This is a genomic window from Pseudomonas sp. C321 (genome assembly GCF_055407105.1).
Genome location: NZ_JBUZRB010000004.1, coordinates 1 through 115343 on the forward strand (window position 1 = coordinate 1; position 115343 = coordinate 115343).

Annotated in this window: 73 protein-coding genes, 3 pseudogenes and 1 riboswitch (1 of these 77 running past the window's edge); of the genes and pseudogenes, 41 read left to right on the top strand and 35 right to left on the bottom strand. The window is 61.0% G+C overall.

Going from position 1 to position 115343, the window contains the following annotated elements; translation table 11 throughout:
* Nucleotides 1–328: 328 nt before the first annotated feature.
* Nucleotides 329–2221 carry a penicillin-binding protein 2 gene (mrdA, locus tag ACZRJ6_RS12940; protein ID WP_463968865.1) on the top strand — a complete coding sequence of 631 codons (1893 nt, stop codon included), beginning with the start codon at nt 329–331 and terminating at the stop codon, nt 2219–2221.
* 28 nt (nt 2222–2249) lie between these two features.
* Here the strand turns inward: mrdA and ACZRJ6_RS12945 are convergent, their stop codons facing one another.
* The gene (locus tag ACZRJ6_RS12945; protein WP_463968864.1) at nt 2250–2660 is read right to left on the bottom strand and encodes a GFA family protein; all 411 of its coding nucleotides are present in this window, start codon (nt 2658–2660) and stop codon (nt 2250–2252) included.
* Nucleotides 2661–2716: 56 nt separating this feature from the next.
* On the opposite strand from ACZRJ6_RS12945, the gene ACZRJ6_RS12950 reads away from it, so the two are divergent.
* Nucleotides 2717–2851, top strand: coding sequence for a hypothetical protein (locus ACZRJ6_RS12950; RefSeq protein ID WP_463968863.1), 135 nt, complete (start codon nt 2717–2719; stop codon nt 2849–2851).
* A 1-nt stretch (nt 2852) separates the two neighbouring features.
* Here the strand turns inward: ACZRJ6_RS12950 and ACZRJ6_RS12955 are convergent, their stop codons facing one another.
* From ACZRJ6_RS12955 to ACZRJ6_RS12975, 5 genes are all read right to left on the bottom strand, one after another.
* Nucleotides 2853–3833, bottom strand: a complete 981-nt coding sequence (locus ACZRJ6_RS12955) for a cyclase family protein (RefSeq protein WP_463968862.1) — start codon at nt 3831–3833, stop codon at nt 2853–2855.
* A gap of 28 nt (nt 3834–3861) precedes the next feature.
* Nucleotides 3862–4620, bottom strand: coding sequence for an SDR family oxidoreductase (locus tag ACZRJ6_RS12960; protein WP_463968861.1), 759 nt, complete (start codon nt 4618–4620; stop codon nt 3862–3864).
* A 32-nt stretch (nt 4621–4652) separates the two neighbouring features.
* A complete protein-coding gene (locus ACZRJ6_RS12965; RefSeq protein ID WP_463968860.1) occupies nt 4653–6101 on the bottom strand; it encodes an aldehyde dehydrogenase family protein in 1449 nt (482 codons plus the stop codon).
* 2 nt (nt 6102–6103) lie between these two features.
* Nucleotides 6104–7210: a tartrate dehydrogenase gene (locus tag ACZRJ6_RS12970; RefSeq protein WP_463968859.1), complete on the bottom strand. Its 1107-nt coding sequence runs from the start codon at nt 7208–7210 to the stop codon at nt 6104–6106.
* Between the two features lie 134 nt (nt 7211–7344).
* Nucleotides 7345–8232, bottom strand: a complete 888-nt coding sequence (locus ACZRJ6_RS12975) for a LysR family transcriptional regulator (RefSeq protein WP_463968858.1) — start codon at nt 8230–8232, stop codon at nt 7345–7347.
* Nucleotides 8233–8469: 237 nt separating this feature from the next.
* Here ACZRJ6_RS12975 and ACZRJ6_RS12980 point away from each other — a divergent pair, with 237 nt between their 5' ends.
* Entirely contained in the window at nt 8470–10827 is a 2358-nt protein-coding gene (locus tag ACZRJ6_RS12980; RefSeq protein WP_463968857.1) for a DNA polymerase II, read from the top strand.
* On the opposite strand, the gene ACZRJ6_RS12985 is transcribed toward ACZRJ6_RS12980, so the two are convergent.
* Entirely contained in the window at nt 10824–11054 is a 231-nt protein-coding gene (locus ACZRJ6_RS12985; RefSeq protein WP_463968856.1) for an AbrB/MazE/SpoVT family DNA-binding domain-containing protein, read from the bottom strand. The two genes, ACZRJ6_RS12980 and ACZRJ6_RS12985, sit on opposite strands and share 4 nt — an antisense overlap.
* Nucleotides 11055–11459: 405 nt before the next feature.
* On the opposite strand from ACZRJ6_RS12985, the gene ACZRJ6_RS12990 reads away from it, so the two are divergent.
* Entirely contained in the window at nt 11460–12002 is a 543-nt protein-coding gene (locus ACZRJ6_RS12990) for a DUF4174 domain-containing protein (RefSeq protein WP_463968855.1), read from the top strand.
* Between the two features lie 108 nt (nt 12003–12110).
* On the opposite strand, the gene ACZRJ6_RS12995 is transcribed toward ACZRJ6_RS12990, so the two are convergent.
* The 3 genes and pseudogenes from ACZRJ6_RS12995 to inhA form a co-directional block, all read right to left on the bottom strand.
* The gene (locus ACZRJ6_RS12995) at nt 12111–13583 is read right to left on the bottom strand and encodes a mannose-1-phosphate guanylyltransferase/mannose-6-phosphate isomerase (RefSeq protein WP_463968854.1); all 1473 of its coding nucleotides are present in this window, start codon (nt 13581–13583) and stop codon (nt 12111–12113) included.
* Nucleotides 13583–13789: pseudogene (locus ACZRJ6_RS13000) on the bottom strand (sugar transferase); the annotation flags it as partial. The gene ACZRJ6_RS12995 and the pseudogene ACZRJ6_RS13000, both read right to left, overlap by 1 nt.
* 139 nt (nt 13790–13928) lie before the next feature.
* A complete protein-coding gene (gene inhA, locus ACZRJ6_RS13005; RefSeq protein ID WP_463968853.1) occupies nt 13929–14609 on the bottom strand; it encodes an isonitrile hydratase in 681 nt (226 codons plus the stop codon).
* A 118-nt stretch (nt 14610–14727) separates the two neighbouring features.
* On the opposite strand from inhA, the gene ACZRJ6_RS13010 reads away from it, so the two are divergent.
* The gene (locus ACZRJ6_RS13010) at nt 14728–15711 is read left to right on the top strand and encodes a GlxA family transcriptional regulator (RefSeq protein WP_463968852.1); all 984 of its coding nucleotides are present in this window, start codon (nt 14728–14730) and stop codon (nt 15709–15711) included.
* Nucleotides 15712–15721: 10 nt separating this feature from the next.
* On the opposite strand, the gene ACZRJ6_RS13015 is transcribed toward ACZRJ6_RS13010, so the two are convergent.
* The 4 genes from ACZRJ6_RS13015 to ACZRJ6_RS13030 all read right to left on the bottom strand — a co-directional run bounded on the left by ACZRJ6_RS13015 (nt 15722) and on the right by ACZRJ6_RS13030 (nt 20144).
* Complete coding sequence (locus tag ACZRJ6_RS13015; RefSeq protein ID WP_463968851.1) at nt 15722–16636, bottom strand: alpha/beta fold hydrolase; 915 nt, start codon at nt 16634–16636, stop codon at nt 15722–15724.
* 37 nt (nt 16637–16673) lie between these two features.
* The gene (locus ACZRJ6_RS13020; protein ID WP_463968850.1) at nt 16674–17237 is read right to left on the bottom strand and encodes a GNAT family N-acetyltransferase; all 564 of its coding nucleotides are present in this window, start codon (nt 17235–17237) and stop codon (nt 16674–16676) included.
* Nucleotides 17238–17524: 287 nt separating this feature from the next.
* A complete protein-coding gene (locus ACZRJ6_RS13025; RefSeq protein ID WP_463968849.1) occupies nt 17525–19351 on the bottom strand; it encodes a glycoside hydrolase family 15 protein in 1827 nt (608 codons plus the stop codon).
* Nucleotides 19344–20144: a glucose 1-dehydrogenase gene (locus ACZRJ6_RS13030; RefSeq protein ID WP_463968848.1), complete on the bottom strand. Its 801-nt coding sequence runs from the start codon at nt 20142–20144 to the stop codon at nt 19344–19346. The genes ACZRJ6_RS13025 and ACZRJ6_RS13030 overlap by 8 nt, the downstream gene beginning before the upstream one ends.
* Before the next feature lie 182 nt (nt 20145–20326).
* Between ACZRJ6_RS13030 and ACZRJ6_RS13035 the strand changes: the two genes are divergently transcribed.
* A complete protein-coding gene (locus ACZRJ6_RS13035) occupies nt 20327–21499 on the top strand; it encodes an MFS transporter (RefSeq protein ID WP_463968847.1) in 1173 nt (390 codons plus the stop codon).
* Between the two features lie 11 nt (nt 21500–21510).
* Here the strand turns inward: ACZRJ6_RS13035 and ACZRJ6_RS13040 are convergent, their stop codons facing one another.
* Nucleotides 21511–21858: a type II toxin-antitoxin system HicB family antitoxin gene (locus ACZRJ6_RS13040; protein ID WP_463968846.1), complete on the bottom strand. Its 348-nt coding sequence runs from the start codon at nt 21856–21858 to the stop codon at nt 21511–21513.
* Nucleotides 21855–22106, bottom strand: a complete 252-nt coding sequence (locus ACZRJ6_RS13045) for a type II toxin-antitoxin system HicA family toxin (protein WP_463968845.1) — start codon at nt 22104–22106, stop codon at nt 21855–21857. The genes ACZRJ6_RS13040 and ACZRJ6_RS13045 overlap by 4 nt, the downstream gene beginning before the upstream one ends.
* 218 nt (nt 22107–22324) lie before the next feature.
* Between ACZRJ6_RS13045 and ACZRJ6_RS13050 the strand changes: the two genes are divergently transcribed.
* The 3 genes from ACZRJ6_RS13050 to ACZRJ6_RS13060 are packed head-to-tail and all read left to right on the top strand — an operon-like array spanning nt 22325 to nt 55166.
* The gene (locus ACZRJ6_RS13050) at nt 22325–33355 is read left to right on the top strand and encodes a non-ribosomal peptide synthase/polyketide synthase (RefSeq protein WP_463968844.1); all 11031 of its coding nucleotides are present in this window, start codon (nt 22325–22327) and stop codon (nt 33353–33355) included.
* A 14-nt stretch (nt 33356–33369) separates the two neighbouring features.
* Entirely contained in the window at nt 33370–54141 is a 20772-nt protein-coding gene (locus tag ACZRJ6_RS13055) for a non-ribosomal peptide synthase/polyketide synthase (RefSeq protein WP_463968843.1), read from the top strand.
* 59 nt (nt 54142–54200) lie between these two features.
* On the top strand, nt 54201–55166 hold the full coding sequence (locus tag ACZRJ6_RS13060; RefSeq protein WP_463968842.1) for an alpha/beta hydrolase: 966 nt from the start codon (nt 54201–54203) through the stop codon (nt 55164–55166).
* Between the two features lie 102 nt (nt 55167–55268).
* Here ACZRJ6_RS13060 and ACZRJ6_RS13065 read toward each other — a convergent pair whose 3' ends face one another.
* From ACZRJ6_RS13065 to pvdM, 4 genes are all read right to left on the bottom strand, one after another.
* Nucleotides 55269–57695 (bottom strand): TonB-dependent siderophore receptor, encoded by a 2427-nt coding sequence (locus ACZRJ6_RS13065; RefSeq protein ID WP_463968841.1) that lies wholly within the window; start codon nt 57693–57695, stop codon nt 55269–55271.
* Nucleotides 57696–57958: 263 nt separating this feature from the next.
* A complete protein-coding gene (locus ACZRJ6_RS13070) occupies nt 57959–59608 on the bottom strand; it encodes a cyclic peptide export ABC transporter (protein WP_463968840.1) in 1650 nt (549 codons plus the stop codon).
* Between the two features lie 117 nt (nt 59609–59725).
* Nucleotides 59726–60619 (bottom strand): dihydropyoverdine dehydrogenase, encoded by an 894-nt coding sequence (gene pvdO / locus ACZRJ6_RS13075; protein WP_463968839.1) that lies wholly within the window; start codon nt 60617–60619, stop codon nt 59726–59728.
* A 33-nt stretch (nt 60620–60652) separates the two neighbouring features.
* Nucleotides 60653–62002, bottom strand: coding sequence for a pyoverdine-tailoring dipeptidase-like protein PvdM (gene pvdM / locus ACZRJ6_RS13080; protein WP_463968838.1), 1350 nt, complete (start codon nt 62000–62002; stop codon nt 60653–60655).
* A 357-nt stretch (nt 62003–62359) separates the two neighbouring features.
* Here pvdM and pvdP point away from each other — a divergent pair, with 357 nt between their 5' ends.
* Complete coding sequence (pvdP, locus tag ACZRJ6_RS13085) at nt 62360–63985, top strand: pyoverdine maturation tyrosinase PvdP (protein ID WP_463968837.1); 1626 nt, start codon at nt 62360–62362, stop codon at nt 63983–63985.
* Between the two features lie 40 nt (nt 63986–64025).
* Here the strand turns inward: pvdP and ACZRJ6_RS13090 are convergent, their stop codons facing one another.
* The 3 genes from ACZRJ6_RS13090 to ACZRJ6_RS13100 are packed head-to-tail and all read right to left on the bottom strand — an operon-like array spanning nt 64026 to nt 68574.
* A complete protein-coding gene (locus tag ACZRJ6_RS13090) occupies nt 64026–65420 on the bottom strand; it encodes an efflux transporter outer membrane subunit (protein WP_463968836.1) in 1395 nt (464 codons plus the stop codon).
* A 7-nt stretch (nt 65421–65427) separates the two neighbouring features.
* The gene (locus tag ACZRJ6_RS13095) at nt 65428–67401 is read right to left on the bottom strand and encodes a MacB family efflux pump subunit (protein ID WP_463968835.1); all 1974 of its coding nucleotides are present in this window, start codon (nt 67399–67401) and stop codon (nt 65428–65430) included.
* Nucleotides 67402–68574, bottom strand: coding sequence for an efflux RND transporter periplasmic adaptor subunit (locus ACZRJ6_RS13100; protein ID WP_463968834.1), 1173 nt, complete (start codon nt 68572–68574; stop codon nt 67402–67404).
* 303 nt (nt 68575–68877) lie between these two features.
* Between ACZRJ6_RS13100 and ACZRJ6_RS13105 the strand changes: the two genes are divergently transcribed.
* The 5 genes from ACZRJ6_RS13105 (at nt 68878) to ACZRJ6_RS13125 (ending at nt 76702) form a co-directional block, all read left to right on the top strand.
* On the top strand, nt 68878–69357 hold the full coding sequence (locus ACZRJ6_RS13105; RefSeq protein ID WP_463968890.1) for a sigma-70 family RNA polymerase sigma factor: 480 nt from the start codon (nt 68878–68880) through the stop codon (nt 69355–69357).
* A gap of 125 nt (nt 69358–69482) precedes the next feature.
* Nucleotides 69483–70820: a lysine N(6)-hydroxylase/L-ornithine N(5)-oxygenase family protein gene (locus ACZRJ6_RS13110; protein WP_463968833.1), complete on the top strand. Its 1338-nt coding sequence runs from the start codon at nt 69483–69485 to the stop codon at nt 70818–70820.
* Nucleotides 70821–71329: 509 nt separating this feature from the next.
* Nucleotides 71330–72046 carry an MgtC/SapB family protein gene (locus tag ACZRJ6_RS13115; protein ID WP_149413659.1) on the top strand — a complete coding sequence of 239 codons (717 nt, stop codon included), beginning with the start codon at nt 71330–71332 and terminating at the stop codon, nt 72044–72046.
* A 389-nt stretch (nt 72047–72435) separates the two neighbouring features.
* Nucleotides 72436–73062: a response regulator gene (locus ACZRJ6_RS13120; protein WP_133101191.1), complete on the top strand. Its 627-nt coding sequence runs from the start codon at nt 72436–72438 to the stop codon at nt 73060–73062.
* Between the two features lie 43 nt (nt 73063–73105).
* Nucleotides 73106–76702: a transporter substrate-binding domain-containing protein gene (locus tag ACZRJ6_RS13125; RefSeq protein WP_463968832.1), complete on the top strand. Its 3597-nt coding sequence runs from the start codon at nt 73106–73108 to the stop codon at nt 76700–76702.
* A 28-nt stretch (nt 76703–76730) separates the two neighbouring features.
* On the opposite strand, the pseudogene ACZRJ6_RS13130 reads toward ACZRJ6_RS13125, so the two are convergent.
* Nucleotides 76731–77060, bottom strand: a pseudogene (locus ACZRJ6_RS13130) (ABC transporter substrate-binding protein); the annotation flags it as partial.
* Nucleotides 77047–77251, bottom strand: a riboswitch (cobalamin riboswitch). (Overlaps the previous pseudogene by 14 nt.)
* 119 nt (nt 77252–77370) lie before the next feature.
* Between ACZRJ6_RS13130 and ACZRJ6_RS13135 the strand changes: the two are divergent.
* Genes ACZRJ6_RS13135 through ACZRJ6_RS13145 form a run of 3 tightly spaced genes read left to right on the top strand, consistent with a single transcriptional unit; the run spans nt 77371 to nt 79483 of the window.
* The gene (locus tag ACZRJ6_RS13135) at nt 77371–77928 is read left to right on the top strand and encodes a histidine phosphatase family protein (RefSeq protein ID WP_463968831.1); all 558 of its coding nucleotides are present in this window, start codon (nt 77371–77373) and stop codon (nt 77926–77928) included.
* Nucleotides 77929–77984: 56 nt separating this feature from the next.
* Nucleotides 77985–78740 carry a precorrin-6A synthase (deacetylating) gene (gene cobF / locus ACZRJ6_RS13140; RefSeq protein WP_463968830.1) on the top strand — a complete coding sequence of 252 codons (756 nt, stop codon included), beginning with the start codon at nt 77985–77987 and terminating at the stop codon, nt 78738–78740.
* An 11-nt stretch (nt 78741–78751) separates the two neighbouring features.
* On the top strand, nt 78752–79483 hold the full coding sequence (locus tag ACZRJ6_RS13145) for an alpha/beta hydrolase (RefSeq protein WP_463968829.1): 732 nt from the start codon (nt 78752–78754) through the stop codon (nt 79481–79483).
* 26 nt (nt 79484–79509) lie between these two features.
* On the opposite strand, the gene ACZRJ6_RS13150 is transcribed toward ACZRJ6_RS13145, so the two are convergent.
* Both ACZRJ6_RS13150 and ACZRJ6_RS13155 read right to left on the bottom strand, forming a co-directional pair.
* The gene (locus ACZRJ6_RS13150; RefSeq protein WP_463968828.1) at nt 79510–80076 is read right to left on the bottom strand and encodes a DcrB/PsbP domain-containing protein; all 567 of its coding nucleotides are present in this window, start codon (nt 80074–80076) and stop codon (nt 79510–79512) included.
* A gap of 71 nt (nt 80077–80147) precedes the next feature.
* Entirely contained in the window at nt 80148–81956 is a 1809-nt protein-coding gene (locus tag ACZRJ6_RS13155) for a monovalent cation:proton antiporter-2 (CPA2) family protein (protein WP_463968827.1), read from the bottom strand.
* A gap of 198 nt (nt 81957–82154) precedes the next feature.
* Between ACZRJ6_RS13155 and ACZRJ6_RS13160 the strand changes: the two are divergent.
* From ACZRJ6_RS13160 to ACZRJ6_RS13170, 3 genes and pseudogenes are all read left to right on the top strand, one after another.
* Nucleotides 82155–82331: pseudogene (locus ACZRJ6_RS13160) on the top strand (XRE family transcriptional regulator); the annotation flags it as partial.
* 197 nt (nt 82332–82528) lie between these two features.
* On the top strand, nt 82529–84082 hold the full coding sequence (locus ACZRJ6_RS13165; RefSeq protein WP_463968826.1) for a DUF726 domain-containing protein: 1554 nt from the start codon (nt 82529–82531) through the stop codon (nt 84080–84082).
* 41 nt (nt 84083–84123) lie between these two features.
* A complete protein-coding gene (locus tag ACZRJ6_RS13170; protein ID WP_463968825.1) occupies nt 84124–85443 on the top strand; it encodes an Nramp family divalent metal transporter in 1320 nt (439 codons plus the stop codon).
* On the opposite strand, the gene ACZRJ6_RS13175 is transcribed toward ACZRJ6_RS13170, so the two are convergent.
* Complete coding sequence (locus tag ACZRJ6_RS13175) at nt 85444–86376, bottom strand: LysR family transcriptional regulator (protein WP_463968824.1); 933 nt, start codon at nt 86374–86376, stop codon at nt 85444–85446.
* A 117-nt stretch (nt 86377–86493) separates the two neighbouring features.
* Here ACZRJ6_RS13175 and ACZRJ6_RS13180 point away from each other — a divergent pair, with 117 nt between their 5' ends.
* The 3 genes from ACZRJ6_RS13180 to ACZRJ6_RS13190 all read left to right on the top strand — a co-directional run bounded on the left by ACZRJ6_RS13180 (nt 86494) and on the right by ACZRJ6_RS13190 (nt 87703).
* Nucleotides 86494–86985, top strand: a complete 492-nt coding sequence (locus tag ACZRJ6_RS13180) for a DMT family transporter (RefSeq protein WP_133101181.1) — start codon at nt 86494–86496, stop codon at nt 86983–86985.
* 4 nt (nt 86986–86989) lie between these two features.
* Nucleotides 86990–87442, top strand: a complete 453-nt coding sequence (locus ACZRJ6_RS13185; RefSeq protein ID WP_463968823.1) for a DMT family transporter — start codon at nt 86990–86992, stop codon at nt 87440–87442.
* A gap of 90 nt (nt 87443–87532) precedes the next feature.
* The gene (locus ACZRJ6_RS13190) at nt 87533–87703 is read left to right on the top strand and encodes a metallothionein (protein WP_149413646.1); all 171 of its coding nucleotides are present in this window, start codon (nt 87533–87535) and stop codon (nt 87701–87703) included.
* Nucleotides 87704–87787: 84 nt separating this feature from the next.
* Here ACZRJ6_RS13190 and ACZRJ6_RS13195 read toward each other — a convergent pair whose 3' ends face one another.
* The 3 genes from ACZRJ6_RS13195 to ACZRJ6_RS13205 all read right to left on the bottom strand — a co-directional run bounded on the left by ACZRJ6_RS13195 (nt 87788) and on the right by ACZRJ6_RS13205 (nt 90253).
* Nucleotides 87788–88024 carry a DUF6555 family protein gene (locus ACZRJ6_RS13195; protein ID WP_463968822.1) on the bottom strand — a complete coding sequence of 79 codons (237 nt, stop codon included), beginning with the start codon at nt 88022–88024 and terminating at the stop codon, nt 87788–87790.
* Between the two features lie 188 nt (nt 88025–88212).
* Nucleotides 88213–89250: a purine-nucleoside phosphorylase gene (locus ACZRJ6_RS13200; protein ID WP_463968821.1), complete on the bottom strand. Its 1038-nt coding sequence runs from the start codon at nt 89248–89250 to the stop codon at nt 88213–88215.
* 46 nt (nt 89251–89296) lie between these two features.
* On the bottom strand, nt 89297–90253 hold the full coding sequence (locus ACZRJ6_RS13205) for a nucleoside-specific channel-forming protein Tsx (RefSeq protein ID WP_463968820.1): 957 nt from the start codon (nt 90251–90253) through the stop codon (nt 89297–89299).
* A 224-nt stretch (nt 90254–90477) separates the two neighbouring features.
* On the opposite strand from ACZRJ6_RS13205, the gene ACZRJ6_RS13210 reads away from it, so the two are divergent.
* Nucleotides 90478–91302 carry an aminoglycoside phosphotransferase family protein gene (locus ACZRJ6_RS13210; protein WP_463968819.1) on the top strand — a complete coding sequence of 275 codons (825 nt, stop codon included), beginning with the start codon at nt 90478–90480 and terminating at the stop codon, nt 91300–91302.
* On the opposite strand, the gene ACZRJ6_RS13215 is transcribed toward ACZRJ6_RS13210, so the two are convergent.
* The gene (locus tag ACZRJ6_RS13215) at nt 91272–92219 is read right to left on the bottom strand and encodes an AraC family transcriptional regulator (protein ID WP_463968818.1); all 948 of its coding nucleotides are present in this window, start codon (nt 92217–92219) and stop codon (nt 91272–91274) included. The genes ACZRJ6_RS13210 and ACZRJ6_RS13215 overlap by 31 nt on opposite strands.
* 398 nt (nt 92220–92617) lie before the next feature.
* Here ACZRJ6_RS13215 and ACZRJ6_RS13220 point away from each other — a divergent pair, with 398 nt between their 5' ends.
* Nucleotides 92618–93391 carry an L-iditol 2-dehydrogenase gene (locus tag ACZRJ6_RS13220; protein ID WP_149413640.1) on the top strand — a complete coding sequence of 258 codons (774 nt, stop codon included), beginning with the start codon at nt 92618–92620 and terminating at the stop codon, nt 93389–93391.
* A 112-nt stretch (nt 93392–93503) separates the two neighbouring features.
* Complete coding sequence (locus tag ACZRJ6_RS13225) at nt 93504–93920, top strand: SRPBCC family protein (RefSeq protein WP_463968817.1); 417 nt, start codon at nt 93504–93506, stop codon at nt 93918–93920.
* Nucleotides 93921–94320: 400 nt separating this feature from the next.
* Here ACZRJ6_RS13225 and ACZRJ6_RS13230 read toward each other — a convergent pair whose 3' ends face one another.
* The 3 genes from ACZRJ6_RS13230 to ACZRJ6_RS13240 all read right to left on the bottom strand — a co-directional run bounded on the left by ACZRJ6_RS13230 (nt 94321) and on the right by ACZRJ6_RS13240 (nt 97470).
* Complete coding sequence (locus tag ACZRJ6_RS13230; RefSeq protein ID WP_463968816.1) at nt 94321–95715, bottom strand: sensor histidine kinase; 1395 nt, start codon at nt 95713–95715, stop codon at nt 94321–94323.
* Nucleotides 95693–96376, bottom strand: a complete 684-nt coding sequence (locus tag ACZRJ6_RS13235; RefSeq protein WP_463968815.1) for a response regulator transcription factor — start codon at nt 96374–96376, stop codon at nt 95693–95695. Before ACZRJ6_RS13235 ends, ACZRJ6_RS13230 begins: the two co-directional genes overlap by 23 nt.
* Before the next feature lie 173 nt (nt 96377–96549).
* On the bottom strand, nt 96550–97470 hold the full coding sequence (locus tag ACZRJ6_RS13240; RefSeq protein ID WP_149412715.1) for a MurR/RpiR family transcriptional regulator: 921 nt from the start codon (nt 97468–97470) through the stop codon (nt 96550–96552).
* Between the two features lie 301 nt (nt 97471–97771).
* Between ACZRJ6_RS13240 and ACZRJ6_RS13245 the strand changes: the two genes are divergently transcribed.
* From ACZRJ6_RS13245 to ACZRJ6_RS13310, 14 genes are all read left to right on the top strand, one after another.
* Nucleotides 97772–99709 carry a bifunctional 5-dehydro-2-deoxygluconokinase/5-dehydro-2-deoxyphosphogluconate aldolase gene (locus ACZRJ6_RS13245; RefSeq protein ID WP_463968814.1) on the top strand — a complete coding sequence of 646 codons (1938 nt, stop codon included), beginning with the start codon at nt 97772–97774 and terminating at the stop codon, nt 99707–99709.
* Between the two features lie 157 nt (nt 99710–99866).
* Nucleotides 99867–100775, top strand: coding sequence for a myo-inosose-2 dehydratase (gene iolE / locus ACZRJ6_RS13250; protein ID WP_463968813.1), 909 nt, complete (start codon nt 99867–99869; stop codon nt 100773–100775).
* Complete coding sequence (iolB, locus tag ACZRJ6_RS13255; RefSeq protein WP_463968812.1) at nt 100772–101566, top strand: 5-deoxy-glucuronate isomerase; 795 nt, start codon at nt 100772–100774, stop codon at nt 101564–101566. Before iolE ends, iolB begins: the two co-directional genes overlap by 4 nt.
* Nucleotides 101567–101587: 21 nt before the next feature.
* Complete coding sequence (locus ACZRJ6_RS13260) at nt 101588–103090, top strand: CoA-acylating methylmalonate-semialdehyde dehydrogenase (protein WP_463968811.1); 1503 nt, start codon at nt 101588–101590, stop codon at nt 103088–103090.
* Between the two features lie 28 nt (nt 103091–103118).
* Nucleotides 103119–103940, top strand: coding sequence for a TIM barrel protein (locus tag ACZRJ6_RS13265; RefSeq protein ID WP_463968810.1), 822 nt, complete (start codon nt 103119–103121; stop codon nt 103938–103940).
* Nucleotides 103941–104076: 136 nt separating this feature from the next.
* Nucleotides 104077–106008 (top strand): 3D-(3,5/4)-trihydroxycyclohexane-1,2-dione acylhydrolase (decyclizing), encoded by a 1932-nt coding sequence (gene iolD, locus ACZRJ6_RS13270; RefSeq protein WP_463968809.1) that lies wholly within the window; start codon nt 104077–104079, stop codon nt 106006–106008.
* 15 nt (nt 106009–106023) lie between these two features.
* Nucleotides 106024–107034 (top strand): bifunctional inositol 2-dehydrogenase/D-chiro-inositol 1-dehydrogenase, encoded by a 1011-nt coding sequence (gene iolG / locus ACZRJ6_RS13275; protein ID WP_463968808.1) that lies wholly within the window; start codon nt 106024–106026, stop codon nt 107032–107034.
* A gap of 58 nt (nt 107035–107092) precedes the next feature.
* Complete coding sequence (locus ACZRJ6_RS13280; protein ID WP_463968807.1) at nt 107093–108139, top strand: Gfo/Idh/MocA family protein; 1047 nt, start codon at nt 107093–107095, stop codon at nt 108137–108139.
* A gap of 379 nt (nt 108140–108518) precedes the next feature.
* The gene (locus ACZRJ6_RS13285; RefSeq protein ID WP_463968806.1) at nt 108519–109454 is read left to right on the top strand and encodes a sugar ABC transporter substrate-binding protein; all 936 of its coding nucleotides are present in this window, start codon (nt 108519–108521) and stop codon (nt 109452–109454) included.
* A gap of 67 nt (nt 109455–109521) precedes the next feature.
* Complete coding sequence (locus tag ACZRJ6_RS13290; RefSeq protein ID WP_463968805.1) at nt 109522–111081, top strand: sugar ABC transporter ATP-binding protein; 1560 nt, start codon at nt 109522–109524, stop codon at nt 111079–111081.
* A gap of 60 nt (nt 111082–111141) precedes the next feature.
* Complete coding sequence (locus tag ACZRJ6_RS13295; protein ID WP_178114411.1) at nt 111142–112194, top strand: ABC transporter permease; 1053 nt, start codon at nt 111142–111144, stop codon at nt 112192–112194.
* A 409-nt stretch (nt 112195–112603) separates the two neighbouring features.
* Nucleotides 112604–113008: a TraR/DksA family transcriptional regulator gene (locus ACZRJ6_RS13300; RefSeq protein WP_149412703.1), complete on the top strand. Its 405-nt coding sequence runs from the start codon at nt 112604–112606 to the stop codon at nt 113006–113008.
* Between the two features lie 555 nt (nt 113009–113563).
* Nucleotides 113564–114784 carry a methyl-accepting chemotaxis protein gene (locus tag ACZRJ6_RS13305; RefSeq protein WP_463982299.1) on the top strand — a complete coding sequence of 407 codons (1221 nt, stop codon included), beginning with the start codon at nt 113564–113566 and terminating at the stop codon, nt 114782–114784.
* Between the two features lie 122 nt (nt 114785–114906).
* Nucleotides 114907–115110, top strand: coding sequence for a hypothetical protein (locus ACZRJ6_RS13310; RefSeq protein ID WP_149412701.1), 204 nt, complete (start codon nt 114907–114909; stop codon nt 115108–115110).
* 10 nt (nt 115111–115120) lie between these two features.
* On the opposite strand, the gene ACZRJ6_RS13315 is transcribed toward ACZRJ6_RS13310, so the two are convergent.
* Nucleotides 115121–115343 carry the 3' portion of a DUF2789 domain-containing protein gene (locus tag ACZRJ6_RS13315; protein WP_149412700.1) on the bottom strand. It continues 11 nt past the right edge of the window, so only the last 223 of its 234 coding nucleotides appear in the window; its start codon lies beyond the right edge, outside the window — the gene reads right to left on this strand; its stop codon occupies nt 115121–115123.

Here is a 115343-nt window from a genome sequence, read left to right on the forward strand (position 1 = left end):
TCGTCAAGATTAAATTCCGAAACCCCATTTGCGAAAGCAGATGGGGTTTTGTTTTGGGCGCTCGAAAAGTATGAGCGAGCGCCTGCCAGTCGCCTTCAACGCTAAAGTCCATCCCTCCGTCGAGTATCCACACGCCCAGAACGAAAAAATGCATGAATAGGAACAATAATATTGATGCGCAAGCACGAATCAGACTCGGAGGATTGCCGTTGGGGAAAACGATGCAAAGTGTTTCAGCATTTTTGGTATGGTGCAGCAGATTCTCACAGGGACGTATTTTTCAGACGTAGGAGGCGGTGCCTATCTTATTCAACGAGATGCTGTAGAAATGCCTGAACCGATACCCATCAAAGATCACGAAAAAGAAAACCGTCTGGTCAACAAACGGCTATTGGCCTGTGCGCTGTTCGTGGTCGGCATTACCTGTACCCTGGTAGGGCGGATGTATTTCCTGCAGGTGGTGGAGTTTGACTATCACTCCACCATTTCGGAAAACAACAGGGTCCATGTCCTACCGATTACCCCGACCCGCGGGCTGATCTATGACCGCAATGGTGTGGTCCTGGCTGATAATCGACCCAGCTACAACCTGACCATCACTCGCGAGCGCACCGCTGATCTCAAGGGCGAACTGGACTCCATCGTCAGCCTCCTGCATCTGCCAGCCGAAGACCGCGCGGTATTCGACAAGGCGCTGAAGCAGGCGCGTCACCCCTTCGTGCCCGTGACGCTCTTTTACGAGCTGACCGAAGAACAGATCGCCGTGCTCGCCGTCAACGAGTTCCGCCTTCCCGGTGTGGACGTGGAGCCGCAGTTCGTTCGTCATTATCCATTGGGGGCGCACTTTGCCCACTCCATTGGCTACGTCGGGCGCATCAACGAAAAAGAATCCAAGTCGCTGGACTCGGTTGAATACCGTGGCACGCAATCCATCGGCAAAACCGGTATTGAACGCTTCTACGAGTCGCAGTTGCACGGCCACGTCGGTTATGAAGAGGTCGAAACCAACGCTCAAGGCCGTGTCCTGCGGGTGCTCAAGCACACCGACCCCATCCCGGGGGAAAACATCGTCCTCAGCCTGGACGTCAAACTCCAGGAAGCTGCCGAAGAAGCCTTGGGCGATCGCCGAGGATCGGTGGTGGCACTTGATCCGCAAACCGGCGAAGTCCTGGCGATGGTCAGCAAGCCGAGTTTTGACCCGAACCTGTTCGTCACCGGCATTAGCTTCAAGGAATACGCCGCGCTGCATGACTCCCTAGACCGGCCACTGTTCAACCGAGTGTTGCGCGGACTCTACGCGCCAGGTTCGACTATCAAGCCGGAAGTGGCCATCGCCGGTCTCGACAGCGGTGTAGTCACCGCCCAGACCCGAGTATTTGACCCAGGCTACTACCAGCTCCCGGATTTCGACCACAAATACCGCAACTGGAACCATAGCGGCGACGGCTGGGTGGACATGGACGCTGCAATCATGCGCTCCAACGACACTTACTTTTATGACTTGGCCCACAAGCTCGGCATTGATCGCCTGCACGACTACATGGCCGAGTTCGGCTTGGGCCAGAAAGTATCCCTGGACATGTTCGAAGAGTCCGCCGGTTTGATGCCTTCCCAGGCCTGGAAGCGCGCCACCCGCCGCCAGCCGTGGTTTCCGGGGGAAACAGTGATCCTTGGCATCGGCCAGGGCTATATGCAGGTCACGCCATTGCAACTGGCCCAGGCCACCGCGCTGATCGCCAACAAAGGCGTGTGGAACCGCCCGCATCTGGCCAAGACCATCAACGGCGTGCCGCCAGTAGATGAAAATCCGATGCCCAACGTTGTCCTCAAAAATCCGCGGGATTGGGAGCAGGTCAACCACGGCATGCAGTTGGTGATGCACGACCCTCGCGGTATCGCCCGGGCTTCCGCCGCCGGCGCGCAATACCGGATTGCCGGCAAAAGTGGCACCGCCCAAGTGGTGGCGATCAAGCAGGGCGAGCGCTACAACCGCTTGAAGACCCTGGAGCGCAACCGGGACAACGCCTTGTTCGTCGGTTTTGCTCCGGCGGAGCACCCGAAAATCGTGATTTCGGTGATGATCGAAAACGGCGAGGCGGGCGGTCGTGTGGCGGGTCCCGTAGTGCGGCAAATCATGGATGCGTGGCTGCTGGATCAGGACGGCCATTTGAAGCCGCAATACGCCACGCCAAGCAAGGCGCCGGGTGATCCCCACGTCTGAAATCCAGCTCAGGAAGGCATGAAGATATTCATGCCTTCCATTCCTCCCACCGAGCTATCCCTTCATAGGCCAGCCACGGTACATCATGGGACGTCCAGATGTGACATTCAGGCCTGTCTCCCGGGTCATCATCCAACGTCGCCACCCGCACAATCACATGAGGCTGATGCGCCCGTTCGGCCATCAGATGAGAGCCGCAGCGCGAGCAGAAATGCCTGAACTTCCCCGGTGAAGATTCGAACGACGATAAAAGCGATTGGCCTTGAATCCAGCGGAAATGCTCACGCATGACCCCCGCAGTTGCGACGAATGCCGCCGCATGCGCCTTGCGACAGCTCTGGCAGTGACAGTGGCTGACAGGCATGTCGAGCCTGTCCAGTTGGTATTGCACTGCTTTGCACAAACAGCTGCCATGGAGAGGTTTCAGCGGACTATTCATAAAGTGCCGGCGTTTGGGGGAGAGGCGATTATTCTACCTTGAGCGCGGGAAGGTACATGGAACCGCTACCGCTGCGAAGTCGACAAGCAATTGTAGATGCGGATTTCAAGGGCTTCGCCACACTCACGGTCGATCATGCCCAGCAACGCTTTGGTGCTACCCAGGCCCTGGCCGTGTCTTACGGCGGATGAGCTATTTGATTACCACCGGGTTCACCGGCGCGCCGCTGCCGCCAACAATCTTCAACGGCGCGGCGGTGTAGAGGAACTTCCACTGGCCGTCGTCGGCACAGTCAGCGGCCAGATCCTCCAACAGCACGATCTCGGTAAAGGCGATCCCCAGGTTGCGCATCAACGCGCAATGCAGGGGAATCTGTACCCCGGACACCGGATCGGTGATCACCTCGTTGGCGATGGTGTCGGTCACCAGGTTGGGGATTTCCATCTCGTGGAACCACTCCACCAGTTCCCGGCTGTAGGTCAGCCCCGGTTCCATCAAATCCTTGAAGAACTCAGTCTTGCCCAGCTCATAAAACGCGCCCATGGAGCCGGTGCGGATGATCAGGATGTCGCGCTTTTCGATGGTCACGCCCTGGGCCTTGGCGGCGTCGAGCAAGTCCAGGTGGTTGAAGGTTTCGCCACGGCCCAAGCACTTCTTGCCGCGATGGCGGGCCATGTCGATCAGCACCGCACGCCCGACCACGCCACGCTCGGCGATGGCCAGTACACTGGCCTTGGCCATGCCGCCGACAGTGCTCTGGGCGTCGTAGCCGTTCCACAATTGATTATCGTACCAGGCGTGGCCGAGGGCGTCGTACTGGGTCGAGCCTTGCAGCTGCATGAAGATCACGTCATCGCAATACGCCGCGCCGCCGGTCATGTGCGGCTGCTTTCCAAAATGGTAATGGCTGTGATCCAGGGTGTTGAAGCGCATGGACGGATTGCGCGACGGCCACATTGGGTCGCCGCCCGGATGGCCGATTTGCACTTGCAGGGTAAAGGTCTTGCCCTGACGCACGGCTGCAACGCCGCGCAGTACTTCGGCTTCGGTCAGGTAATTGAGGGCGCCGACTTCGTCGTCCGGCCCCCATTTACCCCAGTTCTTTGGCAGGCCTTCCAGTAATTGCTTGGTGTTCGGTTCGTTGTTATTGCTCTTGTTATGCAGGTCGCACATATCGATTCTGATCCCTTCAGTCGTTGAGTTACACGCAGCGCCCACCATCGACTTCAAGGCAGGTGCCGGTGATGAACGCCGCTTCGTCCGACGCTAGATACAAGCAGGCATTGGCCACATCCTGTGGGGTGGAAAAGCGCCCCAGCGGAATGCTCGCCATGAACTTCTGACGGTTCTCTGGAGTGTCCGGCACGCCCATGAACTCACTGAGCAACGCCGTGGCGCCCACCACTGGATTCACGCAGTTGACGCGAATATTGTCCGGCCCCAGTTCCGCCGCCATGGTCTTGCTCATGACTACCACCGCGCCCTTGCTGCCGTTATACCAGACCAATCCCGGACGCGGACGAATCGCTGCCGTCGAGGCGATATTGACGAATACGCCGCCGCCCTGGCCGCGAAAATGCGGCACAAAATGCTTGGCGCTGAGGAAGATGCTTTTGACGTTGACCGCAAATACCCGGTCGAACTCTGCTTCATCGACTTCCAGCATCGGCCGGTTGCGGTGAGTGGTGCCGGCGTTATTGATGACAATATCCAGCCCGCCGAATTGCTCCAGGGTGCCACGGAGCAGGGCGCCCATGCTTTCATCGTTGGCCACGTTGACCTCGATAAAGTGTGCATGGCCACCGCTTTCGGCGATTTCATTGGCCACCCGCTGACCGCCGACGGCGTTCATATCGGCGACAATAACCCGTGCACCCTGCTGGGCGAAGGTCTTGGCGATACCTTCGCCAAAGCCGGAACCTGCCCCGGTAACGATGGCGACTTTGTTTGCTAGACGCATGGAGTGTTCTCCTTTCTTGTTGTTGTGATGAATCAGCCGTGTTTGATTGCAATGGTCTTCAAGGTGGTAAAGCCCAGCAGTGCCTCGAAGCCTTTTTCCCGGCCATAACCGCTGGCCTTGACGCCGCCGAACGGCAATTCGACGCCGCCGCCCGCACCGTAGTTATTGATAAAAACCTGGCCGCAACGCAGCTTGCGGGCCAGGCGCATTTGCCGTGCGCCGTCACGGGTCCAAACGCCCGCCACCAGCCCGAATTCGGTGCCGTTGGCCAGGCGAATGGCCTCGGCCTCATTGTCAAAGGGCATTACCGCCAGTACCGGTCCAAAGACTTCCTGCTGCGCCAGGCGGCTGCCTTCTGGCACGTCGCGAAACAGCACCGCTTCCTGGAAATAGCCACCGCTGCCGGCTTCGGCCACTACGGTGCCGCGCGCCGCAACCGTGATCCCTGCCTGTTCGGCTTCGCGAATAAACTCACGCACCAGACGTTGCTGCTTTTGATTGATCAGCGGGCCCATATCCAGGTCCAGCGCCGATGGACCGGCGCGCAGTTCAGAGAAGCGCTGGCTGAGTCTTGCCAACAACGCTTCATAAATACTGCGTTCCACCAAAAGGCGGCTACCCGCCGAACAGGTCTGCCCGCAGTTCTGCACGATGGAATTGACCAGTACCGGCAGCGCCTCATCCAGGTCGGCATCGGCAAAGACGATTTGCGGCGACTTGCCGCCCAGTTCCAGGGTCACTGGACAATGGCGTTCGGCGGCAGCTTTCGACACCGCCGTGCCAGTAACGGTGGAGCCGGTGAAGGAGATGTGATCGATGCCCGGATGAGCGCACAACGCCGCGCCCGCTTCATAGCCGTAGCCGGTGACCACGTTGATCGCTCCGGCCGGGAAGCCTACCTCAGCGGCAATTTGCGCCAGGCGCAGCAGCGACAGGCTGGCGTCTTCCGCCGGCTTGACCACGCAGGCATTGCCCGCCGCCAACGACGCGCCGACGCTGCGGCCAAAAATCTGCATCGGGTAATTCCACGGGATGATGTGCCCGGTCACCCCGTGGGGTTCGCGCACCGTCAGTACCGTGTAACCGGCCTGGTAGGGCAGGGTTTCGCCATGCAGCTTGTCGGCGGCGCCGGCGTAGTACTCAAAATAACGGGCGAGGGCGGTGGCGTCGGCGCGAGCAACTTTCAGCGCCTTGCCGGTGTCCCGCGCTTCGATCTGCGCCAGTTCTTCGTGATGTTCCAGCACCGCCATACCAAGCTTGGCCAGCAAGCGGCTGCGCTCTACGGCAGACAATGCCCCCCACGGGCCGTCGAAGGTTTCGCCCAGTGCCAGGCGCGCGGCGCTGACAGCCGAATCAATATCGGCAGCGCTGCCACGGGCAATACTGGAGTAGGTTTCACCGGTACTCGGATCGATCACCGCAATGTCTTTCAGCGAGGTGGAGGCCTGCCATTGATTGTCGATGTAATGTGCGTTTTTCATGCTCAACTCCTGTTCCCAGCGACGCATGCTGCGATGGCCCGACCTACTTCAAGGGTGCTGGCGCTGCCGCCCATTTCTCGGGTGCGCGGGCCTTCGGCGAGGACCGTTTCGATGGCGCTGACGATAGCTGCAGAGGCTTCCTGATAGCGCGGATCTGCGTCTCCCAAGTGTTCGATCATCAGCGCCGCCGACCAGATCTGGCCGATCGGATTCGCGATGCCAAGCCCGGCAATGTCCGGCGCCGAACCATGTACGGGCTCAAACAATGAAGGAAAGCGCCGCTCCGGGTTGAGGTTGGCCGACGGCGCAATGCCGATGGTGCCGGTACAGGCCGGGCCCAGGTCGGAAAGGATGTCGCCAAACAGATTGGACGCCACCACCACGTCAAACCAATCAGGGTGCTGGACGAAGTGGGCGCAGAGGATATCGATGTGAAACTTGGCGGTCTTGACGTCCGGGTAGCGCTGGGCGATCAGGTTCACCCGCTCGTCCCAGAACGGCATGGTGATGGAAATACCGTTGGACTTGGTCGCCGCCACCAGGTTTTTTCTTGGTCGCTGCTGTGCCAGCTTGAAGGCGTAGTCCACCACTCGGTCTACGCCTTCGCGGGAGAATATCGACTCCTGCACGGCGATCTCCCGCGAGGTGCCTTCCCACATCCGTCCGCCGACGCTGGAGTATTCGCCCTCGGTGTTTTCCCGCACCACGATAAAGTCGATATCTCCCGGTACTCGACCGGCCAGGGGGCAGGGCACGCCAGGCATCAGGCGCACTGGGCGAATATTCACGTATTGGTCGAACTGGCGACGGATCTTAAGCAGCGATTCCCACACGGCGGTGTGGTCGGCAATGATGTCCGGCGCGCCGACGGCGCCGAAGAAAATCGCGTCATGGCCGCCGATCTGCTCGGCCCAGTCGTCCGGCATCATGGTGCCGTGGGCCAGATAGTGCTCGCTGCACCAGGCAAAGTGATCGAAGTGAAAGCCAATGCCGAAGCGCTGGCTGACGGCTTCCAGCACCCGCAGGCCTTCGGGCACCACCTCGCGGCCGATGCCATCGCCGGGAATCACGGCGATTCGGTGGATGGGGCTGGTCGTGGAATTGGACACGCCGTGTCTCCTGTTTTGTTTTTCTTATTGTTCAAAAGTAAGGGCAACTCTGGCGGGGCATTCTTGGCACAGGTGTGGCAGTTGGGGAATTGCTTATTGTGGAATCGGCCTTCGCGAAATTCGAAGGCCGATGGTTATGCGCGGTTGCAGGTGCTGAGGTAGTCGAACAACGCCAGGCTAGTCAGCGAAGGCTGTTCCTTGCGCATGCAGAGGTACATCTGTCGGTCGGCCCAGCTGTCGTCGATTTCGATAAAGCGCAAGGCCATCTCCTTGCGGAAGATCTGCACCGCACCCTGAGGCAGCACGCCAACACCCTGGCCGGCGGCGATCAGGCGGCACACCGCTTCGAAGCTGCGCACCTGCACCCGCAACCTCAGGGGCATACCGATTGCAGCGGCAGCCTCGGTGATCAGCGGCGTGATGGCGGCGTTGTCTTCCAGGCCGACAAAGTCATAGCCGAGCAAATCCTCAAAGCGTGCATGACGCATTTTGAGCGGGTGGTCGCTGGGCACGATCAGGCACAGGCGATCCTGGCAGTAGGGTTCAAAGCGCAACTCTTCACCGCTGGGCCGGGTGGTGACGATGCCGACATCCGCCACGCCTTCACGCACGGCCTGGAGAATCTCCCGGCTGCGTTCCTCGCGGATATCCACGCGGATGCCGGGATGCAGCGCGTTCCAGTGGGTCAGTTGGCGCGGCAGTTCCTGACTCATCGCCGAACTGTTGGCATACAGGCAAACTCGGCCGGTGGCGCCCTTGGCGTAATCGGCGAGGTCGGCGTGCATTACATCCACCGCCCGCAGGATCGACTGCGCATGCTGGGCCAATACGTCCCCGGCTGCCGTCGGCAATACACCGGTGGACGTGCGGGTCAGCAGGGCAACCTTGAAGTGCTGCTCCAGCAACGACAGGCGCCGGCTGGCGGCGGAAAGGGAGATATGCGACTGCTCGGCCGCCCGGGACAGGCTGCCCAGCTTGACCGTCTTGAGGAACAGTTCGATGGAAGTGAGGTCGGGGGCCATGCCGGGGTCCTTGTGGGCGGTGTTGGAAAACTACGCAGTTGGCGAGCGGCTGTCCAACCACCGGGAGGTAAAGCCGCTCCCACGCTAGTTCTACCTTGTTTGTCAGTCCACATTCCTTAACTGACAGGCATTGGGACAAAGGTGTGAGTGCCCGTAGGTAATTTCCGTTAACGTGCCGTGTTTTATGGGATGCCGAGTAGAATCACCCCCTGAAAGCGATTCTTGAGGTGCGGCACGGTGGACTTACAGCAGGGTTTTGTCCTGACCCGGCATTGGCGCGATACCCCGGCGGGTACGGAGGTCAGTTTTTGGCTGGCCACCGACCAGGGCCCCCGGCAGATCCGCTTACCTGTGCAGCCTTCGGTGATGTTTATCCCGGCCGCCCATCGCAAGCCCGCCGAAATGCTGCTGCGGGGGGAGCGCAATGTCCAATTGCGTCCCCTTGAGCTGTGCGACTTCCATCATCGCCCCGTGCTGGGCCTCTACACTCGCCAGCATCGCCAACTGATGGACCTGGAAAAGCGCCTGCGCAAGGCTGGCGTCGATGTCTACGAAGGCGACGTGCGCCCACCCGAGCGCTACATGATGGAGCGCTTTATCACCGCGCCAGTGTGGTTTGGCGGCACGCCTGACAGTAGCGGTACACTGCTGGACGCGCAGATGAAGCCCGCGCCGGACTACCGCCCGCCACTGAAGCTGGTCTCCCTGGACATCGAAACCACCGCCCAGGGCGACCTGTACTCCATCGCCCTGGAAGGCTGCGGTGAACGCCAGGTGTATATGCTCGGCCCGCCCAACAAAACCGACGCGGTGGACTTCAAGCTCGACTATTGCGACAGCCGCGCCCAGTTGCTCGAACGCCTGAACCAATGGCTGGCGCAACACGACCCCGATGCAATCATCGGCTGGAATCTGGTGCAGTTCGACCTGCGGGTCCTCCATGAACATGCCCAACGCCTGAACGTGCCGCTGTTGCTGGGCCGTGGCGGCGATGCCATGGGCTGGCGCGAACACGGCAGTCGCAATCACTACTTCGCCGCCGCCGCCGGGCGGTTGATCATCGACGGTATCGAAGCCCTGCGCTCGGCGACCTGGAGCTTTGAATCCTTCAGCCTGGAAAACGTCGCGCAGACCCTGCTGGGCGAAGGCAAGTCGATTTCCACGCCGTACCAGCGCATGGACGAAATCAACCGCATGTTCGCCGAGGACAAGCCCGCCCTGGCGCGTTACAACCTCAAGGACTGCGAACTGGTGACGCGGATTTTCGAGAAGACCGAGTTGCTTAAATTTCTCCTGGAACGTGCCAGCGTCACCGGTCTGCCGGCGGACCGCAACGGCGGCTCGGTGGCGGCCTTTACTCACTTGTACATGCCGCTGATGCATCGCCAGGGCTTTGTCGCGCCGAACCTCGGCGACAAACCACCCCAGGCCAGCCCCGGCGGCTTTGTCATGGATTCGCGCCCCGGCCTCTACGAATCGGTGCTGGTGCTCGATTACAAAAGCCTCTATCCGTCAATTATCCGCACCTTCCTCATCGACCCGGTGGGGCTGGTGGAAGGTCTGCGTTATCCCGAGGACAGCGAATCGGTGGAAGGCTTTCGCGGTGCGCGTTTTTCCCGTACCCGCCATTGCCTGCCAGCCATCGTCGCCCGTGTATCGGAAGGCCGCGAAGTGGCCAAGCGCGAACACAACGCGCCGCTGTCCCAGGCTCTGAAAATCATCATGAACGCCTTCTACGGCGTGCTGGGTTCCAGCGGCTGCCGGTTCTTCGACACGCGGCTGGCGTCGTCCATCACCCTGCGCGGCCACCAGATCATGCGTCAGACCCGTGAGCTGGTTGAGGCCCAGGGCTATGAAGTGATCTACGGTGACACCGACTCCACTTTCGTCTGGCTGGGCAGTGCCCACTCCCAGGAGGACGCCGCACGTATTGGCCTGGACCTGGTGCAACGCGTCAACCAGTGGTGGCGCGAGCGCCTGCAGAGCGAGTTCGGTCTGCAAAGCGCCCTGGAGTTGCAGTACGAAACCCACTTCAGCCGTTTCCTGATGCCGACCATTCGCGGTGCGGAGGAGGGCAGCAAGAAGCGCTACGCCGGCCTGGTGACGCGGGCCGATGGCAGCGAAGAAATGGTCTACAAAGGCCTGGAAACCGTGCGCAGTGACTGGTCGCCCCTGGCGCGGCAATTCCAGCAGGAGCTTTACCAGCGGATATTCCATCGCCAGCCCCACCAGGATTATATGCGCGACTATGTGCGCCGCACCCTCAGTGGTGAGCTTGATGAGCTGCTGATCTACCGCAAACGCCTGCGTCGGCAGCTGGGCGACTATGAACGCAACGTCCCGCCCCATGTGCGCGCCGCGCGCCTGGCAGACGAATACAACGACCGCCAGGGCCGTCCGCGTCAGTACCAGAATGGTGGCTGGATCAGCTACGTGATCACCGTCAACGGCCCCGAGCCCCTGGAAATACGTCAGGCGCCAATCGACTACGACCACTATGTAACCCGGCAATTGCAGCCTGTCGCCGATGCGATTCTGCCGTTTGTGAATGATGACTTCGGCACGTTGGTCGGCGGTCAAATGGGCTTGTTCTAAACGGTTTGCCTGGAGGCTATGTGGGTCAGCTCTTCCACCAACTCATCCATCCGGTCCGCGATCTTCGGCGTGGTCGACAACACAAAACCCTTTTGCGTGCCCACGTAGGTTTCGACGATATACAGCGTATCGCCCACATCCAGCCCCAGTTCCTGCAAGGTTTCATCCGGCAGGCGAATGGCGCCGTCGCCGTCCCAGTCTTCGATAGTGACCCGTTTGCTGTGCATGATGGACTTCCGTTAAGCGATTGATACTCTAGCCTACCACCTCACGAGGTTCAGCCCGTGTACACGCTCTACGGAACCCAAGGCACCGGCTCGTGCATCATCGAAATCGCGCTGGGCGGGTGGGCGTGATGCGTTGCAACAGTCACGGCCTGAGTTTGCCTGGACCTTGGCGCAGATAGATATCGAACCGTTGGTGGCCCCGGTGTTCGCCCGGCACTGGCCTGATTGGGCGGCGCAATCATAGCTGCGTAATCAGAAGAAACAATGAGCCCTGAAGCTACGTAACCCCTTGCGTCGCGGGCGTCCTGACCTACGCTTTCTGGAAGGCTTGTAGGAATCATCCTTGAATTTGACTGTCGCAGACATGAAACTCAAGAACCTGCATGGAATTAGAAGGAGGTGCGCATGCTCATCCGGTCGCTGACCCTGGCTACCTTGATGGCTTTTACGGGGCCGCTGTTGGCTGCGGATAACCGAGGTCCGCTGGAACAGGATCTAGGCAAGTTCCGCCCGCTGATCGTTATTGCGCCCAGCTCCATCGACCCGACACAGGTCAAACTCAAGAAAGATCTTGAAGATCCTGCCAATAAGCAACTCTTCACCGAGCGCAGCATGGTGCTCTACACCGTGAACTACACCAACATTGGCACCGCTGGCCAGCGCGACGGCAAGGACTTGGGTGCCCAGGACACTAACGCGCTGATTCGTGCGCTCAAACTCGGTGCCGGCGCCGGTACTAAAGTGATCCTGGTAGGCAAGGACGGCGAGAAGAAAGTCGAAAAGACTGTTCCACCGGATACCCTCGATCTTGCGGAATTCTTCGCTGCCGTCGACAAGATGCCCATGGCTGAAAAAGAAGCGGCCGCGCCTGCTGAACCGCAACCCGCCGCCCCGGCCGCTGGCAAGGCTGGTGCCAAACCGGCAGCCCCTAAGCCGTTGGATGACTGAGCCGTTCGCTACCCGACCAGTGTGATGCCGGATCGGGTGGTGCTTTCAGGATGCCTTCTACGAGATCTCCAGAATTCCTCACCTGAGCAACGGCTTTTTGCTGTGGTGCTAGGGCTTCGGCTCCTTTGGCACATCCACCGGTGCGCGACCGTAAATATCGTCGTAGCGCACGATGTCGTCTTCCCCCAGGTACTCGCCGCTCTGCACCTCGATCATCACCAGGTCGATGACGCCTGGGTTGGTCAGGCGGTGTTTGTGCCCGGCGGGGATGTAGGTGGACTCGTTCATGTTGAGCAGGATTTCCCGGTCGCCATTGGTGATCATCGCCGCGCCACTGACCACCACCCAGTGCTCGCTGCGGTGATGGTGCATTTGCAGGGACAACGAAGCCTTGGGCTTGACCACAATGCGCTTGATCTTGAACCGGGTACTTTCCTCCAGCACGGTGTAGGTGCCCCACGGCCGGGTGACGGTGCGGTGCAGGCTGAACGCCGGATGGTTCTGGCGCTTGAGTTCGGCGACGATGTAGCGCACGTCCTGGCTGCGGTTGGCGTCGGCAATCAGGATCGCGTCCGGGGTGTCGACGATGATCAGGTCGCGCACACCCACCGCGCCGAGTACACGCTTGGGTGAGTCGATGTAGCAGTTGTGCACGTCGTGCAGGATCGCCTCGCCGTTGATCTGGTTGCCGTTTTCATCGCTCGGTGTGAGCTGGCGCAGGGCTTCCCAGGAGCCGATATCGCTCCAGCCGATGTCGCAGGGCACCACGGCGACCTGGGCGGACTTCTCCATCAGCGCTACGTCGATGGAAATGTCCGGCGCGGTGCCGAAACCTTCCGGGTTCAGTTCGCGCTGGCGGCAACTGTTGTTGCGCAGGGTCTGGCTGTGTTCCAGCGCCAACTGGGCCGCATCCAGCACCGTCGGAGCGTGGGTGGCCAGTTCTTCCAGCAGGGCGGCGGCCTTGAAGCAGAACATCCCGGCGTTCCACAGGTGCTTGCCGCCGTCCAGATAACCCTGGGCGGTAGCCAGGTCAGGTTTTTCGACGAAGCGTTTGACCCGGAAACCTTCACCCAGGGCAGCGCCCTGCTCTATATAGCCGAAGCCGGTTTCCGGGCGGTCGGGCTGGATGCCAAAGGTCACCAGATAGCCGGCTTCGGCCAGCTCGCGAGCCTGGCTCACGGCCTCGGCGAAGGCACTTTCATCAAGGATCAGATGGTCGGCAGGCATCACCAGCAACTGCGCTTCGCCACCGAAATGCTCCTGCACATGCAGGGCGGCCACGGCGATGGCGGCGGCGGTGTTGCGACCGAACGGTTCCAGCAGCAGGTCGAGGGCCAGGTGCGCCGTGTTAACGGCGCGATAGTCGTCGAGGGTGCGGAACAACAGGTCGCGGTTGGTCACCGTCAGGATACTTTCCACGCCTGGCAGATGACTGGCCCGCAGGAACGTCTTCTGCAACAGGCTTTGGTCGTCACGCATGCGCATGAATGGCTTGGGCATGTTCTGCCGGGAAACAGGCCACAACCGCGTGCCCGAGCCGCCGGAAATGATGCACGGAATCAATCCGTTGAGGGTGTTCATCAATAGACTTCCTTGGTGGAAAGAACGGCCGGGATCGTCATGAAAACGATAGACAGGTCTAGCCACACTGACCACTTGGCGATGTATTCCAGGTCGTATTCAACCTGCTTCTGGATCTTGAACAGGGTGTCGGTTTCGCCACGGTAGCCGTTGATCTGCGCCCAGCCGGTAATGCCTGGCTTGACCCGGTGACGTGAGCCGACCTGGCGCAGCAGTCTTAATTGATAGTATTTCGCATTTTAGTCGCTGGCTGATGGATTGAGCAATCGTCGAGATGAGGACTGCGCGGATGTACACAAGTCGAGTGTGGGAGCAGGCAAGCCTGCATATTTTTGCCCCGTACCCTCAGCCTAACCTCGCCGCCGCCCGCGCCACGATTTCACCGCGAGTCTTGCGCGATTCAATCGTGCGCTTGTTGGCCTCTTCCAGCACATGCTTGGGCGCTGTGTCCGGCCGGCCCGAATTGAACGGTGGCGCAGGCGCATATTCCAGCTGCAATTGAACCAACTGCGCGGCCGCCTCGCTATACAGCTCCGCCGCCAGCGTCAGCGCAAAATCAATTCCTGCGGTGATCCCACCGCCCGTGAACAGATTACCGTCACGCACCACACGCTCTTGCACCGCAATCGCGCCCAAGGTGGTCAGCATGTCGTGGTAAGCCCAGTGCGTAGTCGCTCGCCGCCCCCGCAGCAAGCCCGCCGCCCCGAGCACCAGCGACCCGGTGCAAACTGACGTCACATAGCGCGCGGTTCGCGATTGTACCTTGAGGAAGCCCAGCGTCTGCGGGTCTTCCATCAACGGGCCGACACCGGCACCCCCCGGCACGCAAATCACATCCAGCACCGGGCATTCGTCGTAGGTCATGGTCGGCGTAAACACCAGCCCGGTGCTGGAAGTGACCGGTGCCAGGTCTTTCCAAATCAGGTGCAGCTGCACATCCGGCAACGATGCCAGCACGTCATAAGGCCCGGTGAGGTCCAGTTGCTGGATGCCGGGGAACAACACAAAGCCGATCTGCAAGGTCATGGCGAAACTCCTGATAGAGGGGAAGTGTTATAGGGGGCGCGATAAATGAATGGACGGCTTCACTCTAGTTACCTAGTCTTTGGCGCATACGCCATTAATCCCACGAATCACGCCAATCATGCCGAGAATTGTCCATGTGCTCGCGTTCCCCAATGTGCAAGTGCTCGACGTCACCGGGCCGCTGCAAGTGTTTGCCTCGGCCAACGATCTGGCCCGGCAGCAGGGTTTGCTGTTGCCTTATGCGGTGACGGTGATTGCCTCACAGGCCGAACCAGTGATGACCTCCGCCGGCCTGGCCCTGGTAGCCGAGCCACTGCCAGCGGCCGATGCGCCGTGTGACACGCTGGTGATTGCTGGTGGCTGGGGCGTGTACGGTGCCGCCGAGGACCCGGTGTTGGTGGACTGGGTTCGGCAAAAGGCCGGGCAATCGCGCCGGATGACCTCGGTGTGCACCGGCGCTTTCCTGTTGGCCGCCAGTGGCCTGCTGGACGGCTGCCGGGTGGCGACCCACTGGACCCGCTGTGCAGAATTGGCCCTCAAGTACCCAAAATTGCAGGTCGAGGCCAACCCGATTTTTATCCAGCAAGGTTCGGTGTGGACCTCCGCCGGGGTTACCGCCGGCATCGATTTGTGCCTGGCTTTGGTGGAGGAAGACTTGGGGCGCGCCGTGGCCCTGGAAGTGGCGCGGCACCTGGTGGTGTTTCTCAAACGCCCAGGCGGGCAATCGCAGTTCAGCGTGACACTGTCCTTACAACAAGTGTCCCTGCAAAAGGGCAGTAGCCGTTTCAGCGAGTTGCACGCCTGGATGGCCGAACACCTGAGCCTGGACTTGAGCATCCCGACCCTGGCGGCTCAAGCGGGTATGAGCGAGCGCAGTTTTGTGCGTCATTATCGCGCCGAAACCGGCCAGACCCCGGCGCGGGCTGTGGAGTTGATGCGGGTGGAAACCGCCCGCCGGCAACTGGCCGACAGCGCCACGTCGATCAAGCGAATCGCCGTGCAATGCGGTTTTGGCAGCGAAGAAACCCTGCGCCGCAGTTTTTTGCGGGCCTTGTCGGTGACGCCCCAGGCCTATCGCGAGCGGTTTTCCGTCAGCCAGTGATAGCGCGGGCTCAGTCATTCCCCGTTCGTTCAAGCAACTCAATCAGCGCCTCAAGCGTCGCCTGCGGTGCTTCCTGGGGAATATTGTGGCCCACCCCCGGCAGCACCCGCCGCCGATAAAACCCGCTGAAACGCCCCAGGTCATCATCCAGCATAGGCGCCGGGCCCACACCGTCGTCGGCCCCGCACAATGAAATACTCGGTACCGAAATCGCCGGCGGCTGCACCAGCGCCTGCTCTATCCCTTCCAGCGTCGGGTCGCCCGGGGCATACATGAAGCGGTGGCGATAGGAGTGGATCACCACCTCGACAAAGTCAGGGTTATCAAACGATGGCGCCGTCTGGCCGTACAGGTTCGGCCCGTCCGCCCAGGACGGCGACCACAGCGACCACAGCAGTTCACACAGCTCGCGACGGTTGGCGGTCAGGCCATCGACGCCCCGTTGCGTATGGAAGTAAAACTGATACCACAGGCGATGTTCCGTGATCGCTGCACGGGGTTTGATCGACGCCGCAATGTCCTGAATGTTGTAGCCATCGCCCGTCACCAGGCAGCGCACCCGCTCGGGCCACAGCGCCGCGACGATGCAGGCGGCGCGCCCACCCCAGTCATAACCCGCCAGGGCGGCTTTTTCGATGGACAGGGCATCCATGAAATCCAGCAGATCCTTGGCCAGGGCCGCCTGCTGGCCGGAGCGCATTATGTCCGCGCTGATAAACCGAGTGGGGCCATAGCCGCGCAGGTAGGGCACTAGCACCCGCAAGCCCCGTGCCGCGAGGGCCGGTGCGATGTCGTCGTAGCCGCGCGGGTCGTAGGGGAAACCGTGGAGCAGAATTGCCACTTCGCCGTCGGCCGGGCCATGGGCTTCATAGGCTATGTCGAGCATCGGGGTGCGGACGTAATGCAGCGCTGCGATGTGGTTCATCGGTGCTCCGTTCGGAGGGACAGAAGACTGAGGGACTTTAGCCGGAAACTACCGTGGATGCTGTTGGATAATCATGGGCAAGTAACGCCAATATGTGCAGGTCCTGACGCTGGCCGGCCCAGAACCCCGCCTCGCGCAACGTACCTTCCTTGCCGAACCCCAGACGTCCAAGCAATGCCAGCGACGCGTGGTTCTGCGGGTGCACCAGGGCTTCGACGCGATGCAATTGCATTTCGGCAAAACCCCAATCGAGCATGGCCCGCAGCGCTTCACCCATCAACCCTCGGCCCCGAGCCTTGGGTGCCAGCTCACAAGCCAGCGAACAACTGCTCCAGCCCCGATTCCACTTGAAAAAACCACAGGTGCCCAGCAATTGGCCGTCGCATTCCAGCCCCCAGCGTGTACCAGGATTGGCCTGGGTGCGCCACTGAGCAAAGGTCTCGATCAAGGCCTGGGCCTGAAGCAGGTCCGTCATGGGATCAACGCCAAACCACTGCATGGCCTCGGCATCGCGATAAATCGAAAACAGCGCCGGGGCATCGCTGGCGACCAACTCCCTTAGCAGCAAGCGTTCGGTGTACAGGGTCGGGAAAACACTCATGTCGCACCTCCAGGCTGGCGCAATCCGATGCAGTTGCCCCACGGATCACGCACCTGGCATCTCCACGTGGCCGCTGGAAGCGTAGCGGTGCGCCAGTCGGGGACGTGGATGAGGATGGAGAGGATAGACATCAGTCAAATAAGACCTTCCCTGTGTTTATGCTTCGTCGTATGTGCTGGGTCATATTCTTTCCTTGAATATCTGGTGGTGCAGTAAAACGGTCGCACCGATATATACATAGCTTTTGATAATTGCAAAACAACCTGTGGCGAGCGGGCTTGTCCCCCTCAAGGCTGCCAGACGGTTTTCATGCCACTCAGCTTGCGATCCAAAAACGTCGCCGCGCTGATCAACGCCAAATGGCTCAACGCTTGTGGCGTATTGCCCAGATGTCGTGCCTGGCTGTCGAACTCCTCGGCATACAAACCCAGCGGATTGGCGTAGCGCAGCAACTGCTCAAACTCCAGGTGCGCCTTTTCCACTTGGCCTGCACGGGCCAAACATTCGACGTACCAGAATGAACAGGCGGCAAACGCGCCTTCGGTGCCTTGCAGGCCGTCGATCTGGCTGTCGTCGTTGCGGTAGCGGTAGACCATGCCGTCGCGCACCAGGTTTTTCTGGATCGCGTCCAGGGTCGACAACCAGCGCGGATCGGTAGCGGCAACGAAGCGCACCAGCGGCATCAGCAGCATCGAACCGTCGAGCTGGGTGCTGCCGATATGCTGCACGAAATGCCCGCGTTCTTCGTTCCAGAAATTGCTCCAGATATCTTCATAAATCGCCTGGCGGGTCTGGTCCCAACGGGCGAACGGCGCCGGCAGCGAACGTTTGGAGGCCAGGCGAATGGCGCGGTCCAGGGCCACCCAGCACATCAGCCGCGAATGCAAAAAATGATGCTGTTCGCCGCGCATCTCCCAGATGCCGACGTCTTTGTGGTTCCAGGTTTCGCAGACCTGACCCACCACTTCCAGGGTGTGTTTCCAGCCTTCATGGGAGATGGCTTCGCCGTATTTGTTGACCAGGTACACCGCGTCCATCAGTTCGCCGAAAATATCCAGCTGTACCTGGTCGTAGGCCTCATTACCGATACGTACCGGTTGCGCGCCGCCATGGCCGCGCAGGTGGCTCAGCTCGGTTTCGGGCAGCTCCTGGCGACCGTCGATGCCATACAGGATGTTGATCTTCATGGGCGCGCCGCAGCAGTCGCTGACCCGGCCCTTCAACCAGCGCATGTAGCTGTTGGCTTCCTCGACAAAGCCCAGGCGCATAAAGGCGTAGACGGTGAACGACGCATCGCGGATCCAGGTGTAGCGGTAGTCCCAGTTGCGCTCGCCGCCGGGGGTTTCCGGCAGGCCGAAGGTGGCGGCGGCGACAATGGCGCCGTGTTTACGCGAGGTCAACAGCTTCAAGGCCAAAGCCGAGCGGTTGACCATTTCCCGCCAGCGTCCGCGATAGTTGGACTGGGCGATCCAGTCGCGCCAGAACTTCAAGGTGCGCTCCAGGCACAGGTCGGTGCTGGTGCTTTCAATCCTGGGATCGTCGATGCCGCCGAGGACAAATTCGGCGCCTTGCTCCTGTTCCAGGGTGAAACTGACGACGGCTGCGTCGCCGTCGATCTGCAGGGCGTGGCTGCTGGCCAGGCGCAGGCCGGGTTGACCAGGGGTCTCAAAGCACACGTCGTCATTGTCGGCGGTGGCGCGGGTTGGCGCACGGGCGTAGTCATGGCGTACAGCGCAGCGCAGGTGAATCGTCGCCTTGCCGCTGACCACCCGCACCCGGCGAACCAGCAACGGCAGGTCGTCGACTTCTTCGCTGATGGTCAACAGGTCGGTGATTTCCACCACCGCCTCATCGCTGAGCCAGCGGGTTTGCAGGACGTTGGTGTCCGGCAGGTAAATTTGCTCGCGGCGGGCGTCGGGCAAGTCCGGAGTCAGTTGGAAGATCCCGGCAGCGGGGGAGTCCAGCAACGAACAGAAGATCGACGGGCTGTCGAACTCCGGCCAGCAGAAAAAGTCGATGCTGCCCTTGTCGTTGACCAGGGCGGCAGTGCGCATATCGCCGATGATGCCGTGGGCATCAATGGCGCTTTGTGCTTCGTTCTTCAGATCAACCATTGCCGCGAAACTCCGGATAAAGGCTCATGCCGCCATCAATAAACAAGGTGCTGCCCACCACATAATCGGAGGCATCGCTGGCCAGCCACACCACCGCGTTGGCCACGTCTTCGACATCGCCGACCCGACCGTAGGGAATCAACTTGAGCAGTTGCTGCTCGGCATCGCCCTCGGTGGCAGCGCGGTTGATTGCTGTGCGAATCGCCCCCGGCGCGATGCCGTTGATGCGAATGCGCTGCGGGCTGACTTCCTGGGCGAGGGTGCGCATCAGCATCTCGACACCGCCCTTGGACGCCGCGTAGTTGACGTGCCCGGCCCAGGGAATGAGCTGGTGGACCGAACTCATGTGGATGATTTTTCCGGCGGCCCGGGAGATACCTTCGCGGATGCCCTGGCGATTGAAGATACGCAAGGCTGCGCGGGCACAGAGGAACTGGCCGGTGAGGTTGACGCCGATGACGCTGTTCCAGTCGTCGAGGGTCATGTCCACGGCTGCGGCGTCTTTCTGCATACCGGAGTTGGCCACCAGAATGTCCAGGTGGCCGAAGGCGTCGAGGGTTTGCGCAAACAGTCGTTCGACGTCGGCCTCTTTTGAGACATCGGCGCCGACGGCAATCGCCCGGCCACCGCTGGCATTGATCTGCGCCGCCAAGGCTTGCGCCGGCGCCGCCTGAGCGTTGTAGTTCAGCACCACCGCAGCCCCGGCCTCGGCCAGAGCCTTGGCAGCTCCGGCGCCGATCCCGGAACTGGCGCCGGTGACCAGGGCCACTTGTTGATCCAACGAGATACGCATTCAGCACCCAACCTTTTCCAGAGCGTTCAGTTAGCTGACTGGCGGCGCCTGGCACAAGTTCACCGATTGGCAGGAATGCGCCGATGGCGGTGTATCGCTATCAAACTTTGGGTTTCAAATGTATTTTCCCCCTGATAACACACGACGCAAATTTCAGGGCATTCAGGTAGAGGTTACGCACCATGGCAAACCCTTACGCCGAGTTGTTCAAGGCGCCAGGTTCCAGGGCTTTTGTATTGGCGGGCATGCTCGCTCGCATGCCGATTTCCATGACGGGCATCGGGCTGATCACCATGCTGTCGCAAGTTCACGGCGGTTACGGATTGGCCGGCGCGGTGGCGGCGACCTTTGCCTTGGCCACGGCCTTTTGCGCGCCCCAGGTGTCACGGCTGGTGGACCGCTATGGCCAGAGCCGGGTGTTGCCGGTGGCGGCAATCCTGGGTGGTGGCGCGCTGTTGATGGTGTTGCTGTGCACCCGCTTGCAGGCGCCGAATTGGACCTTGTTCCTGTTCGCTGCCCTGGCCGGTGGCATGCCCAGCATGTCGGCCATGGTGCGGGCGCGCTGGACCGAGTTATATCGAGGCCAGCCAAAACTGAAAACCGCCTTTGCCCTGGAGTCGGTGCTGGACGAGGTGTGTTTCATTCTCGGGCCGCCCCTGTCGGTGGGGCTGAGCGTGGTGCTGTTTCCCGAAGCAGGGCCGTTGATGGCGTTGTTGTTTCTGGCCGTTGGGGTCACCGTCTTCGTCCTGCAACGCCAGACCGAGCCACCGGTACATGAGCACCACGGCCATCACGGGGGTTGGTTGATTGCGTCGCCGTCGGTGCTGATCCTGATGATCCTGCTAATGGCCATGGGCACCATTGTCGGCGTGGTGGATGTGGTCAGCGTCGCGTTCGCCCAGCATCAGGGCCAACCTGCTGCAGCGAGTATTGTGTTGTCGGTCTACGCCATCGGCTCGTGCCTGGCGGGGCTGGCCTTTGGCACCCTGAAACTGGCAGCGCCGTTGCCAAGGCAGTTTCTGTACTGCGGCGTGGCTACGGCGCTGACCACGCTGCCGTTGTTGCTGGTGGTGAACATTCCTGGCCTGTCGGTGGCGGTATTTGTCTCAGGTCTGTTCTTTGCCCCAACCCTGATCGTGTCTATGGCCCTGGTGGAGCAAATTGTCCCGCCCAGCCGCTTGACCGAAGGCATGACCTGGCTGATCACCGGCCTGAGTATCGGTGTGGCCATCGGTGCTGCCAGTTCCGGCTGGATGATCGATCACTTTGGCGCCCCCAGTGGGTTCTGGGTGGCGCTGGTTGCCGCAGGCGTGGTGTTGGTTTCAGCGGTGTTGGGGTATCGGCGGCTGGGGTGATGGGTGGCGGGTCACCCCATCGCATGCTGTTGCAGGAACTCGTTCAATGCTTGTCGCGTCAGGTCGTTGAGCGTCACTTTTTGACGGGTCGCCGCCAAGGCGGCGGCTAAATGGAGGTCATGACCGACTCGAACGTTGAACGAGCCCTTGCAGGGCTTTTCTGGTGTTTGTCCGAGCTTCTGGCAAGTGTCGAGGTAATCGTCCACAGCCTCGCAAAAGGCTGTTTCCAACTGGGCCACGGTCTGGCCCTCGTAGCTGATCAGAGCCTTGATGAACAGAAGCTTGCCGAACAGGCAATTGTCCTCGACGCTGGCTTCGATGGAGCCGATATAGCCTTTGTGTTTCAACTGGTTGTTCACTGAATCAGGTCTCCTGATTTCAATTGTTCGATGATCTGGCGCCGGATGTAATGTTTCAACTCGTTACCGGGGTGAGGTGTGGGCAGGGTAATCATTGCACTCGGGTCGCCCTTGTCGAACTTGACCCGGCTACCAGCCCCTTCGATTTGTGTGTAGCCCAGTCGACGCAACAGCGTAACGAGTTCAGGCCAGGTAAACGTCATTTGCTCATTGAGCAATTTGGCGAGCAGCTTTTCATTTTTTGACACGGCGCTCCCTGCGTGTAACTAAATTTAGTTGCAAAGTATGAGGTCCGTCAATGATAGGACGACTTCGCCAGGCTTTCCGATGTTTGATGTAACCCTTGATGACACCTCCCGCAGCCTCCCGTCTGACTAAATCCCGCCGCTAATTTTTCCCTCCCGGATTCGTTTTATAGGGACGACGTGCCTTTGTGCTTCCTGCCTATTGCCCCGGATCCCAAGAAATGAACGCTGAAGACTCCTTGAAACTTGCTCGCCGGTTTATCGGGTTGCCCCTGGAAAAACGCCAGATGTTCCTCCAGGCGTTGCACAAGGAAGGGGTGGATTTTTCCCGGTTTCCGATTCCGGCAGGCGTGGAGGCCGAGGACCGACAGGCGCTGTCCTACGCGCAGCAGCGGATGTGGTTTCTCTGGCAATTGGATCCCTCCAGTGGAGCCTATAACCTGCCGGGGGCCGTACGGCTCAAGGGCGCGTTGAGCCTGCCCGCCATGGAGCAAGCGTTCGCCAGCCTGGTGGCACGTCATGAAACCTTGCGCACGGTGTTCCAGCGCCAGGCCGATGAGCGCTTGTTGCAGGTTGCCGTGCAGCCGTCGTTGGCCATCGAACAGGTGGACTTCAGCTCTCTGGCGCCCGCCGCGCGTGAACACGCGGTGACGGATGCCGCTACCCGGCAATCACTCTTGCCCTTCGACTTGGCTAATGGCCCGCTGCTGCGGGTGCAATTGCTCAAGTTGGCCGAGCAGGAGCACGTGCTTCTGCTGACCCTGCACCACATCGTTTCCGATGGCTGGTCGATGAATGTATTGATCGACGAGTTCATCCGCTGCTACGACGCCCATGAACGTAATGAAGCGCCCCAACTGCCGGCCTTGCCGATTCAGTACAGCGACTATGCCCTATGGCAGCGCCGCTGGCTGGAGGCGGGCGAACAGGCTCGCCAACTGGAATACTGGCAAGCGCGTCTGGGCGATGAGCATCCGGTGCTGGAACTGCCCATCGACCATCTGCGTCCGGCCATGCCCAGCTACCGGGGCACGCGTCATGATTTTGCGATTGATCCGGCGCTGGCCGTGCAACTGCGCAGTTGCGCGCAGCAACACAACGTCACGCTGTTCATGCTGCTGTTCGGCGCCTTTAATGTGCTGCTGCACCGCTACACCGGCCAGGGCGACCTGCGTATTGGCGTGCCGATTGCCAACCGCAACCGCACCGAGATCGAAGGGTTGATCGGCTTCTTTGTCAACACGCAGGTACTGCGCACCGAGCTGACCGGACAAACCCGCGTCGGCGAGTTGTTGCAAGGTATCAAGGAGCACGCCTTGGGCGCCCAGGCCCATCAGGAGCTGCCGTTCGAGCGCCTGGTGGAAGCGTTGAAAGTCGAGCGTAGCTTGAGCCACACGCCGTTGTTCCAGGTCATGTACAACCACCAGCCTGTGGTGGCAGACATCGCGTCGGTGAGCACCGCTTCCGGGCTGGAACTGTCCCTGGTGCAATGGCAAGGCCGCACCACCCAGTTCGACCTGACCCTGGACACTTATGAAAAGTCCGGCACCCTGCACGCCGCGCTGACCTTCGCCAATGACCTGTTCGATTCTGCTTCCATCGAGCGCATGGCCCGGCACTGGATCAGTCTGTTGCAGGCCATGGTCGTCGATGGCAACCAGCGTATCGGGGAGTTGCCAATGCTGGCCGCCGATGAGCGGCTGGTGCTGGTCCATGGCTGGAACCAGACTGATGAGCAGTACCCGACCGAGCGCGGCATTCATCAGTTGATCGAAGATCAGGTGCAACGAACCCCGCAAGCACCGGCCCTGGTGTTCGGCGCGACGGTATTGAGCTACGCCCAACTCGACGCTCGCGCCAACCAGTTGGCCCATGCCTTGCGTCAGCAAGGGGTTGGTCCGGATGTGCTGGTGGGTATTTGTGTCGAGCGCTCCGTGGAAATGGTGGTCGGCCTGCTGGCGATCCTCAAGGCCGGCGGCGCGTACGTCCCGCTGGACCCGGAGTACCCGCTGGACCGCCTGGCCTACATGATCGAAGACAGTGGCATCGCCCTCTTGCTCAGCCAGACCAGCCTGCTGCATAGGCTGCCTGCGAACGAGGTCAAGGTCATCATGCTGGACCCGCAGCCCGACTGGCTTGAGGGTTACAGCACCGAGCCCGTCGCGGTGATAGTGCATGGCTTGAACCTGGCCTATGTGATCTACACCTCGGGCTCGACCGGCAAACCCAAGGGTGCCGGCAACAGCCATCGCGCGCTGGTCAACCGGCTGTGCTGGATGCAGGACGCCTACGGCCTGGACGGCAGCGACGCGGTGTTGCAGAAAACGCCCTTCAGTTTCGACGTGTCGGTCTGGGAGTTCTTCTGGCCGTTGATGACAGGCGCGCGCCTGGTGGTGGCCGCCCCTGGCGAACACCGCGAGCCGGCCCGCCTGATCGAAACTATCCGCGAGCAGCACATCAGCACCTTGCACTTTGTGCCGTCGATGCTCCAGGCGTTTATTCACGAGCCTGGCGTCCAGGCTTGTGCAAGCCTCAAGCGCATCGTGTGCAGCGGTGAAGCTCTGGCGCTGGATGCGCAATTGCAAGTCTTCGCCAAACTGCCGAACGCGGCGCTGTACAACCTGTATGGGCCGACGGAAGCGGCCATCGACGTCACGCACTGGACGTGTGTCGACGAAGGCGCCGACAGCGTGCCCATCGGTCGGCCCATCGCCAACCTCGGCACCTACGTGCTGGACGCGCAACTGAACCCGGTTCCGGCCGGTGTAGCGGGTGAGTTGTACCTGGGAGGCACCGGGCTGGCCCGCAGTTATCACCGCCGTCCGGGGCTGACCGCCGAGCGCTTCGTGCCGTGCCCTTTCACTGCCGGTGCGCGCCTGTATCGCACCGGCGACCGGGTGCGCCAGCGTGCCGACGGGGTGATTGAATACCTCGGGCGCCTGGATCATCAGGTCAAGCTGCGGGGCCTGCGCATCGAGCTGGGAGAAATCGAGACCCGCCTGATGCAGCACCCTCTGGTGCGTGAAGCGGTGGTGCTGGTGCAGGGCGGTAAACAGCTGGTGGCTTATCTGGTGCTGGATGCCGCGGAGCCGACCACGCCGTGGCAACAGGACCTCAAGGCCTGGCTGTTGGGCAACCTTCCGGAATACATGGTGCCGACCTACCTGATGCCGTTGGCGAAACTGCCGGTTACCGCTAACGGCAAGCTCGACCGCAAGGCGCTACCGTTGCCGGACGCGGCGCCGCAGCAGGCCTTTGTTGCGCCCGGCAGCGATCTGGAAAAAGCCCTGGCGGCGATCTGGGGCGATGTGCTGGGCGTTGAGCAGGTCGGCCTGGAAGACAACTTCTTCGAACTGGGGGGTGACTCGATCATCTCCATCCAGATGGTCAGCCGCGCTCGCCAGGCCGGGATTCGCCTGAGCCCACGGGACCTGTTTCAGTACCAGAGCGTGCGCAGCCTGGCGCGGGTAGCGACCTTTGATCAGCACAACGCGATCGATCAAGGCCCGGTCAGCGGCGAAGTAATCCTGACGCCCGTGCAGCAGGTTTTTTTCCAGCAGGCCATCCCGGCCCGTCATCACTGGAACCAGTCGTTGCTGCTGACGCCTCGTGAACCGCTGGTGGTCCCGGCGCTGGAAGCGGCGTTGATCCAACTGATCAACCACCATGATGCCTTGCGCCTGCGCTTTGCCGGTGAGGCCGAGGGCTGGTGCCAAACCCACGCCACAGCGGTCAGCGAGTCCGGGCTATGGCAATGCCGCGCCGACAGCGTCGATGAATTGGCCGCGCTGTGTGACGAGGCGCAACGCAGCCTCGACCTGCGGCAGGGGCCGCTGTTGCGCGCCGCGCTGATCAATCTGGCCGATGGCAGCCAGCGTTTGTTGCTGGTGGTTCATCACCTGGTGGTGGACGGCGTGTCCTGGCGCATCGTGCTGGAGGATTTGCAGCAGGCTTATCAGCAGCACTCAGCCGCACAACCGTCGGTACTGCCGGCCAAGACCAGTGCCTACCAGCACTGGGCGCAGCATCTACATGCCCACGCGCAGACCCTCAACGACCAGCTGCCGTACTGGCTTAGGCAGTCGAGCACCACCGACCTGCCTTGCGATAATCCACAGGGCGGCCTGAACAACCGCCTGGGGCAAAAGATCGAAACCCGCCTCGACGCTGAGCTGACCCGTCAATTGCTGCAAACCGCCCCGGCGGCCTATCGCACCCAGGTCAACGACTTGCTGCTGACTGCATTGGCCCGCGCCGTCTGCCGCTGGAGCGACCAGGACGCCGCCTTGATCCAGCTTGAAGGCCATGGCCGCGAAGACCTGTTCGATAGCCTGGACCTGACCCGCACCGTCGGCTGGTTCACCAGCGTGTTCCCGGTGCGCCTGCAACCGGCGGCTGAACTGGCGACTTCAATCAAATCGATCAAGGAACAGCTGCGCGCCGTGCCCGGTAAAGGCCTGGGCCACGGACTGTTGCGCTACCTCGGCGAACCTGCGGCCCGCGAAGCGCTTTCGGCACTGCCGGCGCCGCGTATCACCTTCAACTACCTGGGGCAGTTCGACCGGCAGTTCGATGAGTCGGCACTCTTTGTTCCGGCCACTCAGGGCAGCGGTCAGGCTCAGGACCCCGAAGCGCCGCTGGCCAACTGGCTGACAGTGGAAGGCCAGGTGTATGGCGGCGAGCTGGCACTGCAATGGGGGTTCAGCCGCGAAATGTTCAGCGCCTCGACTATCCAGCAGTTGGCCGATATCTACACTCGGGAACTCAAGGCGCTGATCGAGCACTGCTGCGCCGCGCCGCCGGGCCAGGTCACGCCGTCGGACTTCCCCCTGGCGACCCTGACTCAGCAGCAACTGGATCGGCTGCCGGTGGAAGGCCCGGCCATCGACGATATCTACCCGTTGTCGCCGATGCAGCAGGGCATGTTGTTCCACACCTTGTATGAGCCTCAGGCGCAGGCTTACATCAATCAACTGCGCCTGGATATTCGAGGGTTGGATGTGCTGGCCTTCGGTCGCGCCTGGCAAGCGGCGATCGACCGCCATGACATCCTGCGTAGCAGCTTCCATTGGCTGGGCCTGGACAGCGCGCATCAAGTGATCCATCGCCAGGTGGACCTGCAGTTGCAGGTGATCGACGATATCTACGCCGACCGGGATGCCCTGGCCAGCACCGAACGCGAACTGGGTTTTGAGCTGAGCAGCGCGCCGCTGTTGCGCCTGATGCTAGTGCGCGGTGGCGATGAAACCTGGCATTTGATCTACACCAGTCATCACATCCTGATGGACGGCTGGAGCAACGCCCAACTGCTCGGTGAAGTCATCAGCCATTACGCCGGCCATCTATTGCCGGCGCCCCTTGGGCAGTTCCGCGATTACCTGAGCTGGCTGCAACAGCAAGCATCACAGGCCGGTGAGGCGTTCTGGAAAGCCACCCTGGCGCCGCTGCAAGCGCCCACCTTGCTGGCCGATGCGCTGCGGCCTCCCGTCGGCGCAACGGGCATGGCGGAGCATCAGGTGAGTGTCGACAGTGCCTTGAGCCAGGCGTTGATCGACTTCGCCCGTCAACAAAAAATCACCCTCAACACCCTGTTGCAAGGGGCCTGGAGCCTGTTGCTGCAACGCTATACCGGCCAGGACTGTGTGGCTTTTGGCGCCACGGTGGCCGGGCGTTCGGCACCGTTGCCGGGCATCGAGCAGCAGTTGGGCCTGTTCATCAACACCTTGCCCATCATCAGCAGCCCTGGGCCGGCCGAGCGGGTCGGGCCTTGGTTGAGCGAACTGCAAGCGTTGAACCTGAGCCTGCGTGACCATGAACACGTGCCGCTGTATGACATTCAGGCCTGGGCCGGTCAGCAAGGCTCGGCCCTGTTCGACAGCCTGCTGGTGTTCGAAAACTTCCCGGTGGCCGAGGCGCTCAAGCAAGGCGCGCCCGCCGGCTTGGCCTTTGGCGAACTGCACAATCACGAACGCACCAATTACCCGTTGACCCTGGGCATCGAGCTGGGTGCCAGCCTGCGCCTGGCGTTCAGCTACGACACGGCGCGCTTCAGCGAGGCTGGCGTGCGTCAGTTGAGCGTCAACCTGCAACACCTGTTGGCGCAGTTGGTCGCCAATGCCCAGGCTTGCCTGGGCACCCTGGAGCTGCTGGATGCGCCCGGTCGTCGTGCTGTGCTGGCGCTCAGCCAATCGCCAGTATCGACCCCGCGCAGTCACGCGCTGGTTCATCAGCGCATCGCTGCCCAGGCCCTGGCCACACCCGCGGCCCTGGCTGTGCAGGCAGGCGATCAAGCCCTGAGCTATGGCCAACTCAATGAGCGGGCCAATCGCCTGGCCCATCGCCTGCAGGAGCACGGCGTCGGCCCCGGCCAGCGGGTCGGCTTGGCCTGCCGGCGTGGCCCGCACTTGATTGTCAGCTTGCTGGCCGTACTCAAGAGTGGCGCCGCCTATGTCCCGGTGGACCCGAAATACCCCACCGAGCGTCTGGCCTACATGCTCGCCGACAGCCGCCTTGACTTGCTGCTGTGTGAGACCGGCCTGCTGGAAGACCTGCCGTTACCCGAGCAACTGACGCGCCTGGATTTCAGCCCCACAGGCGCCGAACTGGCGAGCTACCCCGCCAGCAATCCGTCCAATCACGCGGTCGCTGCCGACCTGGCCTACGTGATCTACACCTCCGGCTCCACCGGCCTGCCCAAGGGCGTGGCGATTGATCATGCGGCCCTCGGCCAGTTCTGCCAGAGCGCTGAGGATTACAGCGTGCTGAGCCCCGAGGACCGAGTGCTGCAGTTTGCCACGTTCAGCTTCGATGGCTTTGTCGAGCAATGCTACCCGCCGTTGTGCGCCGGTGCGGCGCTGATCATGCGCGGCGATGAGCTGCTGGACGCCGGGCAACTGGCGCGGGAAATCGTTGCCCAGGGCGTGACCCTGGCCGATTTGCCGGCTGCTTACTGGTATCTGCTGGCCAAGGAATGCGCACTCGGCGGCTCCCTGGGCAACCTGCGCCAGGTTCACGTGGGTGGCGAAGCCATGTCCGTGGAAGGCTTGCGGGTCTGGCATGAAGCCGGTCTGGGCGCGGTGCGCCTGCTCAATACCTATGGCCCGACCGAGGCCACGGTGGTGTCCAGCGTGCATCAATGCAGGCTGGACGATACCAGCGATGCGTTTGGTATTCCTATTGGGCGGGCCATCGACGGCCGGTCGCTGTATGTCCTCGACAGTGCCGGCCAGTTGTTGCCAACCGGTGGCGTCGGCGAGCTGTTCATCGGTGCCGAGGCCGGTCTGGCCCAGTGCTATTTTGACCGTCCCGCACTGACCGCCGAGCGCTTCCTGCCGGACCCGTTCTCGCCATTGCCGGGCGCACGTCTTTACCGCAGTGGCGACCTGGCCCGCTACAACGGCGATGACGCCCTGGAATACGCCGGGCGCATCGACCATCAGGTGAAGATTCGCGGTTTGCGCATCGAAATGGGCGAAATCGAAGCCTGCCTGCAGACCCTGGAACAAGTGCACGAGGCCGCCGTTATTGCCCACCACAGCCCGAGTGGCGCGCAGTTGGTGGCGTATGTCGTCGCCAGCGACCCTTCAGTCGACGAGGCTCACTTTCGCCAGCAACTGATTGCCTCCTTGCGCCAGTCGTTGCCTGATTACATGGTGCCAGGCCATGTGCTATTGCTCGGCGCGCTGCCCTTGAACAACAACGGCAAGCTCGACCGGCGGGCATTGCCCGCGCCTGATCTGAATCGGTCCGAGGTTGCCTACGTCGCCCCGCAAAACTCTCTTCAGGCGCAACTGGCGGCGATCTGGCAGGCGGTGTTGCAGGTTGACAGCGTCGGCCTCGACGATCACTTCTTTGAGCGTGGCGGCCACTCCCTGCTGGCCACCCAGGTGATTTCCCGGGTTCGTCATGACCTGCAACTTGAAGTGGCGCTGCGCACTCTGTTCGAACAGCCCACCTTGAAGGCATTTGCCGAGGCCTGCGAGGGCCTGCAAACCCGGGAAAGCCTGCCGATGGTGGCTCTGGAGCGCGGTCGGCCGCTGGCGTTGTCATCGGCCCAGGAGCGCCAGTGGTTTCTCTGGCAACTGGACCCCGACAGCGCCGCTTACCACGTACCGACCGCGTTGCATTTGCGCGGCGAGCTGAATGTGCATGCATTGGAGCAAGCGTTCCAGGCCCTGGTGCAGCGACATGAATCCCTGCGCACCGTCTTCGTGGAGGAGGGCGAGCGAACCTGGCAGGTGATTCAGCCGCATCGCATGCAGGCTGTCGAGCAGCAACGCGTGGCGGCCGGGGCGATCCAGCAGCGGGTGGAAGAGGAAATCCAGCGTCCATTCGACCTGTTCAACGGGCCGCTGATGCGCGTCAAATTGCTGGAGATCCAGGCCGATCATCACGTACTGGTGATCACCCAGCACCACATCATTTCTGATGGCTGGTCGATGCAGATCATCGTCGACGAACTGGTACAGTTTTACGCGGCTGGCTGTGAAGGTCGCGAGGCCCGGTTGAACCCGCTGCCCCTGCAATACGCCGATTATGCGGCCTGGCAAAAGCAGCGGATGGCCGAGGGCGAACGTGACCGGCAACTGGCGTACTGGCGCGAGAAACTGGGCGGTGAGCAGCCGGTGCTGGAATTGCCGTTCGATTTCCCGCGTCCAGCCGAGCAGAGCTTTCGCGGTGCGCGCCTGGACTTCGCCTTGCCGTCGCAGCTTGCCGACGGTTTGCAGGCCCTGGCGCAACGTGAACAGGTCACGCTGTTCATGCTGTTGCTGGCGTCGTTCCAGATGTTGTTGCACCGCTATAGCGGTCAGGCGGACATCCGCGTCGGCGTGCCAGTAGCCAATCGCAATCGAATGGAAACAGAAGGGCTGGTAGGTTTCTTCGTCAACACCCAGGTGCTGCGCGCCGAGGTCGACGGGCAGGACTCGTTTAGCGACCTGCTACGCCAGGTTCGCCAGTCGGTGCTCGACGCCCAGACCTACCAGGACCTGCCGTTCGAGCAACTGGTGGATGCCCTGCAACCCCAGCGCAGCCTGAGCCACAGCCCGTTGTTCCAGGTGCTGTTTAACCATCAGAGTCGCGCGGCTCACCCCACTCAACTGGACAATTTGCATATCGAGGGGCTGGCCTGGGACAGTGCAACCGCGCAGTTCGACCTGGTCCTGGACACCACCGAAAGCGAAGCCGGTTTGATCGCCTCGCTGACCTATGCCAGTGACGTGTTTGAACGCAGCACCATCGAACGCCTGGCGCAGCATTGGCGGACTCTGTTGCAGGGCATCGTCGTGCAGCCTGGAGCGCGCATTGCCGAGCTGCCCATGTTGACTGACGATGAGCGTCAATTGACCCTGGAGCAGTGGAATGGAGTATCGGGCCACTATCCGCAAGGCGAGTCGATCCATCGTTTGATCGAACTGCAAGCGGCCAGGGCACCTGATGCCGTGGCGCTGGTGTTGGGCGACCAGCACCTCAGTTACGGCGAACTCAATCGCCAGGCCAACTGCCTGGCCCATGTCTTGATCGCCGAGGGCGTTGGGCCTGAAGTGCTGGTGGGCATCGCGGTGGAGCGCTCGTTCCAGATGCTCGTCGGCTTGCTGGCGATCCTCAAGGCCGGCGGCGCCTATGTGCCACTGGACCCGGCCTACCCGGATGATCGATTGCAGTACATGATCCAGGACAGTGGCCTGACCTTGTTGCTGACTCAAGGCCAACTACTTGCCAGCCTGCCGATCCCGCAAGGCGTGCGCAGCCTGTTGATCGAGGACGACCACGGAGTTTTCGACCACAACCCGCAGGTGGTGGTCGCGCCGGATAACCTGGCCTATGTGATCTACACCTCTGGCTCCACCGGTAGGCCCAAGGGCACGTTGTTACCGCACCGAAACGTCCTGCGGTTGTTCCAGGCTACCCAGGACTGGTTCAACTTCGGTCCCGATGACTGTTGGACGCTGTTCCACTCGTACGCATTTGACTTCTCGGTCTGGGAGATCTTTGGCGCCCTGCTGTACGGTGGCCGCCTGGTGATCGTGACGCAAGAGGTCAGTCGTTCGCCGCACGCCTTCCTCGATCTGCTTTACCAGGAGCGCGTGACGGTGCTGAACCAGACACCATCGGCGTTCAAGCAACTGATGGGTGTGGCCTGCGCGCAAGAGTCTTCGCGCGATCTCTCGCTGCGCTACATCGTATTTGGCGGCGAGCCGCTGGAAGTGAGTAGCCTGCGGCCCTGGTTCGCGCGATTCGGCGATTGCGCTCCGCAACTGATCAACATGTATGGCATCACCGAAACCACGGTACACGTCACTTACCGGCCGCTGTCGTTGGCGGATTTGGACAATGGCGCGTCCAGCCCGATCGGCGTGGCGATTGCGGACCTGTCCTGGTACGTGCTCGATGCACAACTCAACCCGGTGGCCAAGGGCTGTATCGGTGAACTCTATGTGGGGCGGGCAGGATTGGCGCGGGGCTATTTGAATCGGGCTGATCTGACCGGCGCGCGTTTTATTCCGGACCTGTTCTCCAACGAAGGTGGGCGCTTGTACCGCACTGGCGACCTGGCACGGTATCGCGCCGATGGGGTGGTCGAGTATGTGGGCCGGATCGACCAGCAGGTAAAGATTCGCGGTTTCCGTATCGAACTGGGAGAAATCGAAGCCTGCTTGCTGGATCAGCCATCGGTACGCGAGGCGGTGGTCCTGGCTCGGGAGGGCGCGGGCGGTACGCACTTGGTCGGCTACCTTGTGCCCTCGGTGCAAGTGGAGGATCAGGCGGTCTGGCGTGGTGAGCTGCGCCGGAGCCTCAAGGCACACCTTGCGGAGTACATGGTGCCTGCGCATTTGGTATTGCTGGAGCAGATGCCGTTGACAGCCAATGGAAAACTCGACCGCAAGGCGTTACCCGAGCCTGACGCCAGCCTGTCGCAAACGGACTATGTGGCGCCGGACAGCGAACTGGCGCAGAGCGTTGCCGGCATCTGGCAAGAGGTACTGGAGGTCGCCCGGGTGGGCCTCAATGATAACTTCTTTGCCCTCGGCGGCCATTCGTTGCTGGCCACCCAGGTGACGATGCGCATTCGCGAGCAATTGAACCTGGAGGTGCCGCTAAAGGTGCTGTTTGCCACCGAAAACCTGCGTGACTTCTGTGATCAGTTGCAAGGCTTGCAAAGCGATTTGCAACCGTTACAGGACGAACTGACTAAATCTCTGGAGGCCCTCAAACGTCTATCAGCCAATGATCTTGAGAAACTGATTTCTTAATTGAGGGCTATGGCGTGCAAAAGTTAATCGAGTCGGTAGCAGCGCTTTCTGCGAAAGAAAGGAAGGCGCTGGCCATCCTGCTCAAGCAAAAGGGCATTAATTTGTTTGGTGTCGCGCCTATTTTCAAACGCGATGCCGACGAGCCTTTACTGCTGTCCTACGCCCAGCAGCGCCAATGGTTCCTCTGGCAATTGGACCCCGACAGTGCAGCCTACAACCTGTCCAAGGCTTTACGCCTGATCGGCGCACTGGATCTTGATGCCCTGCACAACAGCCTGGCGACGCTGGTGGCTTGCCATGAAAGCCTGCGCACGACCTTTATCCAGGACCGCGATCAAGTCCTGCAACACATCGGCGACCCGGTGGCCCGGCCACTGTTGGCCGAGGCCCATGAGGCCCAATGGCTTGCCAGCGGCGAGCCAGGCCTGCGGGCACTGGTTGAAGCGGAGACCGGGGCCTCCTTCGACCTCGCCAGCGGCCCCTTGATGCGCGCGCGCCTGTTGCGCCTGGCGCCGGACCAGCATGTGTTGGTGCTGACCCTGCATCACAGCATTTGTGACGGCGCTTCTCTGCAAGTCATGGCTGATGAACTGGTGCAGCTTTACGCTGATTTCAGCCAGGGCCGCCAAGGCAGCTTGCCGCCCTTGCCGGTGCAGTACGCCGATTACGCGTTGTGGCAGCGGCACTGGATGGAAGCGGGTGAGCGTGAGCGGCAACTGGGCTATTGGCAGACGCAACTCGCCGGCGAGCAGCCGGTGCTGGAGTTACCCACCGACCACGCCCGCCCGGCGGTGCAAAGCTTTGCCGGCGCCAGTGTGCGAATCGAGCTGGGTGGTCGACGGTTGGAAGCACTCAAGCGCTTGACCCAGCAAGAGAGCGTCACCGGCTTCATGGTGTTGCTGGCGTCGTTCCAGCTGTTGTTGCATCGCTACAGCGGGCAGTCCGATATTCGCGTCGGCGTGCCGATTGCCAATCGCAGTCGCAGTGAAACCGAGCGCCTGATCGGCTTTCTGGTCAATACCCAGGTGCTGCGCGCCGAAGTGGATAGCCACGCCACTGTCAGGCATTTGCTGCAACAGGTGCGCAAGAGCGCCCTGGATGCCCAGGCTCACCAGGATTTGCCCTTTGAGCAACTGGTGGACGTTCTCCAGCCGGAACGCAGCTTGAGTCGCAACCCGTTGTTCCAGGTGATGTTCAACCATAAGGCGCAGGACCCTCAGGCCGCCTCGGTGCAATTGCCAGGGTTGCGCATTGAAGGGCTGGAGTGGGAGAGCCCCACGGCGCAGTTTGACCTCTCCCTCAATACTGTCGAGCATAACGGCGCGCTGTCGGCGGCGTTTATTTATGCCACGGACTTATTTGATGCCTCCACCGTCGAGCGCATGGCCGCTCATTGGCTGGCACTACTCGACGCCATGCTGGCCGCGCCGCAGCAGCGAGTTGATGCGCTACCGATGCTGGCGGCCAGTGAGCGTCAGATTCTCGTGGAGGGCTGGAACAACACCGCCACCGAATACCCGTTGCAGCAAACGGTGCAACAGCTGATCGAAACCCAGGTCGAGAAAACCCCGGATGCCCCAGCGTTGGCCTTTGGTGAAGAACACTTGAGCTATCGCCAGCTCAACGACCGCGCCAACCAGCTCGCTCACTACCTGATCGAACAGGGCGTCGGCCCGGATGTGCTGGTGGGCGTGGCGGCCGAGCGCTCTACCGAAATGGTGCTGGCGCTGGTGGCAATCCTCAAGGCTGGCGGTGCCTATGTGCCGCTGGACCCGGATTACCCGCAGGATCGCCTGAGCTACATGTTTGAAGACAGCGGCGTGAACCTGCTGCTGACGCAAACCGCGTTGCTGCAACGCTTGCCCCTGACTGACGCGATGCACACCGTGGCCCTGGACCAATCGGGTGATTGGCTGGCGGGCTACAGCACCACCAACCCATCGGTGAGCGTGACCGGCGAAAATCTCGCCTACGTGATCTACACCTCGGGCTCCACCGGCAAACCCAAAGGCGCGGGCAACCGCCACGTCGCCCTGACCAACCGCCTGTGCTGGATGCAGCAGGCCTATGGCCTGGATGCCAGCGACACGGTGGTGCAGAAAACCCCGTTCAGCTTCGACGTGTCGGTGTGGGAATTCTTCTGGCCGCTGATGACCGGTGCTCGGCTGGTGGTTGCCGCACCGCGTGATCACCGTGACCCCGCCAAGCTGGTGGCGTTGATCAATCGCGAGCAGATCAGCACGCTGCACTTTGTGCCGTCGATGTTGCAGGCCTTCTTGCAGGACGAATCCGTCCACAGTTGCACCAGCCTCAAACGCATCGTGTGTAGCGGTGAAGCGCTGGCGGTGGATATCCAGCAACAGGTGTTCGCCAAGCTGCCGAATGCCGGCCTGTACAACCTGTACGGCCCGACCGAAGCGGCCATCGACGTGACCTACTGGACCTGCACCGACGAAGGCCGTGACAGCGTGCCCATCGGCCAACCCATTGCCAACCTGACCACCTATATTCTGGACAGCAGCCTTGAACCGCTGCCAGTCGGTGTCGTGGGTGAGCTTTACCTGGGCGGCATCGGCCTGGCACGGGGTTACCACCGCCGCCCAAGCCTGACTGCCGAACGTTTTATCGCCAGCCCATTTGTGACCGGTGAGCGCCTGTATCGCACCGGCGACTTGGCCCGTTATCGCGCCGATGGCGTGATCGAATACGTCGGGCGTATCGACCATCAAGTGAAGATCCGCGGCCTGCGTATCGAGTTGGGTGAAATCGAAGCGCGGCTGCTGGAGCACGAGGCGGTGCGCGAAGCCGTGGTGCTGGCCCGCGACGGCAAGCAACTGGTGGGTTATGTGGTGCCAACCCAGGCCGATTTTCTGCACGCCAGCGATAACGACCAGCAAGCGCTGCGCACCAGCCTGCAACTGCACCTGGGGCAGGTCATGCCCGAGTACATGGTGCCAGCGCACCTGCTGTTCCTCGAACAGATGCCCCTGAGCCCCAATGGCAAGCTCGATCGCAAGGCACTGCCTGCCCCGGACGCCAGCCTGCAACAGGCCGCCTACGTTGCGCCGGGCACCGAACTGGAGCAGCGCATCGCCACGATCTGGCAGGACGTGCTCAAGCGCGAGCAGGTGGGCATTACCGACAATTTCTTTGCCCTGGGCGGCGATTCCATCGTCTCCATCCAGGTGGTCAGCCGCGCCCGCCAGGCGGGGATTATTCTGACGCCCAAGGACCTGTTCCAGTACCAGACCGTGCAGAGCCTGGCCCGTGTCGCCCAACTGGGCAGCACCTTGCACATCGATCAGGCACCGGTCACCGGCGCCACGCCACTGTTGCCGTTCCAGCAGCAGTTCTTTGAAACCGAAATCCCTGAGCGTCAGCAGTGGAACCAGTCGCTGTTGCTCAAGTCTTCCCAGGCCATCGACCCGCTGCGACTTGAACAGGCCTTGCAGGCGCTGGTGGTCCATCATGATGCCCTGCGCTTGAACTTTACCCCGGATGGCCAGGCCAGCCATGCTCGGGTCGAACAGACCCAGCCGTTGCTATGGCAAGCCGAAGCCGCCGATGAAGGGCAATTGCACGCCCGTTGCGACGAGGCCCAGCGTTCGCTGAATCTGCAACAGGGCCCGTTGTTGCGGGCACTGCTGGTGCAGATGGCCGATGGCAGTCAGCGTTTGCTGCTGGCTATTCACCACTTGGTGGTCGATGGCGTGTCCTGGCGGATTCTGTTGGAGGACTTGCAGAGCGCCTATCAGCAGCTTGGATCGGTCCGTCGCGTCAAGCTGGCGCCCAAGAGCAGCGCCTTCAAAGCCTGGGCCGAGCGCCTGGAGCAGTACGCCGGCAGCGATGTCGTGAAAGCGCAGTTGGGCTACTGGCAGCAGACCCTGGGCAACGATCTCATCGATTTGCCTTGCGACAATCCTCAGGGCAGCCTGCAAAATCGCCATGGGGCCACGGTGCAGACGCGCCTGGACCCAATCCTGACTCGGCAGTTGCTGCAGGACGCTCCCGAGGCCTATCGCACCCAGGTCAACGACTTGTTACTGACTGCCCTGGCGCGAGTGATTTGCCGCTGGACCGGCGCCGCCTCCAGCGTTATCCAGCTGGAAGGCCATGGCCGCGAAGACCTTTTCGAGCAAATCGACCTGAGCCGTACCGTAGGCTGGTTCACCAGCCTGTTCCCGGTGCGCCTGACGCCAGCGGCCGACCTCGAACAGTCACTGAAAACCATCAAGGAACAGCTACGCGGCGTACCGGAAAAAGGCCTCGGCTATGGCTTGCTGCGTTATCTGGGCGGGCCCGATGAGCGCGCCGCCCTGGCGCAGCTGCCAACACCACGTATTACCTTCAACTACCTGGGGCAGTTCGACGGGCAGTTCGATGAAACCTCCTTGTTTGTCCCAGCCAGCGAGTCGTCGGGCGCCGAGCAAAGTATCGATGCGCCCTTGGGCAACTGGCTGACCGTTAACGGCCAGGTCTATGGTGGCGAGCTGAGCCTGGAGTGGGTCTACAGCCGCGAGATGTTCAAGGACACCACGGTGCAACAGTTGGCCGACGCTTACGCGCAGGAGCTGACGGCCCTGATCAGCCATTGCAGCGATCCGGCCCATCGCGGCGTGACCCCCTCGGACTTCCCGTTGGCCGGCCTGTCCCAGGCGCAACTGGAGGTGCTGCCCTTTGCGCTGCGAGACGTCGAGGACATCTATCCGTTGTCGCCAATGCAGCAGGGCATGTTGTTTCACAGCCTGTACGAGCAGGAAGGTGTCGACTACATCAACCAGTTGCGGGTCGATGTCGACGGGCTCGACAGCGAGCGCTTCCAGGCCGCCTGGCAGGACACGCTGGCGGCCCATGAAAGCCTGCGCAGCGCCTTTCTCTGGCAGGGGGTATTTGAACAACCGGTGCAAGTAATTGCACGACAGGTCGAGCTGCCTTTCGTCGCCTTCGACTGGCGCGGTCGCGATGACCTGGCCCTGGCCCTCGACGGCGCCGCAGAAGAGCAACACAAGCGTGCGTTTGTGCTCGATCGCGCGCCGTTGCTGCGCCTGTGCCTGATCCAGACCGGCGACGCTCGCCACCACCTGATCTTTACCAACCACCATATCTTGCTGGATGGCTGGAGCAACGCGCAGCTGTTCGGCGAAGTGCTGCAACGCTATGCCGGCCAGGAAGTGGCCCAGTCGGCAGGGCGTTACCGCGACTACATTGCCTGGCTCAAGGGGCGCGACAGCGCGGCCAGCGAAAGCTTCTGGACCGAGCAACTGGCCGCCCTAGACGCACCGACTCGCCTGGCCCAGAGCCTGGCCAGTGGAGATGCCGGGGCCAAAGGGCATGGCGAGTTGGTCCATGTGCTGGATGCAGCTGCCACCCAGCGTCTCAATACCTTTGCCCGCGAACAGAAAGTCACCCTCAACACCCTGGTGCAAAGTGCCTGGCTGCTGCTGTTGCAGCGCTACACTGGCCAGTCCACGGTGGCGTTCGGGGCGACGGTGTCCGGTCGACCTTCGGCGCTGCAAGGGATCGAGCAGCAAATCGGCCTGTTCATCAACACCCTGCCAGTGATCGCCGGCAGCGAGGCCCAGCAGACCGTGGGCCAATGGCTGCAAGCGGTGCAGGTGCTGAACCTGAGCCTGCGTGAGCAGGAACACACGCCGTTGTTCGATATCCAGCGTTGGGCCGGGCAGGGCGGTGAAGCCCTGTTCGACAGCATCCTGGTATTTGAAAACTACCCCTTGTCGGACGCGTTGCAGCAAGCGCAAACCAGTGGCCCGCGCTTCGGTGACGTGCTGACCCTGGAACAAACCAGCTACCCGCTGACCCTGGGTATCAACCTCGACGAGACCCTGACCCTGCACTACGGCTACGCCCTGCAGAGCTTTTCGGCGCCAGTGATTGCGCGGATCAACGCACAATTGCTGCACCTGCTCGAACAATTTAGCCAGTCAGCGCAACGGCCCACCGGGGCTCTGGATCTGCTGACGGCAAGCGAGTGGGACCACTTGCGGTCGAGCAACACGCCGCAGCCCTACACCCTGCAACCTTTTGTGCACCAGCGCATTGCCGCGCAGGCGCCGGACAGCGTCGCGCTGATCGTCGACGGCCAAACCCTCAGCTATGGGCAACTGGATAGCCGCGCCAATCGCCTGGCCCATGCGCTGATGGCTGAAGGTGTGGGACCGGAAGTACGGGTGGCGGTGGCCATGCCCCGCAGCGAAAACCTGATGGTGGCGTTGCTCGCCGTGCTCAAGGCCGGCGGTGCCTATGTGCCGCTGGATGCCACTTATCCTCAGGAGCGCTTGGCGTACCTGATGCAGGATTCGGGCGTGGCGCTGCTGCTGACCGACTCCAGCCTCATTGGCCAGTTGCCGAAAGTCGCCGGCCTGCAAGCCCTGGAACTGGACCTGATGGACTTCAATCACTGGCCCGCCACGGCGCCGGTGGTAGACCTGCATCCGGACAACCTGGCCTACGTGATCTACACCTCCGGCTCCACCGGTCAGCCCAAGGGCGTCAGCGTGGCCCATGGGCCTTTGTCCATGCACTGCCAGGCCATTGGTGAACGCTATGCCATGACCCCGGCGGATTGCGAACTGCACTTCATGTCCTTTGCCTTCGATGGCGCCCATGAACGCTGGCTCACCTCGTTGACCCACGGCGGCAGCCTGCTGCTGCGTGACGACAGCCTGTGGACCCCCGAGCAGACCTACGTCGCCATGCACCAATACGGTGTCACCGTGGCGGCGTTCCCGCCGGTGTACCTGCAACAACTGGCCGAACACGCCGAGCGCGACGGTAACCCGCCGCCGGTACGCATTTACTGCTTTGGCGGCGATGCGGTGCCCCAGGCCAGTTTCGAGTTGGCCAAGCGCGCGCTGCGCCCACAACACATCATCAACGGCTATGGTCCGACCGAGACGGTGGTCACCCCGCTGATCTGGAAAGCCGGCCCAGAACTGCAATGCGGCGCCGCCTATGCGCCGATTGGCAGCCGCATCGGCGATCGCAGCACCTACGTGCTGGACGATCAACTCAACCCCTTGTCCCAGGGCCTTTGCGGCGAGCTGTACCTGGGCGGCGAAGGCCTGGCACGGGGTTACCTGAACCGACCGGCGATGACCGCCGAACGCTTTGTGCCGGACCCATTTGGCGCGCCGGGCGGGCGTTTCTATCGTTCCGGCGACCTGGTGCGCCAGCGTGCAGACGGCACCACCGATTACATCGGGCGTATCGACCATCAGGTGAAGATCCGTGGTTTTCGCGTGGAGCTCGGGGAAATCGAAGCGCGCCTGCAAGACAACCCGGCCGTGCGTGAAGCGGTGGTCGTGGCCCAGCCGGGCTTGAGCGGGCAACAGCTGGTGGCCTATGTGGTGCCGAGCGATTTGGCGCTGTTGCAAGACGATCGCCAGCCGGCGGCTATCAAGGCACAGCTTAAACGGGTGTTGCCGGGCTACATGGTGCCAGCCCATCTGTTGCTGCTGAGCGCCTTGCCATTGACACCCAATGGCAAGCTCGACCGCAAGGCCTTGCCCAAGCCCGAGGCAGGTGCCTCGCAAGTCGACTATCAGGCGCCGCAAAGCGAGCTGGAGCAACGGATCGCGGTGATCTGGCAGGAAGTCCTGCGCCTGGATCAAGTGGGCCTGAACGACAACTTTTTCGAACTGGGCGGCGACTCGATCATCTCCATTCAGGTGGTTAGCCGTGCCCGCGTGGCCGGGATTCACTTCACGCCCAAGGACCTGTTCCAACACCAAACCGTACAAAGCCTGGCGCTCGTGGCCCGTACCGACAGCCAGCGGGTGCAGATTGATCAGGGGCCAGTGAGCGGTGAAACGCCGCTGTTGCCGGTGCAACAGGTGTTCTTCGAACTGGCGATCCCCGAGCGTTCCCACTGGAACCAATCGGTTCTGCTCAAGCCTGTCACGGCACTGGATGCCGGACGACTGGAGCAAGCCTTGCAGGCACTGGTGTCGCACCACGACGCCCTGCGCATGGCGTTTAGCGAAGACGCGACTGCCCGTTACCTGACGCCTGCGCAACTGCACGCCACGGCGCTGCTGTGGCAGGCCCAGGTGGCTGACGCCCAGGCCCTGGAAACCCTCGGCGAACAAGCCCAGCGCTCTCTGGACCTGGCAAGCGGCGTGGTGATCCGTGCGGTGCTGGCGACCCTGGGAGACGGCTCCCAGCGCTTGTTGGTGGCGATCCATCACCTGGTGGTGGATGGCGTGTCCTGGCGTATCCTCCTGGAAGACCTGCAAAGTGCTTATCGGCAACTGGATGCTGGCCAACCCTTGCAGTTGCCGGCCAAGACCAGTGCCTTCAAGACCTGGGCCGAGCGTTTGCATGACCACGCTCGCAGCCCGGCATTGCAGGACGAGTTGCGCTTCTGGCAGGCGCATCTGGCGGGCGCAGCCGCACACTTGCCGTGTGATCACCCCGAGGGTGGGTTGCAGAGCCGCCATGTCCTGACGGTACACACTCGACTGGACAGCAACCAAACCCGGCAATTGCTACAGGTGGCCCCGGCGGCCTATCGCACTCAGGTCAACGACCTGCTGCTGACTGCCCTGGCGCGGGTGATCTGCCGCTGGACGGGGCAGGCCTCCACGCTGATTCAGATGGAGGGCCATGGCCGCGAGGAGCTGTTCGACGAGATCGACCTGACGCGTACCGTCGGCTGGTTCACCAGCCTGTTCCCGGTCAACCTGGCGCCGGCCGCCGGCCTTGGCGACTCGGTCAAGGCGATCAAGGAACAGCTGCGCAGCATTCCACAGAAAGGTATCGGCTTCGGTGCCCTGCGTTACCTGGGCAACGAGGATGCGCAGCAGGTATTGCGCGGCTTGCCGACCCCGCGCATCACCTTCAACTACCTGGGCCAGTTCGACGGCAGCTTCGATGAAGTGGATGGCGCATTGTTTGTGCCGTCGGCGGAAAATGCCGGCGCCGAGCACAGCCTTGATGCCCCGCTGGGCAACTGGCTGACCCTCAACGGTCAGGTATATGCCGGCGAGTTGAGTCTGGATTGGCGCTTTAGCGCGCAGATGTTTGACACCGCGAGCATTCAGCGCCTGGCCGATGACTTGCAGCAGGAACTCGCTGCGTTGATCGAGCATTGTACCCAGGCCCTGGGTGTGACCCCATCGGACTTCCCGCTGGCGCGGTTGAGCCAGGCACAGCTGGATGCACTGCCGATGGCCGTGGCGAACATCGAAGACGTCTACCCGCTGTCGCCGATGCAGCAAGGCATGTTGTTCCATACGCTGTACGAACAGGACAGTGCCGACTACATCAACCAGATGCGTCTGGATGTCGGCGGCCTTGATCCCCAGCGTTTCCGCCAAGCCTGGCAAGCGGCGCTGGATGCCCATGACAGTCTGCGTTCAGGGTTTGTCTGGCAAGGCGAACTGGCGCAGCCGGTGCAAGTGGTGTTCAAACACGTCGAGTTGCCCTATGCCTTGCATGAATGGCAAGACCGTAAGGACCTGCCCGCCGCCCTCGACCAACTGGCCGACCAGCAGCGTCAGCAAGGCTTTGAACTGGCCCAGGCACCGTTGCTCAACCTGCAATTGGTACGGATCGGCGACACCCGTCATCACCTGATTTTCACCAGCCATCACCTGTTGATGGACGGCTGGAGCAGCTCGCAATTGCTGGGCGAGGTCCTGCAACGTTACAGCGGCCAAGCTCCGGCAAACCAGCCTGGGCGCTATCGTGAATACATCGGTTGGTTGCAGGCCCAAGACAGTGGTGTCAGCCAGCAGTTCTGGCGCGAGCAACTGGCACCGCTCAGTGAGCCGACCCGGCTGGCCGAAGCGCTGGCCCATGACAAATACGCCACGGTTTCGGCCAGTGGTTATGCCGATCATTTCTTGACTCTGGATCGTCAACAGACCCAGCACCTGGGCGATTTTGCCCGGGCCAATAAGGTGACCCTCAACACCTTGGTCCAGGCCGCCTGGCTGCTGCTGTTGCAGCGTCATATTGGCCAGTCGGCCGTGGCCTTCGGTGCGACAGTGTCCGGGCGCCCAGCACAGCTCAAAGGCGTGGAGCAACAGATCGGCCTGTTCATCAATACCTTGCCGGTGATCGCCATCCCGATGCCTGAACAAAGCGTCGCCCAATGGCTGCAAGTGGTGCAGGCGCAGAACCTGGCGTTGCGCGAGCATGAACACACGCCGCTGTTCGATATCCAGCGCTGGGCCGGGCAGGGTGGTGCAGCCCTGTTCGATAACATTCTGGTGTTTGAAAACTACCCGGTGTCCGAAGCGCTGCAACAAGGCGAGCCCGATGAACTGAGCTTCGGCGCCGTTCACAGCCATGAACGCACCAACTACCCGCTGACCTTGATGGTCAATGTGGGCGAGCAGTTGGCATTCCAGTTCAGCTATATCGAGGCAAAATTCAACGGTGCGGCCATCGTCGGGCTGGCGGCTTGCCTGGAAACGTTGCTGGCGCGCTTGGCCGAGTCCGCCGAGCGGGCGTTGGGCGAAATCGACCTGTTGCCGGTTGCCCAGCGTCAAGCTGTGGTTACGAGTTGGAACAACACCGCCACCGAATACCCGTTGCAGCAAACGGTGCAACAGCTGATCGAAACCCAGGTCGAGAAAACCCCGGATGCGCAGGCCTTGGCCTTTGGCGAAGAGCGCTTGAGCTATCGCCAGCTCAACGACCGCGCCAACCAGCTCGCTCACTACCTGATCGAACAGGGCGTTGGCCCGGATGTGCTGGTGGGCGTGGCAGCCGAGCGCTCTACCGAAATGGTGCTGGCGCTGGTGGCAATCCTCAAGGCTGGCGGTGCCTATGTGCCGCTGGACCCGGATTACCCGCAGGATCGCCTGAGCTACATGTTTGAAGACAGCGGCGTGAACCTGCTGCTGACGCAAACCGCGTTGCTGCAACGCTTGCCCCTGACTGACGCAATGCACACCGTGGCCCTGGATCAACCGGGCGACTGGCTGGCGGGTTACAGCACCACCAACCCATCAGTGAGCGTGACCGGCGAAAATCTCGCCTACGTGATCTACACCTCGGGCTCCACCGGCAAACCCAAAGGCGCGGGCAACCGCCACGTCGCCCTGACCAACCGCCTGTGCTGGATGCAACAGGCCTATGGCCTGGATGCCAGCGACACGGTGGTGCAGAAAACCCCGTTCAGCTTCGACGTGTCGGTGTGGGAGTTTTTCTGGCCGCTGATGACCGGTGCTCGACTGGTGGTTGCCGCACCGGGTGATCACCGCGACCCCGCCAAGCTGGTGGCGTTGATCAATCGCGAGCAGATCAGCACCTTGCACTTTGTGCCGTCGATGTTGCAGTCCTTCCTGCAGGACGAATCCGTCCACAGTTGCACCAGCCTCAAACGCATCGTGTGTAGCGGTGAAGCGCTGGCGGTGGATATCCAGCAACAGGTGTTCGCCAAGCTGCCGAATACCGGCCTGTACAACCTGTACGGCCCGACCGAAGCGGCCATCGACGTGACCTATTGGACCTGTGTCGACGAAGGCCGCGACAGCGTGCCCATCGGCCAACCCATTGCCAACCTGACCACCTACATCCTCGACAGCAGCCTTGAACCGCTGCCAGTCGGTGTCGTGGGTGAACTTTATCTGGGCGGCATCGGCCTGGCGCGGGGTTACCACCGCCGCCCAAGCCTGACCGCCGAACGTTTTATCGCCAGCCCGTTTGTGGCCGGTGAGCGCCTGTACCGCAGCGGCGACCTGGCCCGCTACCGCGCCGATGGCGTGATCGAATACGTCGGGCGTATCGACCATCAAGTGAAGATCCGCGGCTTGCGTATCGAGCTGGGTGAAATCGAAGCGCGGCTGCTGGAACACGAGGCGGTGCGCGAAGCCGTGGTGCTGGCGCAGGACGGTCCTGCCGGCAAGCGTCTGGTGGGTTACGTGGTGCCTGTCGATGCTGACTTGTGCCAGACCGATTACCTGACACTGCTCAAGACCTACCTGCTGCAAGAGTTGCCGGAGTACATGGTGCCGGCGTCGATCCTGTTGCTGGAGCAGATGCCCCTGAGCCCCAACGGCAAGCTGGCGCGCAATCTACTGCCGCTGCCGGAGGCTGTTCAGGCCCAGGCCTATGTGGCGCCGGTCAATGATGTCGAGACGACGCTGGTTGCCATCTGGCAAACGGTGCTGGGTCTTGCGCAGGTCGGTGTCACCGACAACTTCTTCGCCTTGGGCGGTGACTCCATTGTCTCCATCCAGGTGGTCAGCCGTGCCCGTCAGGCGGGTATCCGTTTCACGCCCAAGGACCTGTTCCAGCACCCGACCGTGCAGGGCCTGGCCACGGTGGCGAAAACCGGTGTCAGTGCGCTGGTTATCGATCAGTCGCCGGTCACCGGTGAAACCCTGTTGCTGGCGATGCAACAGACGTTCTTCGAGCAAGCGATTCCCGAACAGCATCACTGGAACCAGTCGGTCCTGCTCAAGCCGCGTCAGGCCCTTGATGGCTCGGCGCTGGAGCAGGCCTTGAACGCGGTTTGTGCCCACCATGACGCTTTGCGCCTGCGCTTTACCGAGCAGGCGTCGGGCTGGACGGCTCGCTTCGGCGAAGTGCAAGCGCATCCGCAACGTGTGTGGCAAGTCAGCCTTGAACATGCAGAGGACCTTGCTGTGTCTGGCCTTGAAGCCCAGCGCAGCTTGAACCTGCAAGACGGCCAGTTGCTGCGCGCACTGCTGGCGACTTTGGCCGATGGCAGCCAGCGTCTGCTGTTGATCATCCACCACCTGGTGGTGGATGGCGTTTCCTGGCGCATCCTGTTGGAAGACCTGCAAGTGGCCTATCAGCAAGCGCAAACGGGCCAGCCTGTGCGCTTGCCGGCCAAGAGCAGTGCTATCAAACACTGGGCCGAGCACTTGCAGGCGTATGCCCGTAGCGAGGTGGTGCAACAAGAGTTGCCGTTCTGGCAGGCCCAGTTGCAAGCGGGCAGCGAGTTGCCTTGTGACCATGGCGACGCGAGCCTGGAAAATCGCCACGCCGTGACGATCCAGACGCAACTGGATGCCAGCCTCACGCGCCAGCTGTTGCAACAGGCCCCTGCGGCCTACCGCACCCAGGTCAATGATCTGCTGTTGACCGCGCTGGCGCGGGTGATCAGCCGCTGGACCGGCCAGTCGGCCAGCAGCATTGCCCTGGAAGGTCATGGCCGTGAGGATCTGTTCGACGACCTCGACCTGACCCGTACCGTGGGTTGGTTCACCAGCCTGTTCCCGGTGCGCCTGCACGCTCAGGACGATCTTGGCGCAGCAATCAAGACGATCAAGGAGCAACTGCGGGCAATCCCGCACAAAGGCATTGGTTTTGGTGCGCTGCGCTACCTGGGGGATGAGGCGAGCAAGGCCGCCTTGAGTGCCCTGGAGATGCCACGTATTACCTTCAACTACCTGGGGCAGTTCGACAGCCAGTTTGATGACGCTGCCTTGTTCGTGCCTGCCAGTGAGTCGGCCGGCGCCGAGCAAAGCGCCGCCGCCAACCTGGCCAATTGGCTGACCCTCAACAGCCAGGTCTATGGCGGCGAATTGAGCCTGAGCTGGACCTTCAGCCAGAAGATGTTCGACAGCCAAACCATCCAGGCCCTGGCGGACGACTATGCCCAGGAACTGAGCGCACTGATCGCCCATTGCTGCGATGGTGTACACGGTGCGGTCACGCCGTCCGACTTCCCCCTGGCTGGCTTGAGCCAGGAACAGTTGGACAGCCTGCCGTTGCCAGCCAGCGCGGTTGCCGACATTTACCCACTGTCGCCGATGCAACACGGCATGCTGTTCCACAGCCTGTACGAGCAGGCGAGCGGCGCCTACATCAACCAGTTGCGGGTCGATGTCGACGGCTTGCAGGTCGAGACCTTCCGCGCGGCCTGGCAGGCGGCGCTGGACGAGCATGACATCCTGCGCAGCGGCTTCCTCTGGCAGGGCTCGTTCGAGCGGCCGGTGCAGGTGGTACACAAACACGTGAGCGTGCCGTTGAGCGTGCTCGACTGGCAGTCCCGTACCGATCTTGACCAGGCCCTGGATGCCCTGGCCCTGGGCGAGCGCGAACAGCCTTTCGATTTGCAGCAGCCGGGGCTGTTGCGCCTGACGTTGGTGCGCACAGGCGAAGACCGCTATCACCTGATCTACAGCAACCATCACATCCTGCTCGACGGCTGGAGCAACGCGCAGTTGTTCGGCGAGGTGTTGCAGCGCTATGCCGGTGAGGCGGTGGCGCCATTTGCCGGACGCTACCACGACTACATCGCCTGGCTGCAACGCCAGGATCGAGCGGTGAGTGAGGCGTTCTGGAAGCAGCAATTGGCGCCGCTCAATGAGCCGACGCGGCTGGCCCACAGCGTCAGTCATGGCGTCGAAAGCCTGGGCAGCGGTCATGCCGAGCAGGTCCGTGTACTGGACCGCAGCTTTACCCAACGCCTGGGCGAGTTTGCCCGCCAGCAGAAAGTCACCCTCAACACCTTGGTGCAAGGGGCCTGGCTGCTGCTGTTGCAACGCTACACCGGTCAGGACGCGGTGGCGTTCGGTGCCACGGTGTCTGGGCGTCCGGCAGAATTGCCGGGTGTCGAGCAGCAGATCGGCCTGTTTATCAACACCTTGCCTGTGGTCGCCAGCCCACGGCCCGAGCAGCGTCTGGGTGAGTGGCTGGAGCAATTGCAGGCACAGAACTTCGCCCTGCGTGAGCAGGAGCACACGCCGCTGTTCGACATTCAGCGCTGGGCCGGGCAGGGCGGTGAAGCGCTGTTCGATAACATTCTGGTGTTCGAGAACTACCCGGTGTCCGAGGCTTTGGAGCATGGCGCAACCAGTGGCCTGCGCTTTGGCACGGTGGCTAACCATGAACAGACCAACTACCCGTTGACGGTGTTGGTGAATATGGGCGAACGCTTGTCGCTGCATTTCAGTTTTGATCTGGGCAGTATCAGCGAAAGCGCTATCGAGCAGATTGCGACGGGGATGATCCACCTGCTGGGTTGTCTTGAGGCTGATACGTTGCTGGGTGATATCGACTTGTTGCCGGTGGCTGAGCGCCAACGGTTGATCGAGGGCTGGAACACCACCGCCACCGAATACCCGTTGCAGCAAACGGTGCAACAGCTGATCGAAACCCAGGTCGAGAAAACCCCGAATGCGCAGGCCTTGGCCTTTGGCGAAGAGCGCTTAAGCTATCGCCAGCTCAACGACCGCGCCAACCAACTCGCTCACTACCTGATCGAACAGGGCGTTGGCCCGGATGTGCTGGTGGGCGTGGCGGCCGAGCGCTCTACCGAAATGGTGCTGGCGCTGGTGGCGATTCTCAAGGCTGGCGGTGCCTATGTGCCGCTGGACCCGGATTACCCGCAGGATCGCCTGAGCTACATGTTTGAAGACAGCAGCGTGAACTTGCTGCTGACGCAAACCGCGTTGCTGCAACGTTTGCCCCTGACTGACGCGATGCACACCGTGGCCCTGGACCAATCGGGTGATTGGCTGGCGGGCTACAGCACCACCAATCCATCGGTGAGCGTGACCGGCGAAAATCTCGCCTACGTGATCTACACCTCGGGCTCCACCGGCAAACCCAAAGGCGCGGGCAACCGCCACGTCGCCCTGACCAACCGCCTGTGCTGGATGCAACAGGCCTATGGCCTGGATGCCAGCGACACCGTGGTGCAGAAAACCCCGTTCAGCTTCGACGTTTCGGTGTGGGAATTTTTCTGGCCGCTGATGACCGGTGCTCGACTGGTGGTTGCCGCACCGGGTGATCACCGTGACCCCACCAAGCTGGTTGAGTTGATCAAGCGCGAGCAGATCAGCACCTTGCACTTTGTGCCGTCGATGTTGCAGGCCTTCTTGCAGGACGAATCCGTCCACAGTTGCACCAGCCTCAAGCGCATCGTCTGCAGTGGTGAAGCGCTGGCGGTGGATATCCAGCAACAGGTGTTCGCCAAGCTGCCGAATGCCGGCCTGTACAACCTGTACGGCCCGACCGAAGCGGCCATCGACGTGACCTACTGGACCTGCACCGACGAAGGCCGCGACAGCGTGCCCATCGGCCAACCCATTGCCAACCTGACCACCTACATTCTGGACAGCAGCCTTGAACCGCTGCCAGTCGGTGTCGTGGGTGAACTTTATCTGGGCGGCATCGGCCTGGCGCGGGGTTACCACCGCCGCCCAAGCCTGACCGCCGAACGTTTTATCGCCAGCCCATTCGTGGCCGGTGAGCGCCTGTACCGCAGCGGCGACCTGGCCCGCTACCGCGCCGATGGCGTGATCGAATACGTCGGGCGTATCGACCATCAAGTGAAGATCCGCGGCTTGCGTATCGAACTGGGTGAAATCGAAGCGCGCCTGCTGGAACACGAGGCGGTGCGCGAAGCCGTGGTGCTGGCCCGCGACGGCAAGCAACTGGTGGGTTACGTGGTACTGGAACCATCGGTTGACGCTGATTGGCGTCAAATCCTCACCGAGCATCTGCACGCCTGCCTGCCTGACTACATGGTGCCGAGCCAATGGGTAGCGCTGGAGCATCTGCCGCTGTCGGCCAATGGCAAGCTGGATCGCAAGGCCTTGCCGGCACCGGATCAGGTCCAGGAGGCCTATGTAGCGCCGAGTACCGCTGCCGAGCAGGCGCTGGTGGCTATCTGGCAAGCCGTGCTGGGCCTGGAACAGGTGGGTGTCACCGATAACTTCTTCGCCTTGGGCGGTGATTCGATTGTGTCGATCCAGGTGGTCAGCCGTGCCCGGGAAGCGGGTCTGGGCTTGAGCCCGAAGGATTTGTTCCAGCACCCGAATATTCGGGCTTTGGCCCTGCGGGTGGTGAGTCTGGACGGCGCCGAGCCCGCGCACGTTACGAGTCAGGTACTGCACAGCCTCAGCCCCGAGCAGGTGCAGGCGTTGCCAATCCCGATGGCACAGGTGCAAAGCCTTTACCCGCTGTCGCCGATGCAGCAGGGCATGCTGTTCCTGGGCCTCAATGCCCCGGATGCCGAGCTGTACGTCAACCAACTGAGCCTGCCGGTCAAGGGCTTGCAGGTGGAGCGCTTCAAGCGGGCCTGGAAAGTGGCGTTCGCCCGCCATCCAATCCTGCGCACCGGCTTCGTCTGGCAAGACCTTGAGCAGCCGCTGCAATTTGTCATGGATCATCTGGAGGTGCCGCTGCGCGAGCTCGACTGGCGCGACGAAGTTGAGCCTGAGCGACGTGTGCAGGCATTGGCTGCGAGTGAACGAGTCCAGGGTTTTGACCTCAATCAGCCACCGCTGCAACGGATTATCCTGGTGCGCCTGGACGACCAGCGCCATCAGTTGATCTGGACCTATCATCACATCCTGATCGATGGCTGGAGCATCTCCCAGTTGATCGGTGAAGTGCTGGCCGAGTATTCCGGGCAGGCATTGGCGCCGGAATTGCCGTACGAAAACTACATCAGCTGGCTGCAACGCCAGGATGCACAGGCGGGCGAGCAGTTCTGGCGCCAACAGTTGGCGGTGCTGGATCAGCCGACCTACCTGGCCGATACGGTTGCGGCGGTTCGTCAGGGTAAGGGCCACAAGGCGCTTTACAGCCGTTTCGACAGCGCCACCACCGAAGGCTTCAAGGGCTTTGCCCAAAGCCAGCAAGTGACGTTGAACACCCTGGTGCAGGCGGCCTGGTTGCTGCTGCTGAGCCGTTACAGTGGTCAGCGCAGCGTGGCATTCGGTGCCACGGTGTCAGGGCGGGCGGCCAGCCTGCCGGGTTCCGAGCGAATTTTGGGGCTGTTCATCAATACCTTGCCCGTGATCCAGGAAATCACCCCGCACCACAGCGTCGGTGATTGGCTGCGCCAGTTGCAGGCCTACAACCTGGACATGCGCGAGCGCGAATACACCCCGCTGGCCGATATCCAGCGCTGGGCTGGCAAGGCCGGGCAGGCGTTGTTCGACAGCATTATCGTCTTCGAGAACCAGCCAATCGACCAGGCCCTGCGCCAATGGCAGGACGACAGCCTGGCGTTCGGCGACAGCGCCAGTGCCGGTTTGACGGACTTCCCGATGGACTTGATGGTCACCCTCGAAGACGGTCTGGTGATCGAATACATGTACTTGCAGGAACACTTCAGTGATGCCGTGGTGGAAGGCATTCGCGCCAATATGGAAGGGCTGATCCAGCGCCTGGCCAGCGACGCCGGGCAACGTCTGGGCGCCATCGGCCTGCCTGCCACACCGTCAGCGGTGGAGGCTGCGGCAGCGGTGCGTGAGTCGGGCTGGGTGCATGAACAGATCAGCCAGTTGGCGGCGGCCCAGGGCGATGCCCCGGCGGTGCTGTTTGCCGAGCGGCGCCTGTCATTTGCCGCGCTGGAAACCCGCGCCAACCGTTTGGCCCAGGCCCTGATCGCCGAGGGCGTGGGCCCGGATGTACGGGTCGGCGTGGCCTTGCCACGCAGCGAAACCATGATCGTCGCGCTGTTGGCGGTGCTCAAGGCCGGTGGCGCGTATGTGCCGCTGGATGCCAGTTATCCACGCGAACGCCTGGCCTACATGATGCAGGACTCGGGGATTGCGCTGCTGTTGACCGACAGCTTGTTGCGTGGGCAGTTGCCGATTCCGACCAACGTTCATGTACTGGAACTCGACCAACTGACGCTCGATGGTTTGCCGGACACTGCGCCTGCGGTGACGGTGCACGGGGAAAATCTCGCGTATGTGATCTACACCTCCGGTTCCACCGGACAGCCCAAGGGCGTGGCGGTCAGTCACGGTCCGCTGGCCATGCACTGCCAGGCCATCGGCGAGCGCTATGAGATGAGCCCGGATGACTGTGAGTTGCACTTTATGTCGTTCGCCTTCGACGGTGCTCACGAGCGCTGGCTGACCACCTTGACCCATGGTGGCCGGCTGTTGATTCGCGATGACAGCTTGTGGACCCCGGAGCAGACCTACGCGGCCATGCATGAGCATGGCGTGACGGTGGCGGCGTTCCCGCCGGTGTACCTGCAACAGCTGGCCGAACAGGCCGAGCGCGATGGCAACCCGCCGCCGGTGCGCATCTACTGCTTCGGTGGCGATGCGGTGCCCCAGGCCAGTTTCGACCTGGCCCAGCGCGCCTTGCGCCCGCAGTTCATCATCAATGGCTATGGCCCGACGGAGACGGTGGTGACGCCGTTGATCTGGAAAGCCGGGCCACAGGACGTTTGCGGCGCCGCCTATGCGCCGATTGGCAGCCGTATCGGCAATCGCAGCGCCCATGTGCTGGACATGGACCTCAACCTGTTGCCGAGCGGTCTTGCCGGTGAGTTGTATCTGGGTGGCGAGGGGCTGGCCCGAGGGTATCTGAACCGGCCGGCGATGACCGCCGAGCGCTTTGTTCCCGATCCTTACAGCCTCGACGGCGCACGCCTGTACCGTTCCGGCGACCTAGTTCGCCAGCGGGCAGACGGTACGACCGATTACCTGGGGCGTATTGACCAGCAAGTGAAGATCCGTGGCTTCCGTATCGAGCTGGGCGAAGTCGAGGCACGCCTCAAAGACAGCGCCGAGGTGCGTGAAGCAGTGGTCATTGCCCGTGACGCCGGTAGTGGCAAGCAATTGCTGGGTTATGTGATTGCCGCCGACAGCGCGGTCGATCAAGGCCTCGTCCAGCGCCTGCGGGAGCAGTTGCAGCAGACGCTTCCTGACTACATGGTGCCGACCCACTTGATCCGCCTGGAGCAGTTGCCACTGACACCGAACGGCAAGCTGGATCGCAAGGCGTTGCCGGAGCCGTCCGCCAATCTCGCCACCGGCGGCTACGTCGCGCCGGTGACCGAGGTGCAAAAGGCCCTGGCGCAACTGTGGCAGACCTTGCTCAAGGTGGAGCGTGTCGGCTTGGATGACAACTTCTTCGAACTGGGCGGCGACTCGATTCTCAGCCTGCAACTGGTGGCCCGCTCCCGTGTGCTGAAAAGCCAGGGGTTCAGCCTCAAGCTGCGGGACCTGATGCAGAAGCCGACCATTGGCGAGTTGACCGCCGATGCCTCAGCCGCTGTGCAACGTTCACCGCTGCTGGCCCTCAGCCCTGCGGTGGCCGGGCGCTCGCCGCTGTTCTGTGTACATGCGGGCTTTGGCACGGTGTTCGATTACGAGCCGCTGGCACGGGCACTGTCCGGCCAGCGACAGGTGATCGCCATTCAGTCGCGGATGCTGCTTGATCCGCTCTGGCAGGACGAGTCGCTGCACAGCATGGCCCGCGACTACGTCGGTTATCTGCGTCAGCAGCAAGCCGAGGGGCCTTACCACCTGATCGGCTGGTCCTTGGGCGGCACGCTGGCGTCGTTGATGAGCGCAGAGTTGCAACGCCAGGGCCAGACAGTGGAACTGCTGGGCTTGCTGGATGCGTATGTGCCTGGCGAGCCATCGGTGCCGGTGGATGACTGGCAGGCGGATCTGCGCGAGTTCATCGAAGTGACTCGCTTCGACCTTTCCCGACACCTGCAGCTGTCTGGCCCTGAAACTGCGCAAAACCTGCGCCAGCTGTTGGCCGACGCCCTGGCCCGGGAGGGTAGCGATGCGACCCGCCCAGGCTTCGGCGCCGACGAGTTGGCCCAGGTGTTCACCGTGGCACGACACCTCAAGCAGCGCTCGCTGCAACTGGCGGCGTGCGAGCCGCTTAAGGTTCGTCCCCAGTGTTGGTGGACGGCAGGTCGCGGTGAAGAGGCGATACGCTTGGCCGGGCAGCTTGAACAGCCCACCGCCGGTTATCTGCTCGATTGTGGTCACTTTGAAGTGCCGCGCTCCGAACAATTGTTGGCGTGGCTGGTGGACGCCCTGGCGGAACCGGTCGCGGTCCTTTGAAACCCTGAATACACACCGGGCGAGACCTCAGGTCTGCCCGGCACTACAGAGTGCCTTGTATGTCATTGAATCCTGATATTGCTGCCTTTCTTGAACTGGTGGGCAGCGGCCGGGCCACGGGGAAAAACCTGGCCATGCATCAATTGTCGCCGCAGCAGGCTCGCGAACAATTTGACCTGTCGTCGCAAATGATGGACGCCGGCGCCGCCGACCTGGAACAGGTGGACAGCCTCGATATCCTGAGCCGCGACGGCCAGCCACTGCCGGCCCGTCTGTACAGCGCCAGCCGCCTTGATCTTGCCGCGCCGGCCCCGGCGTTGTTGTACTTGCATGGCGGCGGCTATGTGGTGGGCAGCCTCAACTCCCATGATTCGTTGTGCCGGGCCTTGGCCGAAAGTGCCGGCTGCGCGGTGTTGTCGGTGGCGTATCGACTGGCGCCGCAGTGGCGTTTTCCCACGGCGGCCGATGACGCCGAAGATGCCTGGCACTGGCTGGTGGAAGAGGGCACCGGGCTGGGTATCGATACGCAGCGATTGGCGCTGGCTGGCGACAGCGTGGGCGGCAGCCTGGTGGCAGTGTTGGCGGCGCAACTGGCCCGTAATAGTGCGCCGGTTCAGCCGCGTTTGCAGGTGCTGATCTATCCGGTGACGGATGCCAGCCGCAGCACTGCTTCCCTGAAGCGGTATGCCTCCGGGTATTTGCTGGAGAAGGACACTTTGGAGTGGTTCTACGGGTTGTATCAGCGGGAGCTGGCTGACCGTCAGGACCCTCGTTTTTCGCCGCTGTTGGGCGCGGTGCCCGAGGGGCTGGCGCCGACCTTGATGATCCTTGGCGAATGCGATCCCTTGCATGACGAGTGTTTGGCGTACGTGGCGCATTTGCGTGAGGCGGGGACGACGGTGAACGTAACGGTTTACCCCGGCATGACCCATGACTTTTTGCGCATGGGCGCGATCATTGATGAGGCTGAAGAGGCTCAGCAGGAGATTGGAGGGGCTTTGCGCCGGGTGTTTGGTTTGGTTTGATTTTTGGCGGCCGTTTAGCACAAACAAAAAAAGCGCATCAGCCAGGCTGATGCGCTTTTTTCATGGGCGCTCGTTCCACAAGGAACGAGGCCCGAGGATGGATCAGTAGGTGTACTTGAACGATGTCATGAAGTTACGCGGAGCGCCCCAGACGCCACCGGTGGTGGTAGTGGAATACTCTTGGTCGAACACGTTGTTCAGGTTTACCGAGGCCGACAGGTTTTCCGAGATGTCGTAGCGCGCCATCAGGTTGGCGACGGTGTAAGGCTTCTGCTCATTGGTTTTGAGGTCAAAGCCCACTTTGCTCTGCCAGTTGAAACCACCACCGACTGTGACCTTGTCCAGGGGCCCTGTCAGGCGGTAGCTGGTGAATGCCTTGAGGCTGTGACGCGGGATCTGGGTGGCAATCCGCTTGTCATCCTGATCGGTGCTGACGCTATAGGTATAGCCACCCGCCGCTTGCCAACCTTGGGCGAGTTCGCCGTTGAACTCCCATTCCACGCCCTGGGAGGTCGTGCCCTTGGTGGCTTTGTAGGCTTGCGAGCCGGAAGGCGTCGAGTTGGTGCCGTCGTAGACACCCAGGTTGTCCTGCTCCACCTTGAACAAGGCGAGGCTGGTATTGAGCTTGCCGTCGTTGAGGGCCGCCTTGACCCCGGCTTCGTAGCCAGTGCCTTCCAGAGGGTCCAGGTAGGCGCCGCTGACCGACTCCAGGGACTGTGGGTTGAAAATCTTGGTGTAGCTGGCATACACCGACCAGATTTCGCTCAGGTCATACACCAGGCCGGCGTAGGGAATCACGACCCCGGTTTCCGCGCGCTTGTTCTGGCTGACGTCGCCGGAGTAATAGCGGGTTTCATCGTCCTGCTTCCAGTCGATCACCCGGCCGCCGACGATCAGGGTGGTATCGTCGTTGAGGTGAAAGCGCGAGGTCATGTAGGCCGCGTACTGGTTTTCCTTGAAGTTCTGCTCGCCTTGCTTGACGAAGTCCGGCTTGGCGACGTTGCCGTTCCAGTCGTTGATCGGGCCAATGGTCCCGTTGTAGCCGGCAGAGTTGCCGGGGCGTATCCAGCCGCCGTAGTCCGGGGCATCTTCGTTACGGATCTGCGACAGGGTGACGCCAGTAATCAGCTCGTGTTCGCGACCAAACAACTGGAAAGGACCGGTGAGGTACGCGTCGACGGCGTTCTGTACAGGGTTGCCCTTGAACTTGTTCGGCATCACGTAGCCACCCAGGCCGGTGTTCTGGTCGATGCTGCCGGCGAGGAAGACGATCTCCGAGTCGTACTTGTTTTCGTTGCGGCTGTATTCGGCTTTGCCGCTCCAACCGTTATCGAACTGTTGTTCGATGGAGGTGAAGAAGGTGGTCTGTTCGTGATCGTAGTAGGACCAGTCGGCAGAGGTGTTGAAGGCGCGCTTGAGGTCGGTTTTGTTACCGTTGCTGTAGGTCAGCGGGAAGCCGCTGCGCGGAGGCTGGTTGGTGTGTACGGTCAGGTAGCTGAAGCCTGCGGTGAGCAGGGTGCTTTCGCTCAGGTCGAACTCGGTGATGCCGTAGACCAGGTTGCGGTCCTGCTTGAAACGGTCGACCCAGGCGCCCTGGGTCTTGTAGTCCATGACCAGGCGGCCGCGGATGTTACCGGTTTCGGTCAGCGGGCCAGACACGTCGACGCTGGTGCCGTAGCGATCCCAACTGCCGGCTTCACCGCCGATGACCAGTTGCGGGGTAAAAGTGGGGCGTTTGCGGATCATGTTGATGGTCGCGGACGGATCGCCCATGCCGCTGATCAAGCCGGTAGAGCCACGGACCACTTCAATGCGGTCATACATGGCGGTGTTCTGGGTGTAGTTGTCCAGGCGCGAGGAAGTAGGCACACCGTCGATTTCATAGTTGTTGATCTGGAAGCCGCGGGAGTAGTAGGCGTCCGAGTCGGCACCCAGGCCTTCACGCACCACGGTGATGCCCGAGACGGCTTCAAGGGTATCGGTGAGGTTGGTCAGGTGCTGATCCTGGATTCGTTGCTGGGTAATGACCGTGATCGACTGTGGCGTTTCCTTCAGGGGGATATTCAGCCGCGTCGAACTGCTGGACGAGTCCGTGGTGTAGGAACCGGTGCCTTCGGTGGTCGAACCGGGAGCTTTGCCGGAGATGCTGATGGCGTTCAGTTGCAGCGCTGCGTCGGTGCTGGCCGGGGTCAGCGAAATGGTATTACCCGTCTGCGAATAGTTGATGCCGCTGCCCTGCAACAGGGTTTCCAGTGCCTGTGCTGGCTCCAGCGTGCCATTCACCGGTCTGGATTGAAGCCCGATAACCGTGTCCTGCCCGTACAGAATCTGCACGTTGGCTTGCTGACCCAGTGACTGCAAGGCGCTGGACAGCGGTTGTGCAGGGATATTCAACGGCACCGGAGCGGCCTGGGACTGGGTAGTGGCCATGGCCATGCTCAGTACGGCGCTGGACAGCAGGGTCCGCTTGAAGATCGGGCTCCGGGCTTGGGTCGCCAGGACGGGACGGCGCAGGATTGAGGTGTTCATCGCGTGAAGGGGCTCCAGAGAAGTGTGGTCAGAATTTTTGTTAATAAGAATTATTATTAGACGCATCGCGGACGAAAAACCGGATGGAAAGTTCTCCAAAAAAAACAAAGCAGGGGATAAATGTTGAAAGCCGCGGGTGAAGGCGCCGGTATGTTTCTGTGCTGCTGTAAAGACGAACCGGGCCTTCAGCAATTTAGTCGGCACATAAAAAAGCCCCTGGAACACTTGTTTCCAGGGGCTTCGGTCGATCCGCAGGGCTGGGGTCAGGCCACTTCTGCCTCGACCATGACGCGCCCGGATTCCATTCTTACCAGTTGGTCCGCGACGTCGAAGTAACGGTCATCGTGGGAAATGACGATGATGGTCTTGCCCAGGCGCTTGAGGTCCGGCAACAACTCGGTATAGAAAATCCGCCGGAAGGTCGGGTCTTGGTCCGCCGCCCATTCATCGAACACCAGCACCGGGCGCTCTTCCAGCCAGGCGTTGACCAGGGCGAGGCGTTTACGCTGGCCGGTGGACAGGTCGGTGGTGGTGAAATTGCCGTCCTTGACGCTGACCTTGTGGGCGATCTCCAGGCGTTCCAGGTATTTGTTGGCGTCTTCGGGAATCTGCTGGTCACCCTGGACCACGTCATCGAACAGGTAGTAGTCGGCAAACACCGTGGTGAACAGTTGGCGGTAGTCGTCGCGGTTCGCGGCGTCGATGGCCTGGCCGTTGAGACGGATTTCCCCCTGCTGCGGCGCATACAGCCCCAATAGCAACTTGATCAGGGTGGTTTTGCCACAACCGTTTTCACCGACGATGAACACGATATCGCCCTGACGAATGCTCAGGTTGACCGGCCCCAGGCTGAATGGATCGCTGCCCGGTACTTCAGGGAACGCATAACTGACGTTGTTCAGCTCCAGGCTATGCACCGGGCTGGCCTTGTCGCCCTGGTCGTTGAGCAGCAGGTGCGGCTCCGGCGAGGAAAACTGCTCGGACAACTCGGCGATGCGGCGAAAGGCAATCTGCGCACGACTGACAATGGGCAGGGTGCCGATCAGGTGCTCCAGCGGGCCTTTCATGTACAGCAGCACCAGCACGAAACCGCTCATCACGCTTTTATCAGCGCTGGGCCAGAGAGTTTGCAGGGCCAGGGCCAGGCCGATGACCACGAAGAACAGCATCGAGCCGAAGGTCTTGGCGATGACAAAGGTGTTGATCGAGCGCACCTGCGTCTTGCAGATGAAGTCGGCGGTGGACTGGATGCCCGAGACAAACATGCGCTGGCGACGTGGGCGGTGGATGCGCAGTTCCTTGGCGCCTTCGGCGATGGCGTTGTAGTGCTTTTGCAGATCGTCTTCGGCATCCCGCGCCGCCATGAAACCCTTGATTCCCGCGCCTTGTGCCAGGTACTGAACCACGGTGCCGATGACGATGGCCACCACCATCAGCAGGAACATTGGCCACGACAACATCGCCAGATAGCCCATGCAGCCGAGGGTGACCGTCAGGGAAATGGCCAGCGGTGCGAAGGCAAAGGCGAAGTCGCTGATGGTGTCGACGTCGTGGGTCAGCACCGGGATCAACCGGTGGCTGCGATAGCGTTCGATCTGTTCGATGGGCGCCGACAGCACTTTCTCGCCCAGCTCTTTGCGCAGCTTGGCGATGATGTGCTGGCCGACGTAGTTGGTGCCGATGTCCGAGCAGATCGCGCTGATCAAGGCCAGTACGCACAGGCTGACAAACAGTGCCACGACCCCTTGGGTCAGGCCTGTTTGTGAGTGCAGGGCGTTGTTGATCGTTGCCAGCAGCACCGTCACGCTCAGGCCGCCGACCATGCCCAGCGCGATGGACAGGGCAACCACCAGTCGAAAGGGTTTCAGAAGGGTGAACAATTCATGAATTGCACCGCGCTTGGGCTGGGTCATGAGAGGTGAGTTCCTTGGGGATCGAGGCAGATACCCAGTAGAACGTCTGGCCAGGGATTTAATTTAACCGGCCGCCGACTGGTGGCGACCGGTTTTTCCAAAGCCTGCGGGGGCGTTTCAGAGATCGCGCACGACGCGAAAACCGATCCAGTCGCCACGGGTTTGCGGGTAGATGTTGTTGCGGTTGCCGGAGCGAGAAAAGATCGGTGCTTCGCCCCAGTCATTGCCGCGAATCTGCAGGGACTCGCAGCCCGGCTCTACCCAGGCGCTGCCGTCGGTGGGTGCGCCGATGTAGTTGGGATGTTCGCAGTCGGCTACCCACTCGTAGACGTTGCCGTGCATGTCGTACATGCCGAATGCGTTGGGCGGGTAGCTGCCCACGGGTGCGCTGTAGCTGTAGCCATCTGCCGGGCCGTAGGTGTTGGCATGTTTGGCGATGCTGTATTCCTTGCCTTCATCGAACGGGAATGGAAACGGCCCGGTGGAGCCAGCGCGGGCGGCGTATTCGCGCTGGGCCTCGCTGACCAGGTGGTAGCGTTGCCCGGTGGTTTTCGACAGCCAGGTGACGTAGTTCTTCACGTCGTCAAAGTCCATGCACACCGCCGGCTGGCGCGTGCCTTGAGGGTAGCGTGGCTTGCTGGCGATGCATCCGCGGCCGGGACGCTCATCGCCATTGGCGATCTTGACCCCGGTCTGGCGCACATAACTGTTCCACTCGGCAGCGGTGATCTGGAACCGGCTCATGGCGAAGGGCTTGGCGAAGGTCACCTCGTGCATCGGTCCTTCATCGGGCTCGCGGCCGACTTCATCTTCCGGCGTGCCCATGGTGAAGGTGCCGGCCGGCAGCACGACCATTTCCGGGCAATCCTTGCAGTCCTTGAACACCTTGCCCGGTGCAGGGGTGGCGGCCTGGGCGATACCGGGCAGCAGCGCGCCGCACAGCGCAGTCAGGGCCAGGGCTGCCAGTGGTTTAAGACGTTGGCGATGGAGGCTTGGGATATCACTGTTCATGGGAGATCTCGATCAATTGAAAAAGGGCAGGCGTCAACGATTGGCCACTGGCTTGGCGGCTTTCTGCACCTGGTCCCAGACCCGCAGGAAGTTGGCGCCCCACAGCTTGGCGATGTCCGCTTCGGAGTAGCCGCGCTGGATCAACTCGGCGGTCACATTGCGCACCTCGCTGACGTTTTCCCAGCCCTTGACGCCGCCGCCTTCGTTGAAGTCCGAGGCGATGCCGACGTGGTCGATACCGATTTTGCCCACGGTGTAGTCGATAGCGTCGCCCAGGTCCTTGAGGGTGGCCTTGGGTTCTTCTTCGAGAATGGCGTAGAGCCCTTGGGCGTATTGGCCGAACTTCTGTTCGGGCCAGGCCGCAATGATCGGGTCGCCAGGCATCAACGCCATGGCCAGGCTGGGCAGTGGTGGCAGATCAAAGCGGGCGCGCAGGGCGTTGAGCTTGTCCTGAGTAGGCTGGCTGAGGGGTCTCAGATAGGCCGGGAAACCCACCACCTGGACCACGCCGCCACTGTTTTTGATCAGTTGCATTTCCTTGTCGCTGAGATTACGCGGGATGTCCACGGCGGCGCGCGGTGCCGAGTGGGAGGCGACCATCGGTGTGCGGCTCAGGTGTGCGACCTGTTCCAGGGCCTTGGTCGACATTTGTGAAACATCGATAATCACCCCCAGGTCATTGAGGCGATGAACTGCCTGTTTGCCGATGTCCGAGAGCCCGTCGAGAGCGTCCGGCGAGTCATTGAAAAACGGCAGTGGGCGCGATGAGTCCGACCAGGCGTTGTTGCCGATATAGCTGAAGCCGAACATGCGCATGCCCCGCGCCGTCCACAGGTCCAGCAGGTTCAGGTCATTGCCCAGCGGGTAGGCGTTGAGCATGCTGATAAAGACCGCGAACTTGCCTTCGCCATGCAGGCGCCGAAAGTCATCCGGGGTGTAGGCAATACCGACCTGATTGGGGAAGTCGCGGACCATGCCGGAGATGATCTGGTAGCGAACCTCCTGCTGATGGCGCGCTTCTTCGACAAAGCCTTCGGTGGGTTTGTGCGGGGCGTTGGGGCCGTTCCACATTTCCGGCCAGCCGAAGATGGTCAGTGCCGCCCCGGAGAGGCGCCCGCGGTTGGCCTTGGCCAGGTCAAACTGGCCGCTGCCATCCTTGTCGGCTTCATTGCCCGCGGTACCGAAGTCCAGGGGCACGGTGATATGGCTGTCGAAAGACAGCAGCCGATCGTGCAGTTCATCCGCCTGCTTGATTACTTCCAACGGATACCCGGCGTTGCCCTTGAACCAGTAATCCCAGACCAGAAAACCTGCCCCGGCGCCAATGGCCAGGGCCAGCGGCAGGCCGATATATAGAGCCTTTTTCGAACGTGGTTTTGTCATTGCCATCTCAGTCGGTTCGCTGTCGAGGTGCAGGCACAAGGGCCGTTTGCTATCTGGGAAGAACGAGCGGTTGGCTTGGAAATTTAGGCGGGCCGCCAAGGCTAATGCCGATCAGTTAAGCGAACGAGCCCCCCTGTAGGAGCGAGCTTGCTCGCGATGGTCGTTAACGATGACGCGGGTTTCCTGGATGAATGCGGTGCCCTCAGGTTCTTCGCGAGCAAGAACTAGGCGTCCCCCTCGCTCCTACAGTAGTTGGCTTAACTGATCGGCATTAGGCACCAGGGCTGGTAAATTTCCCGTCGATGCAAACGTTCTAGCTTGGATAAAGCCTGCTTCAGGGCTGACACAGGTAGGACAATGACGATTTCTCGACGAGGGTTCATCGCAGGCCTGGCGCTGACGGGCGCCGCAGTGCCCGCAGCCTTTTATGCCCATCGCGAGTTGACGCGTGAAGAGTTCCCGATCACTCCGGGGGAGGCCACGGTGGATCTGGCGGACACCGCCGGCCAGCAATTGGCCGACACCCTGCGTGGCGTCTGGAGCCTTCGTTTGGAAGGGCGCGACGCCGGCCTGAAAGGCCTGCCCGTCAATGGCCTGGAGTTGTTTCTCGATATTGCCCCGCGGGGTCGAGGCTTGCGCGGTTACCTGGACACCGCCGAGCAACTGCGCTCTGACGGTGAGCCGCGTTATCAGGTATTGGGTGATCTGGCGCCGGGCAATGCGGCCCTGCTGTATTGGCGCCTGATTGACCGGGAGTCGCCAGATGGCTCGCCCACCTACGAATTCAAGATGACCCTCGATGAGGTCTGGGCTGAATTTGGCAACGCCGGCAGTGGCACCCTCAGCGGGCAAATCCTTCCACTGGACCGGCCACTGGCCTTGCCCGAGCGGGACAGTCGTTTTATCGCCACCAAGCAACTGTTTCCCGAGGCTCGGGAACGTATCGGCTTGAACTCGACGTTGCTGGCCTGGCTGATTTCACCCGAACACCGCCTGTTTCATCAGCTCTGGCACGCCTCGCGGGACCAGTGGCACAACCTGTCCGAAGACAAGCGCAACGCGTTGCGAGGGATCGGCTGGCAGCCCGGCCCGCGGGACGAAGAGCGCGATGCCCGTGGCCCGCGCAAGGATCGCAACGGCTCGGGGATCGACTTTTTCTTCATGCACCGGCACATGCTCGGCGCGGCGCGCTCGATGCAGGACCTGCCATCCTGGCCGCGCTTCCCCGAGCCCCAGCCCGCCCTTGAGCGTGACCGCCGGGGATTTGCCCGGTATTTCGACAACCACGACGGTTTCGCCTTGCCGCCGACCTGGCTGGCTGCCGATGACAGCGAATACACGCAGTGGGTCAGTGACATCAAGGCGGCCGAGACTTATCACGGCAACTTTCAAGTCTGGGAGTCGCAGTACCGCGACCCGCGTTATTTGGCCCGGTTGACCTTGGGGCAGTTTGGTTCAGAGGTTGAGTTGGGTATGCATGACTGGCTGCACATGCGCTGGGCGTCGGTGCCGCGAGATCCATCCAATGGCGCGCCGGTGCCTTTCGCCCGTGATCCGGCGGACTTTGCCGCGCGTTGGTATACGGCGCAGAACGACTTTCTCGGTGATCCGTTTTCTTCCCATGTAAATCCGGTGTTCTGGCATTTTCATGGCTGGATTGATGATCGGCTTGAGGATTGGTTTCGGGCTCATGAACGGTTTCATCCGGGGGAGGTGAGTCGTCTTGAGCTCAACGGGGTGCAGTGGTTTGCACCGGGACGTTGGGTCGAGGTGGGGGACCCCTGGCTGGGGCCGGTGACTCATGGTTGCAGTACTACGCCGGGGTTGCAGATGGGCAAGTCGGTGGAGATGGACCCGGAGACTATGAAGTTGGCGTTGCGGATTACCTTTGGGGCTGAGGATAAGCTTGAGGATTTGTTTCGCAAGGTGCCCAAACGGCCTTGGTATGCGCGGCATTTGAAGGTTAAGGAACGGGTGCCTTGATGGCTGGGGTGTTGGCTACCAGGCCGCCAATGTTCCACATTCAACCCTCCCGCCACCCCCCGCCCAGCGCCTTATACAACGCAATACTCGCCCCAATCCGCGCCTGGCGCAGTTGCACATTCAGGTCCTGCGCCGCATACAGCGTGCGCTGGGTTTCCAACACGGTAAGCAAGTCTTCAGCCCCCGCCTCATAGCGACTCTGGGCGATCTGGAACGCGGTTTGCGCCTGCGTCAATTCCTCATGCTGCCACTGACGTTGTTCATCCAGGCGACGAATACTGCTCAGGGCTTTTTCCACATCGGCAAAACCATTGATGATCGCCCCGCGATAGGTTTGCAGTAGCTCTTCCTGACGTGCCGTGGCCTTGTCCCGCTCGGCACTGAGGCGTCCGTTATTGAAGATTGGCGCGATCAGCCCGCCTGTGAGGTTGTAGAACGGGCTGCGCAGGATGTCTGAAGCCTGGTTGGCGCCAGACCCCAGGTTCGCGGTCAACGTGACGCTGGGCAGCATGGCTGCGCGCGCGACGATGATGTCGGCCTGGGCAGCGGCCAGTTGCGCTTCGACACTGGCGATGTCCGGGCGGCGGCTGAGCAGGTTGCTGGGAATGCCGGCGGCGATGTTCGCAAAGCGCAGTTCATCGAACGACTGCGGGCTCAGGCGCAGTGCCTGTACTGGTTGGCCGAGCAGGGCGGCCAGGGTGATCAGGGCTTCTTCGGCCCGTTGCTGGACTTCAGGTAATTGTCGTTGTTGGGCCGCCACCAGGCTTTTCTGTTGCGCCAGTTCCAGGCGGGTGGCCGACCCTGCGTCGTGACGAGTCTGTACCAGCTTGAGGACGCTTTGGGCATTGGCCAGGTTCAGCTCGGCAATGCGCTGCTGTTCGCCCAGGGACAGCAGTTGGATATAGGCCGTGGCTACGCCGCTGAGCAGGGTAAGTTCCACGGTCGCCTGGTCGAACTCACTGGCGCGAACCGCTTGTTCGGCGCTGTCCCGCGCCGCCTGTTTGCCACCCCAGAAATCGATTTCGTAAGTGGCGGTCAGGCTCGCATCGAAATAGTCCACCGCCTTGTTGTCGCTGTCAGCATCCAGTTGGCTGTAGCCGTTGCCCCGCAGCAGTTTCTGGCGGTTGGCGTTGAGCCCTCCCTTGAGTTCAGGCAGCAACGGTGCGCCGGCGATGATGGCGCTGGCCTGGGCCTGGCGTACCCGGGCGACCGCACTGGCCAGGTCGTAACTGCCACTGCGGGCCTGCTCGATCAGGTGGTTGAGCTGCGGGCTGGCAAAGGTCGTCCACCATTGCTGGTTGTCCTGCAGGGCGCCGGCTTTGCTTGCCATCTGCCAGGCGGGTGGCGCTTGCAGGCCGCTGTCCGGGCGCGGAGGGGGGCTGGCGCAGGCGGCCAGCAGCAGACTGGCGGCGAGGAGGGTCAGGTGCGCTTTCATAGGGCGATCATTCACTGGTAAGGGCCGTGACGGGGTCGAGCCGGGCAGCTTTTCGGGCGGGCATGAAGCCGAAGATGACTCCGGTGACGAGGGCGCAGGCAAAGGCACCGATAGCCGCCGACAACGAGAAGGCCACTGCGACGCTGCTGAGGATCAGCGCGCCGCCCACCAGCAGCGCCAGGGCGATCCCGGTGACTCCGCCGACCACCGAGAGCATCACCGCTTCGGTCAGGAACTGACGCAGGATGTCCCGTTGACGTGCGCCGGTGGCCATGCGGATGCCGATTTCCCGAGTGCGTTCGCGCACGGTCATCAGCATGATGTTCATCACGCCAATACCGCCCACCAGCAGTGAGATCGCGGCGATGGAACCGAGCATCAGCGACAGGGTGTTCTGGGTCCGGGCTTCGGCCTGGATCATCGCGGCGTTGTTGGTCAGCTCATAGTCGTGCTTGCCGTTGTGCAGGCGCAGCAGCAACTGGTCGATGGCCTGTTCGGCATCGTGCACCTTGCTCGCATCGGCGGCGGCGATCACCACGTATTCGGGGTTGTAGTTGCCGAACAGGCGAATGCTGGCGGCGTTGTAGGGGATGGCAATGCGGTTGTCGCTGTCCTTGTCGCCGGAGCTGGCGCCTTTTTCCGCCAGCACGCCGATCACCTGGAAGGGTACGTTTTCGATCAGGATGTATTGGCCGATGGGGTTGGGAATGTCTTTGAACAACTTGTCGCGAATCTTTTTGCCGATCACTGCCACGGTGGCGCCAGCACGCTCATCGGCTTCGGTGAAGTAACTGCCTTCGACCACTGGCCAATTGAAGATCGTCGGGAAATTGGTGTCGTTGCCACCGACATAGGCGGTGTGGTCGACGTTGCCGAAGCGTATGCCAGCATCGGCGCCATTGACCGGCATGATGCGCTTGACCTGGGGCAGGGCGGCGATGGCGGCGACATCGCTGAGGGTGATCACACCAGGAGGTGTGCGCGGGTTGGGCGCCGACCCGCTGACGTAGAGGATATTGGAGCCAAAGGCGCCCATTTGTGCCATCACCTGGCGCTTGCTGCCTTCGCCCACGGCGAGCATGACCACCACCGAGGCGACGCCGATGATGATCCCCAGCAGGGTCAGCGCGGTACGGAAACGGTTGATCCACATGACTCGCCAGGCGGCCTGCACGGCGTCCAGCAGTTCGGCCTTCCAGGCGCCGTTGTGTTCGGCGCCGTCGGCCAGCCGCTGGCGCAGTTCCACGGCTTGCAAGGCTCCTGGATTGGCGTTGGTGAGTGTTTTACCGGCGGTGTTGGGTGTGTCGCTGATGATCAGGCCGTCGCGGATTTCGATGATGCGCTTGGCCCGCGCCGCCACTTCCCGGTCATGGGTGATCAGGATCACCACATGGCCCTGGCTCGCCAGCTCGTCCAGCAGGCTCATCACCTCGGCACCGCTGTGGCTGTCGAGGGCGCCGGTGGGTTCGTCGGCGAGGATGATGTGGCCGCCGTTCATCAATGCACGGGCAATCGACACCCTTTGTTGCTGGCCGCCGGAAAGCTGGTGGGGGCGGTTTTCGGTGCGTCCGGCCAGCCCCAGGCGAGTAAGCAGGGCGGCGGCGCGGGCGTGGCGCTCGACGGCGGGCGTGCCGGCGTAGATCGCTGGCATCTCGACGTTTTCCTGGGCCGAACCGGACGGGATCAGGTGATAGCCCTGGAACACGAAACCAAAGGCCTCGCGCCGCAGCCAGGCGAGTTCGTCGCTGTCCAACTGGGCAACGTTTTCCCCGGCGAACAGGTACTCGCCCATCGTCGGGCGGTCGAGGCAGCCCAGAATGTTCATTAGGGTGGACTTGCCGGAGCCGGAGGCACCGACGATCGCCACGAATTCGCCCGCGTGGATCGACAGGTCGATGCCCCGCAGCACATCGACTTGCGGTGTATCACCGCCGCCGTAGGATTTGCGAATGTCCTTGAGTTCGATCAGCGGGGTCAACATTCAACCTCCGCTGCCGTCGGCCGGGCCAATGAGCAGGTGATCGCCTTCATTGAGGCCATCGAGGACCTGGACCCGCAGGCGGTCACTGATACCGACCCGTACTTCGCGGTCTTCGATGCGGCCGTCCTGGGTCACAACCCTGGCAATCTGGGTGTCGGCGCGGTTGCTGCCTTGCAAGGCTGCAACCGGAGCCGTCAGTACACCGGTGACCTGGTTGGCGACAAAAAACACTTGGGCGGTCATTTCTGCCATCAGTGCGTTGTCGGCGTTATCCACGTCCAGCAGCACGGTGTAGAGCACCACGCGGCCGCTGCCGCTCTTGCCGGAACTGCTGGGGCTACCGCCGCCCTGGCTGGCTTCGTTGAGGGGCTTGGGCGGTACCGGCAGGATCTGGCGTACGGTGCTGGTCCAGCGCCGATTGCCGCCGCTGAGGGTGGTGAAATAGGCCTGCATGCCGGGTTTGACGTGGCCGATATCAGCTTCCGAGACTTCCGCCCAAACGGTCATCGGCGACAGATTGGCGATGCGCAGGATCAGCGGCGTCTGTTGTTGGGTGTTGAGGGTCTGGCCTTCACGGGCGTCGAGGGCGACCACGGTGCCGGAGATGGGCGCATAGATGCGCGTGTAGCCCAGTTCGGCCTGGTCAACCCGCAGGCTGGCCTGGGCCTGGCTGATCTGGGCCTTGAACATGTCGATGCGGGCCTGTGTGGCGTCCAGTTCGGCGTGGGCCGTTTGTACGTCTTCGTCACGGGTGGCGCCGCCGGCAGCCAGGCGTTGCTGACGCTGGTATTTCTGCCGGGCCAACTGGTTCTGCGCACGTTGCTCCTGCAGTTGGGCTTGCAGGTTGGCGATGGAAAAACGCGTGGCGTCGAGCTTGGCCTGCTGGGTGGAAGGGTCGATCTCCACCAGCAGGTCGCCTTCCTTGACCTGGTCGCCCGCTTCGACATGGATCTTGCGGATCTGCCCGGAGGCCTGTGAGCCCACGTCGACGTAACGCCGCGGTTGCAGGGTGCCGAGCGCGGTAACGCTGCTTTCTATATCGCCCCGCTGCACTTGCAGGGTGGCAAATTTATCCCGTCCTGGGGGGATGAGCTGCCAGGCCGCGAAGGCTGCAACGGGGATCAGGCAAAGTGCTGCAAGCAGGGCGCGACGGGTGTGTCGAGGACGTTTCATGCACGGGTTCCAGCCAGGGAAGATCGGGCCGCGGCTCAAACGGGTAGATTTGAGTGCTGTCGAGAGGGCGACAAGCGCGGGAAGCTGTCAGGTAAACGAGAAATTCGCCCTGAAATTTAGTTGCTTACATATGCGGTTACAGCTCTGGGGAAACAATTTTGACTGTTAGTGCAAGTCTTCTTTAAATCTATATGAGAATTACTATAAATTACGCATGTTCAAACTGCCATCACTGCATTGCATTGACAGTGGTCTTCACGCTTAAAGGGTCATAAGCCGCCATCAATGCGGTCGGGAGTCATGTTGGAAAGCTACTATCGCGAGCTGATATGTTTCCTCAACGCCAAGCTGGGCAACCGTCAGGTGGCCGAGGATGTGGTGCATGACGCCTATGTGCGGGTGCTTGAGCGCGCCAGCGATACACCGATCGAGCAACCCCGCGCCTTCCTTTATCGCACCGCCCTGAACCTGGTGATCGACGGCCATCGGCGCAACGCCCTGCGCCAGGTAGAACCTTTGGAGGTACTGGACAGTGAAGAGCGCTTCTTCAGCCCCTCGCCACAAGTCAGCCTCGACCACCGTCAGCGCCTGGACATGCTCGGCAGCGCCTTGGCCGAGTTGTCCCCGCCGTGCCGCGACAGCTTCCTTTTGCGCAAGCTTGAGGGCTTGTCCCATCTGCAAATCGCCGAACGCCTCAACCTTTCCCGCAGCGTGGTGGAAAAACATATCGTCAACGCCATGAAGCATTGCCGGGTACGGATGCGCGAGTGGGACAGCCACTGAACCGTCGCTGTTAAATTTCTTTTCATTGTCCTCGTTTCCTATCAACACACGACCTGTTGTTCTGCCTACAGGTCTCTGAGGTTTTCCCGCCCCACTGCTCCGGGGCTTATCCAGAGGACACTGGAATGACACAGGCAATTGCATCGCCCGCGGTTCACGACCTGATCGGTATCGGTTTTGGCCCTTCGAACCTGGCGCTGGCCATCGCCCTGCAAGAGCGAGAGAAGGCCCAGGGCAAGCTGGACGTGCTGTTTCTCGACAAGCAGGCCGACTACCGCTGGCACGGCAATACCCTGGTAAGCCAGAGTGAACTGCAGATATCCTTCCTCAAGGACTTGGTCACCCTGCGCAATCCCACCAGCCCCTATTCCTTCGTCAACTACCTCAAGGCTCACGGCCGCTTGGTGGACTTTATCAACCTGGGCACGTTTTACCCGTGCCGCATGGAGTACAACGACTACCTGCGCTGGGTCGCCGGGCAGTTTGGCGAACAAAGCCGCTATGGCGAGGAAGTGCTGGCCATCGAGCCGATCCTGCACCAACAGCAGGTTGAAGCGCTGCGAGTGATCTCCCGTGATGCCCAGGGCGAACAGCTGGTTCGCACCGCTCGCTCGGTGGTGGTCAGTGCCGGCGGTACACCGCGAATTCCCGAGGCGTTCAGGTCGCTCAAGGATGACGGGCGGGTGTTCCATCATTCCCAATACCTGGCGCGTATGGCCCAGCAGCCGTGTGTCGACGGCAAGCCGATGCGCATCGCGATCATCGGCGGCGGGCAGAGCGCGGCCGAGGCCTTTATCGACCTCAATGACAGTTTCCCGTCGGTGCAGGTCGACATGATCCTGCGCGGCTCGGCGTTGAAACCGGCGGATGACAGCCCGTTCGTCAACGAGGTGTTTTCCCCGGAGTTCACCGATCTGGTATTCCAGCAGGCCAGCAGCGAGCGTGAGCGCCTGGTCAATGAGTACCACAACACCAACTATTCAGTGGTGGACCTGGACTTGATCGAGCGGATCTACGGGGTTTTCTATCGCCAAAAAGTCTCTGGCATTGCCCGCCATGCGTTCCGTACCCTCACCACCGTGGAAAAAACCAGCGCTGGGCCTTTGGGTGTCGAGTTGGTGTTGCGTCATAACGCGACTGGGGAAACCAGCCTGAATCACTATGATGCGGTGGTGTTGGCGACCGGGTATGAGCGGCAGATGCATCGCCAGTTGCTGGCGCCGCTTGAGACGTACATGGGTGACTTTGAGGTCAGCCGCGATTACCGGGTGGTGACCGATGAAAGGTGCAGGGCGGGGATCTATATGCAGGGGTTTAGCCAGGCCAGTCATGGCTTGAGTGATACGTTGCTGTCGATATTGCCGATTCGGGCGGATGAGATTGCGGCTTCGTTGTATGAGCATGATCGTAGTCGCGGGCAGGGGCGGTCGATGCGGGATTTGTTGCTCGCGACGGCCAGCTGATAGCGAAAACTGTAGGAACCAGGAGGGCGCCTGGTTCCTGCAGACGTGCTACCTGAACCCTTCCTGAAGAATCTTCTTATTCCCCATACGGAAACTTTCCTACGGTTTACCCTCCAGAAAACGGGGCGTAAGCTTCGCGCGTTTTTATCAATAGCGGAGACCCTCAGTGGGTACTTGTTCGAGTGACAGTTGTCGGCCGGTCTCGGTAACCGGCACATTCTCGGCAAGATAACGCGCATATCCCATGCCGTTGTCTCGCCGAATAAGCGAGCAGCGGCATCCCGGTAGCGGCCATTCCAGGCCTGCACCCCGACGTCCCTCTCATCGACGCTGAACAGTCCGTGACTCATCTCACGGGACTACGGACGCGCCTGTCGTTTGCGACAGGCGGGCCAAGCCTGCCGTGCCCGTGTTCCTGCCGCTGATTCTGTTGGCCTACATGGCGCTGACCCTGGCGGTGAAAGGCTTTTACATCCGCCGGTTTGGCTGGCAATAAATGGAGATTTCTGATGCAAGCCATCAACAACATTAACCTCAATTCCTTGATCGATACTCTGGTCAGTCTCAGCGCCGCGTTCATCCTCGGCGGGCTGATCGGTTTTGAGCGTCAGTACCGCCAGCGCACAGCGGGCCTGCGCACCAACGTGCTGGTGGCGGTGGGGGCGGCAATTTTCGTCGACATGGCCAACCGCCTGGGCGGTGCCGAAGGCGCGGTGCGGGTGGTCGCCTACGTGGTGTCCGGCATCGGCTTTCTTGGCGCTGGGGTCATCATGCGCGAGGAAGGCAATGTGCGTGGGCTCAATACCGCAGCCACGCTGTGGGCCTCGGCGGCCGTGGGGGCTTGCGCCGGTGCCGACCTGATCCTTGAAGCGTTGCTCGGCACGTTGTTTGTACTGGCGGCCAATACCTTGTTGCGGCCGATCGTCAACAATATCAACCGCCAGCCGCTGGATGTGGTGTCTGCCGAGGTCACCAACGTCCTTTACGTGATCGCCCGGCGTACTCAGCAAAAGGCCGTGCTGGCGTTGCTGGAGGCGGAACTGGCGCGCTGTAACTACCCGGCCAGTGATGTCGACGTGCGGCCATTTGGTAGTGATGAGGTGGAAATCGAAGCCACCCTGGCGGTGACGTCGGTAGATGGGGATGAGCTGGATGCGCTGGTAGCGCGCATTTCCACGTCGACACTGGTAGTTCAAGCGTTCTGGAGCCCCAGCACTACCGAGTAGCCTTCGTCCCTCAACCCCACCCAACAGCAGTTTTTTACCATGTCTCGGGGCCACGCGCCCTGCCTCCCACCTGGTGAGTCAGCAACGTTGACTATGTTTTTGTGAGGAGAAGTCCTACAAGCCACTAGGACTTGCCCTTCAGTTGAAGCGTCCCTTCATTGCTAATGTTGCGCCCTTGCACCTAGTCGGAATTGAAGGTGCTGTCTTTTCAAGAACCGGGGCCAGGCGTATCTGAGTTGTTCCTGTTTATACAGCGCCGCTCGTCGGAACTGTGATTTCTCACAGGTAGATAGGCCCCGCGTGATGTGCAAGGGTACTGGCACCTTGATGAAATGATCGAGTCGTCGGTAATGGAATCAATCAGGGTGGTGTCTTCCCAGGGGAGTCGCATGAGCAAAGCGTTAATAGTGGATGATCATCCGTTCATTCGTGCAACCGTTAAGTATCTGTTGAAGCAGGAAGGCTTCGACAAGATTTTTGAGGCGGGCAATGGCGCTGACGCCATGCAGATCGCCAGGGAGGAGCGGCCGGACCTGGTCATCCTCGACTTGGCCATGCCCAAGCTGGGTGGGCTGGAGGTGATCAGCCGGATCAAGGCGCTGGGCCTGCCGTGCAAAATCCTGGTGTTGACCTCCTACCTGGCAGTGTTTTTCTCAACGCGCTGCATGCGTGCTGGTGCGATGGGCTTTGTCGCAAAAACCGGCGAGTTGGATGAGCTGCAAAAAGCCATCAAGGCCGTCATGTCCAACTACAGTTGCTTTCCCAGCCTGCCCACAAGCTCTGTGCGCCGGGATGACTTGCAATCCACCGAGCAACAACTGGTGGCTGCATTGTCGGACCGTGAGTTGACGGTGTTGCAGAAACTGGCCCTTGGCCTGGGCAACAAGGATATCGCTGAGGATATGCTGTTGAGCCACAAGACCATCAGTACCTATAAAACCCGATTGAAGGAGAAACTGCGCATGTCGTCGGTGGTGCACTTGTCCAAGTTCGCTCAGCGCAACCATCTGATCTGAAATGTCAGTTTCCTTGGGCCGGTGGTTCACAGCATTCTTGTTGATGAGCCTGTTATCCACCGCGGGCTTGGCCTTTGGCGAACCACGGTCCCTGCATTTACTGGGGCACTCCTACTTTGACGGTCAGCCGGTGACCCTGGGTGAGTCGCACTGGCGTTGGTTGCGAGAGCGGCGCACGTTGGTGATGGGGGTCTCCGGCCCTGATTATGCGCCGTTTGATTTGACTAACAATAATGGTGACCTAGAGGGCATTACTGCCGATTACGCAGGGCTGATCGCCCAGGCCTTGAACGTCACGGTCCTGGTTCGGTGCTACGACAGTCGCAATGAGGTGATCGCGGCGCTCAAGCGCGGCGAGGTGGACTTTCTGGGATCGGCTAACGGTTATGAGGCGGCGGACCCGCAGCTTGTATTATCGCGTTCGTATGCCAACGACCAACCGACGCTAGTGACGCGCATGGATGACAGCCAGGCCCTGAGCCCCGACTTGGCGGGCAAGCGCTTGGCGATGCTCTATCACTACATGCAACCGGCGGCGGTAGAGGCGTTTTACCCCAACGCTAGGTTGCAACTTTTCCCGTCGACCTTCGAAGCCATTGGCGCTGTTGCGTTCGGCCAGGCGGATGTCTACCTGGGGGATGCGATCAGTACCAATTACCTGATCATTAAAAACCACCTCAATAACGTACGCATGGCCGACTTTTCTACACTGGAGGTCAATCCTTTCGCTTTCGCATTCTCGCGCGACAACACCCGACTGCTAGGCATCGTCAATGCGGCGCTGCAAGTGATCCCGGTCAGCGAGCAAATGGAGATCCTGCGCCGCTGGAGCGCTGGCAATCTCGGTTTCATCGGCAAGGCCCGCCTGCGCCTGAGTGCCAGTGAACAGCGCTGGCTGGACAAGCATCCGCGGGTAAAGGTGGCGGTGCTCGACGAGTTTGTGCCGATTTCATTTTTCAACGAACAGGGCCAGTTTCAGGGCTTGAGTGCGGAGGTCCTGGCCCAGGTCAGCTTGCGTACCGGGCTGAAGTTCGATGTGGTGCGCGGCGGCTCGCTTCCCTGGCAAGTTGATCAGGTCAACGCTGGCGCTGTCGAGATGATGGGGGTTATCACCCCCAGCATGGAGCGCGAAGAGAAGATACGTTTTACCCGCCCGTACCTGACCAACCCCTTCGTACTGGTCAGTCGCAGCGGCACAGGCAATCCGCTCACACTGGAGGACATGCCGGGCAAGCGCCTTGCGATGATTGGTGGCAATGTCCTGCGTGAAAGAATTACCCAGGATTATCCCGGCATAAAGTTCGTGGAGGTGCAGAGCCCCGTGCAGGCCATGGAGCTGGTGGCCAGCGGCGAGGCTGATGCGGCGCTCAACTCGCTGATCAGCGCCCGCTACGTAATTGCCCGTCAGTACCGTGACCGTTTGCGCGTGACCAGCACGGTTGGCTCGCAGCCTGCCCGTATCACTTTTGGGGTCAACCGCAGCCAACTGGAGCTGTACTCGATCCTTGACAAGGCGCTATTGAGCATTACGCCTCAGGAAATGGATGAGTTTACCAATCGCTGGCGCACTGAAGTAGTCATCGAAGACGGCTACTGGTCACAGCACCGTAATACGATCATCCAGGTTTTTTCCCTGGCTGCACTGCTCTTGCTGGTGACGTTGGGCTGGGTGATCTACCTGCGCAGCCTGATTCGCAAGCGAGCCCAGGCCGAGCGAGCCCTGAGTGATCAGATGCGTTTTATGAGCGTACTGATCGACGGCACCCCGCATCCGATTTATGTTCGTGATCGCCTGGGGCGGCTGATGGCCTGTAACAGCGCTTACCTTGAGGTGTTCGGCTTCAAGCTTGAAAACGTGATCGGCAAAACGGTAGTTGAGACCGATACGGGCAACCCGCCCCAGGCCCAGTCCTATCATGAGGACTACCTGCGGCTGATGGAGCAGGGAGAGCCGCAGATACACGACCGTGTACTCAAGGCTCCAGGCGGCGCGACCTTGACCATTTACCACTGGATGCTGCCGTACCGTGACGGTGACGAAAAGGTGGTGGGCATGATTGCTGGCTGGGTGGATGTCAGCGAACGTCAGCGTTTGCTGGGGCAATTGCAGGAGGCCATGGAAGGCGCCGATGCCGCCAACCGGGCCAAGACCACCTTCCTGGCAACCATGAGCCACGAGATTCGCACTCCCATGAATGCGGTTATTGGCATGATCGAACTGGCCCTGAAAAACGCCGAACAGGGCCGGGTAGACCGCGATGCCCTGGAAGTGGCGTCCGATGCGTCGAGGGGCATGTTGGAGTTGATCGGCGATATTCTCGACATTGCACGCATCGAATCCGGGCACCTGTCCTTGACCCTGGAGCCCTCGAACTTGCATGAATTGCTGAAATCAACGGCGCGGATTTTCGAGGGCCTGGCGCGGGCCAAAGGCTTGTCGCTGCAGGTGGAGCTAGATCCGCTGATTGATCGTCCTGTGCTGATTGACCCGCAGCGTTTCAAACAGGTGGTATCCAACCTCTTGAGCAACGCCATCAAGTTCACCAGCAGCGGCCAGGTTCGGCTCAGTGCCCAGGGGGCGCCGGCCGTTGCCAGCGGTTACTTGAGTCTGAAGTTATGGGTGGAGGACACGGGGATTGGCATCAGCGCCGACGACCAGGCGCGGCTGTTCAACCCCTTTGTTCAGGGCCGCAACACCGAGCAGGCGGCCCGCAGCGGTTCTGGCCTGGGACTGGTGATCAGCCGCAGCCTGTGCGAGATGATGGGCGGTCAACTACAACTGAGCAGTGTCGTTGGGCAGGGCACGCGGGTCGACGTGACGTTATCGTTGGCAGCTACTGTTTCACCGCCCACCCCGGCGGTATCGGCTACCCCGCAAACATCTGCGGCCCATGTATTGAATATTCTGGTGGTGGACGACTATCCCGCCAACCGCTTGCTGCTCGCCCGACAACTGAGCTTTCTCGGGCATCGGATCAGTACCGCCGAGGACGGTATTCAGGGCCTTGAGCGCTGGCAAGAGGAGTGCTTTGATGGCGTCATCACCGATTGCAACATGCCGTTTAAAAATGGCTACGAGTTGGCGCGGGATATTCGCAGGCAAGAGCAGGCCAAAGGCCTGGCCCCCTGTTTGTTATTGGGCTTTACCGCCAACGCTCAGCCTGAGGAAGTGGACCTGTGCCTGCAGGCCGGAATGGACGGTTGCCTGTTTAAACCTTCCGGCCTTGAGGACCTGCGCGCGGCGCTGGCTTCACGTACCGGGATGCCCTCGATTGCCGAGCCCTTTGAGCCCGAGCCGCTAGCGAATATTGATTTGAGCCACCTGGTAAAGTTGACAGGCGCTGACACCCAGGCGCTTAAAGAGCTGCTGGCCCCATTGCTCGACAGTTTGCAGGTGGACCACGGGTTACTGCCGCAACTGCTGCGCACGCAGGATTTCCCCAGGTTGCATGACCTGGCCCACAGGGCCAAGGGCGGTGCTCGTATGGTCAACGCGCAGGTATTGACGCGCTGCTGTGAGGTATTGGAGAAGGCCTGTGAACAGCAGGATCGTGAGGCACTGGCGCCTGCGGTTGAAGGTGTATCTGAGGCTATCGACCACCTGCTTCACACGCTATTGACCTATTGCAATCAGCATTGACTGGTATGCGAACCTGGTTTTCAGTCGTTCAGAGAGTTGGGGATAACTCCTGGCGCATGTCCCTGAACTGCCGCGCCAGTCCCAGCACCACATTGGCGCTGCCAACCGTGGGTACCAGGTGGGTAAACGGGATATCGATCATGCGGTTTTCCCGAACCGCCCGCAGGCGCGACAACACTGGGTCTGTGGTCAGCAATTGGCGCTTGCGGCTGGCGGCGGCCAACAGGGTCGTGACGAAACTGCGCCGGCTTTCGCTGTCCAGGCCGTTGACTTCGCTGTCCAGGTAGAACACTGATAACGGTTTGCCAGGCTCGATCAACGCCTGGGCGCTGGCCAGGTCGGCGTCCATGGAGATACTCCAGGCCGGTCTCCGGGCTCACGCGTCTGGAGCCCTTCACCTTCCCATGGCGGTTTGGCCACAGTGGTGTGTCGAAGAGGTCACGCGTATACCGTTGCGGGGGCAGCACCGGACTTGCTCGGATGAGCGTACCGGTTTCCCGTTTCACCCCATGCACGGCGGCATGAGGCACCTGAAACAGGGCAGCATCTGAACATTCGCAAGTCCGCTCGTCAACTTGGCGGGGAAATTTCCGAACAATTGGCTTGTCAGGCAAGGGGCTGGCGCAGTATTGACTGCACACGTGATTCCCACACCAGAGGAGAAGGGGATGCAGGCCACACGTTTGACCCTTGTTTGCCACGCCACGACGCCGTATCAGAAACGCGGTCAATTCCCTATCGACCAGTCTCTGGAGATGGATTGGCGGCAGGTGCCGTTATCGCTGGCCGGGCGTTTCAAGAAAAACCTGCGCCTGCTCTGTGGTCCTGAAGCCCGAACCCGGCAAACGGCAACGTTGTTCGGCAACGGCGCAAAGGTCGATGAAGCCTTGCGCGATGGTGATTTCGGCAGTTGGCAGGGCCAGGATATCGACGAGGTCGACCGCGACGAGTTGATGACCTGGCTTACCGACAGCACCAGCGCCCCTCATGGTGGCGAATCGGTGCAACAGGTCTGCAAGCGGGTAGGGCAGTGGATGCAAACCCTCGAAGCTAATCCAGGACACGTGGTGGCGGTGACCCATCCCTTCATCATCCGTGCTGCCTTGCTGCACGTCATGCAATGTCCGGTCGCGATGTTCAATCTGATCGACGTGGAGCCGCTGTCATCCACCGAGCTGCGTTTCAACGGTGTCTGGCGCCTGCGCCTGGAAACTCACGCCTCGTAGCCGGAACATGGCAAAATCGCCGCCCCGTATTGAGAACACCTCATGAAGACTTTCCCATGAAGAGCATCCTGATCATCGGCATTGGCGCCGGCAACCCCGACTACATCACCATGCAGGCGGTCAAGGCGCTCAACCGCACCGACGTGTTTTTCCTGATGGACAAGGGCCAGAGCAAGGACAAGCTGATCGACCTGCGTCGGGAAATCTGCGAGACCTATATCACCGATCACGACTACCGCTTTGTCGAGGCTGATTGCCCCGAGCGAGTGCGCGGTGAAATCGACTACACCACCGCTGTGCAGGACCTGAATCGCGATAAGCAGCAGACCTTTGAGCGGGTGATCAACGAACAAATGGCCGACGGTGAAGTGGGCGCATTCCTGGCGTGGGGCGACCCGGCGCTGTACGACAGCACCATCCGCATCCTCCAGGCAATCCTCGCCACTGGCCGCTGTGAATTCGAGTTCGAAGTCATCCCCGGCATCACCAGCGTCCAGGCCCTGGCGGCCCAGCACAAAGTGCCGCTGAACCGCATCGGCCGGTCCATCGAGATCACCACAGGTCGCCGGTTGGCGGCGGGGCAGGTCAGTGACGCCGATACGTTGGTGGTGATGCTCGATGCAGAGGACTCCTACCGCACCGTGGCGGACAAGGACGTGGATATCTATTGGGGCGCCTACCTCGGTACGCCGGACGAGATCCTCATCAGCGGCAAGGTGGCTGAGGTTGCCGATGAGATTGAGCGTGTGCGCAAGGCGGCGCGCCAGGCCAACGGCTGGATCATGGACACTTATTTGCTGCGCAAGCCTTGAGGTTGATCCCCATGTTCAAACTGATCGTCTTGGCGCTGACGTTGTGTGCGGGTGTCGCCCACGCCCAATCTGCCCTGCACACGGATTTGCCGCTGTCGTACCTGGAGCAGACTCAAAGTGATTCACGCAACCAGCCCCTGGTGATTTTTCTCCATGGGTTTGGCAGCAATGAGCAGGACCTTTTCGGTCTCAGGGATGAACTGCCGTCGACCTGGAGCTACCTGTCAGTTCGAGCACCGGGAACGGTGGATGAGGATGGCTATCGCTGGTTTCGCAAGACGCCCGGCAATGGCGACTACGATGGCGAGACCGTCGATTTGCAGAGCAGCGCACGGCTGATCGAGGACTTTGTCGCCCAGGCCACGGCCAAGTATCACACCCAGAGCGACCGAGTATTCCTGGTGGGGTTCAGCCAGGGAGCGATCATGTCGTACGAGGTGGGCTTACGGCAGCCGCAAATGCTGCGGGGGATCGCGGCGTTGAGTGGCAGCGTGTTGCCGGTGCTCAAGGCTCAGCTCAAGACTCAGTTCAAGCCGGATGAGCAACTGGGCAAGCTGGCGATTTTTATCGGCCATGGCACGTTGGACCAAGCGTTGCCGTATGCCTCGGCCACGCGGGCCAATGAGGTGTTGTCGGGCCTGGGGCTGAAACCGGAGTTTCATGGTTATCCGGGCATGACCCATACCATCAGTAATGCCGAAGTGCAGGACCTGAAGAACTGGCTCCAAAAGAGCCTGCCCTAAACAAAGCAATAGCCGTGGAAATCGGCTTACTTGCCGCCCGTAATCTGCTTCACCAACACGCCATGTCCCTTGGCATCATCGGCCCGGGAAATCGCCTGGATTACCAGCAGGTGATTGCCGGAGCCGGCGAAGAATGTCGAGGTCAGGGTCTTGCCGCCCCCCATGGTCGCCGTGCTGTCAACCTGACGCATGCCCAAGCCCTTGAGGACCAGCTTTATTTCGCCCAGTTTCTTGAAGTCTGGCAGGGTGGCGCTTTGCTCCTTGACGAATCCAGTCACCGCGCCGTCGAGAAATTGCGGGTCGTTGTCCTTGATGGTGATGCCGTCATTACGCAGGGTCTCGGCCACGATCACCACGCTTTTGCCCGCCTGGTTGGTGTACATCGTGCCGCTGGCGCCCGCGGTGCCGTGGGCTTCATCGCCGGCCGGCAGTGCATCGGCGGTGTAGGCCTTGGGCAGGCCGAAGGTGAATTTGCCGTCCAGGGTGGAGATGGTCTGGCCGGCTGGCTTGTCGGCGGCGAACACTTGGCAGGCGCCCAAGCTTGCGGTCAGCGCGAGCGCCAAGAAGGCTGCGGTCTTGGTGAGGGTGGCCATGAAGCTCTCCAGGAAAGAACGAAGTTGCGCCGTATTCTGTCAGAAATTCGCAATGTCGTTCATGTCCATCCTCACGCCTTGTCGGACTCTTCCTCCAACCGATCCATCTCAAACAACCGCGCCAGCTCCGCGCGGGACTCCTGAGCTGACTGCATGACCTTGGCCGCGTCGTCGTACACCGCATGCTGGACGGCCAGCAGTTGCAGGTCGTGGTTCTTGAAGCGGTTGATCCGCGCATCGGCCTGGGTTTGGCTCAGGCCTAGTCCCACCAGGGTACGACGACTCATTTCCAGGCTGGAGTAGAACGTCTCGCGTACTGGTGACGCGTCCAGGTCCACCAGGCGATGGACGTGCTGGCGGTTACGCGCGCGGGCGATGATCTTCATGTGCGGGTACAGACTGCGCACCAGTTCGGCGGTCTTGATGTTGATCTCGGGATCATCCATGGCAATCACGAAAAACTCCGCCTGGTCGACCTTGGCCGCATGGAGGATTTCCGGGCGCTGTGGGTCGCCGTAGAACACCGGCATGCCGCCAAAACTGCGGGTCAGCTCGATAGTTTCCACCGAGGTGTCGAGGGCGATAAACGAAATGTTTTGTGCTCGCAGGATACGCGCCACGATCTGCCCCATGCGGCCCATGCCGGCGATCACCACCCGTGGCGCATCGCTCTCGATGGCGCGGTATTCCTCGGGTACTTTGACGGTTTTGCTCTTGGGTTTGAACAGTATCGGGCACAGCAGCAACAGCAACGGGGTCAGGGCCATGGACAGGGTGATGGTCAGCACCAGGATGTCGTAGAGCCGCGGTTCGAACAGGCCCTGGTCGCGGCCGATCTTGAACACCACGAAGGCGAACTCACCGCCTGCGGCCAGCACCACGCCCAGGCGCAGTGCACTTTCGCGATTGAGACCACCCGCCAGTTGGCCGATGCAAAACAGCAGCGGCAGCTTGATGGCGATCAGCAGCAGGGTCAGCCCCAGTACGACGATCGGCGCGCTGAACAATAGGCTGATATTGGCGCCCATGCCGACGCTAATAAAAAACAGCCCCAGCAACAGCCCCTTGAACGGTTCGATCTGGGATTCCAGTTCGTGGCGGTATTCCGAGTCAGCCAGCAAGAGGCCTGCGAGGAACGCGCCCAAGGCCATGGACACGCCCACCAGCTCCATCAACCATGCCGTGCCGATCACCACCAGCAGGGCCGTTGCGGTGGACACTTCTCGCAGCCCGGTCTTGGCGACGATGCGAAACACCGGTCGCAACAGATAACGACCGCCAATGATCACCACGACGATGCTGCCCAATACCTGCAAGCCGTGGTTCAGGTCCTGGGCGGCGGTAGTGGTGTGATTGTTGCCAGCGAGAAGCGGCACCATGGCGATCAGCGGGATCGCCGCGATGTCCTGAAACAGCAGAATGGCAAACGCCAGGCGGCCATGGGGTTGGTTCAGTTCCTTGCGTTCGGCCAGGCTTTGCAGGCCGAAGGCAGTGGAGGACAAGGCCAGGCCCAGACCCAGTACAATGGCGCTGTTCCACGACTGGCCAAACACCCACAGCGCTAGCACGCCGATGACCGTCCCGGTGATCACCACCTGGGCCAGGCCGACGCCGAACACCGCCTTGCGCATCACCCATAAGCGTTTGGGCGAAAGCTCCAGGCCAATGATGAACAGCAGCAACACTACCCCTAACTCGGAAAACTGGCTGACACTTTGCGGGTTGCCCACGAGCCCCAGTACCGACGGGCCGATGATCACCCCGGCCAGCAGATAGCCCAGTACCGCGCCCAATTGCAGGCGCTTGGCCAAGGGTACGGTGAGCACCGCGGCGAACAGGAACACCACGGCCGCTTGTAACAGGTTGCCTTCATGGGGCATTGCTTACTCCAGGATCTTTTTCGAATCAACAGAGCGCTATTAGAACGCTTTTTTACATTTTGAAATCTGATTTTTTGCAGAGAAAGACATGGGTTAGCCAGTGTTCGCTGGGGACAATCCTGCTCTGTTATCACTGCAAACACATCGCTGGCATCCTGAAGCACGCCCTGGCGACAGTGGTCCGGGGCAGATGAGCCAGAGGAGAGTCTGGCCAAGGTACTGAATATCAACCAGGCGGCCGTTTCCAAAATGGAACGACGCACCGACATGTACATCAGCACCCTGCGTAACTACATCCGTGCCATGGGTGGCGAGTTGGAGATTGTCGCGACCTTTCCTGACGGTCAGGTAAAGATCGAGAACTTTGCCAGTTGAGTCGTTCAGCGTTACCGGCGTCTCTCAGCATCAGTGGAGGATGCTAGAGAACTGAATATCGGAACAAAATCCCTGATTTATGGCATGCCTGCCCATGTGTATGGGCAGAGGGTTCCTTAACCCACCGAGGTTTTCACATTGCCTCAACCCACCCTTTGCTACTATCGCCCTCCACCGTCATCAGGAGTTACCGCCCCATGCAACACCAGTGGGATGAAATGCACCGCACCCGCAAGCCCACGTTCGTCCTGTGCGGCGAGCCCCAAGGTGATGTGCTCAATCTCTACGTCCACGGTTACTCGGCCTTCTTTAATCAGCAACAGCTGGGCAACTTCAAGGCGCAACTGGCGACCATCGAAGGCTCGACCAACCTGATGCTGTTCTGGCCGGCGGGGCATTTCCTGGAAAACCTGTTTGCGCCGTTCAAGGACGTCATCGCTTCCATGCTCGGCGGCGGCACCCTGGGCGCGGCGACCATTGGCCTGGGCAAGGCGATTGCCTATTTTCTCGACCACTACAAAAGCGTCGAAGCCCGGGTTGATGAAGTCGCCAAAAGCCTGCTGCCCGAATTGGCCAACTACCTGCACGGCGAGTCTATCCAGGTGCAGAAAATCAACCTGATTGGCCATTCGCTGGGTGCGCGGTTGTTGGTCAAGAGTTTGTTGGCAAGCCCCGAACTGGCCCGTGAACTGCCGTTGAACAACCTCTTGTTGATGGGCGGGGCGATCTGCACTTCCAGCCCCTGGGACCAGGTGTCGGCGCCGCTGAAGGGCCGGGTGATCAACTGCCACTCCAGCAAGGACTGGGCGCTGGCGCTCAAGCCGGATGCCGAGCGGTGCATCGGCCGTTATGCGATCCCGTTGACCCCGGCCCTCAAGGACAAGGTGGCCAACGTGCACTTGACCAGCTTTGATCACGCTGCCTACTGGCCACAATTGAAGACAGTGGTGCAATACACCGACCTGCTGCAGGAGCGCCGTGGCATGATCCGCGCCGATCAGCGTAGTAGCGAGGTGCGGTTTGCCGAGGAGGATGTCGACCTGTTCCCGCTGCTGGTGCAGGCGCGGCCGGATGAACTGAAGTTTCTTGCCGAATTAATGGCGCAAAAACACAGTGCGTCCATCGATGTCAGCGTGCGCGAGCCGCTGAAACTGGCCGTGGAGTTGCAGCGCATGGGTGGCGACAGCTTCATGAACCTGGCGCGGGGCCATGGCGTCAGCTATCGCGAAATGGCCCAGGACGTGGTCCAGCGAGTGGGGGTCAAGTTTGACCAGCCCCTCGACAGCGTGGCCCTCACGGCCCTTGAAGAGCGGGTCGCCGAAACCTTGATCGAGCAGTATAAGGACAAGCTCAGCCTGGCCGACCGCAAGGTCTTCGAGGCCGAACTCAAGGCGGCTGCGCAAAAGGAACAGGGTTTTTTCAATCGCTTCGATGTCGGGCGCTCGGCCACCACGGCCTTGAGTGGTACAGCGCTGGCCGGGTTGACCGGTTTTATCCTGCGCCGGGGCGCGGCTACGGCAATTCCGGTGGTGGGGCAGGCGCTGGCGGCAGCGATGTTGTTGGTGAGTGGGGTGCGGGCGTTTTCCGGGCCGGCGTATTCCATCACCACCCTGGCGGTGCTGGTGCTCGGGGTGATTCGTCAGCGCCTGGAGCGCGAGGCGCTGAATCAAGAGATGGACCTGGTGGTTAAGGTGGTGGAGGCGTTTGATCTGCCCAGGGAAACGGTGATGCGTACGGTCTCGTCTGACTGATAAGCTGCGCCCTTGTTCTGCGTGTTTACCGGGTACCCCGCGTGAAATTTAGCTTGCCGAAAATCGCTACTGCTCCGTTCTGCCCGCCGGAAGTCGCCGGCTCCATTGCAGTCGATCCCAGTGCCTCATTTTTCAAACGGTTGCTGAAATTCGCCGGCCCCGGCTTGCTGATCTCCATCGGCTACATGGACCCGGGCAACTGGGCGACGGCCATCGAGGCCGGCTCACGCTATGGTTACAACCTGTTGTTCGTGGTGTTGCTGGCCAGTTTGGCCGGGATGGCGGTGCAGTGTTTGTGTTCGCGGTTGGGCATCGCCACCGGCAAGGACCTGGCGCAGCTGTGCCGTGAGCGCTACAGCAAACGCTCGGCGCGCACGCAATGGGTATTGGCGGAAATCTCGATCATCGCCACCGACCTCGCCGAAGTTCTCGGCTGCGCCTTGGCTTTTCACCTGCTGCTGGGGGTTTCCCTGACCACCGGCATCGTCATTACTGCCTTCGATACGCTGCTGATCCTGGCTCTGCAAAACCGTGGTTTTCGCCGCCTGGAAGCAATCATGCTGGCACTGGTGGCCACCATCGGCGTGTGTTTCTTTATCGAACTCGTGCTGATCAAACCCTACTGGCCGGACGTGCTCCGTGGCTTTACGCCGTCGTTGTCGGCCATCAGCGATGCCGCGCCGCTGTACCTGGCCATCGGCATTCTAGGGGCGACGGTGATGCCCCATAACCTGTATTTGCACACATCCATCGTGCAAACCCGGTTGTTCGGCAAGGATTTGGCCAGCCGCCAGGACGCGGTCAAGCTGGCGCGTATCGACACCATTGGCTCCCTGGCCCTGGCCTTGTTGGTCAACGCGGCGATCCTGGTGCTGGCGGCGGCGGCCTTCCACCAGACCGGCCACTTCGAGGTCGTGCAAATCCAGGATGCCTACCACCTGCTGGACCCACTGGTGGGCGGTGCCTTCGCCAGTATTCTGTTCGGCATTGCCTTACTGGCCTCCGGGCAAAGCTCCACCTTTACCGGCACCATCGCCGGGCAAGTGATCATGGAGGGCTACCTCAACCTGCGGATTCCCTGCTGGCAGCGGCGCCTGATCACCCGTGGGCTGGCGCTGATCCCGGCATTCCTCGGGGTGTGGCTGATGGGGGACGATGCCATCGGCAAGTTGCTGATCCTCAGTCAAGTGGTGTTGAGCCTGCAGTTGCCGTTTGCCTTGTACCCGTTGATTCGCATGACTGGCGACAAACAGCTGATGGGGCCGTTCGTCAATCGCCTGCCCACGAAGCTGTTGGCCTGGACCCTATTTGCGGTGATCAGCGGCGCCAATGCCTGGTTGATCGGGCAATGGCTGTTCTAATCAGCGATCCCAGTACGGTATCGGCCCGAAGCATTCGACGAAGTAGTCGATTACCGTACGAACCTTCACCGACAGGCGGCGGCTTCCGGGCCACAGCGCCGCAATCTGTTGCGGCTCCAGGGTCGTGGCCACTTCATAGTCAGTCAGCACAGCCTGCAAGGTCCCGGCACGCAGGCCTTCGCCGATCAACCACGACGGAAATACCACCAGGCCCAGGCCTTGCTCGGCGGCGTGGGTCAGGGTATCGGCGTGGTTGCCGGTGATCGGGCCCTTGACGCTGTAGGGCGTCCAGTCGCCCTGGTCGCGGCGAAAGAACCAGCGCTGCTGGCCGGTGACGCCTTTGTAGGCCAGGCATTGGTGGTTCACCAGTTCATCGGGGTGTTGTGGCGTACCGTATTGCGCCAGATAGGCAGGGCTGGCGGCGATGCGGAAACGCTGCGGGGCGAAAATGCGCGCCTGCATGCCGGAATCGTTGAGTACGCCGATGCGAAACAGCAGGTCGGTACCGCCTTGCAGCGGGTCTACGTAGGTGTCGGTCTGCTGGATATCCAGTTGCAGCTTGGGATAGCGCCGGCACAGCTCACCCAACCATGGCGAGAGGTGCCGCTGGCCGAACACCATCGGCGCGTTGATCCGCACCAGGCCGCTGGGCTCGCTTTCCTGTTCCTGCAAGGCCTGTCCGGCTTCTTCCAGTTGCTCCAGCACCAAGCGCGCGTGATGGCCCAGCAAGCGCCCGGCCTCGGTGGGGCTGACGGCACGAGTGTGGCGATACAGCAGTTGTTGGCCCAGGGCCTGCTCCATCAACTGAATTTGCCGGGAGATGGAGGAGGGTGCCAAGCCCTCACGGCGGGCGACTTCGGAGAAACTGCCGTAGTCCAGTACCGCGACAAACAGGCGAAGCGCCTTGAAACTCAACTCGCTCAAACCCTGCATGATGACTCCGTGCTATGCGCAATGCGCAAAGGTGTTGTCGGCATGCTCCCATTTATCGCAAGGCACTGCCACCGGATAATGCACGCCATCGCTCCTCTCTAATTGCGCAGGTGTTCTATGCAAACTTCCTCTCTTGACGGTGCGGGCCTGGCTCAAGCCAAGCCGAAAACCTTTCTTCGGCTACTGTTATTGCCGCTGGTGATTTTCGCCGGCATGGGCTTGTCGGTGGAAGCCGGTTTGCTGGGGCCGTTGGGCGTGCAGGTCGGGCACTTGTGGGCGACCTTGAGTATCTTCGGCGTAGGCTCCGCGATTCTGTTTTTACTATTGCTGTTCAGTGGCCCGCAAAAAGGCCCGGCCCTCACCGATCTGCCGCGCTGGCAGTTGATCGGCGGCTTCCTGGGCCCGATGTACGTGGTGGTGCTGACCCTGGCCACGCCGCATATCGGCATTGCCATGACCATGATCGCGATTCTCTCCGGCCAAGTGGGCAAGAGTGTGTTGATCGACCACTTCGGCTGGTTCGGCACCACGCGCAAACGGGTCAACGGTGAGCGCTGGATTGCGCTGCTGTTGATTGTGGCGGCACTTGTTTTGATTGCACGGGGTTAAGACGATGAATCTGATTGTGTTGTTGGTATTGGTGGTGGCCGCAGGTGCGGTGTTGAGTGTGCAGGCGGCGATCAATGGTCGGCTGGGGCAGACGGTGGGTGTATTGCGCAGCAGTCTACTGACCTTTGTGGTCGGGGCGATCAGCACCGGCCTGCTGGTTCTGTTCTTTGAGCCGGCTCACGCGGTTAGCCTGTTGGATGTGCCGAAATGGCAACTGACGGGGGCGTTGTTTGGGGTGGTGTACATGATGGTCATGGTCGGTGCTGTACCGATTATTGGCACAGCGGTGGCGACTGTGGCGGTGATCGTTGGGCAATTGGGCATGGGCATGCTGATCGACAATTTCGGCTGGCTCGGCAACCCGGCCATCGAACTGTCCGGCAGCCGGATTGTGGCAATGCTCTGCCTGGCGCTGGCCCTGGTGTTCATGTATCGCAGCAGTACCCGCGCCGATTAACGGCTTTGAACCAACGGTGGTGTCGGGCAGTCACTGCTTAAGGTGTCGGCGTTCGCCGCACCGGGACGACCATGACGAAGGAGTCTGATCATGCAAGAAAAAACCTGTGCCTGCCCTCACTGCAACTGCCTGGTGGGGCAAACGGCGGTGATGAAAGAAGGTAAGAGTTATTGCTGCCAGGGCTGTGCCGATCATCATGCCCATGGTGAGCCGTGCGCTTCGTCTACGGGGTGTGAGTGTGCCAAGTCGGCGCATGGCTAAATGTGAAACGCTTGTAGGGGCGAGCGGCCCCTACAGGGTTATTGCGGTTCCAGCGCCAGTCTAGGCGGTGCCTCCCTGCCAGGTTCAAGAGCGCGCGTCCGAGCGGCGCCATTGCACATTTGCGATGCCAAACTTCTCGGCCTGGGGCTTGCTGGTCTTTTTCACCTGTTCCCGGGCAAATCGGCCGATGCGGCCTATGCCGGCATCGCAGCTTGCCCAATGCCAGGCTTCTGCGGTGTCGAGTTTTTCCAGGCGAATAATGAAAGACTTGGGCGTGCCATGCAGCGTGTAGTCGATCACGAAAAAATTTGCGTTGTTCATGGACCTGTTGACCCTCCTTGTGTCTCTAAGTGATCACTCAGGGCGGTAAAAATTCATTCGGATTGTCGGCAGCGGTTATTTTCTTAGAAAGAAAGCTGCATGGCCTGGGGCTGTGGGAGTTTGTCTGGTCATGGAAACGATGCCCAAATAAAGGTCATCAAGACAGTTGCTCCCACAGCAAGAGGGATTTACGCCTCGGGAACACCTTTCTCCCACGCCGACCAGTTCTTCAGAATCGCCTGCACCAATGGGTTGCCGGTGCGGTACAGGTTCTCCAGCGCTGGCACGAACCCGCCCTGGTCCGCGTACTTCAGCAGGTTGTCGACTTCGCTGTAACCCGGATACGGTCGGTCGAAATCGGAGCCTGCGCGTACCACGGCCAGGCGCTGGATATCCACCAGACCTTCACGACTGGCCCGCAGCAGCGCTTCGTAGGTGGAGTTGTCTTCCTGCTGGGTGGTGCAGTAAATGCCTTTATTGTCGGTAAGCAACTGGGTCCAGACTTCGGCGCGTTCGCTCAGGCGTGTGCCGGAAAACCAGGTATTACCGGCCAGGGTGTCACACTGGGTGACCTGCGGCGGCTGGTTGGCCGGAGCGTACGGGTAGTGTTTGCGCCACGCGGTGGATTCCTTGCTTTCACTGAGTTCGACCTTTTGCGACAGGGCAAATGCCTTGGCCTGAAGTTTCGGGTTCAGCTCGAATACTTCGGTCTTGTAGTCCAGCGGCGGTTTCTCATTCGGGCCTTTGGTGTTGATACCGATATAACCGGTCGGCCAGTCCTTGGGCGCATCCCGGGAATCGATTTCCCACTGGGTGCCGAACTCCACCAGGTAGTGGGCCCAGGCTGCGGTGCCGATGGTGCCGTGGTGCGGGTTGATACCGGCAATCCCGGCGACCAGGAAGTAGCTCTGGCGCAGGTCGAACTTGGGTGACAACGCCAGGGCCAGGGTGGAGACGGCGGCGTTGGTTTGGCCCATGCCGGTCACCAGCAGGCACACGTCCTGGGTGTTGCAGCGGATTGCCGGGTACTCGGCCGACAGGCCTGGCACGCGGACTTCCTGCTTGAGTTCCAGGCGATCAATCCAGTGCTGTGCCTCGGGGGCGAACATGGTGATCAGCATCACTTTGGGTTTGATCGGTGCAGGCTGTGCAGCGAAGGTGTTGGAGGCTATCAGTGTGCCAAAGGCCAAACCAACGGCTACAGAAAGACGAGTCACTGCGTGCATAAAATCCCCCTACGAAATGAATGATGAGCGGCTTCCAGCTTGCCGCTCAAAACTGATAACCGACCCCGGCGTAGTAACCCCAGCCGTTGGAGCGGGCGCGGAAGTTGCCGTCACCGAAATTCAGCTCGCTGCCGTCCTGCCAGTTGCCGCCGTTATGAAAATAACGGCCCACCAGGGTGAAGCGCAGGTGCGTGAAGGAATACAAGAGCACGTTGGTTGCAACCAGGGAGTTGGCAGTGCGCGCCGGGTTGTCCTTGTGCAAATCCGAGCCGAAATCGTAGTTGGTGAAACCGATATAGGTCAGCGAAGCGCCGTTGTCGAAGCTGCCGATGGGCACGATGTATTTCATTTGGGCGCGGTAGCCGTCCCAGGAATATTCATTGCTGGCGCCGTAGTTTTCCCACTGGTAACGCCCGTAGAAGTTGGCCGACAGGTTGACCCGCGAGTGGGTGTCGATGTCGGTACCCAGGCCGCTATATAACGTGTTGGCGCGGTTGGCCTTGTTGCTGCCGTGGTCGTAGACCCAGTCGAAGGCCACGTACCATTCCTTGAAGGGCCCGACGGCCAGGCTGCGGCCGGCCAGGTAATCGATGGAGATGCGCGGTTCGTGTTCCATGAACACTGGCGAGCCATGGTCCCAGACGCCTTTGTCATTGCTGTTACCAATACCGAAGATCTTTGGCACATCTATATAACCGTATAGCTCGAACGGCCCCTTGCGGCCGAAGTACTCGTACTCCAGGTAAATGTCATCGGCAGGCTTGGGGCCGAAGCTGATGTCTTTGCTGCCAATGATCGTCAGGTCTTGGTTGAACCAGTCGGAGAGGTAAGGGCTGTCTTTCTTCGGGGCGGCCGCCGCGCTCAGGGTTTCGCCTTGTGCTGAATCATCGGTGACTTTTCCCTGCCCCAAAGTGGGGCCGCTGAGTACTCCCGTAACGGCTGCCAGTAGCAGAGAAACACCAAAGGTTGTGGCGGACGCGGGGCGTCTGGACGTCGATTGCATTGAAAATCCCTGTTCGTGTGCGGTTTAGACCCGGCTGGCCGGGAAAGGGCGAACGTGCCGGTAATTTGTCGTCAAGTCCGATCCGCAAACGTTTGCATAGGCTGTACCAACTTTGGTCAATGGCTTGAAATGGATAGAAAAATGTCGAATTAGCCGACCTTTTGGTCAGAAACGTGACTTCGCGTTTATGGCATCCTGTCGGGCAATGAACAGAGAGCCCGCAGATGTTCGATCACTGGCTACAACGCTGGAAACTGACCCCCGATGGTGACGCCATCATTACCCCCGGCAGCCACCTGCTGCCAGTGCGCTGGCAAGGCGAGCCCGCGATGCTGAAAATCGCCCATACGCCTGAAGAAAAACTCGGTGGCCTGCTGATGAGTTGGTGGGCGGGCGAGGGTGCGGCACGGGTGTTCGCCCATGACGGCAATGCGCTGGTGATGGAGCGCGCCACAGGTGCTGGGTCATTGATGCAGATGGCCCTCAATGGCCGGGACGACGAGGCCAGCCGCATCGCCTGCGCCACCGTTGCCCGGTTGCATGCACCCAGATCCTCTGCGCCCGAAGGGTTGCTGTCTCTGGAGCGATGGTTTCAGTCGTTATGGACTGCCGCCGAGCAAGAAGGTGGGCTGCTGCTCGATTGTGCTGTCACTGCACGCACGTTATTGGCTATGCAACAAGAGATCGTGGTCCTGCACGGCGATGTGCACCACGACAACATCCTCGACTTCGGCCCACGGGGTTGGCTCGCCATCGACCCGAAGCGGGTGATGGGCGAGCGGGGTTACGACTACGCCAATCTGATCTGCAACCCTGACCTGCCCACCTGCACCGATCCTGTACGTTTCAACCGGCAGGTCGACATCATCACCCAGGCCGCCGGGCTTACGCGCCAGCGCTTGCTGCAATGGGTGGTGGCCCACGCCGGGTTGTCGGCAGCCTGGTTCCTGGAGGATGAGGAGCGGGATCAGGCGGATGTAAGCCTGCAAGTTGCACGACTGGCGCAACAGGCATTGGCTCAATGGGCCTTGGTAAACGGCAATGCCTGATCACCGTTGCGATTGAACAGATACATCGCCGTCTCCCGGCGGTACTCGCTGGGCGTCTGGTCCATTTCGATGCGGAAATGCCGATTGAAGTTGGACAGGTTGGCGTAGCCCACTTCAAAACAGATGTCGGCGACGGACATCTCGGTTTGCAGCAGCAACCGGCAGGCGCGCTGGACCCTGAACTTGCGCATCAGGTCGATAAAACCGTGGCCGGTGATGCGCTTGAAGAACCGCGAGAAGCCCGGTTCGCTCATGTCCAGGCGCTGGGCGATCACCGACAGGCGCACGTCACCGGTCAACTCGCTCATCAGATAGTCGAAAGCCTTGTTGATACGCTCTGAGCTGCGGGCGTCCAGGGTTGGCGCGTAGCAGGTGCTGGCGAGGGCATGTACCTCCAGCGCCGGCGCTTTGATCAGGGTGTCGAGCAATTGCAGAAACAGGATCAAGCGCTTGAGCCCCAGGGCCGGGCCGATCTGTTCAAGCAGTTCGGCGGCCTGGAGGGCGGTGGCCCCGGTGAACTCCAGGCCACGACGGGCCAGGTCGAACATGTGCTGCAGGTCGCCCAGCTCCGGCAACGTCTTGCCCAGGGTGAGCAGGGTGGCACCGTCGAATTGCAGCACCACGTCGCGCCCGTGCAGGTGTTCGCCGGGGGCCAGGTCGCCGATCCAGTCATGGGGCAGGTCCGGCCCGATCAGCGCCACGTGGCCTGCACCAAAGGCGCCGATGTAGTCGCCCGCCACCAGCTTGCCGCTACCCTGGCGAATCAGATGGATTTCGAATTCAGGGTGGTGATTCCAGCGCGCCAGCGCGTAGGGATAGTCATGTTCGTACCAGCGAAAGCCATGCTCTGCCTCGGGGAGAATGACCTCAAGTTCGGCGGGGCGCTGCTCGAACAAGGCTGCGCGGCTGTCTGGCATGTCTTGGCCCCTTAATGGGTTCTTGGAATACGATCAAAGTACGCCCTTTTCCTGGCAGGCGGCTACCTGGTGTTTTGCTTGCCACTGATACTTTTTTGACCCTGTAAACGACAGTTAAAAAAGCACCAGTCGTGCATCCACCATTCGTTTGTTCGGGTCTCTCCAAGCTGCTGTAATCGAGTGGTCAACAACAAAAACAAGAGCTCCCGTCGCCAATGGCGCGGGTGGAGAGCGCCATGACCCCTATCCCGAAGACGCTTTTGCTGGTGACCGGCCTGTGTGTGGCGATGGCCAGCCATGCGGCAGAAACGGTGACCATCGCCACTGTCAACACACCACCGAGCTCGAGATGAAACGCGCCGGTTATCCGAAATAGCCCTTATATGGATGAGCACCCAATGAAACGACTGGAAGGTAAAAGCGCCCTGGTCACCGGCTCCGCACGCGGTATCGGCCGATCCTTTGCCCAGGCCTATATTAATGAGGGCGCTACTGTCGCCATCGCTGACATCAACCTGCAGCGAGCCCAGGCTACGGCGTTAGAGCTGGGCCCCAACGCTTACGCGATAGAGATGGACGTGACCCGCCAGGTCTCCATAGATGCCGCGATTGCCGCCGTAGTGGTACAGACCGGCAAACTCGACATCCTGATCAACAACGCTGCGCTGTTCGACTTGGCGCCGATCACCGACATCACCCGCGAGAGCTTCGACCGGCTGTTTTCCATCAATGTCGCCGGTACGCTTTTTACCTTGCAGGCCGCCGCTCGACAGATGATCAGCCAGGGCCACGGCGGCAAGATCATCAACATGGCCAGCCAGGCCGGGCGCCGGGGCGAGGCGTTGGTGGCGGTGTACTGCGCCACCAAGGCGGCGGTAATCAGCCTGACGCAATCGGCGGGGCTGAACCTGATCAAGCACGGGATCAACGTGAATGCCATCGCGCCGGGTGTGGTGGATGGCGAGCATTGGGATGGGGTCGATGCCATGTTCGCCCGGCATGAGGGTCGGCCTTTGGGCGAGAAGAAACGACTGGTGGGGCAAGAGGTGCCGTTTGGGCGCATGGGCACGGCTGAGGATTTGACGGGGATGGCGATTTTCCTGGCGTCGAAGGACAGCGAGTATGTGGTGGCGCAGACGTATAACGTCGATGGTGGGAATTGGCTGAGCTAAAGGGTCAAGCGATGAGTTGCCGGTGGTCGGCGGCGATCAAATACTCCTGGGTCCGATGCTGTGAGTGTATGGTGATTTGAGTTTCCCCCTACTTATTGATTGGAGTCCTGTCGTGGCCAAAGCATCCTCTGCAATTGAAATCCCGGTGTCGGCCGAGCAGGTCTGGCAGTTGGTTGGCGGCTTCAACTCGCTGCCCGACTGGCTGCCCTTGATCGCCAAGAGCGAACCGAGTGAAGGTGGCCGCGTGCGCCACCTGCAAACCGTCGATGGTGGCGTGGTGGTTGAACGTCTGCAGGCCTTTGATGAAGCAGCGCGCACCTACAGCTACTCCATCAGCGAGTCGCCGTTTCCGGTGGGTGAGTACCTGGCGACTTTGCGCGTTGAGGCGCTGACGGACAGCACCGCGAAAGTGACCTGGTCCGGGGTGTTTACCCCGGTGGTCGGGGTGACGGATGCGGCGGTGGAGGAGTTGTTTGCCGGTGTTTACAGCGGTGGGCTTGAAGCCTTGCGGGCTAACTTTCCGGCTTGAGAATATGGGGGGGCGGTGGTGCGACTGGGTTGGGTTGGGTTGGGTGCATATCCGTTATTTTGGTCAGGGCGGATTAGGGTTACGCCCTTACGGCGTGTCACTTTGCAAAAGCGGCAAAGTAACCAAAGCGCTCTTGCCCCACCACTTGGTGCCTCGCTGTGGCTCGGCATGCCTTCACTCCGGCATTGCCATCGTGGTTAACGGGGCGCCTTAGATCAAGATCAAGATCAAAAGCACGGCGGCCTGGTAGCCGACCTGAGTGGTGAGAAGCAAGAGCGGATCTACTGCCCACTGTCCACTGTAGGAGCGAGCTTGCTCGCGATGGTCGTTAACGATAACGCTGGCTTCCTGAATCACCGCGGTGCCCTCAGGTTCTTCGCGAGCAAGCCCGGCTTGTTCTTCAGGTCTCGGGCATCAACTGCTGCCGACACTCCAGCACCAACCGCGCACCGCCACGTTCGCTGGTGCCCACTTCCAGCTTGAAACCATGCAGATTGATGATCGCCGCCACAATCGACAGGCCCAAGCCAAACCCGCCTTGCTGACTGCTTTCATCGACTCGGTAAAAACGCTGGAACACCGCTGCTCGTTCCGCCTCCGGGATGCCGGGGCCGGAGTCGAGGACTTCGATTCGCGTGCTGCCGGCATCGTTGACCGCCCGCAAAATCACTTCGCCGCCCGGCGGAGTGAATTTGATCGAGTTGCTCAACAAGTTGGCCAGGGCCTCGAACAGCAGCGCCCGATCGCCCGTGATCCACGGCAGCGATTCGGGAGTTTCCAGCAGCAAGTCCATCTGGCCTTCTTCGGCCAGGGGCAGGTAGAAATCGTGGAGTTCCTGCAGTAAGGGCAGGGGGTTGAGGACCAGGAAGCCGGAACGGCGCTGATGGTCTTCCAGTTCGGAAATGCGCAGCAAACCACGAAAACGTGCCATCAGCGTGTCGGTTTCACTGATCACTTCGTCCAGTTGCAAGGCATGAGCCGAGCCTTCGTCGGCTTGTTGCTTGATCCGGTATAACTGCGCCCGCAGTCGGGTCAGCGGGGTGCGCAGGTCGTGGGCGATGTTGTCGCACACACCCTTGACCTCGTTCATCAGCTTTTCGATGCGGTCGAGCATGGCGTTTACGATGGCGGCCAGCATGTCCAGTTCGTCGCGGCGGTTGGACAGGGGCAGGCGATGTGTCAGGTCGCCGGCGACAATTGCCTCGGCGCTGGCCTGGATTGCGCGAATGCGCCGCAGCGGCCGCCGGCGCAACAAGTGCCAGCCGGCAGCGCCGGGAATGATGGTCAGGGAAATGCCCCACAGCAAGGCATGCAGAATGATCCGGGTCACGCCGAACAGCGAGCCGTTATCGCGCACCAGGATCAGCCAGCGGCCATCCTGGGTGTGGGTTGCCACGGCGTCGCAACTGTCCTGGGGCAGTTTCGGGTCGTCGGAATCGATGCAATTGGCCAGGGCGTGGATGTGCCCGTCCAGGGGCAAGTCAGTCGGTATCTGCCGGATCGGGCCGCTCAGGGGCTTATATTGCTCATCGAACAGGCCGTAGGCGTCGATGCCCTTCATGTCGAAGGTCATGCTGGTGGTCAGGGCTTCCACCAGTTGCTCGCCCTCAAAGCGCTGGAACAGGTGCTGGCGCTGCATCAACGAATGGCGCGAGAGGTTGCTCAGGTAACCGGAGACTTCGTAGTACAGCACCCCCATGAGGATGCAGCTCCAGGCCACGAACAACGTGCTATACAGCGCCAGCAAGCGGCTGCTGGAGGAGCGCCAGCCTTTAGAGGGGTTCAGCAATGACATAACCCGAACCTCGCACCGTGCGGATTAACGGCGTAAGGCCCGGCGAGTCGATTTTCTTGCGCAGGCGGCCGATGTGCACGTCGATCAGGTTAGTGCCAGGGTCGAAGTGATAACCCCAGACTTCCTCGAAAATCATCATCCGCGAGAGAATTTGTCCAGTGTTGCGCATCAAAAATTCCAGCAGCTTGTATTCGGTGGGCAACAGGCTCAGGGGCTGGTCGGCACGGCTGGCTTCGCGGCTGATCAGGTTCAGCTCAAGGTCTGCCACCCGCAGGGCGGTTTCGAACTCCTTGACGGTGTTCTTGCGGCGCAGCAGCACTTCGACCCGCGCGGCCATCTCGTCGGAGGCGAAGGGTTTGGTCAGGTAATCATCGCCACCGGCCCGCAGGCCGCGCACCCGCTCATCGACATCGGAGAGTGCGCTGATCATCAGGATCGGCGTCGACACACCGATGGTACGCAAGGTGGTGACGATGGCCAGGCCGTCCAGCTCGGGGAGCATGCGGTCGAGGGTGATCAGGTCGTAATCGCCGCTGACGGCCCGGACCAGGCCTTCGCGGCCGTTGTCTACCCAGTCTACTTCCAGTCCATGGCTACTCAGCTCGGCGACGATCTCGCGGGCCGTTACGGCGTCGTCTTCGATGGTCAAAATACGGGTCATAAGGAGTACCTGGTGAACAATTCACACTGAAGTCGGGCATTTTGCCAAGAAATGATAGCCGGCTTCCTAAATAAAAATTCATGTTGGTAAAAGCAACACGATTTTCCTGATGATTGTTCCCACTCCGAGCAAGGAACCCCGCCATGGCCCGTTAGCCGTCCTGCCAGACAGGGTCAGTCGTCAAACCCAACCTGCTCATGAATCTCATCGACCTTCAACTCCAGCCGATACGCCACGGCAATAAACAACGCCTGGCACAGGCATAACGTTGCACTCAATGACCTGAACGCAAACGACGACCCTTCATTGACCAGCAACACCGCATTCGCCCGCTTGGCCAGGGGTGAGAGGTTACTGTCGGTGATGATCAAGGTCTTGGCCTGATGATGCTGGGCAATGCGCAGGCAATGCTGCGTTTCCTTGCCATAGGGCGTGAAGCTGATGGCAATCACTAGGTCATTGGCCCGCACGCTGCGCATCTGTTCGCGGTAGCTGCCGCCTAGGCCGGACACCAGATGAATGCGCTTGTTGGTGTGCTGCAGGTTGTAGACCAGGTAGTCGGCGACGGCAAAGGAGCGCCGCACGCCGACCACATAGATATTGTCGGCATTGACCACCAGGTCCACGGCCTTGTCGAAGGCCACATCATCGAGTTCAAGGCCCAAGCGTTCGATACCCGACAACGTGGCGTTGACACATTCGCGAGCCAGGTCGCCGCCGCTGGCTTTCTGCGACTTGTTGGCGATCATGCTGCGGATGCGCTGCTGGTAGTTCTGTACCGGGGTGGTCTTGTGGGTGTAGGCCTCGCGGAACAACGCCTGCATCTCACTGAAGCCACTGAAACCGAAGCGCTGGGAAAACCGCACGATGGCCGAAGGGTGGACTTCGCATTCCCGGGCGATGTCGCTGATGCGGTCGACCATGATCCGGTCGCTTTGCTGGCTCATGTAGCTGGCAATGCGCTTGAGCTGGCGCGGCAAGCTCTCGTATTCGTCGGTGATCAGCTGCAACAGGCGCTCGGCATTGATCGGGGGGCTGGCAAGCGCTTCTTCTGGGGCGCTCTCTGGGTTAGCCGGCTGATCGGTGCGGGGCATAGGGAATCCTTCTGGCTTGTGCTTACGGGGAATGAGGCAGCCCCAGACAATAGGTCGATGGTCGCAAGTCTACAGGGTGGGCGTAAAAAAATACCCCGCATCATGGCGTGTGGCCGTTGCTGAAACGATGCACTGTTGCTGGATCAGTTCTATGATGGCGTATTGGAAAATATATTCCATAAAAAATATTTATAGAATAATTATTGATTGGTGCCGTCAGACGTTCTAGTCTGCATCCACCAAGAGCGTTTGCCGCCGCCACGACGACAGACGCAGGCTGATAAAAATAACAGGAGCCAGCATGGGCCAGACTCGTTTTGCCAGTGGGCGTCAATTGGATCTGATTTGCCTCGGACGCCTGGGCGTCGACCTCTACGCCCAACAAGTGGGCGCGCGGTTGGAGGACGTCACAAGCTTCGCCAAGTACCTGGGCGGTTCCTCCGCCAATATTGCGTTCGGTACCGCACGGTTGGGGCTCAAGTCGGCGATGTTGAGCCGGGTGGGGGACGACCACATGGGCCGCTTCCTGGTGGAGTCCCTGGCCCGTGAAGGCTGCGATGTCAGCGGTATCAAGGTTGATCCGCAACGCTTGACCGCCATGGTCTTGCTGGGGCTCAAGGACCGCGAAACATTCCCGCTGGTGTTCTACCGCGAGAACTGCGCCGACATGGCCCTGCGCGGCGAAGACATCAGCGAGGCCTTCATTGCCACCAGCAAAGCGCTGCTGATCACCGGCACTCACTTCTCCACTGACGGCGTGTACCAGGCCAGTATCCAGGCCCTGGACTACGCCGAAAAACACAACGTCAAGCGTGTGCTGGACATCGACTATCGCCCGGTCCTCTGGGGGCTGGCCGGCAAGGCTGACGGTGAAACCCGCTTTGTCGCCGACCAGAACGTCAGCCAGCATGTGCAAAAAATCCTCCCGCGTTTTGACCTGATCGTCGGCACCGAAGAAGAATTCCTGATTGCCGGCGGCAGCGAAGACTTGCTGACGGCGTTGCGCACCGTGCGCCGCCTGACGCCGGCAACCCTGGTGGTCAAGCTCGGCCCGCAAGGTTGCACGGTGATTCACGGCGACATTCCGGCGCGCCTGGAAGACGGTGCGATCTACCCCGGCGTACGCGTCGAAGTGCTCAACGTGCTGGGCGCCGGTGATGCATTCATGTCGGGCTTCCTCAGTGGCTGGCTTGAAGACGCCAGCGACGAGCGCTGCTGCCAGTTGGCCAATGCCTGCGGCGGCCTGGTGGTCTCCCGCCATGCCTGCGCCCCGGCCATGCCGACTCGCGCCGAACTCGACTACCTCTTTAACAGCCCAGTGCCGATTACCCGGCCCGATCAGGACGCGGTGTTGCAACGCCTGCATCAGGTCAGCGTGCCGCGCAAAGCCTGGAAGCAGCTGTTCGTGTTCGCCTTCGACCATCGCTGGCAATTGGTGGAACTGGCGCAGAAGGGCGGCCAGGACCCAGCGCGCATCAGCGCCATCAAGCAACTGTTTATCAAGGCGGTGGAGCGGGTTGAAAGCAAACTGCGCGAGCAAGGCATCGACGCTGATGTAGGCCTGCTGGCTGACCAGCGCTTCGGCCAGGACGCCCTTAACGCCGCCACCGGTCGCGGCTGGTGGGTCGCGCGACCGGTGGAAGTCCAGGGCTCGCGGCCGCTGGCTTTCGAACACGGGCGCTCCATTGGCAGCAATCTGATTGCCTGGCCCCAGGAGCAAATCATCAAGTGCCTGGTGCAGTTTCATCCCGACGACGAACCGCTGCTGCGCCTGGAGCAGGAAGCGCAACTCAAGGGCCTGTACCAGGCCTCGCAAGTCAGCGGCCATGAACTGTTGCTGGAAATCATCCCCCCCAAGGATCACCCGTCCGTTCATCCCGACGTGCTCTACCGCAGCCTCAAACGCCTGTACAACCTGGGCATCTACCCGGCCTGGTGGAAGATCGAGGCGCAGTCTGCCGAGGACTGGAAAAAACTCGACGAGCTGATTCAGGAGCGCGATCCCTACTGCCGGGGCGTGGTGCTGTTGGGGTTGAACGCCTCAGCCGAATGCCTGGCGGATGGCTTTCAAAAGGCCAGCCAGAGCCAAACCTGTCGTGGTTTTGCCGTGGGCCGCACGATCTTCCAGGAGCCGAGCCGGGCGTGGATGGTGGGGGAAATTGATGATGAGACATTGATCCGGCAGGTGCAGGGCACGTTCGAACAGTTGATCAATGCCTGGCGTAGTTCCCGCGGTTAATTGATTTCAACTGTAGGCGCGAGCTTGCTCGCGATGGTCGTTAATGATGACGCTGGCATCCTGAGTAAACGCGGCGTCTTTGAGTTTTTCGTGAGCAAGCTCGCTCCTACAAAGAGCCCGTTCTCAGGTTAATTTGAAAACAATAAAAGGTGCAGCCATGCCCGCTATCCGAATTGGCATCAACCCGATCTCCTGGAGCAACGACGACCTTCCGGCCCTGGGTGGCGAAACGCCCCTGAGCACCGCGTTGAGCGAAGGCAAGGAAATCGGCTACGAAGGCTTCGAACTCAACGGCAAATTCCCCAAGGACGCCAAGGGCGTCGGCGATGTATTACGCCCTTATGACCTGGCGCTGGTCTCCGGCTGGTATTCGAGCCGCCTGGCGCGGCGTTCGGTGGCTGAGGAAATTGACGCCATCGGCAGTCACGTCGAACTGCTGCGCGAGAATGGCGCCACAGTGCTGGTCTACGGCGAAGTCGCCGACTCGATCCAGGGTTCACCGATCCGCCTGATCGAGCGCCCGCGTTTTCACAGCGAACAGGCCTGGCAGGAATACGCCGATAAACTCACGCAATTGGCGCGTTTCACCCTGTCCCAGGGCGTGCGCCTGGCGTACCACCACCATATGGGCGCCTACGTCGAATCCCCTGAAGACATCGACAAACTGATGAGCCTCACCGGCCCCGAAGTCGGCCTGCTGTTTGATTCGGGTCACTGCTACATGGGCGGCGGCGAGCCCATCGAAGTGTTGCGAAAGCACATCGATCGCGTCTGCCACGTGCATTTCAAGGACGTGCGCAAACCGGTGGTGCAACTGGCCCGCAACAACATGTGGAGCTTCCCCGACTGCATCATCAACGGCACCTTTACCGTGCCGGGCGACGGCGATATCGACTTCGCCGCGCTGCTGGACGTACTGCTGGCAGCCAACTATCACGGCTGGCTGGTGGTGGAAGCCGAGCAAGACCCGGCGGTGGCGCCCAGCTACGCCTACGCAAAAAAGGGCTACGACACCCTGTGTGAACTGCTGAGCGCCGCTCTTGTGAAAGGGAGTGCCGGGCAATGAGCCTGTTAGTCAAAAGCAACCAACGTGGGCAGACCATGGTTGAGCTGGAGCCGGGCCGCCTGGAGTACGTGGGTTTTGCCGCCTACCGCTTGAGCCTTGGCGAAACCCTGCCGGTCAGCGCTGGCGATAAAGAGCTGTGCCTGGTGCTGCTCAGCGGTCGCGTGAATATCCAGGGCGAAGGCTTCAACTGGGAAAACCTCGGTGATCGCCAATCGGTGTTCGAAGACAAGTCACCGTTCGCCGCTTACCTGCCGCCGGGCAGCACCGCTCAGGTGAGCGCCTTGAGCGACGTGCAAATCGCTGTCTGCGCCGCCCCAGGTTCCCCGGCTGCCGGTCTCGTTCCACGGCTGATCCGCCCCGAACAGTGCAAGCGCAGCGTGCGCGGCAAGGGAGCCAATACGCGCTACGTCTGCGACATCCTGCCAGACACCGAGCCGGCCCATTCCCTGCTGGTGGTGGAAGTGCGCACGCCGTCCGGTCACTCGTCGAGCTATCCGCCCCACAAACACGACACCGACGACTTGCCGCACCAGAGCTTTCTTGAAGAAACCTATTACCACCAGATCAACCCGCCACAGGGCTTTGTGTTCCAGCGGGTCTACACCGATGACCGCAGCATCGACCAGGCCATGGCCGTGGAAAACAGCGACCTGGTGGTGGTGCCCAAGGGTTACCACCCGGTCAGCGTGCCCTACGGCTACGAGTCGTATTACCTCAACGTGATGGCTGGGCCCAAGCGCGCCTGGCACTTCCATAACGACCCGCAGCACAGCTGGCTGCTGGACCTTTAACGACTTCGACGGAGAACAACAATGAGCAACGCCCAGGTGATCGGCCATTACATCAATGGCCAGGTGCAGGACAGCGGTAGCGATCGCTTCAGCAATGTCTTCAACCCGGCCACCGGCGAGGTGCAGGCGCGAGTCGGGCTGGCCAGCCAGAAGACTGTCGACGAAGCGGTGGCCTCGGCCTTGAAGGCATTCCCGGCCTGGTCCGAGCAATCGTCCCTGCGCCGCTCGCGGGTGCTGTTCAAGTTCAAGGAATTGCTCGACCAGCACCATGACCAGTTGGCCGAGATCATCAGCCGCGAACACGGCAAGGTGTTCTCCGACGCCAAGGGCGAAGTGACCCGTGGCATCGAGATTGTCGAGTACGCCTGCGGCGCGCCGAACCTGTTGAAAACCGATTTCAGCGACAACATTGGCGGTGGTATCGACAACTGGAACCTGCGCCAGCCTTTGGGTGTGTGCGCCGGCATCACGCCGTTCAACTTCCCGGTAATGGTGCCGCTGTGGATGATCCCGCTGGCCCTGGCCACCGGTAACTGTTTCATCCTCAAGCCCTCCGAGCGTGACCCGTCCGCCAGTTTGTTGATGGCGCAATTGCTGACCCAGGCCGGCTTGCCCGATGGCGTATTCAACGTGGTCCAGGGCGACAAGAGCGCGGTAGACGGCCTGTTGCAGCACCCCGATATCGAGGCGATTTCCTTTGTTGGCTCCACGCCCATTGCCGAGTACATCCACCAGCAGGCCACCCAGCGCGGCAAGCGCGTGCAGGCCTTGGGTGGCGCGAAGAACCATATGATCGTGATGCCCGACGCTGACCTGGACCAGGCCGCGGATGCCTTGATCGGCGCGGCGTACGGCTCGGCCGGCGAGCGTTGCATGGCGATCTCCATTGCCGTGGTGGTGGGCGATGTCGGTGACAAGCTGATTGACAAATTACTGCCGCGTATCGACCAGTTGAAGGTCGGCAACGGTATGCATAAGGACAGCGAAATGGGGCCGTTGCTCACCGCTGAGCACAAGGCCAAAGTGGAAGGCTTTATCGACCAGGGTGTGGCCCAGGGCGCGAAGCTGATTGTCGATGGCCGGGGCTTCAAGGTGCCGGGTGCGGAGGGTGGCTTTTTTGTCGGCGCGACCTTGTTCGATAACGTCACGACCGAGATGAGTATTTACCAGCAAGAGATTTTTGGCCCGGTGCTGGGCATTGTGCGAGTGGCGGATTTTGCCAGCGCCGTGGCGTTGATCAATGCCCATGAGTTCGGTAACGGTGTGTCCTGCTTTACCAGCGACGGCGGCATCGCCCGTGCCTTTGCCCGCAACATCAAGGTCGGTATGGTTGGCATCAATGTGCCGATCCCGGTGCCGATGGCCTGGCATTCGTTTGGTGGCTGGAAACGCTCGCTGTTTGGCGACCACCACGCCTATGGCGAAGAAGGCATTCGTTTCTACAGCCGCTATAAAAGCGTGATGCAGCGTTGGCCTGACAGCATCGCCAAGGGTCCTGAATTCAGCATGCCGACGGCCAAGTAATTTTTATCGAGTGTGGAGCACAACAACAATGAACTCGCCTCTACGTTTCGCCCTGAACCGCATGGTCGCCCCCAACCTTTCCCTGCCGGAGTTTATCGAGCTGGCGGTGACCTTGAAATGCGACGCCATCGAGATCCGTAACGACCTTGCGGGCATCGAGATTGAAGACGGCACGCCTGCCAGTCGCGTGCGTGAGTTGTGCGCGGTGCATGGCATCACCGTGCTGTCGATCAACGCCCTGTACCCCTTCGATGTATGGAATGACGAGCGCCGCGCCCAGGCGGTGAAGCTGGCGACCTATGCCCGCGAATGCGGCGCACAGGGCCTGGTGATGTGCCCACTGAACGAGCGCGCTGATTCGCGCAATGAAGCCCAGCGCGCGGCGGGTTTGCGCACGGCGTTGAGCGAGCTGGCGCCGATCCTGCGCGAATACGGGATTCTGGGCTTCATCGAGCCTTTAGGCTTCGAGGAGTGTTCCTTGCGGCGCAAACATACGGCGGTGGACGCGATCAAGTCCATGGGCGGCCTGGATGTGTTTCGCCTGGTGCATGACACCTTTCACCATCACCTGGCCAGCGAGCATGAGTTCTTCCCGGAATTGACCGGGTTGGTGCATATCTCCGGCGTGGAAGATGCCAAGGCACCGTTGGCAACCATTCGTGACGGCCATCGAGTGCTGGTAGGCGAGGGCGATATCCTCGGCAACGCGGCGCAGATCGACACCTTGCTCCGCACCGGCTATAGCGGCTACCTGTCGTTTGAGCCGTTTGCCGAGAGCGTGCACGGCCTGGCGGATATCAAGCAGGCGCTGGGGGCGAGCATGACCCACCTAAAACAATCTCTGGTCTGACCCAGATCCCCTGTAGGAGCGAGCTTGCTCGCGATGAACCTGAGAGTAACGCGTTGATTCAGAAAGCACGCGTTATCGCTAACGACCATCGCGAGCAAGCTCGCTTCTACAGTTTATTTTTTGTGCAGGGGGCAGCATGACTACCACACGATTGACCATGGCCCAGGCCTTGGTAAAGTTCCTCGATAACCAGTACATCGAAGTCGATGGCGTGCAGAGCAAATTCGTCGCCGGTATCTTCACGATTTTCGGCCACGGCAATGTGCTGGGCCTGGGCCAGGCACTTGAGCAGGACAGCGGTGACCTGGTGGTGCATCAGGGCCGCAACGAGCAGGGTATGGCCCATGCCGCCATCGGTTTTGCCAAGCAGCACCTGCGGCGCAAGATCTACGCCTGCACCTCTTCGGTTGGCCCCGGCGCCGCCAATATGCTCACCGCTGCGGCCACCGCCACGGCCAACCGCATCCCGTTGCTGTTGTTGCCTGGCGATGTCTACGCCAGCCGCCAGCCCGACCCGGTGCTGCAGCAGATCGAGCAGTTCCACGACCTGAGCATCAGCACCAACGACGCCTTCCGCGCCGTCAGCAAATACTGGGACCGCATCAACCGCCCCGAGCAGTTGATGAGCGCGGCGATCCACGCCATGCGTGTGCTTACCGACCCCGCCGAAACTGGCGCCGTGACCCTGGCCTTGCCGCAAGATGTGCAGGCTGAAGCCTGGGACTACCCCGACTATTTCCTGCAAAAGCGCGTGCATCGTATCGACCGCCGCCCGGCGACCGAAGCCATGCTCGGCGACGCGATTGCCGCTTTCAAGGGCAAGCGTAAACCGCTGATCATCTGCGGTGGCGGGGTCAAGTACTCTGGTGCCAATGTTGCATTGCAAGCCTTTGCCGAACGCTTTGACATTCCCTTCGCGGAAACCCAGGCGGGCAAGAGCGCCGTAGTCTCAGCCCACCCGCTGAACCTCGGCGGTATCGGCGAAACCGGTTGCCTGGCGGCGAATCTGCTGGCCCCTGAGGCCGACCTGATCATCGGCATCGGCACTCGCTACACCGACTTCACTACCTCATCGAAGTCATTGTTCAAACATCCCGAGGTGCAGTTTCTCAACCTCAATATCAGCCCTTGCGATGCGTTGAAACTGGACGGTGTGCAGCTGCTGGCGGATGCCAAGGTGGGCCTGGAGGCTTTGTCCGAAGCCTTGGGCGATTACCGCTCCAGCTGGGGCGATCAACCACGGGACGCCAAGGCGCAGTTGAATGCCGAACTTGACCGCATCTACCAGACCCAATACCAGAGCGAAAACTTCGTTCCGGAAATCAACGACCACATGGACCCGGCCGTGCTGCGCGAGTTTATCGAGCTGACCGGCTCCTGCCTGACTCAAAGCCGCGTGCTGGGCGTGCTCAATGAAACTCTGGCCGACGACGCAATCATCGTCGCCGCCGCTGGCAGCCTGCCCGGTGATTTGCAGCGCAGCTGGCGCAGCAAGGGCGTGAATACCTATCACGTCGAGTACGGCTATTCGTGCATGGGTTATGAGGTCAACGCCGCCTTGGGCGTCAAGCTGGCCGAGCCTGAGCGTGAGGTGTACGCATTGGTGGGCGATGGCTCCTACATGATGCTGCACTCGGAGCTGGTCACCTCGATCCAGGAGCGGCGCAAGATCAATGTGGTGCTGCTGGACAATATGACTTTTGGTTGCATCAACAACCTGCAAATGGAACACGGCATGGACAGCTTCGGCACCGAGTTCCGCTTCCGCAACCCCGAGAGCGGCAAGCTCGACGGTGGTTTTGTGCCGGTGGACTTCGCTATGAGCGCAGCGGCCTATGGCTGCAAAACCTACAAGGTCAGCACCGTGGAGCAGTTACAGGCGGCGTTGGTCGATGCGCGTACGCAAACGGTGTCGACGCTGATTGATATCAAGGTTCTGCCCAAAACCATGATTCACAAATACCTGTCGTGGTGGCGGGTCGGTGTGGCGCAGGTGTCCACCAGCGAGCGCACCGACGCGGTGGCAAAAACCCTCAATGAACGCCTGGCCAAGGCCCGGCAGTACTGATAAAGGAGTCCTTACATGTCTTTGAAACTTGGTGTTATCGGTACTGGCGCCATCGGCCAGGATCATATCCGTCGTTGCAGCCAGACCTTGCTCAACAGCCAGGTCGTCGCCGTCACCGACATCAACCTTGAGCAGGCCGCCAAGGTCGTCGCCGATTTGAAACTCACCGCCGAGGTCTACCCCGACGGCCACGCGCTCATCAACTCGGAGCAAGTCGAAGCGATCCTGGTCACCTCCTGGGGGCCGAGCCACGAAGAGTTCGTGCTGGCCGCCATCGCCGCCGGCAAGCCGGTGTTCTGCGAAAAACCCCTGGCGGTGACGGCCGCAGGCTGCCGCAAGATTGTCGAGGCCGAAGTGGCCCACGGCAAGCGTCTGGTGCAGGTGGGTTTCATGCGCCCCTACGACCAGGGCTATCAAGCCTTGAAAACGGTGATCGACAGCGGCGAGATCGGCGAGCCGTTGATGCTGCACTGCGCTCACCGCAACCCTACCGTGGGCGAGAACTACAAGACCGACATGGCGATCACCGACACCTTGATCCACGAGTTGGACGTGTTGCGCTGGTTGCTGGCCGATGATTATGTGTCGGTGCAAGTGGTGTTCCCGCGCAAGACCAGCAAGGCTCACGGGCATCTGCGTGACCCGCAGATCGTCCTGCTGGAAACCGCCAAGGGCACGCGCATCGACGTGGAAGTGTTTGTGAACTGCCAGTACGGCTACGACATCCAGTGCGAAGTGGTGGGGGAGACCGGCATCGCCAGGCTGCCGGAACCGTCCCAAGTGCAACTGCGCAGCGGCGCCAAGCTGTCCAATGCGATTCTGATGGACTGGAAGGACCGGTTTATTGCGGCCTATGACGTTGAGTTGCAGGCGTTTATCGACGGCGTGCGTGCTGGGCAAGTGGGCGGGCCATCGGCGTGGGATGGTTTTGCGGCGGCGGTGGCGGCGGATGCGTGCATCGAGGCGCAAAACAGTGGGCAGATTGTGAAAGTCGGCCTGCCAGAGCGCCCACACTTTTACGGCTGATCATAGGAGAACCTATCCATGCACATCGCCCTGGCCCCCTACATAAAGGAATCGATCCATGCGAATCGGACTAGTCGGATACGGCCACGGTGGCCGTTTTTTTCACGCACCGCTGATTGCCAGCCTGCCGGGAGCAACCTTTGTCGGTGTCGTCACCCGTTCACCCGAGCGGCGCCAGCAACTGGCGACCGAACACCCTGAGGTCAAGGCCTTCGACAGCATCGAGCAGATCGTTGAGGCCGGTGTCGACGCCTTGGTGATCTCCACCACGCTCAAAGGTCGCTCAGCGCTGGTACTGGAAGCGATCGAACACGGCGTGGCGGTGGTCAGCGACAAACCGTTCGCCAGCAATGCCGCCCAGGCGGGGGCCTTGATTACTGCTGCCGAGCGTCAGGGCGTGTTGCTGAGCGTCTACCAGAATCGGCGCTGGGACTCGGATTTCCTCACCCTGCGCAAGCTGATCAACGCCGGCGCCCTAGGCACCATCACCCGCTTTGAATCCCGAGTGGAGCGTTACAACCCCGCGTCCGTGGGCAATGCCAGTGGCGGCGGGTTCCTGCGTGACCTTGGCAGCCATCTGGTGGACCAGGCGATGCAATTGTTTGGCCCGGTAGATCGGGTCTTCGCGCAATTGCACTACAGCGTCGAACACCCCGGCCTCGACCATGGCTTCTTTGTTTCCCTGACCCACGCCAACGGGGTGATCTCGCACCTGTGGGGCAGCGCCCTGCAAAACAGCCAGGCGCCGCGTTTTCGGGTTAACGGCAGCGCAGGCTGTTACACCGTTGAAGGCCTGGATGGTCAGGAAGAAGCGTTGATGGCCGGCAAAACCCCGAAAACCGAGGGTGAGCACTGGGGCGCGGAAGAACACCGACGCTGGGGTTGGTTCGAACAAGGTCCGGAGCGTGAGCGTGTGCCCTCGGAAAAGGGTTGCTGGAACCAATTCTATCGCCAGCTGCAAACCGCTGTTCAAGGCCAGGGCCCATTGCCGGTGGATGCCCGTGATGCCTTGGAGACCACCCGCGTGCTGGACGCCGCACGGCTCAGCGCCGAGCGTCAACAGGTAGTGGAAATGGCCGCTGTCGAGGGTATGGAACAAAAATAGAATAAAATTCTAAAACTTGTTGATATGGAAATTATTTTCTAATAAAGTCATTTCAAGGTTGCTCATAGTGACGTCCCGATCTGCCGTTGAGGCGGTGGAGGACGACTCAACAAAAACAAGACACAAAAACAACCAGGTACCGTCAGATGAAAATCTTCAACGCTGCACTGCGAGTTTTACACTCTGCCTTCCCGCCCCGCGATGTGCCCCGCGCACGGCCGCTGTATTTTTCCTTCCTTAATGTCCTTTGCGTCGAAAGCAAGGGTGCCCTGGTGTGCTGCATTCCGGGGGCGCCGATCGTTCGGCTGCCTTCGCCAAAATAATGCTCTGAAAAACGCAACGTCCAAAAAACCAACAAGAAATTGGAGACAGACCGTTCATGAAGACCAATATCCGTTTTGCCTCGCTGGCCCTGTCCATGATGCTTGCCAGTGGTGTGGCCACGGCCGCCGACATCAAGGTCGGTGTGAGCATGTCGCAGTTCGACGACACCTGGCTGACCTACCTGCGTGAGGACATGGACAAGCAAGCCAAATCCTATCCCAAGGGTGAAGGCGTGCAACTGCAGTTCGAAGACGCCCGCGCCGATGTGGTCAAGCAGCTCAGCCAGGTCGAAAACTTTATCAGCCAGAAGGTCGACGCCATTGTGGTCAACCCGGTAGACACGGCGTCCACCGCAAGAATCACCAAAGCGGCGGTCGCCGCCGGTATTCCGCTGATTTATGTCAACCGCCGTCCTGACCAGAAGGACCTGCCCAAGGGTGTGGTCACCGTGGCTTCCGATGACGTAGAGGCTGGCCGCCTGCAAATGCAATACCTGGCCGAGAAGATGGGCGGCAAGGGCAACATCGTGATTCTGCTGGGGGACTTGGCGAATAACGCCACGACCAACCGCACCAAAGGTGTAAAAGAAGTGTTGGCCAAATACCCGGACATCAAGGTCGAACAGGAACAGACCGGGATCTGGCTACGGGACAAGGGCATGACGCTGGTGAACGACTGGGTGACCCAAGGCCGTAAATTCGACGCGGTGGTTTCCAATAATGACGAGATGGCCATCGGTGCTGCCATGGCCCTGAGAACAGCTGGTGTCGAGAAAGGCAGTGTGCTGATCGGCGGTGTCGACGGTACGCCGGACGGTTTGAACGCGATCACCAAGGGTGATATGGCGGTCTCGGTGTTCCAGGATGCCCACGGCCAGGCTGTCGGTTCGGTGGAGGCGGCGGTCAAAATGGCCAAGAACGAGCCGGTCGAGCAGAACCTCTTGGTGCCGTTCAAATTGATCACCCCGGACAACGTTAAAGATTTCAAATAGTCCTTCACTTAATAACAACAATAAGCCGGCAGGGCGCCACGGCAGCCCTGCTGATGGAGTACCCGATATGTTCGCTCAAGCGACTGCTTCGCAGGCCCCGCTGACCGGTATCCAGCCAACGGCGCTGGAAGAACCCTACCTGCTGGAAATCGTCAATATCAGCAAAGGTTTTCCCGGTGTCGTAGCCCTGGACGATGTGCAACTGCGGGTGCGTCCGGGCTCGGTGCTGGCGCTGATGGGCGAGAACGGCGCGGGCAAGTCGACGCTGATGAAGATCATCGCGGGCATCTACCAGCCGGACTCCGGTGAAATCCGCCTGCGGGGCAAACCGATCGTTTTCGACACCCCGCTGGCGGCATTGCAGTCGGGGGTCGCGATGATCCACCAGGAACTCAACCTGATGCCCCACATGAGCATCGCCGAGAACATCTGGATCGGCCGCGAACAGCTCAACAGCCTGCGCATGGTCAATCACCGGGAAATGCACCGCTGCACCGCGCAGTTGCTGGAGCGCCTGCGCATCAACCTGGACCCGGAGGAGCAGGTCGGCAACCTGAGCATTGCCGAGCGGCAGATGGTGGAGATTGCCAAGGCGGTGTCCTACGACTCCGACATCCTGATCATGGACGAACCCACCTCGGCGATTACTGACAAGGAAGTCGCCCATTTGTTTTCGATCATTGCCGACCTCAAGTCCCAGGGCAAAGGCATCATCTACATCACCCATAAAATGAACGAAGTGTTTGCCATTGCCGATGAAGTGGCAGTGTTTCGCGATGGCGCCTATATCGGCCTGCAGCGGGCCGACAGCATGAACGGCGACAGCCTGATCTCGATGATGGTGGGCCGTGAGCTGAGCCAGCTGTTCCCGGAGCGCGAGAAACCCATTGGCGATTTGCTGTTGTCGGTGCGCGACCTGCGTCTGGACGGTGTGTTCAAGGGCGTGTCTTTTGATCTGCATGCCGGCGAGATCCTCGGCATCGCCGGGCTGATGGGTTCTGGTCGTACCAACGTGGCAGAAACCATTTTCGGCATCACCCCCAGCAGCGGCGGCGAGATCCAGCTCGACGGCCAGGTGGTGCGCATCAGCGACCCGCACATGGCCATCGAGAAAGGCTTTGCGCTGTTGACCGAGGACCGCAAGCTCAGCGGCCTGTTCCCCTGCCTCTCGGTCCTGGAAAACATGGAAATGGCCGTGATACCGCATTATTCGGGCAACGGTTTTATCCAGCAGAAAGCCCTGCGGGCGCTGTGCGAAGACATGTGTACGAAGCTGCGGGTGAAAACCCCGTCCCTTGAACAGTGCATTGACACTCTCTCCGGTGGCAACCAGCAGAAGGCCTTGCTGGCCCGCTGGCTGATGACTAACCCGCGCTTGCTGATTCTCGACGAACCCACCCGTGGTATTGACGTTGGCGCCAAGGCCGAGATTTACCGGCTGATTTCCTACCTGGCCAGCGAAGGCATGGCAGTGATCATGATTTCTTCGGAGCTGCCGGAAGTGCTGGGTATGAGCGACCGGGTGATGGTTATGCATGAAGGCGACCTGATGGGCACCCTGGACCGCGCTGAGGCGACCCAGGAAAAAGTCATGCAACTGGCTTCCGGTATGACGGCGGTCCACTAACGAACACAGCGCGCGAGCCTGCGGTTGGCTGGCGCAACGGAATAAAAAAGGTGAGTGGTTATGAACGCGATACTGGAAAACCAATCTTCGGAAAAAAAGCCGGCGGAAAACAAACCCCTCACGGCGCCGGTCAAGAGCCGTCGGCGGTTCCCCACGGAACTGAGCATCTTCCTGGTGCTGATCGGTATCGGCCTGGTGTTCGAAGTGTTCGGCTGGATCGTCCGTGACCAGAGCTTCTTGATGAACTCCCAGCGCCTGGTGCTGATGATCCTGCAAGTGTCGATCATCGGGCTGCTGGCGATTGGCGTGACCCAGGTGATCATCACCACCGGTATTGACCTGTCTTCCGGCTCGGTATTGGCGTTGTCGGCGATGATTGCCGCCAGCCTGGCGCAGACGTCCGATTTTTCCCGGGCGGTGTTTCCGTCGCTGACCGACTTGCCGGTGTGGATTCCGGTGGTAGTGGGGTTGGGGGTCGGGCTACTGGCGGGGGCGATCAACGGCAGCATCATTGCCATCACCGGCATTCCGCCGTTTATTGCGACGCTGGGCATGATGGTCTCGGCCCGTGGCCTGGCCCGTTATTACACCGAAGGCCAGCCGGTGAGCATGCTCTCGGATTCCTACACCGCCATCGGCCATGGCGCGATGCCGGTGATCATCTTTCTGGTGGTGGCGGTGATTTTTCACATTGCCCTGCGCTACACCAAGTACGGCAAATACACCTACGCCATCGGCGGCAACATGCAGGCGGCGCGTACGTCGGGCATCAACGTCAAGCGTCACCTGATCATCGTCTACAGCATCGCCGGCTTGCTCGCCGGGTTGGCGGGCGTGGTGGCATCGGCCCGGGCGGCCACCGGGCAGGCCGGGATGGGCATGTCTTATGAGCTGGACGCGATTGCCGCTGCGGTGATCGGTGGCACCAGCCTGGCGGGCGGGGTAGGGCGCATTACCGGCACCGTGATCGGCGCGCTAATCCTCGGGGTGATGGCCAGCGGGTTCACCTTTGTCGGGGTGGATGCCTACATCCAGGACATCATCAAGGGCCTGATCATCGTGGTGGCGGTGGTGATCGACCAGTATCGCAACAAGCGCAAACTAAAGCGCTGAACACCTTGTAGGAGCGAGCTTGCTCCGGGCGGCGTTCCGACGATGGACCTCAACGATGACGCGTGCAATCTGAATAAGCGCGGTGTCCTTGAGTTCTTCGCGAGCAAGCTCGCTCCTACAGTTGTTTTAACCGTTTGTCTTCTATACAGATCCACAACATTGAATTTCTTGCTATAAACGCACTCCGATAACTGCCTGCCGAGCCCGTCCTGGTGCCTTTTGGGGAAGTGTCGGACAAATTGCCTGTCATTTCAGTTGCTGAGCCCTCAAGTCGGCCTTAGACTGCCGCCCCTCGTAAATTGAGTGCCGGGAGGCGCTTGAAATGGACGGCGCCTTTCCGAGACCTGCAAGGGTCGACCGGAACGCTCCCTTATTCGCCTTGATGCACGTATTTTTTATAGAGAAATCAATGACAAAGGAAAAGTTGCTGGCCATGCCGGCGGATGACTACATGAATGCCGAACAGCACGCTTTCTTTGAAAAGTTGCTGCAAGCCATGAAAGTCGAGCACCACGAGCGCATTGAGCAGAACCGCATCGCCATTGAAAGCCTGGACACCCCGGCTGATCCGGCTGACGCTGCTTCTGTGGAAGAAGAGCGCACCTGGCTGGTCAACGCCATCGACCGCGACCAGCGCCTGCTGCCGCAACTGGAACAGGCCCTGGGTCGCATCAATGATGACTCCTTTGGCTGGTGTGACGACAGCGGCGAGGCTATTGGCCTTAAGCGCCTGCTGATCAGCCCGACCACCAAGTACTGCATCGAAGCGCAAGAGCGCCACGAGCAAATCGACAAGCATCAGCGTCAAGCTTGATGCGCGTGGCGAGCGGGCTTGCCCGCTCATTACAGAACCGTTTGGCCTATAGACCCTGCCCCTCTCCCGTCTATTGATCTGCTGCGCTCCCTAACACCAAAGGCCCATGGATAATGGCCGGATAGTGGCGTTTAATGCAGACACAATAACGACAAGCAGTGGGGTGACAACATGGCTGGGGACGGATCTCTGACAGGCGCAACAGTGCCGCCGCAAACGGTGGCTCGCCACCTGCCCGGTTGGGTGACACCACTGCTGCAAAGCGTCGCCCTGGTGCTGTTGCTGCTTGGCCTGGCATTCGCCAACCTGTCGATTTACCTCTGCCTGCCGGTGGCCCTGCTGCTGATCTGGCTGCCCCGTCTGAAAAGCCGAACACCCAGCGCCGCGCCGACTGTGGCCCGCGACGCCATGGGTGAACTGACTCGCGATCTGTCCTACACCACCAGCCACAACGCGCTGTCGGCCGCTGGTGTGGCCTATTCGGTCAAGCAACTGGCCGCTAGGCTGCAGTCGCAATTGAGCGCCGCCCAGCAGATTGTCAGCAGCGCCGAAGTCATGATCGGCACCGAGCAGGTCACTTCCCAACTCAGCCGCCAGGCCCTGGGCGCCGCCAGCCAGGCTCACCAGCGCAGCACCGAAGGCCGCACGGTGCTGGCCGAGTCCATCAGCCGTATGCATCAGCTCAGCCAGCGCGCCAATGACAGCCGCCAGTTGATCGAGGCGTTGAGCCTGCGCAGTGAAGAAATCCAGCGGGTCACGCTGGTGATCCAGTCCATCGCCAGCCAAACCAACCTGTTGGCCTTGAATGCCGCTATTGAAGCGGCCCGGGCCGGTGAGCACGGTCGGGGTTTTGCGGTGGTGGCCGATGAGGTGCGCGGGCTAGCCGGTCGAACGGCCACCGCTACCGATGAAGTCGGAGTGATGGTCGCCGATATTCAGCAACGCACCAGCCAAGTGGTGGAGCAGATCCGCCAGCTGTCGGCGGATTTGCAGTCCGGTGTAGAGCAGGTGGAGCAGGCTGGCCAGCAACTGGAGAGTATTGCCACCCTGGCAGCGGATGTGGAGGGCCAGGTCAGCGAGATCGCCCAGGGCACTGACACCAACCGCGAGCAACTCGACAGTTTGTTCCACGCGGTGGAGCAGATGCGCAGCGATTTGACCGTCAGCGACCAGCAAACCCGACAACTGGCGCAGGCCGCTGTGCAAATGGAAGGGCAGGCCGAAACCATCAGCGAACGCCTGGCTGAAGTCGGCCTCGACGACTATCACCAGCGCATCTACGACCTGGCTCGGGAGGGCGCCAGCCAGATCGCCGCGCAGTTTGAGGCCGATGTCCTGCAAAACCGCGTCAGCCTCGATGACCTGTTCAACCGCAGCTATACGCTGATTCCCAATACCAGCCCCGGCAAGTATCACAGCCGTTTCGACGGCTATACCGACCAGGTTTTGCCGAGCATCCAGGAAGCGTTGCTACCCCGTCATGAAGGCCTGGTATTTGCCATCGCTTGCACGCCTCAAGGCTATGTGCCGACCCACAACAAGGCTTTTTCACAGGCGTTGACGGGTGATGCCCAGGTAGATGCGGTGCACAACCGCACCAAGCGCAAGTTCGAAGACCGCACCGGGATTCGCTGTGGCAGTCATCAGCAGGCAGTGTTGTTGCAGACTTACACGCGCGATACCGGCGAGTTGATGCACGACCTCTCGGTGCCGATCATGGTCAAGGGCCGGCATTGGGGTGGTTTACGATTGGGGTACAAGCCTGAAGGACGTTAACTGAAGGTGATTGTTACCGGCCATGTAATGAAGCTATTCCGCAGGTGGCTTTTTCCCGCGGGAGGAAAACCGTAGCATGAGCAGTATTGTTAGCTTGCTAACTAACTGTGCGGAGAACCTTAATGCAAAGCAAAGTCGATGTCGCCGTGATGATCGGCAGTGGTGTGCCGCCAACGTTGCGCGCGCTGGGACGCAAGGCCTGTTGGGTGGTGCTGCTCAACGGTGAACAGCGCGGCACGGCCTTCGCCAGTCGCGATGAAGCCGAAGAATGCCGTGCTGCCTGGCAGGCGCTGCTGAGGGCGGAACAATCAGACCGCCTGCATTGAACCCAGCCTGCTACGACTGATGGAGGCGCTGGTTTAGTTCATCCACGGCGATAGCCCAGTCGGCATCTTCACGCAGTTCTTCTTTTAAAAATTGAGCCTGCTGTGGTGACCAGAACGGTGCGTCGATCAACTTCACGTCTTCAGGCAAGTGATGCTGGCCGATAAAGCTATCGATCATCTTCGGGGAAGCATCCAGCCCCAACTGTTCAAACAGGTTTTCAAGGGTATGTGTT

Excerpts from the sequence above, each read along its gene's own strand:
- ACZRJ6_RS13210 (WP_463968819.1), top strand. The coding sequence starts at position 90,478 with ATGTTCGATCACTGGCTACAACGCTGGAAACTGACCCCCGATGGTGAC.
- iolE (WP_463968813.1), top strand. The coding sequence starts at position 99,867 with ATGCCCGCTATCCGAATTGGCATCAACCCGATCTCCTGGAGCAACGAC.
- ACZRJ6_RS13200 (WP_463968821.1), bottom strand. The coding sequence starts at position 89,250 with ATGCACGCAGTGACTCGTCTTTCTGTAGCCGTTGGTTTGGCCTTTGGC.
- pvdM (WP_463968838.1), bottom strand. The coding sequence starts at position 62,002 with ATGACAAAACCACGTTCGAAAAAGGCTCTATATATCGGCCTGCCGCTG.
- ACZRJ6_RS13020 (WP_463968850.1), bottom strand. The coding sequence starts at position 17,237 with ATGAGTGTTTTCCCGACCCTGTACACCGAACGCTTGCTGCTAAGGGAG.
- ACZRJ6_RS13175 (WP_463968824.1), bottom strand. The coding sequence starts at position 86,376 with ATGCAGGGTTTGAGCGAGTTGAGTTTCAAGGCGCTTCGCCTGTTTGTC.
- ACZRJ6_RS13030 (WP_463968848.1), bottom strand. The coding sequence starts at position 20,144 with ATGCGTATCTCGTTGGATCAACAAGTGGCCCTGGTCACCGGCGCCAGT.
- ACZRJ6_RS13125 (WP_463968832.1), top strand. The coding sequence starts at position 73,106 with ATGAGCCTGTTATCCACCGCGGGCTTGGCCTTTGGCGAACCACGGTCC.
- ACZRJ6_RS13035 (WP_463968847.1), top strand. The coding sequence starts at position 20,327 with ATGGCAAACCCTTACGCCGAGTTGTTCAAGGCGCCAGGTTCCAGGGCT.
- ACZRJ6_RS13060 (WP_463968842.1), top strand. The coding sequence starts at position 54,201 with ATGTCATTGAATCCTGATATTGCTGCCTTTCTTGAACTGGTGGGCAGC.
- ACZRJ6_RS13290 (WP_463968805.1), top strand. The coding sequence starts at position 109,522 with ATGTTCGCTCAAGCGACTGCTTCGCAGGCCCCGCTGACCGGTATCCAG.
- ACZRJ6_RS13150 (WP_463968828.1), bottom strand. The coding sequence starts at position 80,076 with ATGGCCACCCTCACCAAGACCGCAGCCTTCTTGGCGCTCGCGCTGACC.
- ACZRJ6_RS13265 (WP_463968810.1), top strand. The coding sequence starts at position 103,119 with ATGAACTCGCCTCTACGTTTCGCCCTGAACCGCATGGTCGCCCCCAAC.
- ACZRJ6_RS12955 (WP_463968862.1), bottom strand. The coding sequence starts at position 3,833 with ATGTGCGACCTGCATAACAAGAGCAATAACAACGAACCGAACACCAAG.
- ACZRJ6_RS13220 (WP_149413640.1), top strand. The coding sequence starts at position 92,618 with ATGAAACGACTGGAAGGTAAAAGCGCCCTGGTCACCGGCTCCGCACGC.
- ACZRJ6_RS13300 (WP_149412703.1), top strand. The coding sequence starts at position 112,604 with ATGACAAAGGAAAAGTTGCTGGCCATGCCGGCGGATGACTACATGAAT.
- ACZRJ6_RS13215 (WP_463968818.1), bottom strand. The coding sequence starts at position 92,219 with ATGCCAGACAGCCGCGCAGCCTTGTTCGAGCAGCGCCCCGCCGAACTT.
- ACZRJ6_RS13110 (WP_463968833.1), top strand. The coding sequence starts at position 69,483 with ATGACACAGGCAATTGCATCGCCCGCGGTTCACGACCTGATCGGTATC.
- ACZRJ6_RS13190 (WP_149413646.1), top strand. The coding sequence starts at position 87,533 with ATGCAAGAAAAAACCTGTGCCTGCCCTCACTGCAACTGCCTGGTGGGG.
- ACZRJ6_RS13145 (WP_463968829.1), top strand. The coding sequence starts at position 78,752 with ATGTTCAAACTGATCGTCTTGGCGCTGACGTTGTGTGCGGGTGTCGCC.
- ACZRJ6_RS13155 (WP_463968827.1), bottom strand. The coding sequence starts at position 81,956 with ATGCCCCATGAAGGCAACCTGTTACAAGCGGCCGTGGTGTTCCTGTTC.
- mrdA (WP_463968865.1), top strand. The coding sequence starts at position 329 with ATGCCTGAACCGATACCCATCAAAGATCACGAAAAAGAAAACCGTCTG.
- ACZRJ6_RS13070 (WP_463968840.1), bottom strand. The coding sequence starts at position 59,608 with ATGACCCAGCCCAAGCGCGGTGCAATTCATGAATTGTTCACCCTTCTG.
- ACZRJ6_RS13230 (WP_463968816.1), bottom strand. The coding sequence starts at position 95,715 with ATGTCATTGCTGAACCCCTCTAAAGGCTGGCGCTCCTCCAGCAGCCGC.
- iolG (WP_463968808.1), top strand. The coding sequence starts at position 106,024 with ATGTCTTTGAAACTTGGTGTTATCGGTACTGGCGCCATCGGCCAGGAT.
- iolB (WP_463968812.1), top strand. The coding sequence starts at position 100,772 with ATGAGCCTGTTAGTCAAAAGCAACCAACGTGGGCAGACCATGGTTGAG.
- ACZRJ6_RS13065 (WP_463968841.1), bottom strand. The coding sequence starts at position 57,695 with ATGAACACCTCAATCCTGCGCCGTCCCGTCCTGGCGACCCAAGCCCGG.
- ACZRJ6_RS13115 (WP_149413659.1), top strand. The coding sequence starts at position 71,330 with ATGCAAGCCATCAACAACATTAACCTCAATTCCTTGATCGATACTCTG.
- ACZRJ6_RS13260 (WP_463968811.1), top strand. The coding sequence starts at position 101,588 with ATGAGCAACGCCCAGGTGATCGGCCATTACATCAATGGCCAGGTGCAG.
- ACZRJ6_RS12975 (WP_463968858.1), bottom strand. The coding sequence starts at position 8,232 with ATGGCCCCCGACCTCACTTCCATCGAACTGTTCCTCAAGACGGTCAAG.
- ACZRJ6_RS13185 (WP_463968823.1), top strand. The coding sequence starts at position 86,990 with ATGAATCTGATTGTGTTGTTGGTATTGGTGGTGGCCGCAGGTGCGGTG.
- ACZRJ6_RS13305 (WP_463982299.1), top strand. The coding sequence starts at position 113,564 with ATGATCGGCACCGAGCAGGTCACTTCCCAACTCAGCCGCCAGGCCCTG.
- ACZRJ6_RS13235 (WP_463968815.1), bottom strand. The coding sequence starts at position 96,376 with ATGACCCGTATTTTGACCATCGAAGACGACGCCGTAACGGCCCGCGAG.
- ACZRJ6_RS13095 (WP_463968835.1), bottom strand. The coding sequence starts at position 67,401 with ATGTTGACCCCGCTGATCGAACTCAAGGACATTCGCAAATCCTACGGC.
- ACZRJ6_RS13120 (WP_133101191.1), top strand. The coding sequence starts at position 72,436 with ATGAGCAAAGCGTTAATAGTGGATGATCATCCGTTCATTCGTGCAACC.
- ACZRJ6_RS13280 (WP_463968807.1), top strand. The coding sequence starts at position 107,093 with ATGCGAATCGGACTAGTCGGATACGGCCACGGTGGCCGTTTTTTTCAC.
- inhA (WP_463968853.1), bottom strand. The coding sequence starts at position 14,609 with ATGACCTTGCAGATCGGCTTTGTGTTGTTCCCCGGCATCCAGCAACTG.
- ACZRJ6_RS13240 (WP_149412715.1), bottom strand. The coding sequence starts at position 97,470 with ATGCCCCGCACCGATCAGCCGGCTAACCCAGAGAGCGCCCCAGAAGAA.
- ACZRJ6_RS13285 (WP_463968806.1), top strand. The coding sequence starts at position 108,519 with ATGAAGACCAATATCCGTTTTGCCTCGCTGGCCCTGTCCATGATGCTT.
- ACZRJ6_RS13010 (WP_463968852.1), top strand. The coding sequence starts at position 14,728 with ATGCCGAGAATTGTCCATGTGCTCGCGTTCCCCAATGTGCAAGTGCTC.
- pvdP (WP_463968837.1), top strand. The coding sequence starts at position 62,360 with ATGACGATTTCTCGACGAGGGTTCATCGCAGGCCTGGCGCTGACGGGC.
- ACZRJ6_RS13295 (WP_178114411.1), top strand. The coding sequence starts at position 111,142 with ATGAACGCGATACTGGAAAACCAATCTTCGGAAAAAAAGCCGGCGGAA.
- ACZRJ6_RS12995 (WP_463968854.1), bottom strand. The coding sequence starts at position 13,583 with ATGAACACCCTCAACGGATTGATTCCGTGCATCATTTCCGGCGGCTCG.
- cobF (WP_463968830.1), top strand. The coding sequence starts at position 77,985 with ATGAAGAGCATCCTGATCATCGGCATTGGCGCCGGCAACCCCGACTAC.
- ACZRJ6_RS12990 (WP_463968855.1), top strand. The coding sequence starts at position 11,460 with ATGCTCATCCGGTCGCTGACCCTGGCTACCTTGATGGCTTTTACGGGG.
- iolD (WP_463968809.1), top strand. The coding sequence starts at position 104,077 with ATGACTACCACACGATTGACCATGGCCCAGGCCTTGGTAAAGTTCCTC.
- pvdO (WP_463968839.1), bottom strand. The coding sequence starts at position 60,619 with ATGAACAGTGATATCCCAAGCCTCCATCGCCAACGTCTTAAACCACTG.
- ACZRJ6_RS12960 (WP_463968861.1), bottom strand. The coding sequence starts at position 4,620 with ATGCGTCTAGCAAACAAAGTCGCCATCGTTACCGGGGCAGGTTCCGGC.
- ACZRJ6_RS13245 (WP_463968814.1), top strand. The coding sequence starts at position 97,772 with ATGGGCCAGACTCGTTTTGCCAGTGGGCGTCAATTGGATCTGATTTGC.
- ACZRJ6_RS13135 (WP_463968831.1), top strand. The coding sequence starts at position 77,371 with ATGCAGGCCACACGTTTGACCCTTGTTTGCCACGCCACGACGCCGTAT.
- ACZRJ6_RS12945 (WP_463968864.1), bottom strand. The coding sequence starts at position 2,660 with ATGAATAGTCCGCTGAAACCTCTCCATGGCAGCTGTTTGTGCAAAGCA.
- ACZRJ6_RS13310 (WP_149412701.1), top strand. The coding sequence starts at position 114,907 with ATGCAAAGCAAAGTCGATGTCGCCGTGATGATCGGCAGTGGTGTGCCG.
- ACZRJ6_RS13165 (WP_463968826.1), top strand. The coding sequence starts at position 82,529 with ATGCAACACCAGTGGGATGAAATGCACCGCACCCGCAAGCCCACGTTC.
- ACZRJ6_RS12985 (WP_463968856.1), bottom strand. The coding sequence starts at position 11,054 with ATGCACAGCAAACGGGTCACTATCGAAGACTGGGACGGCGACGGCGCC.
- ACZRJ6_RS13205 (WP_463968820.1), bottom strand. The coding sequence starts at position 90,253 with ATGCAATCGACGTCCAGACGCCCCGCGTCCGCCACAACCTTTGGTGTT.
- ACZRJ6_RS13180 (WP_133101181.1), top strand. The coding sequence starts at position 86,494 with ATGCAAACTTCCTCTCTTGACGGTGCGGGCCTGGCTCAAGCCAAGCCG.
- ACZRJ6_RS13050 (WP_463968844.1), top strand. The coding sequence starts at position 22,325 with ATGAACGCTGAAGACTCCTTGAAACTTGCTCGCCGGTTTATCGGGTTG.
- ACZRJ6_RS13025 (WP_463968849.1), bottom strand. The coding sequence starts at position 19,351 with ATGGTTGATCTGAAGAACGAAGCACAAAGCGCCATTGATGCCCACGGC.
- ACZRJ6_RS13015 (WP_463968851.1), bottom strand. The coding sequence starts at position 16,636 with ATGAACCACATCGCAGCGCTGCATTACGTCCGCACCCCGATGCTCGAC.
- ACZRJ6_RS12950 (WP_463968863.1), top strand. The coding sequence starts at position 2,717 with ATGGAACCGCTACCGCTGCGAAGTCGACAAGCAATTGTAGATGCGGAT.
- ACZRJ6_RS12965 (WP_463968860.1), bottom strand. The coding sequence starts at position 6,101 with ATGAAAAACGCACATTACATCGACAATCAATGGCAGGCCTCCACCTCG.
- ACZRJ6_RS13100 (WP_463968834.1), bottom strand. The coding sequence starts at position 68,574 with ATGAAACGTCCTCGACACACCCGTCGCGCCCTGCTTGCAGCACTTTGC.
- ACZRJ6_RS13195 (WP_463968822.1), bottom strand. The coding sequence starts at position 88,024 with ATGAACAACGCAAATTTTTTCGTGATCGACTACACGCTGCATGGCACG.
- ACZRJ6_RS13090 (WP_463968836.1), bottom strand. The coding sequence starts at position 65,420 with ATGAAAGCGCACCTGACCCTCCTCGCCGCCAGTCTGCTGCTGGCCGCC.